Here is a 111,303-nt window from a genome sequence, read left to right on the forward strand (position 1 = left end):
GTTGAACGCAATCCTTTTAAGTCTGGCTGGCCTTGTGGGCCTTGGTATTGGCGGTGAACTTTTGGTGCGCGGCGCCGTTGGCATTGCGCAAAAACTGGGCGTATCGACGCTTTTTACAGGGCTAGTGATTGTCGGTTTTGCGACGAGCATGCCCGAAATGGTGGCGAGCGTTCAGGCCAGCCTTGCGGGCTCTCCTGAAATTGCCTGGGGCAATATCGTCGGGTCGAACCTTGCCAATACGCTGTTGATCCTTGGCGTATCGGCGCTGGTTGCACCGATTATCCTTTCAGGCAGCGGCAGGCGCGATGCGGTGGTGGCTTTGGCGGCGACCTTGCTTTTGTGGGGGCTATTCCTGTCTGGCTATGGTGCGCGTTGGATCGGCTTTGCGCTGCTGTTTGGGATCATCGCTTACATCGTCTGGCGCTATCGCAATCCGGGGCAGTCGAGCGAAGAGGATGAAGGCGAAGAGAGTACGCAAAACGGAGTGGTCGCAGGGGTTTTGTTTGTCGCGGGGCTGGGCATTCTTGTGCTGAGCGGCGATGCATTGGTCACAGGCGCAATCGAGCTTGCGACGATTTTCAAAGTGCCAGAGACGGTCATTGGTTTGACGGTTGTCGCCGTGGGCACAAGCCTGCCTGAACTCGCCGCCTCCATTGCAGCGGCTTTGCGCGGCAAGTCGGCCTTGGCGCTGGGTAATGTTGTGGGCTCCAACATCTACAACATCTTGCTGATTGGCGGCGCGACGATGAGCATTGCGCCTGTCGCGCTTCCGGCGGAGCTGGCCGGCCTGCAAATGGCTTTGCTGACTGCAAGCGCCGCTGCGCTGCTCGCGCTCTTGTGGTTTGCCAAGAGCATTGGCCGCACGCTTGGCGCGGTATTGCTAGCGGCGTTTACCGCGAATGTCGTGCTGGTGTTTGCTTAAGCGTGACGATCTAACGCGTCTTAGAACATTGAGCATTGCTGCATAATATCGGCGCCGCTGGTGGCGATTTTAACATCGGCTGTGACCTGGCCTAAAGCCTTGTCGTTATACGAAACCGTGCTGCCGTCCACTCGCGCGCCAGCCTTGCCCATAAAGGCGAGCGTGAGCCTGTCTTCGAGGGTTTTGTAGGCAGCTGCTTGCTGTGCTGGCGTCAATTTTTGGAGGCTGTCATCGAAGCACTCGCATTCGCGGCTTGAGGCACTAAACCCGAGATAGGGCGCGCTCTGAAGATAGTCAGTGTCGCATTTGGCGTAGTATTCACTGCGCTCATAGCCATCGCTGACATGAGATGAGCCAAAGTGTGAGTATGCAGCATATCCGCCAACTGCAACCGTCAGCAGCGCCGCGCCTTCGACCAGACCCTTCATTATGAGTGCTCCGTTTGAGAAAAAACCAGCATTTGGCTTAGCCCGGAAGGGTTAAGATCGGGTGCTGCGAGGGCGAGACTTCGGATCTCATCGCCGAGCGCAAAGAACCTTTAAGACAGAGTCTTCCGCGCAACACCCCCAGTCTTGGCCCCACATCTGGAGTCCAGCCCATAAGGGCGGACTCAACATCTAGTGGGGCCCCGTTTTGTTCCGCGCACAACTTAGGGGCGTTTACCAAGCATTAACCATAAGAGCCCAGAAACTAAGCGCTTGACGCGGAGTCCAAGAGGACTCATCCCCTGTGGATAACTTCGCCTCTTCTTGGGGCCGCACCACCTTTTGGGACAGAATTATGGGCGTGATCGAAACAACTAAGCAGCGTACAAAGCGGGGCGCAAAGGTCGCTGTAAAGCCTAGCGCGCAGGATGTGCGCGCGCTTTTGCCTCTGGGGCAAATTCTCGATGGTGATTGCATCGAAGCGCTGCGTTCGCTCCCTGAGAACAGCGTCGATTGCGTGTTCGCAGACCCGCCTTACAACCTTCAGCTTGGCGGGGACCTTAATCGCCCCGACGGTTCGGAAGTGGACGCGGTGACCGACCATTGGGATCAGTTTGACAGCTTTCAGGCTTATGACGAATTTACAAAAGCTTGGCTGCTTGAGGCGAGACGGGTTCTTAAGCCTGACGGCGCACTTTGGGTGATCGGCAGCTATCACAATATCTACCGCATGGGCGCGATTTTGCAGGATATCGGCTTCTGGATCCTCAACGACATCGTGTGGCGCAAAACCAACCCTATGCCCAATTTCAAGGGCACACGTTTTACCAATGCGCATGAGACTTTGATCTGGGCAAGCCAAGGTGAGAAGGCGCGTTATCAGTTCAATTACCGCGCGATGAAAACGCTCAATGATGAGCTGCAAATGCGCTCTGACTGGGTGCTGCCGATTTGTTCTGGTAATGAGCGCCTCAAAGAAAACGGCACCAAAGTGCACCCGACGCAAAAACCCGAAAGCCTGCTTTACCGCGTGCTTCTAGCAACGACAGAGCGCGGTGATGTGGTGCTTGACCCGTTCTTTGGCACGGGCACGACAGGCGCGGTTGCTAAACGTTTGGGCCGCGATTGGATCGGTTGCGAGCGTGAGAACACTTATCGCAATGTCGCATATAAGCGGATCGAAAAAGAACTGCCGCTTGATGAAAGCGCGCTCACGACGATGCAGTCGAAAAAGGCCGCCCCGCGCGTTGCCTTTGGCGCAGTGGTCGAAAGCGGGCTGATCAAGCCCGGCTCACAAATCTTTGACAAGAAACGTCGCTGGTTCGCGACCGTGCGCGCCGATGGCTCGCTTGAATGCGAGACACCAAAGGGCAAACTTCAAGGTTCGATCCACGGCGTTGGCAAAGACTTGCAAGGCGCGCCAAGCTGTAATGGTTGGACCTTTTGGTACTATCAGGATGGAGGCGAGACGAAACCAGTAGACGCCGCCCGCGATCTCTATCGACTTGCTAACGAAGATTGAGTTGGCGAAGCCGAAAACGGCGAAGACCGATATCTGACGCAAAAGGCGTTTCGTCGAAAACTCAAACCAATCACCGTTCCGTCTGCACGGGCTGCCGATCCTGTTGGCAACCGTTCAGATAAACCAACGGAAAAAGAGCAATGACCGCGCACACCCCCCTAACATTCGTGCGTCGGTTTTAGACAAGAGGTACCTCATGAAATACCAGGCAAAATTGACATTCGCCCCGATGCTATTGGCACCCGCCGCAATGGCCGCTTTGATCGCCGTTCCTGCCGCTGCGCAGGATGGAACAAAGTCAGGGCCATACGTTGGGGTCAGTGGCGGCATCGCTCTTCCTCAGGACAGCAATAACACCGGCACGATTAACACCGCCATTCCGGAAACCGATGATTTCGGTTCCATTCCAGCAGATACCCCAATTGGTTGGGAAACCGATTTTGACACCGGTTTCACCCTTAGCGGTCAGGCCGGCTACGCTTTTGAAAACGGGTTCCGCGTTGAGGCCGAAGCGGCCTATTCCAAGTATGACGTTGACGATCACCAAGACTTGTCGGTTGGCGGCGCGATTATTGATGGCGTTGATTCAGCCGTGCTGACCCGCGGTCCTGCGAGCGTCGATAACCCAACGGTTGATGATATTCTTTCCGACGGGCAAGGCGAAGTCTCCACCTTTGGTCTGTTCGGCAATGTCTTTTACGACATTGAGACAGGCAGTTCTCTCAAACCATTTGTCGGCGCAGGTTTCGGCTATCAGTGGGTCGATGTCGAATATCAACCCTCGGACGTGGCATTTGGCGAAGACAGCGATAGCGTGTTTGCCTATCAATTCATGGCAGGCGCAAGCTACGATTTGTCACAAGGCGTCGAGGTCTTTGGCCAATACACCTACCGTGACACCACAGAAGACGTGGACATTCCGCTCACAATTCTGCCTGCAACCTTGGATGTTAGCGCGAAGCAATCGCTTGTGACTGCAGGTGTGCGCGTACGTTTTGGCGGATAAAGATCAGTTGAATTGCAAATAAGAGGGGCCGTGCAGCGATGCGCGGCCCTTTTTGTGTGCTCCATCAAAGGCGCGGCCGCTGTCCTACAAGCGCAGCTCTTGCTAAACCGGCGCAGCAATGTACCAAATGTTTCCTTCTCAGCCCATTTTTGACCGCTTTTTGGGGCCTCAAACTTTTTGTTCTTAGACAGTGTGTCAAGTGTGTCAAAAATCCGTTTTTATTAAGAGAAAACAGAAGTCTATGACCTCCAGTATTTATCTCCATCCGGTTGGCCTTGCACTTGGTCCGCAAACAGAATCCACTGGCGATGGTCCGGGTGCAATACGGCTGGCCGGAACGATGGCCTATGCGAGCCGCTTTGCACTGATCGTGCGCGAAGAAGGCAAGGTCACGCACCGCCGGATATTCGGTGTCAGCGATGCGGCAGAGGCATTGGCAGAGCCCGGCGGTACTTTAACGCGCGAGGCGGAAGCGCAATGGACCAATCTGCAAAAATCCCACGCACCTTTGCAATTGGGTGAACGCACTGTGCGCCTTGATCAACCTCAGATCATGGGCGTTCTCAACGTCACGCCTGACAGCTTTAGCGATGGCGGCGAATGGCTTGAAAAACCGGACGCAGGACAAGCGCATGCGGCGGCAATGTTAGAGGCGGGCGCGTCTATTATCGATATTGGCGGCGAGAGTACTCGGCCAGGTAGCAATCCGACCTTTGAAGGCGATGAGATCGAGCGGGTGGTCCCCGCTATTGAGTATTGTGCAAGCATGGGCGCAGCGATCAGTGTCGATACACGGCGCGCGGGCGTGCTTGAGGCTGCCTTAAACGCAAATGGGGCCAAAGGCGCGCATATGGTGAACGATGTGTCGGCGCTGCGCTATGACCCAAGAATGCTTGACCTTGTGGCAAGTTCGAAAGTCCCAGTTGTGTTGATGCATGCGCCGGGAACAGGTGAGGACTTGCATTCGATGGAGGGAGTTAGCGGCGGCGCTTACACCGATGTCGTGAGCGATGTGTTCGACACGCTCTATTTCCAGCGGGCAAAGGCCATTGCGCACGGTATCGCCGAGGACCGCATTATGATTGATCCGGGCATTGGATTTGGCAAATCGCTTGCCGATAATTTGGCGCTCATCAACGCTCTCCCGCTGTTCCATGCCTTGGGAAGCCCGCTTTTGGTGGGGCTGAGCCGCAAACGCATGATTGGCGCGCTTAGCAATGAAGAACCTGCGCATGAACGGCTTGGTGGATCAGTCGGGTTAGCAACAGCGGCGATGAATGCGGGCGCTCATATGCTGCGCGTCCATGATGTTGCCGAAACGGTGCAAGCCCGCAATGTGTGGCGCGGACTTCGCGATGCGGCGCTGACCGATTTCAGCGGACTGCCAGGAATGTAACGGTGTGAATAAGGCCGGTTTAGAGTGTAAACCCACCGTCACTCACAAGCACGTGGCCTGTGATGTTCGAGCCTGCGTCGCTGAGCATGTAGAGGATGGTTCCGGCCATCTCATCGCTGCTGGCAAAGCGGCTGTTGGGGGTGGTTTTGGACATGCGCTTGATGGTTTCCTCGCGGCCAATTGCCTCGACCGATAGGTTAAAGTCGTCGCCTGTTTCCCAAATGGCGGTGTCAACGCCGCCCGGTGCGATCGCATTGACGCGGATATTGGCAGAGGCGTTTTCCATCGCAGCGATACGCGCCATATGGGCGACGGCTGCTTTGGCAGGGCCATAGGGGCCGATGCCAGGCACGGGCTTTACGCCTGTTGAGGACCCAGTGATGACAACACTGCCTCCAGTGTTTTTGCCGTTGGCCTTTATCGCACGAAGTCCAGCGCGAAGCGTCAAGAACGCGCCATCAAGGTTGATCGCCATGACGCGGCGCCATTCTTCAAAGGAGAGTTCGTCAATAGTGCCAAAACCTCCGACGCCGGCATTCACGACTGCATGGTCAAGGCCTTCGAGCTTGGGCCCGATCCCGTCCCAAAGCGTTTCGTCTGCAACGCTGCCAGTGATGCATTCAACTTCGCAAGGAAGGTCGAGTGCGGCCATGCCTGCGGCATCGACATCGACAAGGATTAGTTTGGCAGCACCGCGCTCAGCCAAGAGCTTGGCACAAGCCGCGCCAATACCTGATGCTGCGCCGGTTATCAGAGCCGTGCGGCCTGCGAAGTCTTTGAGAGTATCCATAGCCTCAGCGCTAGGTGCGCCGATGCATCAGATCAAGCTGCATTGTCGATGCCAAGGTCGGAAAGTTTGCGATACAGCGTCGAGCGCCCAATCCCCAAACGCCGCGCCACTTCTGTCATGCGGCCACGATAATGGCCGATGGCCAAGCGGATCACATCGGCCTCAATCTCTTCGAGCGGACGCAAATTGCCATCGTCGGCATAGAGCATCACACCCACCCCGTCTTGCTGAACAGGGCGCGCCGTATTGTCGAATTCGCCAATCATTTCGGAAAGCTGCGGGAAGCTCTCCGCGGTCAGCGTATCGCCTTCGCAATAAACCGCGGCGCGAAACAAGACCGATTGGAGCTGCCGGACATTGCCCGGCCAATCATAGGCGGCAAGAAGAGCAAGAGCGCTGTCTGATATGGACAGATGGGTGAGCCCAGGTTGCTCGCCAATGCGGGTAAGGAAGTGCCGGGTTAGGGCAGCAATGTCCCCAGTGCGTTCGCGAAGGGCCGGCAATTGCACGCGGGTCGCGCTAAGCTTTTGGGCAAGAGCGGCATTGAATACTCCTCCATCAACCAGCGGCTGGAGGCTCATATTGCTTGCAGAAAGAATGCGGATATCGATGTGGAAACCGTGGGCTGCGCCAAGTGGTCGGACAATGCCCGTTTCCAAAGCATCATTAAGGCGGTCTTGGACAGCCAGACTGAGGCGATCGACTTCGTCCAGCACCAGAGTCCCACCATCGCAATGCTGGAGCGCGCCGATTTGACGGTCAAAGGCTCCGGGAAAAGCGTTGGGTTCGTGGCCGAACAGGACCGATTCCACCGAATTAGGCGGCACGCTGGCAATGTTGATAGTGCGAAGCGCCTCTTTCGCACGAGGGCTCGCCCCATGCATAGCGCGCATCAGCATCTCTTTGCCGGTGCCGTTTTCGCCTTCGATCAGCGAGTGGTTATGCCCCCGTGCGGCTTTGGCAGCCTGCGCAAGAGCAGTGCGAAAGGTCGGGGCAGTCCCGATCATCGCGTCGAAATCGAGGCTCGCTGACATCTTCTCGGTTAGCGGTGCGAGTTCATCACGGGGCGCCTCAAGGGCAGTGACAGCACGAAGAGCGTCCATCAAGCGATCAGGAGAAATGGGTTTGACAAGATAATCGCTGGCACCTGCACGCATAGCTTCTACGGCGAGCAGCGGGGAGGCGCTTGTGGTCAGCATTAGGATGGGCAGGGCAGGTCGGCGCTCCTTCAGCTCAGCGATAAGAGAACAGGCATCATCGCCCGGAACCCATTGGTCGAGCAGAATCGCTGACAGCTGCATACCCTCGCGCGTGCCAAGCATGGCGATCGCTGTTTCGGCATCGCTTGCGACAACCGTACGCCATCCATCGCGCGCGGCAATTGCAGAAATCAAGCGGCTTTGGGCAGGCTCATCATCGATGAGCATGACGATGCGGGTGTTCTCATCCGATTCGTCATCAGAATTGCATCCCTCGCCAGCCAGCAATTCGGGCAAAATATCAGCGTGTTCGTCGCTTTGCGCCATAAAGTCGGCCCTGATCCTTCGTAGCCCCGAAAACACTTCGGGGTGGTGAAACGTCAGTCGTGCTTAAAGCAGGGGGGTAAAGACGGAATTAAGGCTGTTGCGTCTTGTGCCACATGCTGCAATTTGAGACACACAGGATGCCTTCAAGATCTTTGATGGGTTGAGCATCTGCTCGGCCTTCGATACGGGGTTTTGGAAACAATCGAATTTAGCCGGTCAGTCTTTTGCAACATTGCGCAATTGATTGGCGGGTTTGAGAGAATAATGCTGGAAGGGATTACACCATGGTTGCCGACAATATGGACAAAGCACGCTCGACCTATGATGGGTTTATGGGTGCGCTGAAATGGACTGTGCCATTGATCGCGATTTTGGCATTTTTCGTTGTCGCTCTGATCGCGCCATAAGGGCACCGATTACATGAAAATTGCTGTTCTTAAAGAGCGCGCCGCTGGCGAGACACGGGTAGCCGCGACGCCTGAAACGGTGAAGAAATTCATCGCATTGGGCAATGAGTTTGCGGTCGAGAAAGGCGCAGGCCTTTCGGCCTCGATCCCTGATGAAGCCTTTGCAGAGGCAGGCGCCACAATTGGCACTGCTGCGGCGAGTGTGAAGGGTGCGGATATCGTGCTCGGCATTCAAGCGCCTGATGTGACGAAGCTGAAGGGTGCGGCATCCGGAGCATGGGTCGCGGCTTTGTTCGACCCTTTCCAGAACGGCGATGTTCTTTCTGCTTACGCCAAGGCCGGTTTCGAAGCGCTGTCGATGGAATTCATGCCGCGCATTACCCGTGCGCAATCGATGGATGTGCTTTCCTCGCAGTCGAACTTGGCCGGATATAAAGCGGTTCTGGCAAGCGCCGACACTTATGGCCGCGCATTCCCGATGATGATGACAGCGGCGGGCACGGTTCAGGCCGCGCGCGCCTTTATCATGGGTGTGGGCGTTGCAGGGCTTCAGGCGATTGCGACCGCACGGCGTTTGGGCGCGCAGGTTTCTGCAACCGATGTGCGATCTGCCACCAAAGAACAGATCGAAAGCCTTGGAGCAAAGCCGATCTTCGTCGAAAGCGTTGCCGGGATCGAGGGCGAAGGCTCTGGCGGTTATGCGACCGAAATGAGTGAGGAATATCAGAAGGCGCAAGCTGAGTTGGTATCGTCGCACATCGCCAAACAGGATATTGTGATTACCACCGCTCTAATCCCCGGACGCGCGGCGCCTGTGCTGATCACTGATGAACAGATCGCAACGATGAAGCCGGGCAGCGTGATTTACGATTTGGCCGTGGCACAAGGCGGAAATGTCGAAGGGTCCAAACCCGATGAGATTGTCGAAAAGCACGGCGTGAAGATCATCGGTTATGCCAACACGCCTGCGCATCTTGCAACTGACGCGAGCGCCTTGTTCGCGCGCAACCACTACAACTTCTTGTCCGCCTTCTGGGATAAAGAAGCGGGCAAGCCTGAACTTGATGATGAGATCGGCGATGCCGTCCGTCTGACCAAAGGTGGGGAAGTGGTGAACGAGAGGCTGAAGGGGTGAGGGCGCTTGCCGCAATAGCGTCAGTCCTGATTGCGTCTGCATTTTCTCCCGCTTTAGCAGGGCCGGGTGAAGGTATTCCCGTCCCCTATTCCTTGGTCGATGCACAGGCTGGCGCTCAGCTTCGCGCGGAGGCTTCGATAGTCATACCAATCGTCTTCAACCCTTGTGGATCCTCCCCAGCGATGGAGCCGACCAAAGAGCGTTTTAGAGCGTTTGTTGCTGGGCTGAGTGAGCTGCGTCAAACAATGGATATCGCAATCGCGCGGGTGGATTTCGACTATCAAATGTCGCTCGTTGATTTGCTTTGCCCGAACAGGGCTCTGCCAGAGTACCTTGAAAGTGAAAAACTCGAGATCGCTGTTGCCAATAGCGTGCTTGATAGAATGGATCGGCTGGTGAAGCCTGTATCCGGACAGGACAAATAATGGACTTTATATCAATCCTATCCATCTTCGTGCTGGCGTGTTTCGTCGGCTATTATGTGGTCTGGTCGGTGACCCCGGCATTGCACACGCCGCTTATGGCTGTGACCAATGCGATCTCCTCGGTGATTATTGTCGGCGCTCTGATCGCAGCCGCTGAAGCGACCAGTCCGCTTGCCAAATGGCTGGGGCTTGCTGGCGTAGTGATGGCCTCGATCAATATCTTTGGCGGCTTTGCCGTGACCGAGCGAATGCTCGCCATGTATAAGAAGAAGGAGAAGAACTGATGAGCTTCTCTATCCTCGCCGCCGCCGCCGATGGTTTGGGCGGAACTCCTGCATGGGCCATGCTTGCATATCTTGCAGCAGGTGTGTTCTTCATTCTCGCGCTTCGCGGTCTTTCGTCACCAGCAACCAGCCGAGCGGGAAATCGCAATGGCATGATCGGTATGGCTATTGCGCTCATTACGACGCTAGTCACCCATGACATTGCCAATATTGTAGAGATCGGGATTGCGATCCTTCTCGGCGGCATCATTGGTGTCACCATTGCGCGCAAGATCGCGATGACAGCTATGCCGGAATTGGTGGCTGGCTTTCACAGCCTTGTCGGCCTTGCTGCGGTGGTCGTGGGCCTTGCCGCATGGCTCAACCCCGGCGCATTTGGCATTCTGGATGCAGCAGGCCAGATCCTTGTGGTTAGCCGGATTGAACTTGGCCTTGGGATTGCCATTGGCGCGATCACATTTTCAGGCTCGGTTATCGCCTTCCTCAAGCTTTCCGGCCGAATGAGTGGGTCTCCGATCATGCTTCCCGGACGGCATATCATTAATCTGGGCACATTGGTGGCGATCATTGCCTTGGTTGCGGCTTACGCTGTGTCGGGTGCAGGCGGTCCGGGCGAAGGTCAGCTTATGATCTGGGTGACGGTACTCGCCTTTATCATCGGCTTTCTCCTGATCATCCCCATTGGCGGGGCGGATATGCCGGTGGTTGTGTCGATGCTGAACTCCTATTCCGGCTGGGCCGCGGCGGCCATGGGTTTTACGCTCGGCAACTCGGCGATGATCATCACCGGCGCGCTGGTGGGTTCGTCAGGGGCCATCCTTTCTTACATCATGTGTAAGGCCATGAACCGCAGTTTCATCAGCGTGATCGCTGGCGGCTTTGGAGCTGAGGAAAGCGGCGGCGGCAGCGGGGAACCGCGCGAGGTGCGTCCTTATAAACAGGGCTCTGCCGATGATGCCGCCTTCATGCTCGAACAGGCTGAAAGCGTCATCATCATCCCCGGCTACGGTATGGCCGTGGCACAAGCTCAACACGTGCTGCGCGAAATGGCCGATGCGCTCAAAGAAAAGGGTGTTGAGGTCAAATACGCTATCCACCCTGTCGCAGGGCGGATGCCGGGCCATATGAACGTGCTTCTGGCAGAGGCGAATGTGCCTTACGATGAAGTGTTCGAGCTTGAGGACATCAACAGCGAATTCGCGCAAGCCGACGTTGCCTTTATCATCGGCGCAAACGACGTGGTGAACCCGGCGGCCAAGACCGACAAGTCATCGCCCATTTACGGCATGCCTGTGTTCGATGTGGACAAGGCCAAGCAGGTTTTCTTCATTAAGCGTTCGATGGGCGGTGTGGGTTATGCGGGCGTCGACAATGACGTTTTCTACATGCCGCAAACGGTCATGCTTTTGTCTGACGCCAAGAAGATGGTCGAAGGCATTGTGAAGGCGCTCGACTAGAATCTGATGCGATACGTTCTCCTTTTTCTTGTCTTTCTGGCGGGCCTCGGCGCCTTTTGGTTCCTTGGCGGGGAGAAGCTGCTTGAGCGTGTGACGGAGGCGCGGGTGGAGCAGGCCTTGCTCGACAATGGCGCGCCTGTGCCTCTTGCCGAATGCATGGCAGAGCGGCTGGTCGATACGCTTACGATTGAGCAATTGCTCAAGCTGGAGAAACTTGCACCACAAGAGGGCGAGGGCCGCTTGCCATCTTCGGCGACTGAGGCGATTGCACGTTTCAACCGGGTGGATGATCCCGAGGCGGTGCGCGCTCTTGCGGGCGCTGGGGCAGGGTGTTCAGTCTCTATCATAGGCGACGCGCTCAAAGATCGTTTCTGAGCCCATCTGTTGGCGCTTGCCAAGTCTCCCCTTCATGCGCACTATGCGTGATGGAGAGGGAGACACACCAAATGATCAGAACTGCACTGGCAGCAACCTTGCTGGCAACCGCGGCGCCTGTATGGGCGGACACGCACACGATTAGCCCCGGCGAAGGCGCAGAGGAGCGTTTGCAAGAGGCGTTAATTTTGGCTGAGGACGGCGACGAGATCGTGCTTGAAGCGGGGCGTTACATGCTAAGCGATGGCCTCTCGCTTGACGTTGATGGTGTCACCGTGCGCGGTGCAGGCATGGATGGGACTGTGCTGGACTTTACCACACAGGCAGGTTCGGGTGAGGGGCTTCTGGTCACTTCCGACAACGTGACTTTGCGCGATTTCGCTTTGGAGAACCCAAAAGGCGACGGGATCAAATCCAAGGGCGCTGATCAGATTGTCTACCACCGTATCCGCGTGACATGGACCAATGGCCCTGATCCAACCAACGGCGCCTATGGTATCTATCCGGTTGAAAGTACCGGCGTGCTTGTCGACGGGGTGAAAGTAACGGGGGCATCGGACGCCGGCATTTATGTGGGTCAGTCCAATCAGATCACCGTGCGTAACTCCATTGCCGAGGCCAATGTCGCTGGGATCGAGATTGAAAATAGCCGCAACGCCATCGTTGAACACAATATCGCGACCCGCAACACGGGCGGTATTCTGGTGTTTGATCTGCCCGGCCTGCCGGTGATGAACGGCGGCAATGTGATCGTTGAAAACAACCTTGTTGTCGCCAATGACACGGCAAACTTTGCCCCTCCCGGCAATATTGTCGCAGGGGTGCGGCGCGGCACAGGGATTATGGTGATGGCCAATGAAAAGGTGCTGATCCAAGACAATATCATTGATGAAAACCCAACCGCGCCGGTAATGGTCATCGCCTATATCCAAGGTTTTGAGGATGACCGCTACAACCCACTGCCGCGCGATGTTGTGGTGGGTAACAACATCTATGGCCGGGGCGGTGACGACCCTCAGGTGGATGGCGCAGAAATACTGCTCGCGGCATTTGGCGGGGCTTTACCGCCGGTCATGTGGGATGGGCAGGGCAGTCTGTATGCCGTCCCCGGCACCGCTGGCTGGTCGCTGAACCTAACCGAGCAGGGCAAAGGGCTGGCAGACGCAAACCCATCGCCTCTAAGTGTGCCAGCACCAGAGGCCGAGTTTGACCGCAGCGGCATTGGCGCACCGGCAGAATTGGATGCGCGGATTTGATGCGAGGAATTGGTTTTCTTTTGGCTGCAATTACGGCGCTTGGCGTGTCGGTGGTCGCCCAGGCAACCGGCGCGCCCAAGATCATGGTCAATGACGATGTGATCCAAGAAAATGGCTTTCCCCGAGTGCTGGCCCGCTACGGTTTCTTCCAAGACGGCGGCGCGCGCGAGGCATCGGACAATGTCCATGCTTACGAGCTGAACACGCCGCTTTGGTCAGATGGCGCGGATAAGCTGCGCTATATCTACTTGCCCGAAGGCGCGCAGTTGAAGGCGGACGGGGATGGCCTCCTGCAATTTCCGGTAGGCAGCGCGATCATCAAAACCTTTGCCTATGGGGAAGGGGATGATCAGCGCTTTATCGAAACCAGAGTTCTGCTTCACCGCGCAGACGGGTGGCTGGCGCTTCCTTACCGATGGAACGATGAGCAGACTGAGGCCAAACTGGCGATTGCGGGTGACCGGATCCCGATCACAACGGCTTCAGGTGAGGAAATCAGTTACCGCATCCCGAACAAGAACCAATGCAAAACATGCCATTCGGTTGATGGTGAGGTGATCCCAATCGGCCCTAAGGCGCGTAATCTGTCGGCCAAATGGCTCGGCGAGGCGTATGAGAGTGGGCGACTGGATAGAGTGCCAGAAGGCGCCGATACACTTCCGTTTTGGACCAACACCAGCGTTTCCAAGGATGCACGCGTGCGGGCCTATCTCGATGTGAACTGTGCGCATTGTCACCGCCCGGGTGGCGGCGCGTCGAACTCGGGTCTCGATCTCAGCTGGGAACAGACCGATACCTTCGCCATTGGCATCAACAAACCACCAGTTGCCGCAGGCCGCGGAGCAGGGGGGCTGTTGGTATCGATCGAACCCGGAAAGCCTGAGAAGTCGATCCTTGTGCACCGGATGAACTCTAATGAGCCCGGTATTGCGATGCCTGAACTTGGCCGTTCGACAATCGACCATGAGGCAGTGGAGCTTATGCGGGACTGGATTTCGGAGATGAGTGAATGAAGTGGGTTTTGCGCATTTTGGGCCTGCTGGCCGCGCTGTTGGTTATCGCGTTTTTGATATTTCGCGTGCCCGACACGGACCGGGATGCAATGCGCGCCAAATATGGCGGCGAGCCCTCACAATTTATCACCCTTGCCAATGGGCAAGAAGTGCACTTGCGCGACGAAGGGCCGCGCGATGGATTGCCGATCATTTTGCTCCACGGGTCCGCTGCTGATCTGCACACATGGCAGCCTTGGGTTGATGACCTTAAGACCGACTACCGGGTCATTCGCTATGATCAAATTGGTCACGGCCTTACCGGTCCGGCACAGGGCGGAACCTATACGTTGGAGGACTTCACCGGCGATGTTGAGCAGGTCGCGGATCATTTAGGATTGGAGCGGTTTGTCTTGGGCGGAAATTCCATGGGGGGATGGATTACCGTTGGATACGCTCTCGACAATCCTGAACGTCTTGAAGGGATTGTTTTGGTCGATGCAAGCGGATCACCGATCCGGCGGACGAGTGGTTCGGGCGGTAACACCGGATTTTCAATCGCTACCACACCCGTACTCAATCAAGGTATGCGTTTCATCACCCCGCGTAGCATCATTGAGCAGAGCCTCTCTCAAAGCGTTTCCAATCAAGAGATCGTGACCGCAGAGGCCGTTGATCGGTATTGGGAATTGCTTCGCTATCCTGGCAATCGGGCCGCGACCATTGAACGCTTTGCAACCCAGCGAGTTGTCTATTCCGATGAATCGGTACGAGGTCTTTTTGTGCCTGCGCTGATCCTCTGGGGCGAAGAGGATGCTTTAACGCCGGTAGAGGCGGCGAAATGGTATGACGAGTGGCTGCCGAATTCGACGTTGTCAGTCTATGAGGCCATCGGTCACTTGCCACACGAAGAAGCACCAGAGGCTTCATTGAAGGATTTGAGAGCTTGGCTAGGCGACCTTGATGGCGGCCCAGAGGTCACTGAATAAACGCCCGCGACCATTCTCTTTTCTGCAAGCTATGGACGAGGACACGCAACCCTCGCTACACCTTCCTGCGGAGCACCTAGGAATCGAGGGTTTGAATTTGCGAAAATTGGGAATGATCGGCGGGATGAGCTGGGTATCGACCCGCATCTACTATGATCGGATCAACCGTATTGTACAACGCCGCGCTGCTCCGATGGCGTCGGCGCCGCTTTTGATTGAGAGCCTCGATTTTTGTGAACTGTACGCCCTTCGCGAGGACAAAGAATGGCAGCGCGCGGCCGAGATATTGGGCGAAAGCGCCAAGCGATTGGAAGGGGCAGGGGCCGAAGCGCTCATCATCAATGCCAATTCCATGCACAAGCTCTATGACGAAATCGCGGCCCAGGTTGATATCCCGATCCTTCACATCGCCGACTATGTTGGCAAAGCTTTGAAGGAGGCAGGCTGTAAAAGCGCGGCAATTTTGGGCACGCGCAACGTTATGACGGAGAGCTTTTATCGCAAGCGCCTTGTTGCGCAGGGCGTAAATCTGTTGCCGCCTAATATGAACAATGTCGAGATGATGGACCGCATCATTTATGACGAATTGATGGTCGGGAAAGTTACCCGGGATGCCGAGCGACAGATGAAGACAATCATCACCAACAAGTCGCAGGAAGGCGCCGAAGCCGTTGTGCTGGCCTGCACAGAATTTGATCTTGTGGTGGATGTCGATGCCAATGTTTTGCCAGTGTTCGATTCAACTCGAATTCATTGCGAGGCAGCGGCCAATTGGATTCTTGATCAAGAAGCGGCGAACTAGGTGGCGTCCTGCCGCTCACACAGAACGTTTTATCGCATCCCCCCAGGGGGCGGGGTGCAAGTTAACATGGTGCGGACTACCCGCGTAGGATAGGTCTGTCGCTATATAAAATAAGACAGGCTTGGGTCTTCGGGTCGCGCCGAAAGACCCCAGAGCTGCAAAGCTCTTGGGATCGCTTACCACCCCCCCATTGCACCCGGTAAGCGATCCCATTTTTTCTCGATCATGGATGGGGCTGTGCGCGTTGGCATTTCCACGGGCACTGTCCACGGTATTCGTGCATGGTTTTCGCTTTGTTCCTGTTGAGCCGCTCCCGGCGCTCACCTAAGCGATAAAGCTGTGATGTTTAGAGCTTCCTTTGCCGCTGACCCGCATGCCCATGGTGGCCGCGAGTTTGCTCCAGCTAAAACCGGGACATCGACCTCACCGTCAATGCCCGCCGAACGGCGCGGCCCCCGAAGCGAATTTCAGCGCGACCGCGACCGTATCATTCACTCGATGAGTTTTCGCAGGCTCAAGTCGAAAACGCAGGTCTTCATTGCACCTGACGGGGATCACTACCGCACGCGGCTAACGCATACGATCGAGGTTGCGCAGATCGGGCGCGTTCTGGCGCGTGCGATTGGAGTGGATGAAGACCTAACCGAAGCGCTGTGCCTGGCACACGATCTTGGTCACCCGCCTTTTGGTCACGCAGGAGAGGATGCCTTGTCCGAAGCGATGGAGGCGCATGGCGGTTTCGACCACAACGCACAAACTCTTCGCACAGTGATGCGGCTTGAGAGCCCTTATCCCACCCATGAAGGCTTGAACCTGACCTGGGACCTTTTGGAAGGCCTTGCGAAACACAATGGGCCAATCACCAATCCAAATTGGGCTTTGAGAGAATTGGACGAGGCGTTCCCGCTCAATTTTGCCACGTGGCCCTCAATTGAGGCTCAGATTGCAGCAATTGCCGATGACATCGCTTATGACAATCACGACATTGACGATGGGCTTCGAGCAGGGTTCTTGACCCTTGATGACCTGATGGAACTGGATTTCCTCGCAAGCCAATGGCGTGTCGTCGAAAAGCGCTTCCCTCACGCGCCGCAAGATCGCTTGTTACGAGAGCTTGTTCGGGACCAAATTGGATTGATGGTGAATGATGTGCTGGAGCACACAGCTGCATCCACCAAAGGGTTTGAAACGGTGAGCCAAATCCGAGAAGCGGGCCGCCAGCTCGCCGGTTTTTCTCCCGATATGGCGGCACAAGAACGCACGCTGAAGACCTTTATGTACGAAAAACTCTATTACCATCCAGAACAGGTTTCAGCAGCTCAAAACGCGCGTGAAGTCGTCGCGCGTTTGTTCACCGCTTATTCCCAAGATCCCAGACAAATGCCGCCCGAATGGCAGGAACGCTTGCCGAAAGCAGAGCCGCAGCGCTCGCGCATGATCGCTGACTTTATCGCTGGTATGAGTGATCGATTTGCGATGCAATCCTGTGCGAAAATCTATGGCGAAGTGCCAGAAGGGCTCATCAATGTCTGAGCTTTACGACACTCCCCATGACGCGGTTCATGGTCCGGTGAGGGTTGGCCTTGTCGGAGCCACCGGCCTCATTGGTCACAGGCTTATCGAAATTTCTAGCGCAGGCGATGCGATGCGTATGGTTGGCATTGCCCGGAGAGAGCCGCAGCTTCCTAAAGGCGCCAAGGTTGAGATGTTTGTGGCTGACCCGGTTAAGTGGAGCGAGATCCTTGAGACGGTAAAACCCCGCGCTTTGATCTGCGCTTTGGGTACCACATGGCGTAAAGCAGGACGCGACGAAGCAGCCTTTCGCGCGGTCGATTATGATCTCATCGTATCAACCGCAGAAGCTGCCCGCGAAGCTGGTATACCCAATCTGGTTTTGGTGAGTTCGTCTGGCGCGAACCGCAATGCGAAAAGCTTCTATTTGAGAACTAAGGCCGAAACCGAAGAAGCTGTGTCTAAGCTAGGGCTGAGCCGTGTTGATATCTTGAGACCCGGCCTTCTTAAAGGCGTGCGCCAGGACGATTTGCGTCCGTTTGAATCCATCGCTCAATTTGCGAGCCCTTTGCTCGACAAACTGCTGCCTAGCAAATGGCAAGGACTGCGTTCCATCGATGCGGATCACGTGTGCGAAGCGGCGATGGGATTGGCATTGCGCAAGGCGGCCGGGTGCTTCATCCATGACAATGATGCAATTAAGCGCGCTGCTCGTGACTGGCGCGCAAAAGTGACAAAAGAACACTAGGCTGGGAATCAGGAAAACGGGGAACGACAATGGACTGGGACTTCGCCTTTAAAGCCGCAAATATGTTCGCCCTCTTGGCATGGGTGGTCCTTATCCTTCTACCGCGCCGACCGGCTTTGCTCTCTGCCGTCCTCTATTTTGGTGTGGGGATTTTGTGTCTCGCATACACCACCGCCTTTGGCTTGATTCTATCAGGTCTTGTCTCTGCCGGAGAAGGCGGGGCAGGGGCAAACTTCCACACGATCGAAGGCGTGCGCGACTTCTTTGCAAGCGACGGGGGCGTCACAATCGGGTGGATACACTATTTGGCATTTGACCTGTTCGTGGGTCTTTGGATTGCGCGTGACGCAGATTCAAAGTCAATTAGCCGTTTTATCCAAGCGCCCATCTTGATGTTCACCTTATTCGTTGGCCCTGTTGGACTATTTATCTGGTTGATCATTCGAGAGCCTGCAGCAAAACGGCAGGGGCGTTGGAACTAAATTCACTTGATCCAAGTCCAATTTGTCCACGCGGCCTAGTAAATATATGGACGAAAGAAGCTGCAAATGCTTAACGATCTCAAACAATCAGCATGGGGATAGTGAGGCATGGCTACAAAAGCCCAAGACGAGTTTCTGACTTTTGATGAGTTTTTGAACCATTGGGCCAAAGAAAGCCCAGATCAAATAGCGATCGAGATGGACGACAGGACCACCACTTATGGTGAAGCGGATGTTCTGACGCGGCAGTTGATTGCTTTGCTTCGCGAAAACGGGATCGGACACGGCGACCGGATAGCTTGGGTTGGTAAAAACTCGGACCGGTATTTCCTTCTGCTTTATGCGGTTGCACGCGTGGGAGCCGTGATGGCGCCAATTGGCTGGCGTCTTGCTCCACCTGAAATGGCGTATATTCTGAACGATACGGGCACCAAGGTCCTGTTCGTGGAAGAAGGTTTCATAGACACCGCCAGTGAAGTGACCGCTGCAATGGAAAACCCGCTAAGGGTTCTCGAGGCAGAAAGCGCATTTCGCACAGCAGCGGGCATGGAGCCTGCAGAGTATGAGCCAGCAGGCGGTGATGATGCGATCCTCCAGCTCTATACCTCTGGAACCACGGGCAATCCCAAAGGGGTCGCTCTTTCCAATCGCAATATGTTTGCATTGCGCAAGCCTGCTGAGGATGCTTCGCTTCCCTGGCAAAAATACGTGGCGAGCGATTGTATCCTTGCCGCTATGCCATGCGCACATATTGGCGGGACGGGGCTTGCCGCGGTTGCAGTGTCCGCGGGCATTCGCGCTCAGGTTTTGGCCGAGTTTACCCCAGATGGTGTTTTGCGCGCGATCCAAAACGGGGCGACGCACATGTTCCTTGTGCCCGCCGCGATCCAATTCGTGATCCAGCATCCGTTGGCAAAGGAAACCGACTTCTCCGGCCTACGCTATCTTATGTATGGCGCAGCGCCCATGCCGTTGGAACTGCTCAAACAAACCGTTGCGACCATGCCGGGCGCGGGGCTTTTGCAGGTGTACGGAATGACCGAAACCTGCGGCACGGTCACTATGCTCCCTCCGGATGACCATGTTTTGGAAGGCAATGAACGGATGCGTTCGGCCGGTAAGGCGGTGCCGGGTGTGCAGATTCAGATCCGAGGCGAAGATAACGCCGAGGTGCCACACGGCGACATTGGTGAGATTTGCATCCTTTCCCCCTCCAATACCGACGGATATTGGAAGCTACCCGAAGCCACTTCCAAAACCATTGATTCTGATGGCTGGCTGCACACGGGTGATGCCGGAATCATGGATGACGACGGCTATGTCTATATCCAAGACCGGATCAAGGACATGATCATTTCAGGCGGCGAAAACGTCTATCCTGCCGAAGTCGAGAGCGCGATTTTCGGGCATCCTGCAATTGCTGAAGTAGCGGTGATCGGTGTGCCGTCCAAACAATGGGGCGAAGAAGTCAAAGCCTGCTGCGTTCCAAAACCTGGTATGGAGATCGATGCCGGTGACGTGATCGCCTATACGCGCGAACGTATTGCTGCATTCAAAGCGCCGAAGAGCGTTGATGTGATCCCTGAGATGCCGCGCAATGCTTCTGGCAAAATCCTTAGGCGGCAATTGCGTGCGCCATATTGGGAAGGCCAGGACCGGCAAATCTCTTAGACGGAGCGCATTTTAATGAAACGACACGCACCTGCCACCTTGCGCAATCGCGAGGCAATTCTCCACGTCTTATCCGCAGAACTCCCTAAGAAAGGTACTGTGCTGGAAGTCGCGAGTGGTTCGGGAGAACACGTAGTCTTTTTCGCGCAAGCGTTTCCAGAACTTCACTGGCAGCCCAGTGATGTGACCCCTGACGCCATAAGCTCGACCAGAGCTTATACGCAGGAATATACGGGAAAAAACGTGGGTTGTCCCGTGGTTATCGATGCTTCCCTGCCTAAGGATTGGGCAATGGATGAGGATATTGGCGCTACCTTGTGCATCAACATGATTCAGGTCTCTGCCCACATTTCGCACAATGGCCTTTTTGAAGGCACCGCCGACCTTGCTGCTAAATCGGCAAACACCAAGGGTTTTCCCCTAATCCTCTACGGACCATTTTTTGAGCAGGGGGTAGAGCCGTCCGAAGGCAACCTTGCCTTTGATTCAAGCTTGAAGTCGCGCAACCCGGATTGGGGCGTTCGCCATGTCGAAGAAATAGACAACATCGCACACGCGCACGGGTTCACGCGAACCGCGCGTTATGAAATGCCAGCCAACAATTTGATGTTGATCTACCGTTTTGGGTGAAAGGCCCAATAATTGGGCAGGTGCTTTTCGGGCTCTAAGGCACTGTTAATCAATAATTTCAGTCAATCGCATCTTCACCGGCACGGCCAACAGATTCGATGTCCTGGCCCAAACCTTTGACCGTATTGCAGGCGGTCGCTGTCATAGTCACGGCACCAAGCAAAAGAGCGATAAGGGCATTGCGGATCATGGATTGTCTCCGTTGAGATGGAATGGCGGTCTTTTCTGATCGCAATCTGACGCGCGTTCGCTCCATATTCCAGCAAAAAGAGGTCAGTCCGCACTGGTCCGACCCTTTGTTGCGATGAATTGCCCTCCACAAGAGGCGGGGCATTACCTCAAGCACTTACCCTTGGTCGGTAACACGGTTTTCGGTCTTTGCTTGCGCCAGCCCTCGCTCTCGCCATGCGATAAGCGCGCCTGCACCAATAATCAGAGGCGCACCAAGCCACAGATTGCTGCTGGGAGCGGTGCCGAACACACTCCACCCGTAATAGGTTGCCCACAAAAGCGCAGTGTAATCCATCAGCAGAATGACCCCCGCAGACCCAAACCTTAAACTGGCTGTAAGGAGCAGCTGCGCGAGCGCGCCGCAAAGGCCCATGGCTCCGATTATTGCCCAAGTCTCAAGGCTATGGGGCACGTGTACGAAGGGCAAGGTTAGGGCCAAGACGGGGGTTGAGAAAAGCGTGAACCAAAAGACGATGCTCCAAGGGCTCTCGGTCTTGTTGAGGTCTTGGAGCTGAAAGCTGATAGCCGCCACGAGGAAGGCTGCAATGAGACCGATGGTAGCGCCAAACGGATCAATTCCGCCGTTTGCCCCAAACCCAAAGCTAGGTTGAGTAAGGACAAGCACCCCTGCAAATCCCAAAGCAACCGCACCCCAGCGATATTGGCCGACTCGTTCTTTGAACAGCATCACAGCAAGGATCACCGCAAAGAATGGCGCTGTGAAGTTGATAGCGGTTGCTTCGGCCAAGGGCAGCAATACGACCGCACCATAGACGAAGAACATGCCGGTGACGCCTGCAACCGCGCGCTTGCCATGAGCCTTCAATCGTTTGGTTTTTAGGTCAGCAAACCGCCCCATTGCAGCAATGAGCGCGGTGATTGCGATCAGCGTGATAGACTGGCGCCAAAACACCAGTTCCGTAAGTGAAGCGCCGCGTTCGCTTGCCAGTTTTACCAGCATCGAAAGGGTCGCAAGCGTTCCCGCTGCGGCAAGTCGCAGTCCAAGCGCAAGAAAAGGGCGAGGGCGGGCGACTGATCCATCCATTGATCAAAGGCTTTAGGGACTGCTCGTGATTGCGCAATGTTTGCATTAAATCGCGGTGTCCCTAAATGGGCGCCGCTATGGAGTTTATGAACCCACTGACCTTTGCGAGCGATGCCGCGCTAATGGCTGTTGCAGGAGGCATGTGCTGGGTGCTTGCCGCTGTGTGCTTGCTGATGGACAGGAGGCGCGAGAGGCTTCGGTCTGTAGATCGGCTTGAGCGGGTCGGTTTTGTGCCGTGGACGGGGTTGTTCTTGGGGCTCGCGATCATTGGCGGCGGATGCCTCGCGACGAGCCTGCCGGTGGTGCTGGGGACTTTGTGAGAAATCGCGTCAATCTGTACTAGCTCATTCGTCCTATTGTCTAAAAGCCATCCCAGTTCAAAACCTTAATGGGCTGCTGAGAAAGGAACATTGTCTTTGAACGGCTGTCTAGGGACTATCGAATGATAGGACCATTGAAAAAGAAGTTTTCTGGAGAATACAGATGAAACAGATGAATGAACAAGCAAAAAGCCTTTTTCCAATTTCGCAGGGCCAAATCGATCAAGTCTGTGGGGGCACTGACAATCCAGTGGAGCTCTACACGCCCGAGGGAGGAGAGGTTTCATCGGGGCTTGGAAGTTGGGTAAAAGGTAGCTCAGATGGCAGGACGAACGGCTACGTTTTTTCGACAACATCCGTGAACATCACGCCTTCACCGCTGCCTCAGCCGAAAGTCAGCGGTCCGCCCGCGTTTCCTGAGTGAACACGTACGGCGTTCAAGCTGATCAATTGAGAATGGTGCCAACCCGTTTCCATATGGCAAATGGGTTGGCATTTGCGTCTCGGATTGGACGACTACCTACCTAGAATTAGAGACAAGCTTCCAGATAAGCTTGATCAAACCCAAACTGACGCGCTTTTTCCAGCGTGTAGGGGCGCAGGCCAGACGAGCGGAATTCGCCCATGATCTTGCCGTCTTCGCTCTCGTCCAAGTATTCAAACTTGAACAGGTTCTGCGTCACGATCACATCGCCTTCCATCCCGATTACCTCGGTGATGTCAGTGGTCCGGCGAGAACCATCGCGCAGACGCTTCACCTGCACGATGAGGTCAACAGATTCCGCAATCTGACGTGAAATCGCTTCCTTAGGGATCTTGATGTCGCCCATCAGGATCATGTTTTCCATACGGCCCAAACACTCACGCGGAGAGTTGGCGTGAAGCGTACACATGGAGCCATCGTGGCCCGTGTTCATAGCAGCAAGAAGGTCGAAACACTCTGCACCACGAATCTCACCCAAGATGATCCGGTCTGGACGCATACGCAGGGCGTTTTTCACAAGGTCACCAATGGTAATCGCGCCTTGCCCTTCAAGGTTAGGCGGACGTGTTTCCAGCGGAAGCCAGTGCGGTTGTTGCAGACGAAGTTCGGCCGCATCCTCAATCGTCAGAACGCGCTCACCGGGGTCAATCATCTTCGACAAGGCGTTGAGCATGGTCGTTTTACCAGAACCCGTACCGCCGGAGATAACGATATTGAAACGGCACGCGCCCGCAATTTTGAGGGCGGTACACATCTTCTCTGACATGGAACCAAATTCCTTGAGCATGTCCAAGGTGATCGGTTTCTCAGAGAACTTACGAATAGAGATCGCGGTGCCGCGCAGAGACAGCGGCGGAACGATAACGTTCACACGAGAGCCGTCTTTCAGACGAGCATCGGCAAGCGGTGTGGTTTGGTCAACGCGGCGGCCAACCTGGTTCACGATACGCTGTGCGATCTGGAAAAGGTGTTGTTCATCGCGGAACCGGATCGGCGCGATGATGAGCTTACCCTTTTTCTCGATATAGGTCTGATCAGGGCCGTTGACCATAATATCGGAGACGTCCGGATCGGTCAGAAGTTCTTCGAGCGGGCCAAAGCCCAGAAGCTCATCGATCAGAACCTTCTCAAGCGCAAACTGCTCACGGCGGTTCAGTGTGACCTTAAGTTCGGCCAGCACTTCCATAATGATCGGGCGGAATTCTTCGGACAGCTCTTCTTTGGTAAGCGTCGCTGCCGCTTCAGGGTCAACGCGCTCAAGAAGGCGCGGGAGAACCTGTTCTTTAATTTTGTGAACGCTTGCTTCAAAGCCGCCGGCTTCCGCTTCGGAAGCATGGGTTGCGTTCATGCGTTCTGTAAGGCGATCCATCGCATCTGCGGTCGACCCGGCTTTTGATGACTTTGGTGGAGGAGGGGCAGAAGACTTCGCAGGCTCCGCGCTGCCACCACTATCGGGTAGAGGTGGAAATTGCTCACCGCCCTTTTCATCCTCAGATTTCGAGCTGCCGCCCTTCATTGGACGTGCCACGCCAAAGGCAGGTTTTGCGCCGGGCCTCATGCCGCCTGCGCCACCTTTTTTGCCAAATGCGCTCATTAACTTAGCCCCCGGGCTCAATCTGGTATTACCTGCGCTATCGCGAACTATCACGAACAACGCCTCTCGAAATGTGGTGAATAATTTGGAAACCTTAATTTTTCGCCAAAGATAGTGAAAATCAGGGCTAATCCCGGCGCGTGCTATCGCCAATGCGTTAAACGCGGGGTAACCAAGAAGTCTGATGCTCGTTTTCTAGGGCGAATATGTACAAGGGAATATGATGGCCACGGGCGTGACAATTGCCTTGACCCGCTATGCAGAGAGCGATGAGTTGCTCACCCGGTCTTTGTCCGCGGCTGTCAGGCAGACAGGTGTCAAAGGGGAAATTCTCCTTGTTGAGCAAAGAGTGGATGCACCATTTGACCGCAACCTTATTGCGAAAGGCAACATACCCTTAAGGGTTATTGCCGATGCGTGTGGCTCTTTATCGGCTGCGCGCAACATCGCGCTCAAAGAAGCGCGCTATGACCATATTCTGTATCTTGATGCAGACGCCTTGCCGCAGCCTGATTGGGCTCAAAAGATGTCAAATGCGCTCGAGCAAGAGGGCGTAGCAATTGTCGGCGGCCGGATATTGCCGGGATGGGAACATTCGCCGCCATTTTTTACGCGGGCGAACGTCGTGCTTGATCAATATTCCATGCTCGATCTTGGGCAAAAGGATGGCCCGGCAACCAAAGTCGTGGGCGCAAGTTTTGGCGTTGATCGATCAAAAGTCCCATCTCACATCAGGTTTGACCCCGAATTGGGCCGACGTGAAGGCCGGTTGTTCGGAGGCGAAGAAAGCGCCTTTTTCGCAGAAGTGCGCGCGGCCCGGTTGCGCGCGCGCTATGTGGGTACGACTTATGTCACTCATCTAGTTGCGCACGAACGACTGCGCTTGCGGTGGATTTTGGAAAGAATGTTCTATGCCGGTTACGGGCGTTCATCCCAAGGCGGTGCGCCTGCGCCTTCCCAGCGGTTAAACATTGTGGATTGGGTGGTCGCACCGATTATGTTGCCGCCGTATGTCGCAGGGTGGCTCTGGAGCAAGCTATCACGTTAATCCGTGCGTTGGGGTAGTGTATTCTTCAATCTGCCGTAACGTTTGACGAGAGGTAGCAAATAATGCGGGGCTTTGGTCAAAAGGGAGAACGGCATGCTCTTGGCGAAAGCCTCAGCCAGAATACCAGCTGCGCGTTCTTTCACAGATGGGAAAGGGGTAGAACCGCAGTCGTGCTGTATTGCCGCGTCCAATCCGCGAATGGCAGCAGACAAACGAGACTTGGTCACCGGTTTTTGATGGTAGAGTACGTCCAATAGGCCTTTCAGATCATAAGCAATCTCGGGAGGGTAGTGTGCCGCTATAGCCTTTTCTGAGGTTGCGTGCGCGAAGTGCTGTTGGCGATCCAGTTTGGTGCTGGAGATGTTCGCGGCATGCATCCGGTAATCGACAAGGATAGCGTTCAACGATGCAATCTTACCCCTCGCCGCCAGTCCAGCGGCGAGCGCATAGTCACCTGCAATCGGGATGTCTTCATTATAGCGCACAGGCGTCCCGTCAGGCAGTTTAACGCGGAAGCAAAAGCTGGGGTGAACCATAGGCATCCGCAATCGGGTAACAAAGGCACAGGTTGCGAAATCCATTGCGTTATGGCGGATGAAGTTCTGTTTTCCATGGCCATCTATCGACCGATAGCCGCCGCCCACGAGCATGCAGTTGGGGCTTTTTTCCATGAATGTTAGCTGCCGCTCCAACCGGTCTGGCGCGCAGATATCGTCAGCATCCATTCGGGCGATGAGCGGCGCGCGGGCCTGTGCCAATCCGATATTTGCGCTCGGGTAGGGACCCGAGTTCTCGATGTTACGGAGAACACGAACCCGATCGTCCAGCGCGGCGTATGTTGTCAATATTTCCACTGTACTGTCGGTTGATTGATCATCGATAACCAGCAGCTCGAAATTGGGCATTGTTTGCGCCAAAATGCTATCGACCGCTTCCATCAAATAGCGCTCACCGTTAAAAACGGTCATTAGTACTGTGATCTTGGGGGCGGGTTGGGGCATTTCGGTCCGGAAAGGTGTTGGGCCCAAGCGGGAGGGCGCATCGCTATATCGCCAATATGGCCGAACATTCTTGCAATGCGCAATGGCAAATTCGACGCAGTTGAAGATCTGTTGTCGACGGATTGTGTTCTCGATCCGACTGACTTCGTGAGGCTACCCTAAATTCAGTCGCAAATAGCTCGGGTTGATTTTTAACACCTTGATAGTCGTAACGAGCAGAGCGATGCTGCGGGCGGATAAGCCAAAGGCGACGGCGATTGCGGCACCGATCAGGCCATAAATTGGGATCAAGACTGCGGCGATACATGCTTCGGCGGCGATGCCCATGACCAGGCACCGAAACGCCTTTCCAGAGTTTTGCGTCATCGCCAGCAATTCCGCGCCTGGGCCGCAGGCAGCATGAACGAACCGGCCAGCAACTAAAAACCAAACAAGGGGCGCTGCTGAGACAAATTCTTTGCCAAACAGCGAAAGAAGTAAGGGCGCCGCCAATCCGATTGCGAGGCCGCCCAAGGCTATCAAAAGCGTAGCTGCAACGGTGTGTTTGCCGGCAAGATCTTCTATCGCTTCGGTTTCGCCCTCGGCATACAACCCAGCAATCTTGGGGTTAAACGCAACGCTCAAGGCATAGATCGGCAGCATGAGGAGCATGGAAAGACGAGAAATTGGTTGAAACAACCCAACCGCCTCTGGGCCAGCCATGAGGCCCAGCATCAATGTTGCCAGTTCAAGCTGGAGGATCGATGCGAGGTGAATGCCCATAAATGGCAAGGCGGCGCGGTCCCATTGCCTTGGCGCAGAGATATCTAATTCGCCGGATGCTTGAGGTTCGTCCTTGCGGCTCGTTACTGTAGGCAATGCAATGACAAGAGCGATAACCGCCGTTGCCATGTATAGGGTAACGAAGGTTGCGCTACTGCTCTTGACGAAAAACGCTGCGGCGATGAGGGTTGCGACAAGCAGTGCTGGGCGCAAAACCTCGCCCGGGACAACACCCCAGAATGGGCGTCCAAGTCCCAAAGCCACTCCGCGCAATAGCTGAATTGCTGCCAGCACCGGAATTGCAATAAGTAAGGGGATAGCGAGCTGCCACTTGAGGCCATCCAGCCAATAGAATCCCATCACATATGCAAGGGGTAAGACCAAAATGCTCGCCCCTGCGATGCGCATGGCCGCGTGATTCAGGAATTTTCTTCTAATGCCAAACTGTTTCAGTTTTACACCGCGCGCAACTTCGGCAGTGGCAAAAGACCCGTAACCCATAAGCGTTACGGCTGCTGCGATTTGCGCAATAGCGAGGAGCAATGTGACCACGCCGTAATCTTGTGCGCCCAAAAGCCGCGCGGCGATCACAGCCTGGGCGAACATCAGACCAAGCCCGCCTAGCCGAAGGCCAAGACCGATGATGGACCCGCGTGCAACAGGCCCCTTCAGCAACGTAATGCCGCGAGACAGAAGCACACTTGCCTGCATCAAGAATACGCCTGAGATGTTTGTTTGGCGACACGGTTCCATGAATAGTATTCTTGTGCAAGACTTTGAGAAGTTGTCAAAAACTCTGCGCGCTCCTCGGGCGATTGTGAGAGCACTTGGGCCACTTTGGCGGCCCATTTCTGCGCATTTCCCGCTTCAATCAGAAAACCTGTTTGTCCGTCTTGTACCGCGTCTGTTAACCCGCCCGTCTTGCCCGCAAGGACCAGCCCGCCTGCGCTTGCCGCTTCGCATGCGACAAGGCCAAAACCTTCATATTCGCCATTTTCTGGGTCGATATTGGGTACGATTACGCAAGCAGCCTTGGAGAACTGCTGTGCTAATTCGGCTTGTGGCATTGACCCAAGAAAATCGACCTGAGGATGTTCCAAGGCTGCGTCCTCGCTTTCGTCCCACTTTGTGCCAACGACAGACACGCGAAGGTCATTTGGAAGGAGAGACAGAACTTCGTTCACAAACCAACCCAAACCTTTGCGTTTGACCAGTCTGCCCGCGAACAACAATTGCTTGGAGTTAAAATCACCATCGGGCTGAGCCAGCAAATCTGTAGCAAGCGGTACTATGGCGTCGCAGTTCCAACCGATTTGATTAAGCCGGGCTTTGGTTGCCCGCGAATTCGCGATCACCTTGGCATTTTTGGAAAACGCTGCGCCGAGTTTCATGTACAATTGGTACAAGCCACCTTTGATGCCGCCCCGAGCACCATAGGCAACATCCGTTCCATGGGCGGAGATGATCACCTTGGCTTTGGGAGCGAAAGCCAATGCTATAAACGCCAAAGGCCAGACGGCCATATCGCCCAAATGCACAATCGCGGGCGGGGTCTTAAGACGGAAAAGCGCTGCCAAAACGGTGAGTGGGAAAAGCAGTAGGGAAAGAACGCTTGGCGGTTGGCCATCGCTCTGGCCTTTCAAGGCAATCACATCAATTGGACCAAGTTTGGCCAGTTCTTCGGTCAAACGCTCGCAATAGGTTTCCATCCCGCCAACTGCAGGCCCCCATTTGCGAGTGATGAAAAGGACGCGGGGCGCCATAGCTTCGCCGTTTTCAGCTGCCGCTTCATAATGATGGGTAGACGCCATCATTTAGTAGCCCGAATACAGATCAAGAAATGTGATGTCGCTTGATCGAGGATCACCTGCTTGTGCCCAACGTAAAGAGGCCCGATTTTGACCAAGATTGACGAAATTATAGCGAGCGCGATCCAGTTGGATGACGCTGCCCACCTCGTGAATTTCACCATCAACAAAGAGCGCTGCGCCTTCAATGCGGTATTCGCCCGGCACGGCGATGAGCTGCGTTCTTGCCTCTTCACCGGCGCCAAAATGTTTGCCAGCGACCATCACAATCCCCGCGTGCTGGATGTAATTGTCGCGCAAGAGAGTTTCATCTTGCGGCAGCAACCGCTCACCAAATGGTGCATCGGAAAATGCGTTACGCAAGGTCAAACTGTTCACTAGCACCATAGGCACAGGCTGTGACATGATCGCTTGGGAATAAAGCGGTTCGCCGTCTTTTAGGTAATTGGAAAGCGCCCAGCCAGAGGCAAATTGCGGCACAGCGCGGGGGAAGTCGCCGACCATTCCGCTTTCATCAATATAGGTGACGGGAGTGGGAAAAGCCGTGCTCACCATGTCTTGAACTTCGGCTTGATTGGCCTGCACGCTTCGCGGTTCCATCAGGTACAATGCGGCCCCATTGAGCGTGAAAACCGCCGTGAGCGCAAGCGCTCCATAGCGCTGCGCAGCGATCTTAATCACTGGTGCGAGTGCCACCGCGACTGGTGGGAGGATGAAGGCAAAGAAGTAGGGGTAGGCGTTGAAATAGATCACGGGCCATAAAGCGGGCAACGCAAGCAGTGCAAGAGCTGGTTTCTGGTTCGATCGGCCTTTGAACATCCAAACAACAAAGCCAACCAATTGGACGGTAAAGACCGAGGCCATTGCCGATTGTCGAACCCAATGCATGGTCTGCGGGAACAGTCCGCCACCAAACATACGGTCAAATGAGCCGGTCAATTTTTTGGACAGCATGGCGATGATTTCCGGCGCAAAAATGGCCAAAGCGCCCAATCCAATTGCAGCGCCAACGGGAGCCAACCAAATCCAACGTTTGAGATCATCCCAGCGTACAAAGGCCAATGCAATGAACGCGGGGAGATACAAGACAACCTTGATGTTTGCGATAAAGGCGAGACCCGTCAGCGCGGCGATGACCCCCAAGGTGATGGGGCCAAGTCGCCAATGAAACCCAATGGCAAGCGCGCTCATCACAAGCGATGCGGCTATGACGTCTGCTCTTAGCGCAAGGCCTTGGGTAAAGGCGTAGCCTGCGGTTGCATAAGCAAGCCCGCACAGGAGCGCGGTTCGAAAATCGGCGAACTTGGATGCGACCGCTACGATTGCGACTATGAGCAAGAGCTCAAAGGGCATGATCAGGGATCGAATGAGCTGGATATGCTCGATATTGGTCCCATCAAGTGAAGGAACCCAGGCATAGAGGGGCACAAAGGGGCGTTGCAAAATTCCGCCAACCGGCTCCCCGCGCCATGCCGCATGGATTTGACTGAAGTGAAAAAATTCATCCCAATTGACGCTCTTCGTAAGTGCCAATGCCAATTGCAGGCATAAGACCACAACGAGCGCGATGATGATCGCGCGCGTTGTGGTGTCGGCCTGTCCTTTCGGCCTCGACCAATTATTCAGAGCAATCCCGCTCACGAAACCTTCCGGTGCTCGGTAATGTCGAATTCGAATTCGCTTGTACTTGGTCGCTCGGAACTTTCTTGAGCGATGAGCTTTTCCTCAATCCGGCGCAGTTTGAGCATGTTTGCTTCAAGGAGTTTGCGATTGGTGGCGATAAGGTCTGCCAAGATTCCAAGCACCGTGACGAGTACGCCGACTGTTAACAACGCGCCGCCAATCACGAGGGATTGGATATGACCTTCGGTGTCGCCGTTCGCAAAGAACCAGAGGAAGCGTGCGATGGGGAATATACCCAAGAGCGTTGCCAATATGCCGAGACCCACAAACACACGCAGAGAATTAAACGTGGTGTAAGCTCGTAAGATTGTGACCCCGGTTTGTTGGATGAATTTGGGGATGGATTTGAACAATCGTGAGGGGCGGGTGGCTGCATGGGTGCGAATAGGCACGCTGGTGATCGCAAGACGTTTTCGGCCCGCCTGGATCAGCATATCGGTTGTGTAGCTGAAATCGGTGGTGATATTGATGCGTTGTGCCGCGTCCTTGCTGATTGCACGGAATCCGCTCACTGCGTCGGTGATGTCCGTCGCAGACAGGGTCCGAACCACATAGGAACCAAGACGTTGGAGAAGGCGTTTGCCGGCGCCAAAATGCTGATTGTTGGCAACGGAGCGGTCGCCAACACAAATGTCTGCCTCACCTGCGACAACGGGCGCTACGATCTTGGCAATGTCCGCGCCTTCGTATTGTCCATCAGCATCGGTATTGACGATGATATCCGCGCCTTCGGCCAAGCATTTGTCAATTCCGCTGCGGAAGGCTTCTGCAAGGCCGCGGTTTCTCCTGTGGCGCACGACATGTTGCACACCCCAACGTTTTGCAACGCCGCTTGTGTCATCACAGCTGCCATCATCGATAATGCAATATTCCACGCAATCGACACCCGGCAGACTGCGCGGCAGTTTCGCCAGCGTTTCCGGCAACACTTCGGCCTCATTAAGGCAGGGTATCTGAATGATTAGCTTCATGGTTCTGTTTTGCCCCTTAAGACGCAGCTCAATTGCAAGCGCGCGCCCACTTGTTTCAGCCGTGCTAACGGGGGGTGTTTAAGCAATCGTAAACCATGATGAGGAAGTGCGGTTGGGGTTTAGCCGGACTTTGCGAAAAAAATGACCGTAAAAGACGAGCTTGCCCTTCAAGTCTTGTTCAAGCTTTGTAAGTAAGGGGCTTAGAGCGCTTGACTTCGAGGGCATGCGTTAACTCAAGGGAAATGGGCAGTTTATGTGCGGTATCATCGGGATCGTAAGTTCCTCCTCTGTGGCAGATCGGCTGGTCGATGGCCTGAGGCGTATGGAATATCGCGGCTATGATAGCGCCGGCATTTGCACGCTAAATGAAGGCGAGCTTGTTCGTAGACGGGCTGAAGGCAAGCTGCTTAACCTTATGGGCGTTCTGGAGAATGACCCGGCGGCAGGGACCACAGGCATCGCGCATACACGCTGGGCTACGCACGGCGCCCCTACGGCGGCCAATGCTCACCCCCATGCGACCGATGAACTCGCTTTGGTACACAACGGTATTATCGAGAATTACAAATCGCTTCGGGACGAGCTGAAGTGCGAAGATCGCACATATGTCAGCGAGACCGACACCGAAGTCGTCGCGCACCTTATTTCCTCACGCATCGAGAAGGGAGCATCGCCTCAAGAAGCGGTGTCTGAGGTTCTGCCAAAACTACGGGGCGCTTTCTCGCTGGCGATTGCGCTTCGCCAAAACCCTGATCTTCTCATTGGTGCTCGCCTTGGCTCGCCTCTCGTGCTTGGACACGGTGAGGGCGAGATGTATTTGGGGTCTGACGCACTTGCCCTTGCGCCGTTGACGCAGCGAATTTCCTATCTTGAAGAGGGTGATTGGGTCGTCATCACCAAGGAAGGTGCACAGATATTTGACTCGCAAAATCAACCAGTTGAACGCGCAATCCAAGCATCAGGCGCGTCCGCTACCGCTGTTGAGAAAGGCAATTATCGCCACTTCATGCAAAAAGAGATTTTTGAACAACCCACCGTGGTTGCGCAAACTCTAAGCTCTTATTTGCGGCGCGAAGATGTATCCGTTGCACTGCCGCAATTCGATTTTGATTTGTCTGCCATTCGCCGCCTAACGATCGTGGCTTGTGGAACTTCATATTACGCCGGACTGGTCGCAAAATACTGGTTTGAACAATTTGCGCGCGTGCCCGTCGATATCGATGTGGCAAGCGAGTTTCGCTATCGCGACCCCGTTCTTGAAGAAGGCGGCTTGGCGCTCTTCATCTCGCAAAGTGGGGAGACAGCAGACACTTTGGCAGCGCTCCGTCATTGTAAGGCAGAAGGCCAAGTGATTGCCGTGGTGGTCAACGTACCGACGAGTTCGATGGCGCGCGAAGCGGACCTTTTGTTACCAACCCATGCCGGTCCAGAGATTGGCGTCGCCTCCACAAAGGCGTTCACATGCCAATTGGCGGTTCTAGCAGCCTTGGCAGCACACATGGCGGTTAAAAAGGGGCGTTTGTCCCGTGACGAAGAACGCGAAGTGGTTGAGCACCTGCTGGAGGCACCGGCTGCGCTTAATGAAGCGTTGAACCATGACGATGATATTGCTGCGATGGCGCCGTTGTTCTCGCAAACCCGTGATGTGCTGTATCTGGGGCGAGGGCAGGACTATCCTTTGGCACTAGAAGGTGCATTAAAGCTCAAAGAAATCAGTTATATACACGCAGAAGGTTATGCTTCCGGTGAGATGAAGCACGGGCCGATTGCATTGATTGATGATGACGTGCCGGTGGTGGTTATTGCACCTTCCGGTCCTCTATTTGAAAAGACCGTTTCAAACATGGAGGAAGTGCGCGCGCGCGGCGGTAAGGTCGTTTTAATCTCTGATGCAGCTGGCATCGAAGAAGCAGGCGATGGCTGTTTGGCAACCATCGAGATGCCCGTTGTACACCCTCTGATCGCGCCGTTGGTCTATGCAATTCCGGTGCAATTGCTGGCCTATCATGTCGCAGTGGTTAAAGGCACAGATGTCGATCAACCGCGCAATTTGGCCAAGTCGGTGACAGTCGAATAATCCCAGATTTCCAGCGGTTTCCGGCTGTATTTTTTCTAGTCTTAAAGACGCGGGCTTTACTGTGTCATAACCTTTACGGATTAACCACCGGTCCGTGAATGAACACAATGCCCTTCCCACACCTTCTGCTGTGCAAGATGTCCCGACTTCAACCGTCCTTGGTTTTTCCGAAAAAGGGCAAGGCGATTGGTCGCGTCTGCGCGGGTTGGAAAAGCGTGATCTTGGCAAACTAGCATTTCACCGTGCCTATGTGCATTCACTGGTCGGCTTGTTTGTCGTGCAGATCTACATTGGTCTGGTTTCTCCAATTTGGCTGGGAGTTTGGTTCGCCGCACTGGCGGGCACCCAATTCTACAACACTTGGATGGACCGCCTTAGCCACGTAAGCGCCTCCAAAAGCACAAAGGCGAGACAGGCTCGCATTCACTGTTTACTGGTCATAGCGACCGCCTTGCTTTGGCTGGTGCCGTTGTTCGCATTCGCGCCATTTGGTCCAAAGGAAAGCGCGATCACGGTCTTGGTGACTGTGCTTCTTTTGATGGCGGCGAGGGTGTATTTTTATACGACCACGCCGTTTAACATGATGGTTGTGACCGCACTCAACGGCTTTGGTGCTGCGGTGCCATTTGCATTGGCAAACGATTGGGTAATCTCTTGCGGGATTGCCCTGTTTACGATCTGCACAATGCTGGGCGCACTTGAAGTTGGCAGAGCGCATTTAGGGGCCCGCCTTGCCGAGAATGTGATCGCCGAAAAAGAAGAGGTAGTGTCACTTTTGTTGCGCGAGTTTGAGGAAAACGAAGCCGACTGGCTTTGGGAAATTGATACTCGTCGCAGACTGCAATCCGTAAGCCCGCGGTTCGCATTTGCGCTCAATGCGTCTGACAGCGAGGTTGAGGGTAAGCCGCTGTTGGCGCTCATCGCAGGGGACAAATGGGAAAGCGGTGATTTCCCGCCTAGCTTGCATGAATTGGCTGAAAACCTTCGCAACCGCGAGAATTTTGCGAACCTATTTGTCCAGGTCTCGATCAAGGGTGTTGAACGTTGGTGGGAGCTTTCAGGTACACCTATTCGTGATGAGCGCGGCCAGTTTACCGGTTTTCGCGGCGTGGGGTCCGATGTTACCGAGCAACGAGAATCTTCTGAAAAGATCGAATATCTCGCGCGCTACGATACGCTGACGTCTCTTCCGAACCGCTTGATGTTGACCGAAGCATTGGGCGATGCGCTGGAGTATGCACAGCACTGGCGCACGCGCTGCGCGATGATGATGATTGATCTCGATCGCTTCAAGTCAGTAAACGATTCCCTTGGCCATATGACTGGTGACAAGTTGCTAGCGCAGGTTTCCGCGCGGCTTCAGGCGCTGATGGGTGACAAAGCCATCGTGGGCCGCCTTGGCGGTGATGAATTCGCCGTTGTGATCCGAGATGCGAGCGATTTGAATTATCTGCGCGGCCTTGCTGGCCGAGTAATCTCAAGCCTGTCAGAGCCTTATCAGGTCGATAATCACACCCTTTATGTCGGGGCAAGCGTGGGCTCAGCAATCGGCCCTAGAGACGGCAGGACGGTTGAGGAACTGATGCGCAACGCTGACCTTGCGCTGTACCGCGCGAAGGACGAAGGCGGCGGAGAGCATTGCCGATTTGAACCCAACTTGCATGCTTCAGCAGAAGAACGTCGCCAACTGGAAGTCTCATTGCGTAAAGCACTGGGGCTTGATGAGTTTGTGCTGCACTATCAGCCAGTCGTCGACGCGCGCAATGAGAGCATTGTGAGCTTTGAAGCGCTTGTGCGTTGGGACAGCTCTGAACATGGCTTTGTCAGTCCGGGCAAGTTCATTCCTCTTGCCGAAGATACACGCCTTATTGTTCCAATCGGAAAATGGGTTCTGCGCCAGGCGTGCCTCGAAGCGCGTAACTGGCCAGACCATATAAAAGTCAACGTGAATGTTTCACCTGAACAGCTGCTTGAACCCAACTTTCATCAAGAGGTTATCGATGCTTTGTCTGCAAGCGGTCTCCGTCCGGAACGCTTAGAGATTGAGGTGACTGAGAGCATCTTCCTTCGAGATGCAAGCATTGCCCGCAACGCGCTTGAACAAGCTATGGCACTTGGTTGCTCTATCGCTTTGGATGACTTTGGGACTGGCTATTCTTCGCTTGGCTATCTGCGCAAGCTGCGCTTCTCAACGATCAAAGTGGATCGGACCTTTGTCCAAGGAGCCTCTCAGGGCAGCAATGAGAGCCTCGCAATTATCAACGCCGTTGTTGCAATGGCAAAAAGCATGAAAATGACGACAACGGCTGAGGGTGTAGAAAGCGCAGACGAAGCAGAGCTCATTCGCAATCTTGGGTGCGATAAGATCCAAGGCTTCTATTTTGGACGCCCAATGCCAGCGCAAGACGCAAGACGCCTATTCAACGAGAAGTGGGCTCCGGTGAAGCGGGCCTAACTAAGCGGCGACGAGGCTGCTGATCACATTTTCAAACAATGCGCGCCCATCTGATCCGCCAAGTGTCGGGTGAGACGCAGGTTCAATCGCCCGTTCAGGATGCGGCATCATGCCAAGGACCCGGCCATTGGCGCTCAGCACTCCTGCAATGCCGCGCTGAGACCCGTTGACGTCTTCGCCGTAACGAAATGCTACGCGGCTTTCGCCTTCAAGTGTGTCTAGCGTCGCATCGTCTGCGAAATAATTGCCATCGTGATGGGCCACCGGGATGCGCAAGACCTGGCCTTGCTCAAACCCTCGAGTGAAAGGAGAGCTGGTATTGGCGACCTCGAGATCAACTGTGCGGCAAACAAATGTTTGTCCGGCATTGCGCATAAGAGCGCCTGGCAAAAGCCCGCTTTCGGTCAACACTTGAAAGCCATTGCATACTCCAAGCACGGGAACGCCGCGTTCAGCAGCATTCACCACCGCACGAAGCACGGGGCTGCGAGCGGCCATTGCGCCAGAACGCAGGTAATCGCCATAGGAAAACCCGCCTGGAAGGGCGATAAAATCGAGGCCTTCAGGCAGATCGGCATCACCATGCCAAATCCGCACGGCTGGTTGACCAGAAACCGTTTCAATCGCAACAGCCATGTCGCGGTCACAATTGGAGCCGGGAAACGTAACGACGCCTGCTTTAAAGCCCATCAGGCGGGTTCCTTTTCGTCATCAAGTTTTTCGATTGCGAAGTTTTCAATCACCATATTGGCAAGCAATTGCTCGCACATTTTGTTGAGCGCTTCGTCACTTGTCCCGTCGGCGACATCCATTTCGATCATTCGTCCGATCCGAACATCCTCGACCCCTTCAAAACCAAGGCCATCAAGCGAATGGTGCACTGCGCGACCCTGTGGGTCGAGAACGCCGGGCTTAAGACGGACGAGAATGCGAACTTTCATGGAACTTTGTGTCCTAGGGCTTGGGGCCGATCAGCCGATTGATGTCTTTATCCCCACGCCTATAGCGTCTCAAATCTCACGTGCAATCTTGCGAACCTGCACAATCACCCGCGATTAGGATGCGTATCCTTATACAGGCGCCGTCACGGGCACCTTGTTTCAACGAACCAGTCAGCCATTCTCGTTTGGCTCCGGCGAAGCGGATGCAATATCCTCTTCTTTGTCGGATTCCTCAGGCAAAACCACAAATTCAACCGCGTTTTCAGGCAACAGATATTTGCCGGCCATTGCGCTAATGTCTTGGGGAGTGATAGCGCGCAAAGTGTCTGGTCCAGTAAACCAACGCTCTAATCGATCACCTTCGCTTTGAGCACGATCTGCAAGTTGTAACCATCCGCCAAGTGATTTGAGCGCATTATCATACGCCTCCAACAAGGGCTGACGGGCACGCTGGATGAGATCGGGATCAATAGGTTTTTCGCGCAGATCGGTAATCAGAGTGGCGACCGCACCACGAGCAGCTTCCAGTTCCGAAACATCAAGTGAAGCCGTCAGCGCAAACGTGCCGTAGCCGGGATAAATCTTGCTCATCGAACTCGACGCAGTGGGTGAATAGGCTTGCCCAAGCTCTTCGCGCAGCCGATCTGTCAGCTCAATTCGGACCATGCGTGCAAGCAAGGAAAGTCGCAATTCTTCGGCAAAATCGCTGTCGTCATTGGTGGGCCAAACCAGACGCAGAAGCGCCTGATCGGCCTCTCCAGTATGCGTCAGAACGTGCCTTTTGCGGTTGGATGTGAACTCTCTGTTCCTTGCATTACGTCGCACGCGAAATTCGGGCTCTCGCGCTGCCAAAGCGCCCAGCGTTGCCGAGACGCTGGCAATAGCTTCTTCTTCGTTGAAGTCGCCCACCAAGGACAGTTCAATTGCGCCCGCTGCGAGCCGATCACCGATGGCTGCATCAAGCGCATCATAACTGAGAGCGAAGAAATCTTCACGTGATTGAAGGCTAAATCGTGGGTCATCGTCAGACAGAATAGCACCTGACGCATTTCCAAGGCTCCGGAACGGAGTGGAATTTAGTGTTTGGAAGTAATTATCAATACCGCGCTTAAATTGCTCAATGCCCTCCGGACGGTAGCCCGGGTCGGTAAGGGCAGCAGTGAGCAATTGCATCTGCAATGACAAATCACGGGCCGTGGTGGCCCCGGTGAAACTAAAAGCTTCCGCTGTGTTTGATGCGCTATACCCGACGCTGCGGCCTGCCAGAATGGTCTGCAATTCGTCGCGGCTGTGCGCGCCCAGTCCGCCGGCGGACAGTGAACCAATAAGGTAGGTGCGCAAAGGATCGTCGCGGGTGTTCATCAACGAGCCGCCATCAAGAAGCAGGCGATACGCGATACGGTCCTCACGAATATCTGTGGTCTTGAGTGTCAAACGAACATTGTTGGCAAAGGTGATGTAGCGAAAGCCTAAACGATCATCTCGCGTGTCCAAAATGACCTCGCCCGGATCGCCAAATTCGCTGTAAGCAAATGCCTTTGCATTCTCAGCTTGCGGGGCCGCAATGGGTAGGGCCATCGCGTCAGCAAAGGCGATTTGTAGTGCTTCCTCGCCACCATCAGGAGCGCTTCGGCCTTCGAACCGTATAAGAGGATCATCGAAGGGTATCAGCCGCTCTCGAAACGCGCCAAGCACTGTGTTCGGTGTGATAGTGTTTTCCATTTCGTTGAACAGCGCCAGTTGGAATTCTGGCGTTGTGGGTACGTTTTCATCGGCCACAAGATTGATCGAAGCGGCCGCGAAGAAACTGTTGGCGCGCGTTTCTGCGCCTGCCGTACGGTTTTCAAGTGAGGTGCGAATATTGGCAAGCTGTTCGGCAATCTCTGCTTTTGTAAATCCATGGATTGCTGCCTCATGCACGCTTTGCACTGCGGCCAGAATGCCTTCGCGCCAACTGCCATCTTCGCTGGCGATGGCCAAAGTGTTGGTGCGCGCATTGTCAAAAATTGCCCCTTGCGAAAATCGAGCGGCTCGGAACGGGGCCTCAGATGAACGCGCCAATCGCGATAGACGCCTTTGGATGACGCCATAAGCGACCCCGCGAAGCAACGATGCTTTGCGTCTTGCAACTGTGTCTGGTTCATCAATGTAAGGGGCAAGCATCGTAAGCGTGACGCTCTCTGACAATGCAGGATCAAGGAAGATATCGCTTGCACCTTTGCGCGTTACATCGACTGGGCCGGTTGTTGGATCAGGCTGGGCTGGGGCTGGAGCCCAGTCGTCGAAGTGCTCGCGTATGGCCGCTTCCATGACGTCGACCGGGAAATCGCCCACGATGATCAGAACAGTATTTGAAGGCGTATAGGTGCGTTCATAGAGCCCGCGAAGATCTTGGGCGGTCGCGTTTTCGATCACCTCAAGTGTGCCGATGGGCAGCCTTTGCGTGTAGCGTGCATTGGGAGAGATAAACTCAAAGCCATCTACTTGCGCTCGCTGCGCAAACCCTCGCCTATCACGGCGCTCAGCAAGGATGACACCGCGCTCGCGTTCGACGGCTTCAGGCGCGATCGTCAGTTCACTTGCAGTCTCTCGCATTAACATCATTGCCGTGCTCAAAAGGTCGGCGTCGTTGCGCGGCAGGTCGAGCATGTAGGTGATGGCCTCGAAGCCAGTTGAAGCATTGGTGTCTGCGCCAAACGCCAACCCCTCGCGTTCAAGCAGAGGTATCATCTCACCTTCGGGGATGTTGCTGGAGCCATTGAAGGCCATGTGTTCGAGGAAATGCGCAAGGCCGCGTTCGTTTTCCGTTTCTTCAAGCGAACCTGAACCAATGCGCATGCGCACCAATGCGGTGCCCTCGGGCGTCGCGTTCTCGCGCAAAATATAGCGCATTCCGTTTTCAAGCTGACCAAATACAAAGTCGGGATCGACGGGCAAGTCGCTGGCCTCAAAAGGCCAAACTGGCTGCGGTGTTGAAACTTCACTGGCATCGGTTTGCGAATTTTGTGCAAGCGACGGTGCGGCAGGCGATAGCAATAAGAGGCCAGCCATAATTGCGCGGGTTGCTAAGCTCATAAAGGGTTAGTCTCTCAGTCCTCTCAAAGCCGCAGCTTAATCAGTAAATCCTGTTTGTCAGATTGTTTATTGGTGCGACTGTATCGATGATGAACCGCCTGCTTATTCTGGGAATTCCTTATCAAGCGCGGCTGGATCGTCTAGCGCTTCGCGGATCAGCACAAATTCAACCGGGAACGGAAAGGTTGCGATTTTAACGCCCAGATTTCCGTCCGGTCTTAGGGTCAGTTTTGCATCCCCGTTCAATTCGCAAACGTTTGTCATTGGCGGAGATCCGCCAAATACCGTCAATCGGAAGCGGTGCGCCAAGGTCTGCAGCATAACGGCCGGGAAGGGTTGCTCCTAAGGAAATGATCCAAGGTTTGTCGCTATTCAGCTCCCCGCCGGTTGCCGTTGGATCGAGCAATTGTGCGATGTTGTTCTTGGCAATCATCAGCGCGACTTTTTGCGCAGACGCTGCGCTTGGCATAGCGATCCCAAAAGCCAATAGCGCCAGCAAAATTCGCAAGATCACAATCAAAGCCATCCCCCTCAGTGTGAAGATAGACTTTGTAATGATTGCGTCTAGCAGAAAAGCGTGCGGGCAGGGCTTCTAGGCAGGGCTTCTAGGCAGGGCTACTGCTCAAGGATCATTTTTTAACTGGGGGCGTTCCGCGCAGGCGTGAGCGGTGTGTGGACAGGTCCAGCACTTCGCCGGGCCCCGTGTCCTCATTTTGCAAAAGCCCAAGCCGACGCGCTACTTCGCGGTAGGCCTCTTCCTCGCCGCCCAAATCGCGGCGGAAACGGTCCTTGTCGAGCTTCTCTCCGCTTTCCATGTCCCATAAGCGGCAGCCATCTGGGCTGATCTCATCGGCAAGGATCACGCGGCTGAAATCGCCATCGAACAGGCGGCCGAACTCAAGCTTGAAATCTACAAGGCGAATGTCGATCGCAGCGAACATGCCGCACAGAAAATCGTTAATCCGGATCGCCATCGAAGAAATGTCCTGCATCTCTTCCTGGCTCGCCCAATTAAAGCAGGCGATATGTTCTTCAGCGATAAGCGGATCGCCAAGCGAATCGTCTTTGTAGTAATATTCGATGAGTGTGTGCGGCAGCGGTTCGCCTTCTTCGAGGCCAAGACGTTTACAGATTGAGCCTGCAGCGACATTGCGTAGAACCACTTCGATCGGGATGATCTCAACCTGACGCACCAATTGTTCGCGCATATTGAGGCGGCGGATGAAGTGCGTAGGGATGCCGATATGCGACAACCGGGTGAACACATGCTCGCTGATCCGGTTGTTGATCACACCCTTGCCGTTGATCGTGCCCTTTTTCTCTGCGTTAAAAGCGGTCGCGTCATCCTTGAAATATTGGATGAGCGTACCTGGCTCAGGGCCTTCATAGAGGACCTTGGCTTTGCCTTCGTAAATCTTGGAGCGGCGGGACATACTTTGTGAGTTCCCTTCTTTCAGCGTGGTGCCCGGGGGCGGAATCGAACCACCGACACGCGGATTTTCAATCCGCTGCTCTACCCCTGAGCTACCCGGGCATTCGCTGCATCGTGCGAGGCTGCAAAAACCGGCCTAGCGAGCAAATGAAGCGGCGCTATGGCGTGGCTTGGTCAACTTGGCAAGAGGGAAATGGGTGGATTTCCCTTTTGCGCGACTATTCTTGTGCTTCCCATTCGCTGCGCGCGATTTGTTCGGGGTCCACGGGCTCGCCGGGCACAGTGTATCCATCGCCAAACCACTGGGCCAAATCGCGGTCTTTACATCGCTGTGAGCAAAATGGCGTGAAGTCGTCTTGGCGAGGTTTCTTGCAAATGGGGCAGGATTTGCTGGTGGTCATGCTTGCATTATCTGAGCGCTCGGCGCTTCGAGTGCAAGGGCAGGATTGGTCTCTATCCGCACCTGCCGTCCGGTGCGCTTGGACAGCTCTTCGACCCACTCGGGCTTGAGCTTGGCTTTGAGGGCAGGGTGGACGGTGAGGAGGAGGACAGGCCCGGTTCCCTCGGTCCGCTCTGCCACCCGCACCGCATACCGCGCGCACATCCCCGTGCGAGAAGTTGCAAAGCGGTGGAGGAGGGAGGGGCCTTCCAATCGCGCCACAATTTGCACAAAGCCAAAGCCGTTCATCGCGGTTCGTTCATGGGGCCATTCTAAGAGTGCTTTGGCCAAAGCTTCATCCACCGCACGCCGGTCAGCCTTGGCTTCGAGTGTAGGGAAGTCGATGCCGATATTCCCGCCCAGATCAAACCAAATCAACGCCTTGGCAATGGCAGGCACTGCGGCAAGGGCAAGCTCGCGCGGTGGCAGATTGCCGTCGATGTCGATTACGGTCATGCCGGGCGTAACAGCGCACAAAATCTCGCCGCCGGAAAAAGCGATGCTGCCGGAAGATGCCGCGTGCCAGACTTCTTCCCATTGTCCGGTGTCGAATGCACGCATGGGCTTGCTTGTCGGCGCGCCGGTTTCCTGAGTTGCATCACCGTTTATCCAGCGGGCTTGCGCAAGCTTTAACCGGCCTCGTTCGGCAATTGGGCTGCGCGTAATGCGCACTTTGCCCGAGAGCCCTTCGGTGGCTGCGCGTGGAAGGTGATCAACCAATGCCTCTTGTCCGCCAGAGAGCGTGACCTTCCCGCGGTTTTTGCCAGAGGCTTTAGAGGTTAGCTTCGCATCATGAATTGACCCGGCGGTGAGCTCTCCGGGCCATCTCAGGCGCGCGGCAAGGACATGGTCGCCCTCGAACAATACCTCGCGTGTCTCGCCGATGCCCTGTTCGGTGACCCATTCAGTCAAGAGCGAACCCCGCCGCTTTCAAAAGCGCGCGCGTTTCATACAGTGGCAGGCCCATGACGCCCGAATGAGAGCCCTTCATCCATTGGATAAGAGCTTCGGCCTGTCCTTGGATTGCGTATCCGCCCGCTTTGCCGCGCCATTCATCGCTGGCGATATAGGCGTCGATTTCTTGGGCGGAGAGGTTTTTAAACCGCACCACATTTTCATTAAGGCGCTCGCGGCATGTGCCATCAGGCGCGCGTAAGACCACGCTAGTCAACACCGCATGGCGGCGCCCGGACAAAAGCTTCAAGCAATCGCGCGCTTCGCCTTCTTCTTCGGTTTTAGGCAAAATCCGTCTGCCAGCCGCAACCACAGTGTCGCCCGCCAGCACATAACCCTCTGCCGAAACTGCCAGAGCCTTTTCGCGGCCCATGCGCAGTGCATAGTCGCGAGGACGCTCATCTTTCAGAGGGGTTTCATCAATATCGGCTGGCGTCACGGCGTCAGGTGTCAAAGCCAGGCGCGCTAACAGGTCTCGCCGCCGGGGCGATGCCGAAGCCAATGTCAGATGGGGAGAGCCCATGGTGGGCCCGAAACCTTATTGCGGGCCGGGACCGCCGCGGCCCGGCATAAAGCGATAGGTGATACGTGCCTTAGTGAGGTCGTAGGGCGTTAGCTCGCAGAGCACTTCGTCGCCAACCAGCACGCGGATGCGGTTCTTGCGCATCTTGCCAGCGGTGTGACCCAGCACTTCATGGCCGTTTTCAAGCTCTACCCGGAACATCGCGTTAGGCAGCAGCTCGACGACGCGCCCGCGCATTTCGAGTAGTTCTTCTTTGGCCATGGGTTTCCTATGTCTCGTTTCTTGTGTGCGGTGAACCGAACTCAAAATGGTCGCCGCACACTGTTTATCGTCATTTGCGGGCCATTTAGCGATGCTGAGAACAAAAGGGAAGCCTCGTGCGTTATTGACTGTAATTGAGCAGGATTGAACGCCGCGTGGATACCACCGCCGCGAGGGTTCGTTCCAGCTGATGCAAATTGATACAAAGCGCCATCTTGTTTGGCGTTCACAAAAGCTCAAAAGGGCACGAATGAACCTCTCCAAATTTTCTCGCACCTCACTCTTTGTGGGCGCCTCCGCTTGCGCGCTAATTCCTCAACTTGCACATGCACAAAATGACGAGGCGGCTTTATCACAAGCTGTCAGTTCGGCTGCGGGCGACGAGGAAGAAGAGATTGGCGCAGGTGGCATCGTCGTTCGCGGTGAACGGCTTCGTGGACAACTCGACGTAGAACAAGCCCCCTTGCTTGAGCTTGGTGAAGAAGAAATCGCTGCCGAGGGCGTTGCCTCAATTGCCGATCTTGTAACGCAAGTCAGCGCACAAACCGGTTCTTCGCGTGGGCGGGGTAGTGGTGGCCGGCCAGTTATCCTTGTGAATGGTATTCGCCCCGGATCCTTTAGAGAGCTTTTCCAATACCCGCCGGAAGCCTTGGAAAAGCTTGAGGTTTTCCCCGAAGAGGTGGCTCAACGTTTTGGTTTTCCGCCTGACCGCCGGGTCATCAATCTCATTCTTAAAGACAATTACCGCAATGCTGAGGTGGAGTTCGAATTTGAAGGTCCGTCGCGCGGCGGCAATTACACGCGTGAACAAGAGCTCGGTTTCCTGCAAATCACCAATGGCGCTCGACTGAATGTGAATTTTGAGGCGAATGACACGTCGCTTCTGACTGAGGATGAGCGCGATATTATTCAGACAACTGGATCGGCGTCCGATATTGCGGGTGATCCAGACCCAGCGCCTTTCCGTTCGCTGATCTCCGACAGCCGCACTCTTGAGGGCAATGTTAGTTGGGCGAAAGCCTTTCTGGAGAGCGGGACCGCGGTTTCGGCCAATGTGTTTTATGAGCGCAGCGATGCGCGTGTGCTGCAAGGGTTAAACACGGTTCTGCTCACCGATGCGACGGGAAACAGCGTTCTTAGAACCTTTGGCGAGGAGACGCCGATCCAGCAGACAGTGGCAACAGACAGTTTCGCCGCCTCCGGGTCAATCAATACGCCTGTAAACGCGTTTCGCTTGACTACAACATTCGACGCTAATCTGGCTGAGAGCGAAACCCGCTTTGATCAATTGTTTGATACAAGCGAGTTGGAGGAGGCTGCGGAGTTGGGGCTGATCGCGCTGGACAGCGCTCTGCCCACTAGCGTCCAAACGGGTTTTGACGTCGCTGACCGGCGCACGATCGACTTAGGTTCGCTCACGACACTGCGCGGACCGTTGACCTACCTGCCGGGCGGCGAGTTGATTGCAACCTTTGATTTGGGACTCGATTGGGACCGCATCGAAAGCTCTGACACGCGCAGCGATACGGCAGCGCAGCTCACCCGTAGGCGCATTTCGACAGGCGCCAATTTGAACATCCCGATCACAAGCCGCCGCGAAGGTTTTGCAGACGCCTTGGGCAGCTTCACTCTCAATTTGCAAGCGGGGTTTGAGGACCTTTCTGATTTTGGGCTGCTCGGCGACTATACAGCTGGATTGACATGGGCCCCGTTTGATAATCTCGACCTCACTGCGACTTACATCTACCGCGAAGTCGCTCCGACGCTGAGCGCGCTCGGCGATCCTCAAGTGGTCAATTTCAACCTTCCAGTGTTCGACTTCACGAATGGTGAAACGGCGCTGGTCGATGAGACAACGGGCGGGAATCCCGACCTTGTGGCGGAGACGCAACGCGACTGGAAGTTCGCCGCCAATTGGGAGTTGCCCTTCTGGTCAGGCGCGCGTTTCCAGGTGGAGTACATCCGCAATCGATCTGATGATGTGGTGAGCAGTTTCCCGCAGGTGACGCCAGAGATCGAAGCGGCCTTTCCAGACAGAATAACCCGCGACGCTGGAGGCACTTTGATTGCGCTTGACAGTCGGCAGGTCACTTTCGCCGAAACGCGAGCAGATAGGCTCAACTTCAGCCTGAATTTGCGCGGTAGAATTGGAGGTGGTCAGGGTGCCAATCGGCGTGACAATCAACGTACCAATCAAAGGGGCGCGCGGCCGGGAGCTGGGTTAGGTGGTCCTCCTGCAACTGCTGTATCTGCGAGCCAGCCAGCAGCTGGCGCAGGGCAAAGAGAAGGTCGGCGCGCAGCTTTCATGCAAATCAGACAGCGTATTTGCGCTGATGATGGTCTCGAGGTCCTTACCCGTTTAGCCACAGCGATCGCAAATGGCGAAGATGCCTCAGAGATCATCCCCGGAGCAGGTTCTCCGCGCTTGATGCGTATGGTCGAAGGCATGAAGGGCGAGGACGGCCAGATTGATCCTGCGCGTCTTGCAGAAATGCGGACCCGTATTTGCAACATGGACCCCGCTGCCGCGCGCGGTCCATCTTCCGGCCCTCCCGGCGCGTCGCCCGGAGGAGGACCCTCTGGTGCGCCAGGTGGTCCGCCGGCAGGACCGATGGGCGAAGGCTTTACCGCGTTCCGGGATTTGGTTTGCGCCGAAGATGGGGAGGCTCAATTGCGGGCCCTTGTTGCGCGGATTGAACGGGGTGAAGATGTCTCGGACACGATTCCGGGTTTTGATCACAATATGGCAAGTTTCATGATTGATCGGATTCGTGATGAGGACGGGCAGCTTTCATCAGAACGTATTGCGGGTTTGCGCATGCGCCTGTGTAATTCTGATGGCGACAACTCGCCGGGTCCAGCTAGCGGCGGTGCGCCGCGTGGTGCTCCCGCAAGCGGTTTCAACCCACTCACACGCCGCAATTCCGGAGGGTTCCGCTACTTCTTCTCGTTCAACCATACAATTGAGCTCGACAACGAAATCCTGATCGCTCCCGACCTCGCACCCCTGGATCAGCTCGATGGGCAATCAACCAATGCCTTTGGCTTTCCTAGCAACACCACTCGTCTTGAGGCGGGTCTGTTTGGCAATGGTGTAGGAATACGGCTTTCCGGAAGATACACGGGCTCGACGCGGCTTGATGGCTCAGGCGCTACAGGCAGCAGCACGGTCTTCTTCGATGACCTGGCGACCTTCGATTTGCGGTTGTTCGCAAATATCGATCAGCTAACCGGCAGCGACAGCGCGATCTTGAAGAATGTCCGCGTTTCTTTGCGCGCCGATAACGTGTTCGACGCTCAGCTGAAGGTTGTGGATGAGAACGGGGATACACCGCTTAACTTCCAACCGTTTCTCATTGATCCGGTTGGCCGCTTTATCGGGATCGACATCCGCAAATTGTTCTGAAGACCCGGCGGTTAAAGACCTGGTATTCCCCAGCTTTCATCAAGTTTTGGGAACATCCACCTTTGGTAAGTCGGTGCCTTAAACGGCGCCCATTCACCTTCTGGTTGAGCCAGACGATCGGCGATTGTGATCATCACACTTGGATTGACGCCAAGCCCGAGGTGACTTGCGAAAACCCGGATGTTCTCCGTTGGCGCACCGCTGGCCTTGTCCGGGTCTTGCACGCTGCCGCGCCAATGCACGACGCCGTCTGTTTTGGTCATAACTGAAGTTGTAGGCACAGGCGGCGCAATATCGAGCCCGCGGAATTGGCCGTCACGGATTTCTTCGGGTTCATCGCCATTGAAGAACTCAAACAGGCGCGATGCATTGGTGTGGGCACGGTCATCGGTAATGGGGCTGCCAAGGCTCATCACAAGGCGAATTTTTTCAGGCCGCAATTTGGCAAGTTCGCGGGCCAATACTCCGCCTAGACTCCAGCCAATGAGAGATATCTTGCGGCCGCTTTCTTCAAAAAGCCGATCAATTTGATCTTCCAACTTTTTGACTAGCTCTTCGTTCACGCGAACATTGCGTCCCGAATCCCAACCATGTGCATCATAGCCAAGGCTTTTCAAAAGCCCGCGCATGGGCGCAGTCGAACTGTTGGTAGCCATAAATCCAGGCAGAACCATCACCGAATGCCCATCGCCTTTTGGCAAAGTCGAGAGGTAAGCTCTTGAGGCGTAAAAGGCGCCAAATTCGAACACCGCGCGCCCTTCGGAAAGGGCCAAAAACGGGTTGGGTGCGCGGGGCGTTTGTACCGGCACGTCGCTCGGTGATTTCGCATCATCGACGACAATGCTGCCTGGCAAAGGTGGCAGATCGCGGAAAGTGGGTAAGCTGGCCATTATTTGCTCTCCTCAGCAATGCGAGCCGCCGAAGCGGTCGATGGCTTGCGTTTGGCCGGAGTTCCCTTTCTGGCCGCCGCTTTAGTGGTTGTTTTTGTTGATTTAGGCGCCGCAGCCTTGCGGGTCGGCGATTTTCTGGTCGCTGCTTTCTTCGCTGCCGGCTTATCGACTGGTTTCTTCGCAGCCGGTTTCTTAGGCGCAGTTTTGCGGGTTGCAGCCTTCTTGGCAACCGGTTTCTTGGCCGAAACCGGTGTCTTCTCCCCAGCTGTCTGAGTCGCCTTGGCAGCGGCCAACATCTCGTCGAAGCTATCCTTGAGGCACTGCGAATAAAATTCAGGGTCGGGCATGATGTCCCGGCATGCAGTGAAGCTGATATAAGCCTCATCGCGGTACGATTGGACCACGTGAGCAAGACCCAGGCCGTCAGTAAGGCAGATCAGTGATAGCGCCATGCTCTCCAGACGTGCGCCGGCCGAGTAAATCGGAATTGGCGGGCCGGGGACATTGGTCACTACCGTGTTGAACGGCATGGCAAGGCTATGTGCGATGCTAACCCTGTTAAACAACTGCGCGCCCAAAGCCATGTAAAGCAGCGGGTTCACCTTTGACACCTCGGTCATGGTGCGCGCGCCAATGGCATTTGTCATCGCTTTGGAATTGCTGGTGCGGCCAAAGACGAATGCGAGCCGCTCTGCTGGATCTGTAATATGCGAGCCTAAAGGCGCAATCATGGCGGATACCTGATTGCCCATATCGCTCTTTTCGCCGTCTGAACGCACCGATATAGGAGCCATCGCCGTCATGGTCGATTTAGGCAGATCATTCTTCGCAGTCAGATATTTGTTCAACGCGCCGCCAATGACCGCGAGCGCCACGTCGTTTACTTTGACTTTTACGGCCGGTGTAAGCGAGCGAATTGCCTTCATATCAGCGAGCGGAAAGCGTTGACCTTCGACGACGCGGTGCGGCGAAATGGTCTTGTTGAAACGGGTGCGCGGGGGCACGTAATCGCTCGTCAATTTGAAATCGCGGGCAATTAACCCTTTGATTGCATTGGCAACGCCCGGCACTGCTTGGGCTGCGACCTTCACTTGTTTCAACGGATTGATCAGGCCGTTGATATAGGATTTGCCAAGAAGCTCTGCTGGGCTCGGGATCCTCTCAGGCTTCCAAGTATCGGGCTTGTTAGGCGGAGGCGTATGGGGGTCAAGAGTGTTGAGCGCTTCCATCAGATCGATCCCGCTCATCCCGTCGATTGCGGCATGGTGAACCTTGGTCACAAAGGCAAAACAGCCCGGCGGGTACCCCGGAATATTGTCGAGCCCTTCCACCACAGTGAATTCCCAAGGTGGGCGATTGAGGTCTAGCGGGCGTGCATGGATGCGCGCGGTTTGAATGCAAAGCTGGCGCCAATCGCCCGGCTTTGGCAACGCAACGTGGCGCAGGTGATATTCCAGATCGAAATCGGGGTCCTCGACCCAATAAGGGTAATCGAGGTCAAATGGCACGCGCACCAACCTTTGGCGCATTGTCTTGGAGAGCTGCATCCGGCTACGGAAAAATTCGAGAATGTCCTTGAACCGGACAAATCCACCGGGCGCAGTTTCAGGATTGTAGATCAGCAAACTGCCAATATGCATCGGGGAATTGGGCGATTCCATCGCCACAAATGATGAATCCATACCCTGCAGTTGCTGCAAACGGCCTCTCCTAACGTGCTCGATCTCAGTGATCTCTTGAATGCTATTATTTACGAGGGGTAAGCACAATTCACAGGTGACACAAGCTCACGCCCACGTCAGGCCCTTACGTTACGGCCCAATGCTAGGCGGGGTTCATTGCATCTCCGCACGCGACTCCGCTCGCCCATGCCCATTGGAAATTGTAGCCGCCAAGCCAGCCCGTCACGTCCACCGCCTCGCCAATGGCGTAAAGGCCGGGAACTGTCTTGGATTGCATGGTTTTGCTGGAAAGTTCGTTTGTCGAGATGCCGCCGATGGTGACCTCGGCTTTAGCGAAACCTTCGGACCCGCTGGGCGTGAAGCGCCAATTGGCAAGCCTCTCGCTAGCGCCCCTCAAGACCTTATCTGAGACATTGCCGAGCTCGGTATCTATCCCCAGTTTCTCAGCGAGCGCGTCCGCGAGCCGGTCCGGCAGTTGCTCGCGCAGCGCCGATTTGAGTCCAGCACGCGGGCGGCCGCGTTTAAGTTCAAGCAGCCAATTTGCCTCGACATGGGGCAAGAAGGCGATCCCTACCTCTTCGCCCGGCCGCCAATAGGACGAGATTTGCAGAATGGCGGGACCGGAAAGCCCTTTGTGGGTGAAGAGTGCAGCTTCTTCAAAATTGGATTTCCGCTTCTTGCTACCCGCACTCGCCCGGACGGGGGCCGATACCCCGGAAAGCTCGCGGAACAGTACGTCCTCGCCGCCAAGGGTGAGCGGGACAAGTGCAGGACGCGGTTCGACCACTTGCAGGCCAAACTGGCGCGCCAGATCATAAGCAAATCCTGTTGCGCCCATTTTAGGGATTGAGGGCCCGCCGGTCGCAATCACCAATTGCGGTGCGGCGAAGGTTTCCCCGCTGGCGGAAACGGCGAATGTGTCACCATCTTTCGCCACTGCACCGATGTAAGCATCACAAAGCACCTCCACACTCGGCCCACATTCGTTGAGCAGCATCTCGACGATCTGGCCTGCTGACCCATCGCAAAATAGCTGTCCCAGCGTCTTTTCGTGCCATGCAATGCCGTGCTTATCGACCAGCTCGATAAAATCGCGCGGAGTGTAGCGAGAAAGTGCGGACTTGGCGAAATGCGGATTTTCGGAAAGGTAATTTGCAGGCCCTGCATCCATATTGGTGAAATTGCAGCGGCCCCCGCCGGAAATCAGGATTTTCTTGCCGGGCTTCTCTGCTTTTTCAAGCACCACGACGCGGAGGCCCCGTTTGCTCGCTTGCGCTGCACACATCAGGCCCGCAGCGCCGCCGCCAAGGATTATCGCGTCATAATGCTTCATTTTGTGGCCGATAGTGGGTTGCCCATGCATTGCCAATGGGTAGCCGCGCACCCTATCTAACGCTCATGTCCAGCGCGCCAAGAAAAGATGGAGTGGGAAGTCCTCAAAACCCCGACGGTGCCGAGCGCTTCAATGAGGCTCAGGCGGCCTCCACAGTCGCGCGCGCTCAGCCCAATTTGGAGTTGGGCGTTGCAGCCATTCGTGAGGTGGTGGAGACGCTCAAACCCATCCCCGGGGTCTACCGGATGTGTGACGCAAGGGGCGATGTTCTGTACGTGGGCAAAGCGCGCTCGTTGAAGGCGCGGGTGGTCAATTATACGCAGGTCAATCAGTTGACGAACCGATTGCAGCGCATGGTCTCCCAGTGCCGCAGTATGGAGATTGTGACCACCAATTCCGAAGCCGAGGCGCTGCTTCTCGAAGCGCAGCTCATTAAGAGATACCGCCCGCCTTTCAATGTGTTGCTGCGTGATGATAAGAGCTTTCCTTTCATCCTGCTGCGCGCTGATCATGAATTCCCGCGCATCCACAAACATCGCGGGGCAAGGCGAGCCAAGGGCAATTATTATGGCCCCTTTGCCAGCGCTGGCAACGTCAACACCACGCTTAATGCGCTGGAGAAACTCTTCCTCCTAAGGTCTTGCACGGACAGCTTTTTCAACAATCGCGACCGGCCTTGCTTGCTTTTTCAGATCAAGCGATGTTCAGCGCCGTGTGTGGGCCGGATTAGCGAGCCCGATTACGCCGCCCTCGTTGCGCAAGCGAAGGATTTCCTCGCGGGCAAGTCGGGCAAGGTGCAGGCCGATCTGGAAAAACAGATGGCGAAGGCTGCCGAAGATCTCGATTTTGAAACCGCCGCGATTTTGCGCGACCGATTGCGCGCGGCGACCTTTATCCAAGGGTCGCAAGCTATCAACGCCAAGAATGTGGGCGATGCCGATGTCTTTGCGATTGCGGCCAAAGGCGGGCAAATGTGTGTGCAAGCCTTCTTCATCCGGGGCGGGCAAAACTGGGGGCACAGGGCCTTCTTCCCCTCCCACATCAAAGACGTCGAAGAGGCTCAGGTCCTCGCCAACGTCATGCTGCAATTTTATGAGGAAGTGCCGCCGCCGCCCACTGTTTTGACCGACCGTGAACTGCCTGAAAGCGAATTGATCGAAGCCGCTTTGTCAGAGCTGGCTGAAAAGAAAGTCGTGATCTCCATTCCCCAACGCGGAGACCGGCGCAAACTTATGGCGCAGGCGGAACGCAATGCGGTTGAGGCGCTGGATCGAAGGCTTGCCGAAAGCGGAACCAAAGCGAAAGTGCAGCGCGAGCTGGCTGAATTCCTTGAGCTGGGCGAACCACCGCAGCGGATCGAGGTGTACGACAACAGCCACATCCAAGGGGCAAAGGCCGTGGGTGCGATGGTCGTTGCCAGCCCCGAAGGTTTTGAAAAGTCGCAATATCGCAAATTCAACATCAAGTCCGCGCAGACCAATGATGACTTTGCGATGATGCGCGAGGTGATGGAACGCCGCTTTACTAGAGCGATGAAAGACGACCCCGACCGTGAGCGGGCAGGCGTGTGGCCGGACCTTGTGCTGGTCGATGGCGGAAAAGGCCAGCTGTCGTCCGTTATGGAAGTGCTGGGTGAGCTTGGCATTGAAGACTTGCCCGTTATCGGCATCGCCAAAGGCCCCCATCACGGACGCGAAGGGCGCGAAATTTTCCATTTCCCCGGTGGGCGCGAAAAGATGCTGCCGACCAATTCGCCAGTCCTGTACTATGCGCAAAACCTTCGCGATGAGGTCCACCGCTATGTGATTGGCGCGCACCGGGCGAAGCGCTCCAAAGCGATCACGGCCAGCCCGCTCGACGAGATTCCGGGCATTGGTCCAACTCGCAAACGGGCACTGCTTTTGCACTTTGGCACGGCCAGTAAGGTGCGCGCCGCTGCGTTAGAAGACTTAAGGCGCGCGCCGGGTGTCAGCGATGCCGTCGCGCGAAAGATATATGATTTCTACCACGCGAGTGGGTAGGCTGTGAACAATGCAACTACCCCAAGCCAAAGCATCGCCCAATTTCGTCGCAGGTCTCACCGGCTATATCCGCACCAATTGGAGCACGGACCCGCTCAGCTATGGCTCTTATTCCTACGTCGCCAAAGGCACGAGCCCCGAAGAGTATCATGCTCTTGCACAGCCGATTGACGAGAAGGTCTTTTTCGCAGGCGAGGCCACTCACCCAAGCTTCAACAGCACGGTTCATGCAGCTTATGAGACTGGTCTTTCTGTTGCCGAGCAAGTGCTCGAAACGAATGCGAGCACCATTGCGGTGATCGGTGCGGGTATGAGCGGACTAACGGCTGCTAAACTGCTTGCGGAAGCAGGCAAATCGGTCACCGTGTTTGAGGCTCGCGATCGAATAGGTGGGCGAGTTTGGACCAACCGCGCGTTTGATGTCCCTCTCGACCTCGGCGCCAGCTGGATCCACGGGATCAATGGCAACCCGCTTACCGAACTTTCGGATGACCTGGAACTGGTAAGACTTCCTACGACTGACAGCTCTGTTGTGCGCGGCCAGAACGGCCGCAAAACGGGCTTCTTCTCCACCACATGCACGCTGCTTCAAGAAATCGAAGTGCAGACGGCTTTGGGAGCTCACCAGGACCTGCTCGATCCAAAAGTGATCGGGCGCGGCGATGGTTATGGTGGACATGACGTCATTTTCAGGGACGGATACAGCGCGATCTTTGCGGCGGCTGAAGGTGATTACGAGCTGGAACTTTCCGTGAAGGTCGCCAGCATTGATAGCCGCACGCAAGAAGTCGAGCTCGGCTTTGAGGTCGGCAATGGCCGCACATTCGATGCTGTGATTGTCACCGTCCCCTTGGGTGTGCTGAAGAGAGATGCGATTGCCTTTGATCCGCCGCTACCCAAGGCCAAGCGGACCGCGATTGAGCGCATCGGAATGGGCGTGCTGGACAAGCTCTATTTGCGCTTTGATCAGGCGTTTTGGGACAATAAACCATGGATAATGACCCCGCGTTGCGATCTGCCTTTTGGACAGTTCACACAGTGGATGAACCTGAAGAAGTATCTGGGCGAGCCCATACTCTGCGCCTTCAATGGCGGGTCAGCGGCCCTTGACCTCGCGGACAAGAGCGATGAGCAGGTGGTGGAAATCGCGCTCGAGACGCTGCGGGCAGCCTATTCGGCCTAAGCTGCATTCATCTCGAAGCGCGATAATCCTATTGGGGGCTTACCCGTCGGTGTTCGCTACCATGTCTTGTTGCAAGGTCCGCCCTGCCAGCAGGTAGTGCAGTGCAGCCCAAGCGTAACCGCAAGAAGCGATCACAATTGACCATTGCAGTCCCCTCGCATTGGCATCGGCACATGCGGTAAGGTTTGCGGCATCGCTGCCAGCGAGCGCTGCTTTAACCTCGGGGGCCATGGCGATCAGCGGCTTGCATGCCTCAAGGGTCAAACCAAGGGAATAGCCATCAAGGAAGACGGAGTTGAGGTAGGTCGAAAGGCCCCCGATCACCAAAGGACCAAGGCCATATCCCAGAAGGTTCACGACGAACAATGTGATAGCGACTGAGGTCGCGCGCATGCGGCTGTCCACTACGGCGCCGGAAACGGCATACATTGGCCCGAGATAGAAATAGTGGATCATCGCTGCGATCATCAATGAAGGCATAGCGAACCACAGATTGTTCGAGATAAAGCCGAACGCATAAAGCGGAACCGATGCCGCCATACCAATCGCAGGAAGCCAGGAGAGCGCATTGGGATAACGTTTGGACATACGATCAGCGAGCCAACCAGAGGCAAAAACCCCTATTCCGGCCATCAGACCCAATATGACTCCAAACAAGATCGAGGCTTGTTGAATGGTCAAGCCATGGGTCCGGATCAGGAATGAGGTGGTGAATTGGTTGACGCCGTAGCCGACGAATGAAGCCAGCATCGCGCCAAAGACGACATGGCGATAGGCAGGCTTTTTCATAAGCACTTTGAGCGCTTCGCCAAAGCTGACTTTTTCAAGGCCTTGAAGGGCGGCAGGGTCGGTGTAACCGCGCGGTGGTTCTTTGATCGAACGCCACACCAGCAGGCCAAGAAGTATACCGGGTAGGCCGACGAGAACAAAGGCGATGCGCCAGCCTTCAACCTGTGACCAGTCTAGATCGCCGAACAATGACCCAAGTCCTATTGAGCTGACCCAAGCGCCAAACGCCGCGCCATCTATCCCGGCAAGCTGGCCGCCGAAGACCGAAGCAAGCATGCCGCCCAATGGCACACCAAGGGCATAGGTCGACACCGCTGTCGCACGGCGCGAGGGATGGAAATAGTCTGCGATCAATGACTGCGCAGGGGGCGTGCATCCAGCCTCACCAATGCTTACGCCTACGCGGAACAAGAACAACATCAAAAAGCTTGCTGCAAATCCGCACAGCGCCGTGAATAGGCTCCAGATAATCACAGCACCTGCGATGATCAGGACGCGGTTATACCGTTCAGCCGCCCGTGCGATTGGAATGCCAAGGAAGGTGTAAAGCACCGCGAATGCGGGGCCGCCAAGCAGGCCCATCTGCCAATCTTCAAGCCCAAAGGAGAGCTTGATTGGTTCGGTCAGGATGTTGACGATGGTGCGATCAATAAAATTGAAGACGTACACCGTCAGCAATGCGCCGAGCACGTAAGCGCGGTAGCCGGGAGTTCCAAATCCAGTGTTCGGGGTACTTGCTGGGAAAGCAGGCTCAGTTGCCGCTGCGGCCTGAACCGCGGAGTCTTGTGTCAAATCTGTCTCTCCCAAAGCGTTCGATGTGAACGCCAGTCTCTCTTGGGTGCAGCTTTGACCAAATCCCTGCAGAGGTAAAGCACAATGGACCAAGGGCGTCGTTTTCGCCCAATAAAAAGGCCCGGACCGCTGGAAGCGCGGGCCGGGCCTTTTGAAGCTTTATGTGCCGATGGGCTTATTTCGGATAAACCCAAGCGCTGCCACGAGCGAGGTTTTCGCTTGCGAAGGCAAAATTGAGTTTCCCGTCAACCACTGCATCAAGATAGGCAGGGCGCGCATTGCGGTGGTCGATGTAATAGGCGTGCTCCCATACATCGATGGTGAGAAGCGGGTTGAAGCCGCTGTCTGCAAGGGTGTCGCCATCGTGAGTTTCTTCGATAGACAGCGTGCCGTCTTTTTCCGCGAGCCATACCCAGCCGCTGGCAAAGTGGCCTGCGCCTCGGGCCTTTAGCTGAGCTTTAAGCTCATCCATTGAGCCAAAGGCAGCGTTGATTTTTGCCGCAAGATCAGCCGATGGCGCCGTTTCGGAGGCTGCCATTGAGTGCCAATAGAACGCGTGGTTCCATGTTTGTGCGGCATTGTTGAACAGGCCAGCGTTCGAACCGCGTGCATCGGCAACAACCGTTTCAAGAGCGGCATCGTCATGCGCGGTGCCTGCAATCGCTGCGTTCATTTTATCGACATATGCCTTGTGGTGTTTGCCGTGGTGGAAAGACAGAGTCTCTGCCGATACTGCCGGTGCAAGCGCGTCGTCAGCATAGGGAAGGTCGATAAGGTCAAAAGCCATGTTAGAAAGTCTCCTGCGTTGGAATTGGTTGTTCCATTAGCGAATGCGTAGGAGCAGGGAAAGTTGCAATTCATTGTTTCAAGTCGAGACAGCTGTCCGGTTCCTTGTGCAATAAATGTAAAAAAAGTGACTTTTGGGTCTTGGCACGAATCTGATTGTTAGCTTACGAAGCTAACTCATGATCGGGTACAAGATCGCCAAGGTGAGAGACAAAAGTATGGAACCCCGGCTGCCAAAAGGCAGTGTGGTTCTCTTTAAGTCTAAAATCCGTCCAAAACGGGGAGATACCGTTTTGGCGCTTCATCCTGAAATTGGCAAAGTCGTTCAGAAGGTCACCGCAATCGGCCGTAAAGGCGGTGTGCATCTCAGCGCTGAATGCAAGCGCGGCGATGAGGCACAATCCGTCGGACGCGTACCGCGCGAGGATGTGCTGGGCGTTATGGTGCGGCGGCTGGCCTAACTTTTGGGTTAGGCGGCGGCCTGAACCGTGCGCAGTTGCGCATCTTTCTTAAGCTGAGAATGCTCCACCCATGTCGTGTGGACGCCGCTTGAAATCTTGTGGGGCAGCCGCGCGCGCGCAATCGGTCCTTTAGACACGTCACTTGCATCAAGGATCGCAAGTTCAGACCCACCAGAATTCTCATCAATCAGGAACGTCACGAGATAGCCGTCGTCTTCTGCTGCCGCGCCTTTCCTTGGTATCATCGGGCTTTCACTTGCGTAGACACCCTCGGGCAGGGTGTAGGCCTGTTCCTCACCAGTCTCAGTGTCATGCCTCAGATATCCATTGAACAAGAACCAACCGGGCCGCGATGTGGTGGACCAGATGTAGCGGCTCTTTTGCATGAGATATTGCGGATTGATCATGCCAAATTCAACGATCCGGTCACAAAGGCGCTCTTCATGGGTTTCGCCGGTTTTGAGGTTGAACCGCCACCGGTGCAGGCGGCTTTGGAAAGAATGTTCGTCAACATAGGCCATCATATGGCTGTATTCGCCCGCTTCTTCGAGTGGATCGGGCATGGGCTTGTCTTGGTAATACCCTTCCAGGACCACCTCATCGCCTTCTTCCCAAGCGTTCGTCCAATGAAGGACATAGGTGGGCGAGGCTTCGAACCAGCGGATGTCCTCCGGCTGGCCATAGCGCGGGATCAGGGCGAAACGAGTGGGCACACCGTCGTGAATGCGCGCGGCGTGGATTTTGCGGTCTAGAAGACTCTCATCCCAGTAAAGCGGCATATCATTGAGGATCGACCAGTTTTTGGTGATCGCCATATCATGCGGCAGGCGCGGGCCGGAAAGGGGGATGGGCACATAATGTGCAAGCTTGCCCGCCCGGTCGACCACGCCATAATGCATGTAAGGCGCGTATTTGGAGTAGTTGAAGAACATCAGCTCGCCGGTTTCTTCATCAACTTTTGGGTGTGCAGATATGCCATCCAATGGCCCCCATGATGCCTTGCCCAAATTCTCCAATGTCACCGGGTCCATCTGCCACGCTTCCCCGCATTGGTACATTGTCGCAAGGGCCACCCCTGCATGCACAATGATGTCGGTTGAAGCAGTGTCTTTCAGCCCCTCATGCGCGCCAAAACCAGGGCGCTTTGACGTGCCGTACGGGTCCATCAGACCGCCCCAAAGAGCGCCCCTTGCGATTTGTTCCTGATCAAAGCAATGCGTTCGGATAAACCGATTGCGATAACTTGCCTTGCCGCCAGAGATATTGACCTGATGCACCATCCCATCGCCGTCAAACGGATGATGGCGCCCGAGCGGTTGGTGAACCGGGTTTTCGGTATTGCGCAGATAAATCCCGTCGATATCTACGGGGATCTCGCCCTCTATCATTTCGAGCTCATCGACGTCCACTTCCTCGTGAACGGGTGTCCACGGCCCGCTTAAATACGGGTGGTTGGATGGCTCAAGAGTGGTCTTAACCGGCGGCTGACGCGTGATCTGCATTTGTATCTCCCTTAAGCATCGTAGCTATGAGGGAGGATAAGGGGAAGGGGGCGTCTATCCCATGATGATATGGGGCAGAAACCGCGCCAGATCACGGGTGATGGGGCTGGCGTCTTCGCGGATGGACATGCCTGCGGCATCATCGCCCACCACCCAGCTGCCGATTACGGCGTGATTGTCGCCAGAGCGGGCAATCGGCGCATAGCCTTGCACGATGTGTCCTTCTGCACCGTAACCTTCGGATGGACCCACATGGCTTGCCTCGCCGTCGAACAGGGCAATATCTGCGCCCTCGCGGCTGAAGAATGGTTTGGCGACATGGGCTTGTGCTTGCAATTCCAGCGCACCCTCCGTTCCAGCAAAGAAAGAGGGTATCAGATTGCGATGGCCCTGGTGCTTCTCCCAAAGAAGCGGCAGGATTGCCTTGTTGGACAAGACCGCCTTCCACAGCGGTTCGATAAAGTTGCATGATGACCCGGCCAATTGGCTAGCGCTTTCTTCAACCATCATGTCTTCCCAAGGATAGAGCTTGAACATGGCGCCGATGCGGTATCCTTCGCTATCCATGAACTCGCCTTCTTCATCGACGGCGATCTTCTCAATATCGACAAAGCGCGTCTCTAACCCTGCTTGGCCTGCCATATCTTCGAAATAGGCAACGGTTGCGCGGTCTTCGATATGACTTTCTACAGCGGAGAAATGGCACAGGCTTCCTGGTGTTAGAATTTGCGTAAAGCGTTCAACCAAGGCTTCGTGCAAGCGGTTGAATTGATCCGTTGTGTCGGGAAGCTTGCCCAACTCGATCATGTCTTCGAGCCACTTCCATTGGAAGAAAGCGGTCTCATAAACGCTGGTCGGTGTATCGGCGTTAAACTCCAGCATCTTGGCCGGACCATCCCCGGTGTAGGCAAAGTCAAAGCGGCCATAGAGCGATGCATCGCCCCGTTTCCAAGATGCCGCAATCGGGTCCCACATGTCGCGCGGGATCGCTAAGCGTTCCATCATCTGCTGATCGTGACAGGCATCATCCACAAGCCCCAAACACATCGCATAAAGTTCAGTTGTGGGGTCTTCGATTTCATCTTCGACCTCGCGCAAGGTAAACTGCCAGCAAGCGCGCTCATCCCAATAGAGATCGCCATCAACATGATGGAAAACAAAGCCGTTTGCTTTTGCCACCTCTTGCCAGTTTGGTCTTTCGGGGAGAGTTTTGCGCAGCATTTATCGGCCCTTTTCAGACGTCCTAACCAATATCCACCTTACGATAACCTTTTCTGATTAAGACGACACTCTCAGGCAAGAGTCTTACGGGGATAGGTGGAAAAATGGCGGCAAATCGATCAAAGCGCTCATCGTCAGTTCGGTTAACAACCATGGCGGCATTGAGCTCTGGTGTAATGCTAAGCGCTTGTGGCGGTGATCCTGCACCTTCCGCGCAGGCGGCAGGATCAGAAGGCCCCAAAGATGTCGAACTCCAAGTGTTCGAAAACGTCTTTGCTTGCTCCAAGGCCACCGGTAAGACCACAAAAGAATGCGAAGAAATGCGCGCTGACGCTCAAAAGATCGCTGCGAAAGATGCGCCGCGCTTTGAAGCGAAAGAAGACTGTGAAGCAGTCTACGGCCCGGGCCAATGTGTACAAGACACGCCGCCAGAGGACGAACAGACGTCTGGACGTCGTCATTATTCCGGCTTCATCGTCGCTTGGTTTTCAACCAAGAAGGATGGGAAGACAGGACCACTCTATAAGAGCACCGCAGGCGGGTACCAAACCGCCAATGGCTCGCGTCTTGGTTATGGCGGGCAGCCCGGAAAATATATGGCAGCTGGCCGCGCATTGGAGCGTGCCAAAAGCGTTCCAAAGGTAAAGCCTGCTTCGCAAATGGCGCGCACTGCTGGCTTTGGTAAGCCGGGTTATGGCGCGAAAGATTCAAACTTTGGCCGTAACAGCGCAAGCGGTGGCGGTGTGCTTGGCGGCAGCAAGTCTGCTGGTGGCAGCAAGGGCGGTTAATCAAAATAGGGTCCGAGAGTTGATCTAGGTCAATGCAGAAGGCCGCGTCTGGCGCATGATTGTCTCCTAACTAAGGGAGATAAGCGATGAAGAGCATTCTGTTACACGTTGATGCAGATCAAGCCTTTGAAGCGCGCCTTCAGGTCGCCTTAGACATGGCGCGCGCAAATGGCGGACATATCACCTGTCTCCAGACAGTAAACTACGAGGTCTTTGCTCCCGGCAATTTCTACGGAAGCGCAATGGCTGCGGCACTCCCCCGTATTAAAGAGGCCGCTCGAACATTGCGCGATAAGGTCGAGGCCGACCTTGCCAATGAGGATGTCTCTTGGGAATGGCGCTTTCTCTACGGCATGGCTGAGACGCGATTGTTAGAACAGTCGGCATTGCATGATGTGATTATCATTGGCTCAAGCGACATCGGTAAAGAAGGCGGGCGAAGCCCCTCCGCCATGGCGGGTGAATTGGCGATCAACGCGCCTTCACCTGTGCTTGTTGAAGTTGTTGAAATCCCACCCGATAAACAAAACATTGCGGACACGCTATTTGATGCGGCCGTGATGCGTGATTGCGGTGTGATGGTGCTTGGCGCTTATGGCCATTCAAGGCTTGCTGAAATGCTCATGGGCGGTGTGACCCGTAAGGTGCTCAGCAACCCCAAAATTCCAGTACTTTTGGCTCATTGATGCAAAAAGACGCATGTAGAAAATCACTTCTCCAACACGCGCCTTTCTGTGCGTGATCGATGCCATTTGACGGTGCCACGCGGCTTTATCTCGTCAACTAACTCGGTTTCTTGACCCTCTTTCGGATCATGCCTTCCTGTGCTGCGCTGGCGATCAGCTGGCCATCGCGGTTGAAGACGCGTCCGCGGTTAAACCCGCGACCGCCGCCTGACCATGGGCTGTCTGTTGCATAGAGCAACCATTCATCCGCGCGCGCATTTTGGTGGAACCACAAGGTGTGATCAAGGCTTGCCCCGACAAGCTCGCCGCGCATCCACGATAGGCCGTGGGGAAGGGCGCTGGTGCCAAGCAGGGTGTAGTCACTTGCATAAGCAATCACAGCGCGGTGGAGTGCAGGATCATCGGGAAGCTTACTGGCCGCTCTAAACCAACTGTGAGCTCGTGGGTCTTTGTTTTCAGTGTTCATCCAATGCAGCTTATCCGTCGTCCGCATCTCGATGGGGCGTGGACGAAGGGCGATCACACGTTGCGCGTCGGAGATCTTATCTCCTATCATATCGATCATCGCACGGCGTGTTTCCATGTCGGTCTTTAGGCTTTCGGGGTCTTCGACCGCTGGCATAGGCGCATCCATATGCTCAAGACCTTCTTCCGGCGTTTGAAAGCTTGCGGTCAGATTGAGGATAGGCGTCGCAGTGCCATCCTCATTTTCCTGAGATGCGACAACGCGGCGATTGGAAAAGCTGCGCCCGTCAAAGTCGCGCTCAATCCGGTATTCGATAGGGAGACCTTCGCGCCCGCCGCGCAGAAAATAGGCGTGCACTGAGTGCGCAACTTTTGTTGCCGGAACGCTAGCTTGAGCAGCTTGCAGGGCTTGCGCGATGACTTGCCCGCCAAAGACACGGCCAACACCGCCTTTTTGCGGTGAACCAATGTACACGTCGGTTGCAGCTCGCTGAACGGTTAGAAGTTGAACCAACTCATCAACGAGCCGTGCATAGTCTGGAGTGTCTCTCATGGCGCATCCCATGGGCTGAGCCACCCTTACACGTCAAGCTTGGGTAAGGCCGACCTTGCGCAAAGCCCGGTAGCCAAGTGACTTGGCACGGTTCGACTTAGGCCAACGGCCAGGAGCTTTAGGATGTAAACCAGCTTTACGCATCACTCCGTTGAATGCGCGTGCTTCGCTTTCGCTATAACTCCACTCCGAACGCCATGTGATCGACAAAGAAATGGAGCTTTCTGGACCGTTGCGAACAAAGTGCGGCGCCATGACCGGCACAAAGACAGCATCGCCTGGACCAAGGGGAAATTCTCTAGCTTCGTCCATGAAGCTTTCGTCCCATTGCAGTTCGCGCGGGCCACCTGTGTGGTAGCTTTCATGGACTTTGTCCGAAGCAAAGCGCGCATTGCCCGCTGGAAACTGTGTCATCGCCTTCGATCCACGAATTTGGAGCAGGATGTTGTGCTCTGGATCAAAATGGTAGGGTGTCACTGCGTTCGGACTTGAGACGAAGATATAGCCTTGCGGCGTCAGAAGTTTGCCTGTTTTGGCTTCGATTTCGTTTCGAATTTCATCCAGCAGATCTGATAATAGCGCCTTGTACGCATCGGTTTGTTCGATGTTTTTGAGCACTGCCCAGCTGTTGCTCTTGGCGATTGTCCGAATGGTGTCGCCAATGGAAAGTCCATTGGAACCTGGTTTTCCATCTACTCCGATGGGCAAATCGCCGCGGTTGTATTCAATGCTCGCAGCGGGGAGCTGCTCTGCCAACCCAGCCAGCGCGTCAAGCTCAAGCAGGGGATGCAAACCGAGATTGTGGCGCAAAGAGTGAGGGCCTTCAGGGTAATGCTGGATGAAAGTATCGCGCGCGTGCGGTTCGAAGACTCCCATCGCGGCGGGTGTGAAACGAGGTGCTTGAGCGTTCATGTCCTAACTCCGCTCTCGTGTCTCAAAGGCCATAAGCGCGCGCGCGGTTAGGCGGCGAATTGACCCTCCAATGGCAATATTGCGGCTGATAAACTCGCGCTTTTCGCACCAGATACGTTCGATCATCGAATGACCTTGTACTGCGCAGCTATCCGTCCATTCGATGTCTTCGCGACTGAGCATTGCGAGATTTTCGATTTGCAGCAGAAGGCCGGGTGAGAAACGTGCATAGTCTTCGTCAAAAGCGGTCTTAAAACTGTAAGCGCCCGGAGCCGTGATGAAGTTGACCAGCATCGCGATGGGTTTGCCATCCAGACGCAGCGCAAGACGCTCAAGACTTCTAGCCTGAGCAGCGCCATACATCGTGTCAGCAAAGAACGCATATGAGGCGGCATTGCTCTTCAGAGCAGAACCCGCAACGCCTTTCCATCCTGCCGCTTCGAGCGTGAGGAATTGTTCAATCCATGGCTCAAGGCGTTCGTTGCCTTCAAGGCGTTCAAACGTGAGATCGCCCAATTCAGAAAGCCGCTTACGAAGACGACGCAGCTCTTTGCGGCGTTTCTGGGTCATCGATGCTTCGAGGTATTCTTGGGCCGTCAGGCTGGAGGCCAGCATGGCGCGCTCTTTGCGCTCAACTATCGCAGCAGGGCGGCGCACCCTTTCAAGGGTGAGCGCTAGCGCTGTGTTAAGCGCACCGCGTTCAGGCAATGCAGGCAGGTGAAGGAAGAGTGCTGGGCCCGGTGCGCTATCAAGGCATTGGAACAGGGCCGTCCAAAACCCCTCTTCGCATCCCTTTGCGACGAGCGGCGCCCCGTTGAACGCGTTGTCATGCAGCCAACTGCTCATGTGCGGCAGAGGGTGCCCATAATAATCGCTTGAGCGCACCAGAGGGAGAACACCGGCAAGCTCACCGCCATTCCAATATGCGGCGATGGTGTAGTCTTCACCGATGGCAAATTGTTCAAGCGATGGGCCTGCAAACCATTGTCCGAAGAAGGGGTTGGGTTCAGCGGCGCGGGCTGCGAGTTTTTTCCACGCATCAAGGAATGCGGGCGACATCGCTTTTTGCGCAGACACAAGACGCAGCTCACTGTTTTGAGTGGATGTTGGCTGCGTATTGCCGGGAAGGATTTGGGTGCTCGCTTGCATGTCTGCGCACGAGATAGGGGAAAATCCGTCATTCGCGCCATAAACTTCCGTAAACCCTTACCCGGTGGTTCAGAGAGGGACACTCAATAGGGTAAATGCAAAGAACCCCGCTCGGGCGATGCCAGAGCGGGGTTCTTTATTTCCCAATATAGGAGGCGTGCTTAGTGCGCGCCGCCCGCCAATGCCGCAAGCAGAAGCAGCGCGACGATATTGGTGATTTTGATCATCGGGTTCACAGCAGGGCCGGCGGTATCCTTGTAAGGATCGCCAACAGTGTCGCCGGTCACAGCCGCTTTGTGAGCTTCTGATCCTTTACCGCCGTGATTGCCGTCTTCGATGTACTTCTTCGCATTGTCCCATGCGCCGCCACCAGCGGTCATGGAAAGCGCGACGAACAGACCGCCGACGATCACACCAAGAAGCAGTGCGCCAAGCGCCGCGAAGGCGTTGTCTTGGCCTGCAAGGAAGTAGATCACGAAGTAGGTCACAATCGGTGCCAGCACTGGAAGCAGTGATGGAACGATCATTTCCTTAATCGCAGCCTTGGTCACAAGGTCCACAGTCCGTGCGTAGTCAGGACGGCTGGTGCCTTTCATGATGCCCGGATCGTTTGCGAACTGGTCACGCACGTCGACAACAACGTCGCCAGCAGCCCGGCCCACAGCGGTCATGCCCATCGCACCAAACAGGTACGGGAGCAGTGCGCCAAGCAGAAGCCCGACAATCACATATGGGTTTTCAAGGCTGAAGTTGACGTTTGCTTCTGGGAAGAAGAGGCGAAGGTCAGCGGTGTAAGCGGCAAACAACACGAGCGCTGCAAGACCAGCAGAACCGATGGCATAGCCTTTGGTCACAGCCTTAGTGGTGTTGCCCACAGCGTCGAGAAGGTCCGTTTTTTCACGAACACTCGCGTCAAGCTCAGCCATCTCAGCGATACCGCCAGCGTTGTCGGTCACAGGACCATAAGCATCGAGCGCCACAACCATGCCAGCAAGCGCAAGCATTGCGGTTGCACCGAACGCCAGACCAATAAGGCCAGCGAGTTGGTACGCACCGATGATCGCTGCGATGATGACGATGGTTGGAAGAGCGGTCGATTCAAGGCTGATTGCAAGACCTTGGATCACGTTCGTGCCGTGGCCTGTTTCCGAAGCTTTAGCGATCGACTTCACCGGACGATAGTTCGTGCCGGTGTAGTATTCAGTGATCCAGATGATGATACCGGTCAGCACCAAGCCGATCAGCGAGCAATAGAACAATGCTCGTCCGGTGAACTCAATCCCGCTTGGGCCTGCGCCCAATACGGTGTTCATGTCCGCGCCAGCCGTGCCAAGGGCATGTGCCGTGGCAAACCAAATCAGCGGGATTGCCAGAACAGCGGTGACGATGAACCCTTTGTACATCGCACCCATGACATTCGTGCCATTGCCAAGACGCACAAAGTACGTGCCGACGATTGAGGTAACGATACACGCACCGCCGATCAGAAGTGGCAGAGCCATCATTGGCAGGAGCATCTCGCCCAGTTGCTCGGCAAAGAGCAACGCAGTGAGAACCATAGTCGCACCAACGGTTACAACATAGGTTTCGAACAAGTCAGCGGCCATGCCAGCGCAGTCACCCACATTGTCGCCCACGTTATCAGCAATTGTTGCCGGGTTACGGGGGTCATCTTCTGGGATCGATGCTTCGACCTTACCAACAAGGTCAGCGCCAACGTCCGCCGCTTTGGTAAAGATACCGCCGCCAAGACGGGCAAAGATCGAGATCAGTGATGCACCAAAGGCAAGGCCAACAAGACCGTCGATCACAATCCGGTCGTTCGGTGTAAGGCCCATCGGACCGACCAAAACGTAGAAGAAGACAGCAATCGCGAGCAGCGCAAGACCCGCCACCAGCATACCGGTGATAGCGCCAGCACGGAAAGCGATGGTCAGACCTTGTTGGAGGCCTTGTTCAGCAGCAGCAGCCGTACGAACGTTTGAGCGCACCGAGATATTCATCCCGATATAGCCAGCAACGCCCGAAAGAACCGCGCCGATCACAAAGCCAATTGCCGGCACGACGCCGAGGAATAAGCCAACGACGACTGCCGCGACCACACCAACGATACCGATCGTGGTGTATTGACGGTTGAGGTAAGCTTGCGCGCCCTCTTGAATGGCGCCTGCGATCTCTTGCATTTTCGCATTACCAGCGCTGGCACCCAGCACTTGGCGACTGGTGACGATGCCATACACAATGGCAAGCAATCCCAATCCAATTGATATAAGAATTAAGTCCACGAAGAATCCCCTCTCCAAAGCGTGGAAAACATACGCGTTATTAGGGAGCTGGCGTTATTCTCTCGTTCGCAGATCCCATGCGCCTAGGGGCGTCAACTTATCGGCGAAATGCGTGGACACAAGGGCGAAAGCGCGGGCGCAGTGGGAAACTTTGCTCTTTTCGCACCTTTGGTTGCAGTTTTATCGGTGTTCGAACCCTAAACCTTGCGCATTGACCAGCGGATGGCCGTCGAGAGTGAGCGGCGCAAACCCTTTGGACAGGACCTCTCCAATCTTAGCGGCATCAACCGGCGGATTTTTCCCAACGGGCATGGTGAAGAGAAGTTCGTAGTCATCGCCCCACCGCAAAGCATCTGCACGCCGTTCGGTTGAGGCCACTGGCACCGCTTCGCCTTCAAGGGCGATGGAGACCCCGCTTGCCTCAGCCAAGCGAAAGGCATCCAGTAGCAGCCCGTCCGACACGTCCATCATTGCCGTGACGACCGGAGCGAGCGCGCGGCCTTCAGCTAGGCGTGCATTGGGCCGGTGGAATGCGCCGAGATGTTCTGACGCCCCTTCAAACCCCAGCATCGCGCCCCCCAATGTCCCGGTGACATAAACCTCATCACCAATCTGCGCGCCGCAGCGAGAGGGGACAGGTGTGTGGGTCGCCCTTCCAATGGCCGTAAGGCCGACCACATTTGCGCCAGGCGCTTTGACCGTGTCCCCGCCAAGTAACCGCGTATTGAACGTGTGAAGTGCCTCTGAAAGGCCGTTAAGAAACTGCTCGTCACCATCGCCGAGGCAGTGACCAAGTAACACCCCGATTGGCTCTGCGCCCTTTGCCGCTAAGTCGGACAGATTGCTTGCCACCAGCTTCCACGCGACATCAGCCATATCGGCATCAGCGCGAAAGTGCGTGCCTTCAGCCATCGTGTCGTGGTTGAGGATGAGTGTCTCGCTGCCAAATTCGAGGACAGCGCAGTCATCGTCGAGCCTGCGCGCTCCGGCATGAAGCGGGAGGCCGCGCAAAGCCGCTATGAAGTCCGCCTCGTTTATGGCCGGGCCTCTTTAGCCACCGCATCCAATATGCCGTTCACAAACTTTGCTTCGCGGTCATCGAAGAAGGCTTTGGCGACCTCTACATATTCATTGATTGCGGCCGCCACCGGTACATCGGCGCGCGCCAACAGCTCATAAGTGCCCGCACGAAGGATCTGCACCATGGTCTTATCAAGGCGCGTCAACGTCCAACCTTCAGATAACTTGACAGTCACAAACGCGTCAATTTCTTCCCGTCGTGCGTCGACACCGCGCACGAGATCATTGAAGAAATCGACTTCAACCTCGGCAAGCTGCCAGCCATCATGGTCTTCGTCATCAATACGTTCACCAAGCCGGTGACGATGAAATTCAACAAGCAATTCGTCGACCTTTGTCCCCTCCATCTGGTGTTGATAGAGCGCTTGCACGGCGGCAAGGCGGGCAGCGGAGCGAGTTTGGGATTTTGCAGGTGTGTTCATTTAAGGCGCAATTCTAATGATTTGGCATGGGCAGGAAGCCCTTCTGCGTGGGCAAGCGTGGCGGCAGCTGGGCCGATCGCGCCAAAACTCGCTTCGTCCAATTGGATGAAGCTGGTCCGTTTCATAAAGTCGAGAACCGAAAGCCCACTGGAAAAGCGTGCACGGCGCCCAGTTGGCAAGACGTGATTGGGTCCGGCAACATAATCGCCAACCGCTTCGGGCGTCATCCGGCCAAGGAAGATACTGCCAGCATGACGCACCTTGGCCATCATGGCCTCCGGATCATCGATTGCCAGTTCAACGTGTTCTGCGGCAAGCGCATTGATAAGGCTAGGCGCTTCGGCCTCCATATCATTCACAAGTATGATGACGCCGTGATCATCCCAGCTCTGGCGCGCAGTCTTTGCGGTGTCGAGCATGCCGATTTGCACATCAACACAGTCTGCAACCAGAGCCGCAAAACCGGCATCGTCTGTGATGAGGATCGATTGCGAAGTTGGGTCATGCTCGGCTTGGCTCAACAGGTCAGCGGCCACCCAATCGGGATCGTTCTTGCCATCGGCAACCACAAGGATCTCGCTAGGTCCTGCGACCATATCGATCCCAATTACACCGTAAAGCTGACGCTTGGCCTCTGCGACATAGGCATTGCCCGGACCCACAATAACATCAACCGGCTTTATCCGCTCTGTGCCATAGGCAAGTGCACCCACCGCCTGTGCTCCGCCAACGCGCCAGATTTCGTCGACACCTGCGATATGCGCCGCCGCAAGCACCAGTGGATTGGAATTGCCTTTGGGTGTTGGGGTGACAACGACAAGCCGCCCGACACCTGCAACGCTCGCCGGGATTGCATTCATCAAGAGCGAGGAGGGGTAGGCCGCGCGCCCACCAGGTACATAAAGCCCCGCTGCATCTACAGGCCGCCAGATCGCCCCAAGCCGTGCGCCTACCGAGTCTTTGAAATCGCGGTTCTCAGGCAGTTGTGCTTCATGATAGGCGCGAATGCGGTCGGCCGCGAGTTGAAGGGCCTCGCGCTGCTCACTTTCAAGCGATTCGAACGCCTCCTTGCAGCGTTCCGCTGTGACCACCCAATCGGCATCATCGATCAGCGAGTAACCGTCAAAGCGCTGTGTATATTGGACAAGCGCTTGATCTTTGCCTGTACGCACGGTGCGAAGGATGTCTTGCACGACGCCCGCGACATCGCTGTCTGCATCGCGTCTTGCATCGACAACACGGGCGAAATCGCGGGCAAAGTTTGGGTCAGTTGTATCGAGTTTCAACATCAAGCGCCCCCCTTTTGAGCCCGAGTTTCAGCATCCTTGCGGAATGCGTCAACCAAGGCTGCAACGCGCGGATCGGTCTTATAAGCCGCGCGGTTGACGATCAGGCGAGCCGTGATGTCAATGATCTGCTGTGTCTCGACAAGACCGTTTTGCTTTAGCGTTGCGCCCGATGACACAAGGTCAACAATCTGCCGCGCCAGGCCAAGCGAAGGGGCAAGCTCCATCGCGCCATTCAGTTTTACACACTCTGCCTGAATGCCGCGCGCCTCAAAATGTCTTGCTGTTAGGCCCGGATATTTGGTCGCAACCCGGATGTGGCTTGCACCTGCATCATCTTGTGTGTCGCCCGCGATGCGTGCAACCGACAAACGGCAGTGACCAATATCGAGGTCAACGGGCGCGTAAAGGTCGTCGTAATTGAATTCCTCAATCACGTCAGAGCCAACAATGCCAATCTGCGCCGCACCGTGTGCGACAAAGGTTGCCACGTCGAACGCACGTACCCGGATTAGACGCATATCGCCGCGTGAGGTATCGAAGGACAAAGAACGGTTCTTCTTATCGTGAAACCCGTCCTCGGGCACGATTCCAGCGCGCGCCATCAAAGGGAGCGCTTCGTCGAGAATGCGCCCTTTGGGCACTGCAAAGGTGAGCGGGCCATTGGCCCTATCTTTGGGTTTGGAGGATTGGTCGCTTGTCATCTTGGCCGCGCACTTAAGGTGTAGGCAGTTAAAGGGCAACAAGAAGCAGCAAATGCAAGAAGGGATGAATAGGAAAGATGAGCGGTAATGAAGCAAGCGCAGGCGGTCTCGGCGCGGTTATGGACATTGAAGATTTCGCTGCAGCGATCGATTGGCAGGCAGACCACGCTGAAATCAACCACGCGCCGTGCACCGCACGCATCATCCGCGCTTTGACCAAGGTCATCGAGGGCGAGACTGCATGCGCCCGCCGGATGACATCATGGCAAGGGCTCAGCTTGAAAGATGCCATGCCGCTTCGGATTGCCGGCGGCTTGCATAGCCTGTCGCTCACCGGCGCAGATGATCGCTTAGTCCCTGTGTATTCAGGGGAAATCACCGATCAAGCTCAGGTCAGCCAGCTGGTTTGTTCAGTCATTAAGACCCATGATCACACTCTTCTTCCATGGTTCGATGGCCCGCCTCAAACCAATGAGGCTGGGCGTTCGGCAAGCATTATGGCTGGGTTATTGTGGCTTGCTCATCAATTGCCGGCCCGTTTCGAACTCTTTGAACTTGGCGCTAGCGCCGGTGTGAACACAATGCTCGAGCGGTATCGTTACACGCTTGGCGATACCAAGGTAGGATCAGCAAGCTCGCCCATGCAGATTGAGCCTGAGTGGCGCGGGGGAAGGGGTTCTGTGCCCGCTGCGCCCGACGATTTCGAAATCTTATCCGTGCACGCCTGCGACGTGGCACCGATTGATCTTAGCGATGAGGCGTCTGCCTTAAAGCTCAAATCTTATGTCTGGCCTGATGCACCTGGCCGCATGGCCCGGATCGATGCAGCGGTAAGTCTAGCGAAGGACAATCCGCCCAATCTGGTGGAAATGGATGCAGGGGAATTCGTGGAGCAACGCCTCGCCGCGCCACAAACAACCGGTACAACAAGGGCCATGTTCCATTCCATAATGTGGCAATATCTGCCGGAGAGAACTCAGGATGCGATTACCGAAAGGTTCGAAGCAGCGGGGAAACGAGCATCAGCTGACGCCCCGCTTGCTTGGGTGGCGCTTGAAACCGATCCAGAGACCTTCCGTCACGAATTGAAGGTCAGGTGCTGGAACGGATCAGAGGATGACGGCAAGTCTCATACGCTCGCCTTTGCGCATCCACACGGCGCCTGGGTTGAATGGCTTGGATAGGATGGTTAGGCGGACCTTCTTAGGCCCGCCATCACCTTAACAGCAGTCGCAGCTTGAGCATTCAGCGCCTTGTTGGCACTTTGCGCAATCGCAATCACAACAGTCAGCAGGGATATGATATACCATATTAAAACTCCTTATCTTTTAATGACTTAGGTCATTTCTGTGAGAGTGTCAATGATGGAGGACTGTGCCGTTATTCGCTCAAGAATGCCTCCATCGCTGCGATCACAACTTCCGGCGCTTCCCACGGGACGAAGTGGCCGCACTTCTGCACTTTGACCAAAGAGAGCGGGTCGATCAAATCGTCGATGCCGTCCAAGTTTTCTGGTGGAAGGGCGAGGTCATCCATTGCCCAGATCACCAGTGTCGGGATCGTCAGTTTCGGCACTTCGGGTGCGTCAAAATCCGCCGGCAATTCGAACGGTTCATCCATGCTGGGTACTGCCATCGGCGTCGCGCGGTAATAGTTGAGCATGCCAAAGGCGGTATCGCGGTCTTCGTAGTCGCGCATCAATATCGCCCGCTCTTCTGGGTCGGAGGTTGACGGGTTGTCCCACTTCGTCTCCTTCTCAAGGAAGGTTGCCAATCCGTGCTCGCGGATAAACCCATCATTGGCCGTATCGCGAAAACTGCGCATATATTGCGATGCTTCGCGTTGATTGCGGTTGGTGAAAAGCAGTTTGGGGAAGATCGCAGGGTGGGGCGCATTGGCGATGATCGCGCGGGTCACGCGGCTGTGCTGCCCGTTCAGCGCCACACCCCAAGCAATCGCGCCGCCCCAATCATGGCCCACGATGGTAAACTTCTCGATCCCCAATGCATCGGCAAGGAGGAACACATCTCCAATCAGCTTGTCCGGCGTATAGGCATCCACTTCCTGCGGCTTGGATGACCCGCGATAGCCGCGTTGATCGGGCGCAATGCAGCGATACCGATCACAGAAATGCGCGATCTGATGCCGCCATGTCCGGTGGTTTTCGGGAAAGCCATGCAGGAAGATGAGAGCCTCACCATCCTTGGGCCCTTGATCCACCACATCAAGGTTAATTCCATTGGCAAGGCGAATGGTCTGTTGATTCATTTGGGCTGCCTCCGGGGCATGTTGAGGTGAAAGTGCTTGTTTAAGAACGAACGTTCTGATACTTCAAATCTATGCCAAGACCACGCACCTCTCCCAAAGATGAAGTTCTGCGCGGTGCCATGCACGCCTTTTGGCAAAATGGGTTTGAGGCAACCTCTATGGCGGACCTTGTCGCTGCCACGGGTTCGACGCGCCAATCCATTTATGGCGACTTTGGCAATAAGGATGGCCTCTACCGCGCGTGCTTTGCCCTTTACCGCGAAGAGGTGGTGCAAACCGCCGTTGCGCCTTTGACCCATGAGGACGCCGGTTTGGATGGCATCGCCGGCTATTTCGAAACCCAAATCGCCAGAGCAGAGGCGATTGGATTGCCGGGGCTGGGTTGTTTGGTTGGCAATGCGATGACCGAAACCGCCCCGTGCGACAAAGACATCAACGCTTTGGTGGACCAACATAACGACTTGTTGGCACAGTGTTTTGCAGAGGCTCTGCCAAAACGGTTGCCCCCTGCCAAACGCGAAGAGCTTTCCCAGTTTTTGGTCGTTGCCGCGCAAGGATTGTGGGCGATTTCCCGCGTCACAAGCTGCGCCGATTCCTTGCGCGCCAGAGCCAAGACCATCCTTCAAATGATCCGATTGGAGATTGATAATGCCGAGTGAAATCATCGAACGGCGATTGTTCCTTTCTGCACTTCTTGCCAATTTCCTCTGGATCAACCTTTCAGAGATCGCGCGGTATTTCTGGGTCGTTCGTCCAATGCTCCACAAAGCGTTTCCCGGCCAATCTCATGTGGCGCCAATGGACCTGCCGATTTTCGCCTTGTGGGGGATTTGGGACATGGTCTTAATCCTTGGCGCGACGGCCTTTTTCTGGCTGTGGCATGAAAAGTTTGGCTCCCATTGGAAACAAATCGTGATCGCCTCGCTTGGCTTTACCATCACGGTCTTCGGACTGATCTGGCTCGGCGTCGCGAATATGGGATTAGCGCCTTACTCTCTCCTGTTTGTCGCGCTCCCATTGGCCTGGGTCGAGCAATGCATTGCTTGCTACATTGTGGCTGTGTTTCATCGGCGTGCTCAGGCGCTTTCTTCCATGCGCTCCATGTAACCGCTGGCGACCATGGCTGCGACTTGGTCGAACAACGCATCTGGTGTGCGGCGCATCTCGCCCATTTGCAGTTCCATCCCTTCGGCAACGATGATCTCGCACTCGCCATTGGCAATGCCGTCAAGCATGGTTTTGGCCGCATCTGGGGCAGGGATGCCTTCGTCGATTACTTTGTCGGAAATGCCGCGCTTTGATCCGTCGGCGGTCAATGCATTGCGCGACACATCGGTTGCAACAGAGCCGGGATAGATCATGTGAACGCTGACCCCTGTTTGGGAAAGCTCGCCCCGCAGCGCATCGCCATATCCAGCAAGACCAAACTTCACCGCGCAGTATGCTGTACGCATGGGTACGCCAACCTTACCAGCGATGGAGGAAAGGAAGGCCAATGCCCCGCTGCCGCGTTCGGTCATATGACCGATAAGCCCCTGACTAAACGCGATTTGCGCGGTCAGGTCGATGTCGATGATGTCGCGGTAGACCTGCATTTCGGTATTGAGCGCGCGGCTGCGTTGAGAAACGCCTGCATTGGCCACGGCCAGATCGACGCCGCCTTTCCAGCCAGTCGCTTGCGCGGTGGCATCGGCAAGGGCCGCTTCGTCGCGCACATCAAAAGGCAAGATCAGCGTTTCGCCGCAATCCGCAGCGACTTCTGCCAGTCGCGCTTCATTGCGGCCGGAAAGGATGAGATGCGCGCCCCGGCTGGCGAGGTCTCGGCAAAGGCTCGCGCCAATTCCTGAAGATGCACCTGTTATCCATGCGGTCTTGCCGGTGTAATCCATCATTCTCTCCCTCTATTGTGTCTACTTGGAATGCTGACGATTGTGGTGGCGCGGGGCAAGCAAATTGTTGAAGATCAGGTGCCGGAGCTGCGTCCATCAGCGCTGGCTCTATCAGCTTCAGCAACGATGTGAGCGAGGTTCTCTGGGAATATCGCCTCGTGCCACCGTTCCAATTCTTCGATTGCGAACCATCGGTGCTGTGTCATCACTTCGCGTTCCAGTTCAGTGTGGCCTGAGGTTTCGATCTCCATCTCATCCACCTGCACAAGAAAATAGCGTTCATCGGCTTGGATCGGTTCACCCTCGACGGTCACGAATTCAGGGGTGGTTCGCGCGATCTGTTTGCGGGGGGCTGCGTCTATTCCGGTTTCTTCCAGAAGTTCGCGCCGCGCTGCCTCTTCAAAGCTCTCGCCATCTTCGCATTCGCCGCCTGCCGTCACCCAAAAGGGCGGGCGTCCGTTGACGTCAAAACGGAACAAGAGGATGCGCCGCTCAGGGCCAAGCACGATGATCCGCGCTGCGCGCCGGATGCGCTTGGAATTGGCGAATTCGTTCATTTAAACGACGAGCCGCTATGCGGCAGGCGCGCTTGCCTTAATCGCGACGGCATGGACGCGCTCGCCTACAATATCGCGCAGCGCCGCGATCACCGCGCGTTGGCGGGCAAGGCGGGTCATATCGGCAAAGGAGGGAGCCTCGATCACAAGGGTGAAATGGGATTCGCCCGATCCATCATCGCCCGAATGCCCGGCGTGTTGGTGGCTATCGTTGATGATATCCAGATTGGTGGGAGCGAAGGCTTCAACGAGCAGAGCTTCGATTTCTTGGGCAACAGTTCCGCTCATTTTCGTCATAACCTTTGATTTGGGTGATTTGATGCCTTGGAATTTGGCGTCTTCATCGCCATTCTCAAGCACTTTATGGCAAATTCACGATTTCATGGCCGCTATGAAGGCGAAGGGCGCGAGTGCGAGCATCCCACTTGCCGCGAGCTGGGCGAGTTTCGCGCACCCGGATACCGGCCAAGCGGCTTTGATGGACCGGGTGAATATCGCTGGTTCTGCCTTCAGCATGTGCGCGAATTCAATGACGGCTATGACTGGTTTGAGGGGATGAGCGCAGAGGAAATCCTCAATGCGCAAAGCCCGATCAACGGCTGGCGGCGCGAAAGTCCGGCTTTCAGTCCAAGAGCCGCCGTCGACGGAGCACCGCGCTGGAGTGATTTTGACGATCCGCTGGATGCAATCTCGGCCCGCGCTAATGGGATCAAAAGCCGCGCGCAGCGTGAGGCGGCGATGCAAATGTCAGGGCGCTTTTCCAAGGAAGAGGCCGCGGCACTTGAGGTCATGGGTCTTGGTTCGGACACCGATAAGGCCCGGCTGCGCAGGCGGTATTCAGAACTGGTGCGGCGTTATCACCCTGACAGGAATGGCGGGGACCGGACTTACGAAGCGCGGCTTGGCAAAGTGGTGGATGCTTATCAGCTTTTGCGCAAAGCGGCTGCGATTGCTTAGCGCCCCCGCGTCAGCACAGGCTCAAACTCGCCAAAAATTAGGCGCGAGCCATCGAACGGCGGATCGCCTTCGGGGTAGCCTTCAAACCCTTCGCCTTTGCCCATTGCCTCTTTAGCGCGGTCCAGCGTTTCCTTGTCGGGCCAAATCACCCATCCAGTGACAATCTTTTCATCAGCGGGTGCCGCAACGGCTTTGCGCATGTCAGTGGTTTTGCCGGCCGGTACGTTGGCCTCCCATGCTTCCATAACCTCCAACGCGCCGTGTTTCATCGACCAATCTGCCATAAACTCGGCGGCTTGTTTGTAAGCCTCGCGGTTTTCCTCTTTCACCGACAAAGTGGCAATTGCGATATACATCTAACTCTTCCCGTTTTGTTTAAACGCCCAGCGCAGCGTCTTACCCACGCCCCAGGTCGCTGCACGAGTGGGCAGGGCAGTGAGCATGGGCCGCCGAAGGTCTAACATATCGCGCGCAAATGGGGGCAACATGGCGACGGCCTCTGCACCGATCACGGTCTGGACTGCGATGGGGGTGCCCTCGGGCCGCTGGCTCAGCACCAATTGCGCGATTTCCTTGGCTGCGGGTGAGGGTTTCAGGTCGCTTCGCATTTCGCGGAAGATGGCGTCTGCATCGCGCCAAGTGGTGGGCACAGGTTCAGCGCCGAGCGCGCGCGCTACAACCGCGATTTGGGCGTAATATTCGTCTTGTTCGCGGCTGGGCATGTCAGGGCGCACGTGCCGAAGATATCCGGCGAGGAAACTTTGCGCTTCTGTCACATGAACCCATGCAAGCGTGCGTGGATTTGTGGCTTCGTAGGGACTACCATCGGGCAGAACCCCGCCCACCTTCGCGTGAATACGGTTAACCCTTTCAATCGCCTTGTGCGCTTCATCCCGGTGGCCAAAGGTCGTGACCGCGATAAAGCGCGCAGTACGGCGCAAGCGGCCGTGCATATCCTCTTGGAAATTGGAGTGATCGAGCACCCCTTGCAGTGCGTGTGGATGGAGCATTTGGAGCATCAGAGCGCGCACGCCGCCAGTCATCATTCCTACAAGATCGGCATGGACGAGCCGAATGGGCGTGTCCTTCTCAAAAAGAGCTTCATCCGATGGCGGTACCGGTTTTTGCCCGCGCGATTGATCGTTAAAAGTGGCGCGCACTTGATCGACAAGCTTTAAGCGCAGAGCTTCAACTGGAGAAGAAAGGGGAGATGGCACGCTGCGCAGTATGCGCCCAAATGCCCCAGATGTCAGCCTGAAATCTTAATCGAAAGAGTCGCTGTCGCGTCATCAAACGCACTCACCGATCCGGATGCTTTAGCCAGCAATTGTGCACCCTGTAGAAGGGCCAATGTTGCAGCGGCCTCGCTCGCTGGATTGGTTGCCATGTCAAGGGACCCATCTTCTGCGGCAAGGCGATAAACACCTTCAAACCAATCCTTTGTGGCGTCGTTGGTCGCCTCGAGTGCTTGGCGTGTCGGTTCATCCAAAAGGGCTGTATCAGTTGCCAGCGCTGCGCAAAGGCAAGCTGAGGTTCCGTCCTTTAAGGCTGCCCGGTGAAGTGAGATCGCACCGCGCATAGCCTCACCTGCGTTGGCGGAATTGGCTGAGATCTCAGAAAACGCGGTCAACAGACCAGTGGCATACCGTTCTACTAGCGCCAACCCAAGATCAGCCTTTGCCGGGAAATGGTGGTGAACGCTCGCCTTTCTTATACCTGCATCGCGGACGAGATCGGCATAGCTAAACCCAGCGAACCCGCGTGAACGGATGGCCTGTTCCCCCAGATCGAGCAATGTGTCGCGTGTGGTTTTCATCGCCTACCTACTGATAGGTTGATTCTTAATAAGAAGCAGAGATATGCGAATTTATGATGTGGAAGGTTTCCCCAATCCGGGGCGCGTGCGTATGGCATTGGCAGAAAAAGGGTGCAACTGAGCAGGTTGAGTTTGTCGCAGTGGATGTGATGGGCGGAGAGCACCGCGAAGATGCGTTCACCGCAAAGAATCCCGACGCAACCGTTCCTTGCGCAGAGCTTGATTGCGGCACCCATATCGGGCGCTGCACCGCCATTATCGAATATATTGACGGAACGTATGAAGGTCCTTCGCTGATCGGGGACACTCCGAAACAACGTGAGGTCACTCAAATGATGAACCTTCGTGTAGAAGAAGGGCTCGTCGATGCGGTTGGCGCATACTTCCACCACGCGACCGATGGGCTGGGACCAGAATTGGAGACCAATCAGCTGCCCGAAATGGGCGAGCGCGGGTATGCGAAGGCCCAAAATACGATGCGGTATCTCGACAACGTGTTGGCCGATTAGCCCTATCTGGCAGGCGAGGCCTACTCTATGGCCGATATTACCGCGTTTGCTGGGCTTGCTCTTGCGGACTTCGCAAAGGTGGAAATTCCGGCAGAACTCGCCAATCTAAATGAATGGCGCGAACGCGCAACTGCACGGTACTAGGAGACATCTGATGGAGATCAACGCAGACTTCGAAAGAGCCGCAGCGGTCCAAACCGCCAAGCTCGATTGGGTGCCATCACCGATGGCCGGCGTTGACCGCCGAATGCTTGATCGCATCGGCGCGGAGGTGGCCCGTGCCACCTCCATCGTCCGTTATGCAAAGGGAAGCGCTTTTCCAGAACACACCCATTCAGGCGGTGAGGAATTCATCGTGCTTGAAGGCGTTTTTCAAGATGAGCATGGCGACTATCCCGCGGGCACCTATGTGCGCAATCCGGTAGGCACACACCATGTTCCGGGCTCAGAGCCGGGCTGCACGATCTTTGTCAAACTCTGGCAGTTTGACCCGGAAGATCAGGAACAACTTTCGGTGGACTTGAACAATGCCAGTCTCATGCCCGATCCAAGCACTCCGGGCATAAGTCGCCATGTTTTGGCAGCGCGCGATTATGAGCATGTATCGTTAGAGCGGTGGGAACCAAAAACTAGCTTTCCATTGGTCCACAATGCAGGGCTGGAGATGCTCGTTTTAGAGGGTGAAATCAATTGTTGTGGCACGCGGTACGGCTTGCACGATTGGCTGCGAATTCCGGCTGATGAGACAGTGCAGATTACATCCAGCAAGGAAGGTGCACGCCTTTGGATTAAGCGCGGGCACTTGGGCGAAATTCGCTTCCCAACCAAAGTTGCTTAAAGCAACTCTTGCAGGCTGGCCCAGAGCCCACTAACGGTCGACGCGAAATGAACACGCAAACTTCAGAAGAATTCGCAGGCGCTGGCGCCATCCCGACGGAGCCCGACACCACCGTCGATGTCCGCGAGACATTCGGCATTGATATCGACTGGCAGGTTCCTGCTTTCAGCACGCCGTCAGAGCACGTGCCCGAATTGGATGAAGCCTATGTCTTTGATGCGGACACGACGCTAGCGATCCTTGCCGGCTTTGCGCACAACCGCCGGGTGATGGTTCAAGGCTACCACGGCACAGGTAAATCGACTCACATCGAACAGGTCGCCGCGCGCCTTAACTGGCCCAGCATCCGGGTGAATTTGGACGCGCATATCAGCCGGATTGACCTCGTTGGCCGCGATGCAATCGTTCTGAAAGACGGTTTGCAAGTTACCGAATTTAAAGAAGGCATCCTTCCTTGGGCGCTGCAACATCCGGTGGCGCTGACCTTTGACGAATATGACGCGGGGCGGCCTGATGTGATGTTTGTGATCCAGCGTATCTTGGAGTTTGATGGCCGCCTGACGTTGCTTGACCAGAACCGAGTGATCACGCCTAATCCGCATTTCCGCCTGTTTGCGACCACCAATACGGTTGGCCTTGGCGACACTAGCGGGCTGTATCACGGCACGCAGGCCATCAACCAAGCGCAGATGGACCGTTGGAACGTGGTCGTCGCGCTGAATTACCTGTCGCCCGAAATCGAAGAGCAGATCGTCAAATCGAAGACGCCCGATGCCGAAGATGCAATGATCGCGGATATGGTGAAGGTTGCAGATCTTTCGCGCCAAGGTTTTATGAACGGCGATATTTCCACCGTGATGAGCCCGCGTACGGTCATCACATGGGCGCAGAATGCGGCGATCTTCAACTCAGTCGGTTTTGCCTTCCGCCTGTCATTCCTCAACAAATGCGACGAAGCAGAACGCACATTGGTAAGCGAATATTACCAACGTGTGTTTGGTGAGGATTTGCCTGAGAGTGCGGTTTAAGGGGGCGTGATCCCCATCCATAGCTTGCAGGATGACTTTCAAGCTTGGGCGTGCGCCTTGTGTTGTCCTGAAACAAGTTCTGGATGACGAAGGCCAAGGGGTGCCGTACTTGCCACCTTCCGTATTATCCTGCTAACACACCTTGCGTATGACATTGTTTGGTCGATTTTGGAAACGCTCTAGGCGAGACGATTCTCGGGTCGATGAGGGTGGATTTTACGCGCTCTACGATTCGCCGGGCCCGGTCGATCCCAATGAGAAAGCGGCCTCAACATACCGTGCAGCAGGTTCGACAGACTTTTCACGCTGGGACGCGGGGCTTTCGCAACTGGACAGTTCTGCCGCGCTTGTCCCTAAGGATCGCGGTTCGTACTGGAAGCGTGCCTTTTGGCTTGGCCGGCGCAAGCGTTGGTGGGCGGTTCGCATTTTTGCTGCGGTGATTGCGCTGTTTATCGTGCTGTTTGCATGGCTGGCAATCACAGCGCCATTGTCCAAAAGCTTGGAACCGATTGCCGCGCCTCAAGTGACGTTGCTCGCAAGTGATGGCACACCGATTGCCCGCAGCGGGGCTGTTGTGGCCGAACCCGTCAGTGTCGCAGACTTGCCTGCCCATGTGATTGAACCATTTATAGCAATTGAGGATCGGCGGTTCTATTCGCATTGGGGTGTTGACCCGCGCGGGATAGCGCGTGCCGCTTGGACAGGGCGCGGAGGTGGCAGCACCATCACACAGCAGCTCGCCAAGTTCACATGGCTAACCCCCGAACGCAGCCTGACGCGTAAGGCGCAGGAGGCGATGATTGCCTTTTGGATTGAAGGGTGGTTGACTAAGGATGAGATATTGGAGCGCTATCTCTCCAACGCCTATTTCGGAGACAATCAATATGGTTTGCGTGCGGCGTCGCTTCACTATTTCTATCGTAAGCCGGAAAACCTGAAGCCAGAGCAGGCAGCGATGCTCGCGGGGTTGTTGCAAGCTCCTTCGCGATATAATCCGACCAAGCATTATGACCGTGCCAAGGCCCGGATGGATCTTGTCGTAGGGGCGATGGTCGATGTCGGGTATATAAGCCAAGTTGAAGCCGATGCGCTGCCTGCACCCAAACTTGATGTGCGCACCCGCAATGACCTTCCAACGGGCACGTACTTTGCCGATTGGGCATTACCCTTGGCCCGCGAAGAGATCGAACAAGGCTATGAAAAGTTAGTGGTAGAAACCACGCTTGATGCGCAACTTCAATCGCTTGCAAACAGAGTGGTGGGAAGAGCCGGACTCGGCGAGGCGCAGGTTGGCCTTGTGGCGATGCGGCCTTCGGGTGAAGTTGTCGCGATGGTTGGCGGCAAATCCTATGCAAAGAGCCCGTTCAACCGGGTGACACAGGCGCGCAGGCAGCCGGGCTCAACCTTTAAGGTGTTCGTTTATCTCGCCGCGCTTGAGGCTGGCTGGGATCCGGAAGACACCATTTCCAACGAACCGATTGAGGCGGGCAGCTACCGCCCTAAAAATTCGCGTGAGCGGTATTCGAAGACGATAACATTGGAGGATGCTTTTGCCTCTTCCAGCAATGTCGCAGCGGTACGCCTTTTCAATGAGGTTGGCAGTGAACGCGTAATCCGCACAGCCCGCAGTTTAGGGGTTGGTTCCGAGCTTCCCCAAGGCGACCCGAGCCTTGCTCTTGGTTCATCAAGCATGACGCTGCTTGAACTTACCGCTGCTTATGCAGGGGTTGCAGCAAATGAATATCCGGTGCGCCCTTACGCCTTCCCGCAAGAAGAGGAGAGCTGGTGGGAGTGGGTTTTCTCATCGGAAGATTCAACGTCTGGCCGTGTTCATGAAGATATGGAGCAAATGCTACGCGCGGCGATCAATCGGGGTACCGGCGAGGCGGCTGAACTGCCCATCGCAAACTTTGGCAAGACCGGCACAACGCAAAACAACCGCGACGCGTTGTTCGTTGGCTATGCTGGCGATTTGGTGGTCGGCGTTTGGGTCGGTAATGACGACAATTCTTCGCTTGGCGGTGTGACCGGAGGCGGATTGCCAGCGCGCATCTGGAAGGATTTTATGAGGGGTGCGCTTGATCTGCCGACGCCCAAACCTAAGGAATCACCCGATCCGCAAGGGCCGGTGGAACCCTTCGATATTGATATCCAACAGGGCGAGGAAATCCCGCTTGGCGATGACGGCACTAGCCTTCGATTCGAAGAGGACGGGCTGGTGCTTTCACAAGACGGAGTTCCGGTGGAATTGCGCCTTTCAGAGGATGGGTTTGAGCTGGAGGAAACCGATCAATAGGTCGCTTCCGAATTGCTCAGGCCATCAGAATATTCATCACCGCACTGGCAATCGGTTTATCGCGGTCCGATTGCCATGCCTCGACGCTTATATTGGCATTGCGCCGGCCCATTCGGGTGATACGCGCCTTGGCGAAGCTGGTAAGCGGCTTACCCGCTGACAAATATTGGACGGTGATATTTACGGGCTTGAGCTTTGCCTCACGGTCTTGCGCTACAAGAGCGCTGCGCAAGGCGGCATAGGCGGCGTTTTCCAGAAGGCCGGCAATCGCGCCGCCGTGGTAATGGCCCGGACGCCCCTCGACATCGGCACCAAAATCGACGGTGAGTATAGGGAGACCATCCTCGATTTCGTGCAAGGCGATGCCAAGAGCTTGAGCATAGGCAGGAAGGTTAAGGCTGTCTGTCATTGCCGTTCTCCCTTGTCTTCGCTCGCTGTCGTCTCTTGCGCCTTTGCATCGGCCTGAGCTTTGATCTGTTGGCCGATGGCCTTGGGGTCACCGCTAAGTGTCATAAACACGCCGGCCATCGTCGCCACGGTGTCGTCCGGGTCGCCATCATGCGCGATGCCGCGTACAAAGGCTGCGGATTGGGTGATGCGATAGCATTCGACCCGCGCCCAAACTGCACTGCGTTCTTTGGCCGGGCGCTGGTAATCGACCCTTAAGTCGAGCGTTGCAACCGGCGTAAACGTTCCGCGAGAGCACCAGATGGACATGCCGCTCGCCATATCGAGCAGGCTGACAATCGGCCCTGAGGCGAGGACCGGGCGATCAGGTTCACCCAGCAATTTTTCATTCCATGGAAGTTTGAGTTCAACCCAATTATCGCCATGGCTTGAGTATTCAAGGCCGAGCCAACCGGGATGGGCGCGCGCCATAATCATCTTGCTGACCTGTGCAGGGTCAAAGGCGTGAACGGGGAAGGAGGTGTCTTTACTCATCTTGAAGGCACTCTTGGAGCGAGCGGGCGCGTATGACAACGCCCAAAGCATCCAAAAACTGTGAGTTTCGCCCTAGAGCACGTTCTTAAAGTACTCCGCCGGCCATGCGGTCAATGGCACCTTGTAAGATGACCGCGGCGGCGTGTGCGTCGATGGCCTTGGCCCGCTTGGCGCGGCTCATATCTTGTCCAATCATTGCCGCTTCGGCAGCTTGGGTGGACCAACGCTCATCCCACAGCAGCAGGGGCAATCCAAAGGCTTCATCAAGATTGCGAGCGTAGGCGCGGCTTGCTTGTGCGCGGGGCCCTTCGGACCCGTCCATATTGCGCGGAAGGCCTAAAACGAGGCCTTTGACCTTGCGTTCCTCGATCAGCGTTTGAAACTTCATGCGATCCTTGCCCCATTTGCTGCGGCCGATCACGGTTCCATTGGTGGCAAAGCGCCAACCCGCGTCGCAGGACGCAGTGCCGATGGTCTTGGTGCCAAGGTCTAACCCCAAAAGCGCGCCACCATCCGGCAGCGCTTCACCAAAATCAGGGGCAAATTCGGTGATCAATCAATCTTTGCCTTCTTGATCGTCCGCAAACGCGCTCACGCGGCGTGCGACATCCGCTTTTGTGTTCGCCCAGAAAAGCGGAATATCATAGACGTGGTAATTGTTCCCAGGCAGCACATAAGAACCCATTTCTGGCGGGTCCCCGATCATAAGAAGGCCGCGCTCATCACAGCGTGCAGGAACAGAGCCCGGCACAAGCTCGCCGTTTGACATGCTGTCATCCGGCACCAGCGTACCAAGGTTTGCACTTGCTTCTGCGGTGCCGCCAAATGTCCCAAGCAGAGGGTTGGTGCACAGTATCTGACTGCCGCCGCGAGGCTCTCCGCCAAAGCCGATAGAAGCGGAATAGGTATCAATTACCGGGGAGGGGTCAGCAGGTTCGGCATAGCTTGACCACGAAATCACGCATCCCGTTTGCGCCGCGGTCGCACAGGCTGGAACGCCAAGAGCTGGCAAATCATGTTCAACCGAAATCGGCCATCCGATCGCGTATGAGGCAACAATGCGTTCTTCTAAGCCCTTTTCCTGAACTTCCTCTTGAAGCAGGCGAAGGAGATGAACCGAACCTTGGCTGTGCCCAGCAAGCACGATCGGCATGTCAGCATCAATCGAATCGAGGAAGAAACGAAACGCTTCGAGCACGTCTGCATAGGCCGCATCCAATGCGGATTCGCCTTCAGCGGCGTCAGTCAGGAATGCGCCCATGGTCGCTTGACGATAACGCGGTGCCCAGATTTCGTCGGCAGCGTTAAATGCGCTTGCCATGCCGCGCACATAGATACGGGCGATGCGCTCTGCTTCTTCGTCGCCAATCGGTGCGTTCCAACTGTCGCTGCTCAAATAGCTGGTGGGGTGGATGAAGAAGACCGCAAATTCTGGCACGTCGCCGTGTATGCCAAGCTCTTCGCGCTTTGGGTCGACTGGACGCGAGGTCGCGGTTTCTTCTTCGCCTTCACTGCCCTGTTCTAACGCCTGAACCAATGCAGGCTGCCAACGCGCGGGGTCGGTGACACCAATACCGGGGCGCGAATACCACATGGCAGGGTCTTGATAGGCGTTTGCCTCCAGCGGTTCTTGTTCGACAAACTCCACATCGGGGACAAAAACGAAGGCGGTGAGTTCCTGCGACCAGATGCGTAAAACAATCAAAGCGGCGAACGCCAGAACGATGAGAATAGCGATAAGGTAGAGGAACTTACGAGCCATCGAAGGTGCTTTCTAGAGGAGGCCTATTCTGGCGCTGTGTCTTCTTCAGCGAGCGCAGGGCGCAAAGTCGTCCAAGCCCTGTCACCGCGCATGGCTGAGAACCATGTCAGCGGGTTCCAAGTGGAAGAACCGTTGAGGCTGAAAGTGATAAACTCAGCGCGGCCACCGATGTTTTCCAGTGGGATCCCTCCACCAAGGCCGCTTGCTTCTGCGGGTGCGCGGCTATCTGCGCTTTCATCGCGGTTGTCACCCATCACGAAGACATTGTTTTCCGGCACTATGTACGGTCCGAAATTGTCATTGGACTGATCGCGGTGATCAATAATCAGATAGTTTGCACCATTGGGCAGAGTTTCGCGGTAGGTGGGAGGCTCGAAATAGATCGAACCATCCGCTTCACGCACCCGAAAACGGTCGAAGCTCGAGAGGCATGGGGAGCCATTGCATAGAAGCTCAGGCTCAAACGGAATGCGCACCGGTGGCACGACCTCGCGTTTGACCGGCGTACCGTTGAGGATCAGGCGGCCATCATCCACTTCGATCGTATCGCCGGGAAGGCCGACAACCCGTTTGATATAGTCCTCATCGCGCAAAGGATGCACGGGGATCACCACATCGCCATATTCGGGCGTTGAGCCAAAGACGCGCCATTCGCCGCGCGGCAATACGTGAAAACTCGCAGATGCCCATGACCAGCCGTAAGGATATTTGCTGACGACCAGTCGGTCGCCCACGTGCAGACCCGGCATCATTGAGGTCGATGGGATGTAGAATGGTTTTGCCACAAGGCTGTGGAACAGAAGCACTGCGAAAAGCATCAGAGCAAGCCCGCGCGCCTCGGCGAACCAATTGATCTTTTCTTCCTCAGCGCCCTTGTCATTGAGCTGCTTGCGCAATTCTTCGTGCGGGTGAGGCTCGCTTTTGTCCGTAGCGGTTGGCGGCGTGTTTGTCTGGCTCAAGATCGTGTTCGTTTCTGCGTATATTGTTTCGGATCAGATCAGCTCTTGGGGCCCCATGTTAGGGATCGCCTCGATTATTACAAAGGCTTGTGCCCATGGGTGATCGTCGGTGAGTGTCAGGTGAATATGCGCCTCATGGCCCGCTGGGACCATTTCTTCAAGCCGCTTGGCTGCGCCGCCGGTGAGCAAAAGGGTTGGCGCGCCCGATGGTTTGTTCACAACGCCGATGTCTTTCATGAAAACGCCGCGCCGAAACCCGGTGCCCACCGCCTTGCTGAAAGCTTCTTTGGCGGCGAAGCGTTTGGCATAGGTGCCCGCAATGGTGAAGGGGCGTTTGCGCGCCTTTGCGCGCTCCAACTCTGTAAAGACGCGGTTCTCAAATCGCTCTCCAAAACGGTTCAGCGAGTTTTGAATGCGCTCGATATTACAAAGATCAGAGCCGGTGCCGATGATCATGAAAACGCCTTTACGATCACAATGATTAGAAGAGTTGCTGCCATCACATGTAGCATGATTTGCGACTTAAACAGGGGATGTGCGAAATCGCCCTTGGCCATACGGATTGCACCGACATATCCAAAGATCTGCAGGGCGACCCAACCAATCGCAAATGGACGCATTATTCCTGTGTTGAGCGAAAAACCGAGGAAACCGATGCTCATGAGGAACAACACTGCCGCCGCCAGTGCCCAGCGTTTTTGAGCAGGTTTCAATGCTAGCAAATATTCAGAAGTCATTGCCCGCGCGCTTCATCCATAAGATCACGCATCCGGCGGATCGCTGGTTCCAGCCCCGAGAATATAGCTTCGCCAATCAGGTAATGTCCGATGTTGAGCTCTGCCACTTGAGGAATGGCGGCGATGGGTTGGACATTGTCAAAGGTCAAGCCATGACCGGCATGCGGTTCAATCCCATTCTTCGCTGCAAGCGCACTCATGTCAGAGATGCGGCGAAGTTCGTTGGCGGTTCGCTCACTATTCTCGTCAAGAATCGCGTGTGCGTATTCGCCAGTATGGAATTCCACCACCGGTGCGCCAAGGCGAAGAGCCGCATCCAATTGCTTTTCGTTCGCTTCGATAAAGAGAGACACTCGGATGCCCGCTTCACGAAGCTGGTCCACTATCGGCACGAGAGTGTTGTGAAGGCCCGCCGCGTCCAGCCCGCCTTCAGTGGTCCGCTCTTCGCGCTTTTCAGGGACAATGCATGCGGCGTGCGGTTTATGGCGCAGCGCGATCTCCAGCATCTCCTGCGTCGCCGCCATTTCAAGGTTCAAGGGCAGATCGGTCGCATCCTGAATGCGTTGCAAATCCTCATCGCGAATATGACGGCGATCTTCGCGAAGGTGCGCGGTGATCCCGTCCCCACCGACGCTCGCCACGATTTCGGCTGCGCGCACAGGGTCCGGGTGATCGCCGCCGCGCGCATTGCGGATGGTGGCGACGTGGTCGATATTGACGCCTAGTCTCAGTCGGTCGGGAATCATCTGTGGCTTATTCTTTCCTGCTTCCGGGCTTGGTCACAGCTATGGCAGCGAGCTCGGGCGGAATGCTGTCTTCATCATAGGTCGCAAAGTTAAAGGCAGCGAGGGGGAAGAAAGGCACGCCCAGATCGACGGTTCCCATCGACCGGTCGATAAGCGAGCATTCTGCAATCACTTCTCCGCCTTCCTTGGCGATCGCCGCAATCGCCTCGCGGCTGGAAAGGCCGGTGGTGACCACATCTTCAACCATCAACACTTTTGCGCCTGGTTCCAATGCGAATCCGCGGCGTAGGTGGAATACCCCGTCGGGCCGTTCGAGAAACATCGAATCCTTGTTCAATACCCGCGCGATTTCTTGCCCGACAATGATTCCCCCCATGGCAGGAGACACAACAACGTCCACTTTGGAGAGAACCTCATCAGGAATTGCGTTCACTACACCTTGGGCAAGACGGTTTGCCCGGGCAGGGTTCATCAAAACCCGTGCGCATTGGAGGTAGTGGCCAGAGTGTTTGCCAGAGGAAAGCTTGAAATGCCCCTCTAACAGTGCCCCGCAGCTGCGAAACTCGGTGAGGACGTCTTCAACGGTCTTGGGGATGGATTCGCTAGCGGTCATTTTAGGTATTAATCCGTTGTAATCAGGAGCGGAAATATGAATTCAAATGCGCCAATTGCCCGTGAATTGCACTGGCAGCATGGCGACTTGCATATTTTTCTCCCTAGAAGCGCTTGAGGCAGTGAGCAAGCGCGGCTAAGGGGGCTGGGATTGTGACAGGTTTGTCGCGAGTGTTTGGGTTAGACGGGGGCCTTTTTCATAAGGTTTGTCGAAGCTCAAGCGATGGGATAACATTTTTTAAAACCGATTAGGCTCAGTTATGCGTCAAGCTTTCGACCGCTTTCAACTTGGATTTATGGCCCTGTGCGCAGCGTTTATGCTGTTCGCCCTTCCGCAAAGTGCGATGGCGCAAGACGCGTCTGAAGTTGTCGCTGAAGAAATAGTCGCGCCTGCTGAAGCTGCTGGCGACTATGAGCGAATGGCACCGACGCCGGGCAAGGGCATGCCAACCTCTTATGAGACGGATCCTTGGGCAAGCATGACTTTCCAAGATCAGTATTCGCAGGACGGACTGTATGCGCTTTGGATGCACGATCGCATCCTGCTCCCCGTGATCACCGTGATTAGCGTGTTCGTGCTGTTGCTTCTCCTTTATGTGATTGTGAAGTTTAACCGGCGGTCAAACCCGAACCCATCGCGCACAACGCACAACACCTTGATTGAAGTAATCTGGACCGTTGTGCCGGTTATCATCCTTGTGGTGATCGCAGTGCCGTCGATCACTTTGCTTGCTCGCCAATATGAAGAGCCGCCAGAGGATGCGGTCACGGTCAAAGCTGTCGGCTACCAATGGTATTGGGGCTATGAATATCCCGATCACGATGTTGAGATCATCTCCAACATGCTGTCCAAAGAAGAGGCGGTTGCTTCTGGAGAAGGCGACCAATTCCAGATGGCTGTAGACAATCGCATGGTTGTGCCGGCAGGCGTCCCAATCCGTTTGCAAACCACAGCGGCTGACGTGATTCACGCATTTGCGATCCCTTCATTGTGGTTCAAGCTGGATGCGGTTCCGGGCCGTTTGAATGAGCGTATGCTCGTGATTGATGAGCCGGGTGTATATTATGGCCAGTGTTCAGAGCTTTGCGGTGCATTGCACGGCTACATGCCTATCACTGTTGAAGCGCTCCCAATGGGAGAGTTTGAAGCTTGGGTTGTCGAGCAAGGTGGCACCGTTTCGGGTGCTGAAGTCGCTGAAACCGACGTTGAAGCAACCGAAGAAGCGGCTGCGTAAATTCGCAGCCTAGCCACAAGACAAGATTAGAAGACGCGAGAGACATAGACGATATGGCAACGACCGCAGACAATTCCGGACTTGAAGCAGATGCCCATGGTCACGATGATCACCACGATCACAAGCCAGGCTTTTTTGCCCGTTGGTTCATGTCAACCAACCACAAGGACATCGGTTCGCTCTACCTGATCTTCGCAATTGTCGCTGGTATTATCGGCGGTGCGATGTCGGGTGTCATGCGGATGGAGTTAATGGAGCCGGATATTCAATACCTTTGGTGGTTTGCTGGCTCCTCGCCCGAAGATATTTCGGCCGCTGGCCATATGTGGAATGTGTTTATCACGGGTCACGGTCTTATCATGGTCTTCTTCATGGTGATGCCCGCGATGATTGGCGGCTTTGGTAACTGGTTTGTGCCGCTTATGATCGGCGCGCCGGATATGGCGTTTCCGCGTATGAACAATATTAGCTTCTGGCTGACGGTTGTTGGTTTCTTGTCGCTCCTATTCTCGCTGTTTGTGCCGGGTAACTCGATCGGTAATGGTGCGGGCGTTGGTTGGACGGTCTATGCGCCGCTTTCGACGACAGGCGCACCGGGGCCAGCAGTCGACTTTGCGATCTTCTCACTCCACTTGGCTGGTGCTGGTTCGATCCTTGGTGCGACCAACTTCATCACCACCATTTTCAACATGCGCGCGCCGGGTATGACCCTGCACAAGATGCCGCTGTTCGTATGGTCGGTGCTTGTAACCGCATTCTTGCTCCTGCTCGCACTGCCGGTGCTTGCCGCGGCGATCACCATGCTTTTGACCGACCGTAACTTTGGGACGACGTTCTTCGATCCAGCGGGCGGCGGTGACCCGATCCTTTATCAGCACTTGTTCTGGTTCTTCGGTCACCCAGAGGTTTACATCATGATCCTGCCGGGCTTCGGCATGATCAGCCAAATCATTGCAACCTTCAGCCGTAAACCAGTATTTGGCTACCTCGGTATGGCATACGCAATGGTTGCCATTGGCGTTGTCGGCTTCATCGTGTGGGCGCACCACATGTACACCGTTGGCCTCGACGTGAACACGAAGATGTACTTCACCGCAGCGACCATGGTCATTGCTGTCCCGACAGGCGTAAAAATCTTCAGCTGGATCGCAACCATGTGGGGTGGCTCGATTGAGCTTAAGTCACCGATGGTTTGGGCACTTGGATTTATATTCTTGTTCACCGTCGGAGGTGTGACCGGTGTGATTCTCGCCAATGGCGGTATAGATGACAACCTTCACGACACTTATTACGTTGTCGCACACTTCCACTACGTGCTGTCGATGGGCGCGGTGTTCTCGCTGTTCGCTGGGTTCTATTACTGGTTCCCGAAGATGAGCGGTAAGATGCACTCCGAGTTCTTGTCGCACCTGCACTTCTGGGTGTTCTTCATCGGCGTGAACGTGATCTTCTTCCCGCAGCACTTCCTTGGTCTGCAAGGCATGCCGCGCCGTATTCCCGACTACAATGATAAGTATGCGTTCTGGAACGAAATAAGCTCTTATGGCTATACTATCATGGCAGCTTCCATGCTGATCTTCTTTGCTAACCTTGCTTACGCATACCTCGCAGGCAAGAAGGCGGCGAACAACCCATGGGGCGAAGGCGCAACCACGCTTGAGTGGACGCTGACATCACCTCCGCCGTTCCACCAGTTTGAAACGCTGCCAGTGATCGAGGATCATCATGATTACCACGATCATCGCCCGGCAACGGCCTAAACGGTGATCCCGGACAAACCGGGGCACCAAGACAGACTAAGGGGGAGGGCGCGACCGTTAGGAGTGCCCTCTTCGCACAAAAGGAAAGAGCCATCAGGCTGAGCTGAAATGACCGCGACCACCACAACCACCCTAATGCCGACTGAGTGGCGCGACTTTTTCGCGCTCACAAAGCCGCGTGTTATGACGCTGGTGGTGTTTACAGCGATTTGCGGTTTGCTGGCGGCTCCTGGTTCTATTCATCCGGTTCTTGGTTTTACCGCTGTGCTTGCCATTGCGATGGGGGCAGGGGGCTCTGCTGTTATCAATCAATGGTGGGAAGCGGACCTCGATGCAGGGATGGAGCGGACGGCTGACCGCCCGCTTCCCGACGGCAGAATGCACCGCGATGATGCGCGCGATTTTGGCATGTTCCTGTCAGGCGTTTCGATCATGCTGATGGGCCTTGCGATCGGTTGGCTCGCCGCAGGCCTGTTGTTCGCCGCGATCATTTATTACGCGGTGATCTACACCATGTGGCTCAAGCCGCGTACACCTCAAAACATTGTAATTGGCGGCGGCGCTGGTGCGTTTCCTCCGCTGATTGGCTGGGTGGCTGTGACGGGTGAGCTGACCGCTATGCCGGTCCTTCTGTTTGCGATTATCTTTATGTGGACCCCGCCGCACTTTTGGGCGCTGGCTCTGTTTGTGAAGACTGATTACGCCAATGTTGGCATCCCGATGATGCCGGTTGTACGCGGTGAAAAATCCACTAGGCGCCAAATCTTGGTCTACACCGTGCTGCTTGCGCCGATTGCCGTTGCGCCTTGGTTGATCGGCGGGACGAGCTGGGTCTATGGTTCGGTTTCTGTTGTGCTCTCGGTTCTGTTCTTTGCGCTTGCATGGCCTGTGGGCCTTCGTGACCGCGCAGAAGATGATCCGATGAAACCCGAAGTGCTGCTGTTCAAATTCAGCATCGCCTATCTTTTTGTGCTTTTTGCAGCATTGGTCGCTGACCGGGTGCTCTTTGCGCAAGGTATAATCGGTGGAGGGTTCTTCTCATGACATCTGAAGAGCAAAAGCGCGCAGAGCAAAAAGAGTTCAAGCGCCGTCAGAATGCACGCAATTGGGTGGTGGGCGGTACGCTCCTTTTCTTTGCGGTTCTATTCTACGCGATCACGATGGCCCGGATTGGAGGCTGATGCGATGAGCGTAACAACGGCATTCGACCAAGAAACAGCGCACAAGAATGTCCAGACTGGCATTATCGCCATGTTGGGAGCGGCTGCGATGCTCGGCCTTGGGTTTGCAGCGGTCCCGCTTTACGATCTGTTTTGCCGCGTCACGGGTTTTGCTGGCACAACGCAGATTGCAACACAGACCGAAGCAAAGGCAGCAGCATCGCTGGGCACGACCAGAGAGATTTCAATCCGTTTCGATGCGAGCTTGGCGCGCGATATGCCTTGGGAGTTCGCTCCTTCACAAAGCACCGATACCGTTAGTATCGGCCAACGTGATATTGCGACATATGTGGCGCGCAATTATACGGACGAGCCTATCACTGGCACTGCGACTTTTAACGTCGAGCCGTGGCAGGCGGGAGCATACTTCAACAAGATCCAATGTTTCTGCTTCACCGAGCAGACTTTGCAGCCGGGGCAGGAAGTGACCATGCCTGTGCTTTATTACATCGATCCGGCAATCCTCGAAGACGATGCGATCGCCGACATTGAGCAAATCACGCTCTCCTACACTTTTCACCGCGCGAAGGAGCCTGTAGTTACGGGCCTTGACCGCTCGAAATCACCATCTGACGCATCCTAAGGGACGGGAACTCGAACCATGGCTGGCAATGTAAACCACGATTATCACATTTTGGAGCCCGATATTTGGCCGCTCATCGGCTCGTTTTCGGCACTGACTTTCACTGGCGGAATGGTCCTTAGCTTTTATCCAGAACTGTTCGGTTTCTGGAGCGATGTGACCATGTGGATTGGTCTTTCGGGCCTTCTTGCGACTTTCTTCATGTGGTTCCGCAATGTCACCATGGAAGCCCAACAAGGTGACCACACACCAGTTGTTCAGCTCCATATGCGTTACGGTATGATCCTGTTCATCGCCTCTGAAGTTATGTTCTTTGTCGGATGGTTCTGGAGCTTTTTTGACTTTGCGCTTTTCCCCGATCCGCTCGCCTATGATGCAGCGGCAGGGACGACCGAAGCGCTGAACACCTTGGTAGGCGGCACAGAATTGCCCAAGGGTGATTTCATCCCTCAAGGTATGGAAGTTCTCGATCCGTTCAGCCTCCCCCTGCTTAACACGCTGATCCTGCTATGTTCAGGCACCACCGTTACTTGGGCGCACCACTCGCTCATTCACGGAGACCGTGAGGGGCTGAAGCAAGGTCTGTGGGCTACCATCGCCTTGGGCGCGCTGTTCAGCGGCATCCAAGCTTATGAGTACGGCATTGCGCCGTTTGGCTTTGGCGGAAACACTTATTCAAGCGCCTTCTACATGGCGACAGGTTTCCACGGTTTCCACGTTTTGATCGGTACGATCTTCCTCGCTGTCTGCCTCTACCGCGCGTACATTGGCCACTTCACCCAGCGGCAACACTTCGGTTTCGAAGCGGCGGCTTGGTACTGGCACTTTGTTGACGTGGTGTGGCTGTTCCTCTTCATCGCAGTTTACGTCTGGGGCGGTTGGGGCGCCGTTTACCACTGATGGTGAAGGGCTCCGGTCCTGAGACATCGAAAGGGCAGTCCGGTTTCTTCCGGGCTGCCCTTTTGGGTTTATGCCCTAGGTGTAAAGAGCCTACTTTGTTTGAGGCCCCGGCCAGCGTGGCTATCAAATGCTCCGAGTGCGAACTTGAATTTTCCAAGTACGAGCGCGGCGGGAGGGTGAGCGGCCTGTTCACCGTCTTGATTGCCATCATCCTCATCGTGATCGCTGTTGGGATTGAGAACACATTCCGCCCGCCCTTGTGGTTGCAAGCAGCGTTCTGGGCACCCGTCACGGTAGGCACGGTGATATATAGCTTGCGGCTGTTTAAGACCGTGTTGCTCTACGCCAGTTTTGAGAATGCCAAGGAACCTTCCGAATGATCCGCAACCTTCCGATTATCCCCACGGTTATCGTTTTGGCTGCTGCGGCTACGATGGTGTGGCTCGGCTTTTGGCAATTGGGACGCGCCGATGAGAAAGCGGTGTTGGTTGCTCGTTATAGCGAGGCGGGCATACAGATTGCCGATTTCCCGGTTAGAGGAACGGGCGAAGAGGTTTGGTTCCGCCGAAGCTCTGTTGATTGCAGCGAAATTCTCAGCCGTGATCCGGTATCAGGAACGGCTGCCAACGGCGCAAAGGGCTGGGCAATGCGCGTTATTTGCCAAGATGGAGATGCGGGCGTGACCGTAGATCTCGGATTTACCCGAGATTTGAGGGCGTTTGAATGGGATGGCGGAATGGTCGAAGGTGTCATCGCGCCAGGGCCGCGCCTTGTGGCAGATCCTCCTGCCGGCGGCCTCTATCCTCTCGCCAAACCTGATCCTAGCGACCTGCCCAACAATCATCTCGCTTATGCAGGTCAGTGGTTCTTCTTCGCGCTCACGGCCTTGGTGATCTATTTTCTCGCTATCCGCACTAAGCTGATAAAGCGGGATTAGGGCTGTCCAAATATAGCATTACTTGCCCCAAATCTCGCACCCCGCTAACCGCACTGCACAATGAAATACATTTCCACCAGAGGCTCCGCGCCCATTCTCGATTTTGAAGGTGCAACGCTTGCAGGGCTGGCCAGCGATGGTGGGTTATACCTGCCTGCTGAATGGCCGCACTTTAGCCAAGACGAAATCCGCGCCATGCGTGGACTCCCATATCCAGAGCTAGCCGCGCGTATTATGAAGCCGTTCGTTGCAGGCTCGCTCACCGATGATGAATTGGGAGCCTTGTGTGAAGCTGTCTATGGCGATTTCGGCCACGCAGCGGTCACGCCTTTGGTGCAACTGAATGAACAGCACTGGTTGTTGGAATTGTTCCACGGCCCAACACTCGCGTTTAAAGATGTGGCGCTGCAAATGCTGGGCCGCTTGTTTGAAACGTTCCTTGAACGCCGGGCTGAGCAGCTCACCATCGTTGGCGCGACCAGCGGTGACACGGGTTCTGCTGCGATCCGCGCAGTCGCGGGCCTTGAGCGGGTTGAGATATTCATGCTCCACCCACGCGGCAAAGTCTCCGATGTACAACGCCGCCAGATGACGACGGTACGTGCGCCTAATGTGCACAACCTTGCGATTGATGGCAGCTTTGACGATGCGCAGGCTCATGTGAAGGAGATGTTCGCTGATGAGAGCGTTGCGAAAACGCTCAACCTTGGCGCGGTGAACTCGATCAACTGGGCGCGGCTGATGGCGCAGGTTGTCTATTATTTCTACGCCGGGCTCCAATTGGGCGCGCCAGAACGGGCGGCGGCCTACAGCGTGCCCACTGGCAATTTTGGCGATATCTTTGCAGGTTATGTGGCGAGCAAGATGGGGCTGCCGATTGAGCAATTGATCGTCGCCACCAATGTGAATGACATCCTGCACCGTGCCTTGAAGGATGGGGATTATTCGACCGGTACCACCACGGCAACGATCACACCTTCGATGGACATTCAGGTCAGCTCCAATTTTGAGCGTCTTTTGTTCGATGTTGGTGGCCGCGACGGCCTAGCGATGGCCGAACAAATGAGCGCCTTCGAAGCCTCGAAGGCGATGCAATTGACCAATGCGCAGCGCGAGGGAACTTCCGCGCTTTTCACCAGCGGCCGAGCGGATCAGCAAGAGACGGCGCAGGCTTTGCAATGGGCCTATCGCCACACGGCGCAGGTCATTGACCCGCACACAGGCGTGGGCCTTCATGCTGCTCGGCAGGCGCAGGTTGCAAACGGGACCCCAATCGTGACCCTAGCGACCGCTCACCCAGCCAAATTTCCAGATGCGGTTGAGCGAGCGACGGGTGTTCGCCCTGCATTGCCTGCACGTGTGGGCAATCTTTTCGGCCGTGAAGAAGCGATGGTGGAAATTGGCGGCGACTATGAAGCTGCGCGCGAATTTGTCCTCTCCAACGCCAGCGCGACAGCCAGCTAATGGCTAGCCTCATCCAGCAACCGCTGGTGATGGAATGCACCGGGTGGCCAGACCAGAGCTCATACCGCTTGCTCGATAGCGGGGCGGGGCGAAAGTTTGAGGCTTTTGGCCCTCATGCGTTTGTCCGTCCCGAACCCCAAGCCATGTGGCAACCGCGCCTTGCCGACTGGGATGCCGCGGGCGAGTTTGTGCCGGGCTCTGACGAGGATGGCGGGGGACGTTGGAACCTTTCACCCGAGGTCCCCGATGGGTGGGAGCTGCAATGGAATGACGTGCGTTTCACCGCGCAGCCGACGCCGTTTAGGCACCTCCAATTCTTCCCCGATATGGCGCCCGTATGGGACTGGATGAGGGGACAATTGAGCGGGCACATGGATGCTGAGACGCTCAATATGTTTGGCTACACCGGGCTTGGCACATTGGCGCTTTCCGATCATGGCCGCGTGACCCATGTTGATGCGTCGAAGAAATCGGTGGCTCAAGCGCGCGAGAACGCGGAGCTTTCCAAAATGGAGGATCGCCCGATCCGCTGGCTGGTCGATGATGCGGCCAAGTTTACCGCGCGCGAAGTTCGCCGCGAACGCCGCTATGACGGGATCATCCTTGATCCGCCCAAATTCGGGCGCGGGCCAAAGACTGAGACATGGCGCATTGAAGAGGGGCTTTCCGGCCTGATTGGCGATTGTGCCAAGCTTCTCGATGACAAAAGCGCGTTTCTTTTTCTCACCGTTTACGCAGTGCGGATGAGTAGTCTTTCCATAGCTGGCTTGCTTGAAGAGGCTCTGGCGCACCTTCCCGGACAAATCGAGCACGGCGATCTGGCTGTGCGTGAGGAAGGGGAGGGCGGGCGGCTTCTGCCCACCGCTATTTTCGCACGCTGGTCCAATCCGGGCTAAGGGCTCTCACACGATGACACAAAACGATTCGCTCATTCTCGAAGTTGCCGATCTGGAAGTGAATGTCCTCACCGGCATTTATTCTGAGGAAACTGGCAAGCCTCAGCCGCTGCGCATCACTATTCAGGCGCGCTATGACATTGCCGATCGCTATGACCATGACACGCCACTTGAAGCGAGCAAGAATTATATGGACTTGAAATTCGCAGCTTCTGACGGTCTGCCAGAAGGCGTCCATTTCAAGCTGATTGAAGCGGTGGGCGACCATATTTGCGAAACGCTGTTTGTGCAGGATAAACGCGTTCAGGCCGTGACGGTGAAGATCATCAAGCTCGCTATTGCTGAAGGCAATGAGAAGATTGGCATCACGCTCCACCGTGAACGGCCCGCTCAATAAAAGATGGCATTGGCGCAATACCAGGTTTCTGAATTACCAGAGAGCCCGCTTGAAGCGAGCGCTGCCTTTTTTGCGGAGCATTTGGACGCCGCACGGTCGGTTGCGTGTGGGGGTGACTTATTGATCATTCTCCCAACCGCTGGCCCCGATCACGCGGATTGGCGTCAGGCGGTCGCAAGGGATATGGCCCGCGATGCGGCTCCCTCCCGCGTGAATGTGATCGGAGCAGGGGATCAAGCCCAGAAAGAGACGCTGATCCGCTATTTGGCGGATGCAAAGGGCGTAACAGGGCATTACAGTCAAACAAATGACTAAAGGCTTGGTGCGGAACCGTGACTTTCTGGATTTGGCGAAGGCCGATCCCAGTCCCAATGCGCCATTGATCGATACCTTTGGCCGCACGATTTCGTATCTGCGGTTGTCCGTTACAGACCGCTGTGATCTGCGCTGCACCTATTGTATGCCCGAGCGTATGACCTTTCTTCCCAAAAAGGAGGTCCTTTCTCTCGAAGAACTACATGATTTAGCATTAGGCTTTATTGATCGCGGGGTCACAAAAATCCGTATCACCGGAGGTGAGCCTTTGGTTCGCCGAGGCATCATTGGCTTGTTTGAAGCGCTTGGCCAAAGGCTTGGTTACGGGCTTGAAGAACTAACTCTAACCACCAATGCGACGCAGCTCGCAGGCCATGCAGAGGCGCTTTACAAGGCAGGCGTGCGGCGGGTGAATATTTCGCTCGATACGCTCGACCGCGCACGGTTTGAAGAGCTTACGCGGCGCGATGCACTGCCTCAGGTTATTGAGGGGATCACGGCGGCGCAGGAGGCGGGGCTCAGGGTAAAGCTCAACGCAGTGGCGCTTAAAGGCGTGAACGAGGATGAACTTCCCGACCTTATCGCATGGGCGCATGGGCTGGATCATGAGGTGACGCTGATCGAAGTCATGCCGCTTGGCGATGTCGAGGAAGAGCGCCTCGATCAATATCTGCCTTTGAGCGATGTTCGAAGTGCGCTGGAGGAGCGTTGGACGCTTACCGATAATGCGCACAAGTCCGGCGGTCCGGCGCGTTATATGGATGTGGCGGAAACGGGCGGGCGGCTCGGGCTAATCACCCCGCACACTAACAATTTTTGCGATGGCTGCAACCGTTTGCGAGTGACGGCGACGGGTCAGCTTTACCCATGCCTTGGCGGGGGAGAGCGGGTGGATATGCGCGCCGCTTTGCGCAGTGATGATCCACAAGGGGAGCTTGCCAAGGCTTTTGATCAGACCATGTTGATTAAGCCTGAGCGCCATCATTTTCGGATGGACGAACGCGGCGCTGCGCCGCATTTGCCGCGCCATATGTCAATGACGGGAGGCTAACCGGATGGCTGTTCGAATCATCTTCTTGGGACCGCTTGCCGATATGGCAGGCAAGCAAAGCGTGGAAGCGGATGCCCCGCTCGATTGGGCAGGGCTGCTCGACGTTGTGGGCAAAGAGGTCGCTGCTCAGCTTGGCGAAGAACGCGTCAATGTTGCTTTCGGAGGCCGGGTGCTAGCGGACAAAACACAGCTTCGGGCCAAAGACGGCGATGAAGTTGCGCTCCTCCCACCTGTATCCGGGGGCTAACGGGGCGTGAAGGACGTTCGCCTCCTCACCGAAGAGTTCATTCCGGGCACACTCGTTGGCCCGTTTACACAGGCTCACCCGGGACTTGGCGGTGTGTGCACATTCGTTGGCGAAGTAAGAGGCGGAGAAGGGCAAGATATGGGCGTCGAGGCTCTAGAGCTATCCCACTACGAACCGCTGACATTGCCCACAATGGAAACCCTCGCAGACACCGCCATCGAACGATTCGACCTTATGGGCCTTTTGATGGTTCACCGTGTCGGCAAAATGCGTGTTGGCGAACCCATTGTGCTCGTCTCAGCCACCGCCCGTCACCGGCGCGGGGCCATTGATGCGGTCGATTTCTGCATGGACCATTTGAAAGCCGCCGCGTGGTTTTGGAAGCGCGAGAAACGCGCAGATGCTTGGCATTGGATTGAACCGCGCGCTGATGACTACGCCGATTTGGCGCGCTGGGACAAATAAATCTAGCCAGTTTGATCTGGATCAAAGTTGGCCATTGTTGACGGCTCTAATTCTCCTTTCAACAAAGGAGATCAGCTCATGTCCAAACAACTTCGAGACGAAATCGATCAAGGCAAAGCTCGCATTGTCGATGCGCCCGCAAGCGCCGCCCCTCAAAACGCAGCCCGCCATCAGGTCGAGGTAGACCGCAATTTCGAAATTCCCACCGCCTATTACGGGATCACTGTGGGGCTATACATGGCTTTCCTTGCGGTCACTTTCGCAGGCTTCGGCAATCCGGAACTGGTGATCCCAATGGTCATCTTCGCGGTCTTTATCGTCGGCGGCTTTGGAGTTCCTGCGATTTGGACACGCCTTAAAGGCAATGAGAGCAGGTCGCTTACCATGGGCAAATTTGCGAAGGACGGAATCATGACACTGACTGGCAGACTGGCTCCGCGTGATGCTGTGATCCAGATGCTGATCCTGCCGGTCTTGATCGTCATGTGGGGGATTGCGACCGTGATAATCGCAGCTGTGGTCAGCTGACTATCGGCCTGACACTTCCCTCAATAGCGCGGGGTCGGTAATGTCGATCCCGCGCTTTCCTTTGCGCACAATCGCACCCATTTCCTCAAGCTCGCCAAGCTTGCGGCTCAGCGTCTCAATCGTCAGGCCAAGCATATTGGCCATCTCGCCGCGTGTCAGAGGCAGTTCAAAGTGATAGGCGATATGGCAGGAAGTGTGGCTGGCCGCGCTTGCAAAATCGTGGAGCAGAGCGGCAAGCCGAGCCTCCGCTGTCGCATGGCCAGTTTCGCATGGCCAGTTAACTCCAACAAGCTGCGTGCGCTAAGCAAGTCTTCTTGAGAACGGCGCAGCAATGCGCGCGCCAAAGCAGGATATTCATCCACCGCGCGCTCCATATCGGCCCTCGCAAATGTGCAAAGACGACTTTCGGTAAGCGCCACCACATCATGGTGGGCAAATGGGCTAAACAGCTCGCCGATAAACCCCGATGGATGGACGAGGTTGAGGATTTGCTCATTGCCGTCTGCATCAAAGGAGGTGATTTTGAGAGCGCCGCTGACAAGTGTTGCACAGGCCGCCCCATCATCCCCTGCTGCAAACAGCATTTCGCCGCGTGCTAATGTGCGCGTGCTGCCTGCCGCCGCAAGCGCATCGCGCTCATCCTCTGTCAGAACAGCGCAAGCGGCGCTTTGTCTGACAGGGCAGGTGGCGCAGGCCCGGTTCACCGGCGCAACTGCCCTCCCAATGATACAAGAGTTTCATCCTGCTGTGCGATCAGTCCAGCGACATGGGTTTGCGCTTTGTGGATCTCATCCAAAGGCGCAAATGTTGTTGCGGCCTGCGCTTCCATTTGATCGAGCTGGGCCAGCACACCCGCCGTTTGACCACGCAGACTCGACAAATGACCAAGGCCGACGAGAGCCTTTGCATAGGCATCGCTTTCTTGGCTCAGCCCTTGACTGGCCTCGATCAGTTTGCGCACGTTACCTTGCTCGAGACTAAACATATTGTCGAAATTCCCCGCCTTGGTAGCCGCCTCGAGAATGGAATCGAGGTTTGCCGATTCTAACGGTTTGGAGGCGCCTTCTGGTGAAGGCGATAAGGTGCCTTGTGCGCGCTCTGCATCGCGCACCGCAAGCGAAGGATAGCTCCCATCCGCGGAGGCACACCCGGCAAGCGCTATGCTAAGGGATATTGCGAGGGAAATCTGTATGCTGGTCGGGTTCATCATCGCGGCTTAGTCTTATCATGGTCGCAAGACCACGCAAATATCCGGTTTCTGTGGTGAATGACGCAGATTCTCGCGAAACTGGCGTTGACTCAAACGCCCCATTCCCTTAACGGCACGCTTCCTTCTGGCGCGGCTTATCTGGCTGCGCTAACCAAACGCTGTGTTTGGGTGGTTCGGTGGGCGTGAATGTCTCGCGCTTAATCGAACAGCTTAAAGAAACGAGAGTATTTAGCCATGTTCGCGATCGTGCGCACTGGCGGCAAGCAATATCGGGTTGCCGCTGGAGACAAAATTGCCGTTGAAAAGCTCGCCGGAGAAGCCGGTGACACCATCACTTTGGGCGACATCCTGCTCGCCGGCGAAGGCGACACTGTCGCTGACGCAAGTAAAGTAACTGTTTCGGCAGAGATTATCGCTCAAGCCAAGAGCGAGAAGACGATCGTTTTCAAAAAGCGTCGTCGTCACAACTACCGCCGTAAAGCTGGCCATCGCCAGCAAATGACGCTTCTGCGCATCACTGATGTTGGCGCTGGCGCTAAGAAGGCTCCTGCTAAGAAAGCGGCCGCTCCTAAGAAGGAAGCAGCTCCTAAGGCAGAAACCGACGCGAAAGCGGCACCTGCTAAAAAGGCTCCGGCCAAGAAAGCAGCTCCAAAAGCAGCAGTAGCCAAAAAGCCTGCTGCCAAAAAAGCTCCCGCCAAAAAGGCACCGGCTAAAATGCCTGCGCCTAAGACTGACAAGAAGTAAGGACGGTACTGAACCATGGCACATAAAAAAGCAGGCGGTTCATCACGTAATGGTCGCGACTCAGTAGGTCGCCGCCTTGGTGTGAAAAAGTTCGGCAGCGAGCAAGTCGTCGCCGGCAACATCATCGTGCGTCAACGCGGAACCAAATTCTATCCGGGCGAAAACGTGGGTATTGGCAAAGACCACACCCTATTTGCGCTCGAGCATGGCGTGGTCCGATTCCACACTGGCAAGCAGTCGCGCAAATATGTCTCAGTCGACATTATGGCGGAAGCAGCCGAATAACCGGACGGTTCATGAAAAGGATCGTCCAACGGGGCGGTCCTGACCGATGACACCATCGGTACTCTAGAGGGAGAAGGGCCACCCCAAAATGGGGAGCCCAACTCCCTCTTGTCGTTTCTCCCTCTTTTTGAGTGCGTTTGGTCGGAATTTTATGTCCGATGCAAACAGACTGTCATGTTCGCACCCTAATCGGCGCTCATACATGGCGAGAGAGGAAACGAGACGTGTTCCATCGCAGTGAACGTTTGTTGCTAAGACCGATATGGCCTGAAGATTGGCAAGCCGTCTATGGCGGGATTGCCGATGAAGGTGTGGTGCGTAATCTCGCGCGGGCCCCGTGGCCATATTCCAAGCAAGACGCGCGCGATTTTGCAGCGCGTCCACTGGCTCCCCATGAACCGCGCTTTCTGATTACAACAGCGTGCAATGGGCAAGCGATTGGTTGTATTGGACTTGATGCCCATGATCCGGATTATCCGGGAACCGTTGAGATCGGTTATTGGATTGCGCGTCAGCATTGGGGCAAAGGCTATGCCACCGAAGCAGGCAAAGCGGCGCTTTCGATCGCCGCCACGCTTGGATACCCACGCGTTTACGGCTCGCACTTTCTCGACAATCCTGCTTCGGGCGCGGTACTCACAAAGCTTGGATTTGAGCCAACAGGCCGGGTGATTGAACGCCATTCCTGTGGACGCGGTGAGACGGCGATGACCGCGGAATACGCGATTGAACTGTCATGCGGTGCCGATCATTCAGGAAGCAAGGCAGCTTAACTTGGAATTGCTTCGCGTTTTTCGTTTACTCGGACATCTTGTGCGAGCGCGTCTTGAGCGCGTGCGGCAATTCCCCTAACAACGCCTTCAATGACCGTACGTAAAAGACTGAGCCCCGAAGAATCGCGCCGTTCCGCGCTTGAGGCTGCTCGTGGCCTCCTGATTGAAACGGGACCGCAATCCGTGACGCTGAAAGCGGTGGCAGCGCGTATTGGCCGGACACATGCCAATTTGTTGCACCATTTCGGATCGGCTTCCGGATTGCAAAAGGCGCTGGCTGAGCATTTGGCTAAGACCGTTTGTGAAACGATTATCGAAGCTGTCCGCGCAAGCCGTGCAGGGCTTGGTTCTGCGCGTGAGGTTGTCGATCTGGCGTTCGATGCATTTGACCGCGAAGGGGCAGGGGCCCTTACGTCTTGGATGTTGTTGTCGGGCAATGAAGATGCATTAAACCCGATTATCAGCACGATCCACGAGCTCGTCGACGAGATCGCGCCTGAAGAGGCACAGCATCACACAGACGACCCTTTGCATGTTCACAAAGACACGTTGAGCTTGGTGTTGCTGGCTTTGGGGGATGCGCTCATCGGGGCTGCCTTGGCGAAATCGCTCGGCCTTCCGCGTGATACAGCCCGCAACAGGGCGGCGGCCAATCTTGAGGCTTCAATGGCCAACTATTACGGCGAGAATGTTATTCGCTGATACCTGCTGCTTGCCAGTCAGGCAGGGTGGCTGGATCAAGGTCAGCGACGCGCAGATGATCGACGGCAAACCCCAGTTCTGAATAGGCGGCTTTGCGCCGTTTCTCTTGCGATTGATCAAATGGGACCACCACTAGCCGGCGATTGACCTTCTGACGCCAATTCATTCGCGCGGTGTTTTCTTGCCCAATATAGCAGCCTTTTTTGAAGCTTACGCCGTTGAGTTCAACCGCGTTGGTTTCAAGCCACAAGATATCACCAAGTTCCGCGCTTCCTTCTGGAATGCCGTGGGCCAGCCGGTGGGCGAGGTAATTGTTGTCACCTTCAGGCCATTCAAGCGAGACAGGTTGAGCCAGCCAGCGCGATCCCATCTCGGGTATTCTTGGATCGGTTGCTGCGTGTTCGGCTGGGATCATTAACTCGCCTGGGGGACTACCAGGAATGAGCTTCCCTCCGCCGCGTTCGGGGGTCCAAAAGACCGCTAAGGTCTCGTCAGGCTCGATGCTGATCTTGCGGCGAAGGCGATAGAGCGAGAGGCGCTTGGCAAGCGCATCTGCTTGGGCCTCCTCACAATCGAGGAGGATATCTTCACCGTCTGACCACACGAAGAAATCGAACATAGCTTTGCCTTGCGCCGACAAAAGCGCGGCATAGACAGGCAGATCGCCGCTCACATCGTTGGTGATAAGACCCTGTAGGAATTCCCTTACGTCTTCGTTTGGCTCTTCGGCGCGCATTCGGATGATGCTGCGTGATTTCAGCCAGTTAGCGTTCATAATTCCAACTCTTTCACAATCGCATTGGCAAGGTTTTCGCCCATCCGCGGACCTTGTTCGGGATAAAGATAAGGCTCGATAAGCTCAGCTTCCATGACCATCAGTCTACCGTCTTCTCCTTCTAACATGTCGATCCGCGCATAGAGTGGAGCATCAAAGGGCAGCGTTTCGATGATCGCAGCTGCCTGAGCGATCTCGTCTGCGCTGGGGTCATGGGCTAGCTCGCGTCCGCCATATAAAGATTGGATGCGGTAGTCGCCTGCATCGGGAAGCTTGCGCACACAATGGCCGTAGGAACCTCCGAAGAAAAGGAAGCTGAGTTCCCCTTTTTCCGCAATGGCGGGAAGGAAGGGTTGGACCATCGCAGGGTGCATGAATTGCCAGTCTGCTGGTACTGCGCCTCGTTCCAATAAATCCTGACCTTCTGCCCCGGCACCGATTTGCCGTTTCACCACCAATTTCTCGCAATCAAATTGGCCAAATGCCGCCTCGGCATCGGCGGCACTGAGATGATCCAGCCACAGAGTTGGAATGGTTCGGGCACCGTGCTTTGCCAATTCTTGTAGGTATGTCTTGCTGATATTCCAGCGCACAATAGCTGCATTGTTGCAGACATTTATCCCTGCTGCCTCGAGCGCTTCGAGCTTTGCGTGAAAGGCATCGGAATTGTCGGCGTAGTTCCACGAGGTGCCCAGCATTACTAGGTCCACGCCGTCAAATGCGGCCATGGGCGCTTCCCAATCAATCACGCGCAGTTCCCACGCTTTTTGCTCAAATGCGGGTCTAATCGCCTCGATCATAAGGTCATGCTCAAACGCGTCTTCGCGCCGGGTATTCGAGCCGGGAAGAGTGGTCTCACAGGCGAGGAACGCGATTGTTGTCATGGGTGAAAGCCTTAGGCGCGCGAATGAGGGGTGGAAAGCCCCAGCGCGCGCCGTTATGCGCTTCTTTCATGACGAACAGCATCACAATCCGCCGCCCCGATGATTGGCATCTTCACTTCCGCGATGGAGATGTGATGCGCGGCGTTGTCCCTTACACCGCGCGCCAGTTTGGCCGGGCGATTGTTATGCCGAACCTGACCCCGCCTGTGACTACGGCTGAAATGGCTGCGGCTTACCGCGAGAGGATTTTGGCGGCCGTGCCGAAAGGCGTAGGTTTTACTCCGTTGATGGTGTGCTATCTCACCGATGACACAGATGCAGATGAATTGGCACGAGGCGCGGCAGAAGGCGTGTTTACAGCGGCAAAACTGTATCCCGCCAACGCCACCACCAATTCGGCGCACGGCGTCACCGATTTGCGCAAAATCTATCCAGTGCTGCAACGGATGAGCGATGAAGGTATCGTCTTTTGCATACATGGCGAAGTGACTAGCCCGGACATAGATGTGTTCGATCGTGAGGCGGAATTCATCGAGAGATATTTGCGCGAAATCGTCACCAATTTCCCTGATCTCAAAATCGTGTTTGAACATATCACTACCAGTGACGCGGTCGATTTTGTGATGGAAGCGGGGCCAAATGTCGCTGCAACAATCACCCCTCAGCACCTCCATATCAATCGCAATGCAATGCTCGTCGGAGGAATTCAGCCGCACAATTTTTGCCTGCCCGTGGCAAAGCGTGAAACCCACCGTTTGGCGCTGCGCAAGGCGGCGACGTCGGGCAACGCCAAGTTCTTCCTTGGCACTGATTCAGCGCCGCATTTCCGAAGTGACAAGGAAAGCTCATGCGGCTGTGCGGGCATATTCGGCGCGCCATATGCGTTGGAAAGCTATCTCACGGTTTTTGACGAGGAGGGCGCAATTGACAAGTTCGAAGGCTTTGCCTCGCTCAACGGTCCAGCATTCTACGGCCTACCCGTCAATGAAGAAGAAGTGACGCTTGAGCGCGTGGACGTTGAAGTTCCAGAGGAACTATCATTGGCTGGCTCAACCATTGTACCATGGCATGGTGGGCAGACAATCGGTTGGCGCTTTTTGGATTAAGCGTTGGAAAGCTTGGTCTTGCGGGATCGCCATAAAAGGTCAGCGACAAAGATCGCGATCGCGGTCCAAATAAGCAGGAAACTGCCCAGCTGGATGCTGCGCAGCTGCTGACCGAACACAAATAGACCCAGCAAGAACACGATTGTAGGCGCCAGATATTGGATGAAACCAAGTGTTGAGTAGGGCATCCGCCGCGCTGCGACTGCGAACAACAAAAGCGGTACAGCAGTAAATACACCTGAAAGCACCATCAAAACGCTCAGCTCAAGCTCTGAACCGAATGTTGATCCTCCTGAGCCTGCCCCATACCACAGGGTAATCCCAGCTGCGGCAGGCAATAAGAAAATCGTCTCAATCGTAAGACCAGGAAGCGATCCCACATCCACCTGCTTCCTCACAATGCCATAAAGGCCAAAAGAAAAAGCAAGACTAAGGCTGATCCACAAGGTCGTGAGCGCGCCTGACGCTAGCATCGCAACAGCTCCCGCCGCGATCGCGACCGCCAACCATTGAAGTTTGCTCAGCCGCTCACCCAAAAGAAGCGTGCCCAACAGCACATTGAGCAGCGGGTTAAGGTAATAGCCAAGGCTTGCCGCATAAACCTGATTTTGCATGATCGCCCAGGTGTAAATGAGCCAGTTGACCGCGATGAGCGAAGCACTGGCAAGCAGAGCCAGCATGGTTTTAGGCGATGCGAACACACGTTTTAATTCGCCAAATTGACGGCGAAAGGCGACAATCAAAAGGCAGAAAGGCAACGTCCACAAAATGCGCCAGCCAACAAATTCAAATGGCGGCACGCTCGATACCAGCATGATGTAGAGCGGCAAGAACCCCCAAATTGTATATGCGCCAAGCGCTGCTGGCAGGCCTGAGGGTTGCTGCTGTGTGGGGGTATCGTTGGGCATGAGAGCTGCGCCCTAGGCCCGCTGAGCATTGCACGCAAGCAGCACAGATTGCGCGCAAACTCGCTGGCCCACGCTTTTCCTACGCTCAGATGAATGCAAGCTAACCACGCGCTCCTATTTCATTCAGTTTTACACCCCTAAAGATGAATGCATATCGAGAGGCGCTAAATCACGTTTCCCGGCGTCTTTCTTCATCTTGGGCCAATTCCACCACCGGCCCGAGCACGGCAACCACCAGTCGTGGAAGGCGCCTTCATACCTGTAAGGGTATGAGGGCGTTTTCATTTGGCCGGTTGATGTTGGCGGTCCGAAACAAGGTGAATCGCAAGCTCAGGACAGATCTTCAGGATTATACTTAGCGAAAATTAACCATTTGGCTGGCAAAAGGCGAGCATGACGCACCGCTCAAACTCAGCTTTCTCATTTTTCGGTCCAGCTATTTGTGCTGCGCCTTTTCTGGCATTAAGCGCGCTTACGGCATGCAGCGAAACGCAAGGCGAACAACCTTATGCAAGCGCTGTCTTGGCACAGGATCCGATCATGGCGCGGGCGTTGAATGATCCGTTGATGACGGATCCAGATTTGGCATCGCGCAATCAATCCAATGCGGTGATCGCCTTTCACGACAGCCATCCGCTTCCGCCATTGGAAGCCAATGAAGACGCCGCCTCTCGCGCACGCGAAGCGGCGCGGTTGGAATTGTTAAGCGGTGGTCAGGTTGAAAGCCTCCCACTCCCTATTGAAAGCAGCGACGCCGCCTCCCTTGGTAAATTTACCCGGGCCGATGACATCATTAAGGCGGTCGGAAGCCGCGACGATTGCATCGAAAGCATGAATGATGGCCTCTTGTGGTCCACGCAAATGCCTGAAACCTCTGCCGTCATGCCCCATGGGATGGTTCAACAGGCAGCAGGTGCGGATACCGAACGCTGCGTTGTGAGGGTGGTTCGTTATCACACTCCGGTGAGCGTGAATGACGCGCTGGAATACCACTTTACCAAAGCCACTCGCGAAGGGTTTGTGGTCGAACACATTAACGCGCCAGAGGCCCAACTGCGCGGTGAATGGCGCGACGAGAACCTAGCTGTTCATGGGCGAGAAGGCCCGCGCGGCTTAACCGAAATTGATGTGATCCACTGGATCCGTTGATGCGTTCCTTGCGCGAACTTTGCGCAAGACCAAGGCCCATGCTTTACTCTTTGATGCCGACCGAAATGCTTGCGCGCGGTTGCTCCATTTCGCTACTGGCAACCGGGTAAGCGCAGTAATCTGCGGCGTAGAAGGCAGCGGGCCTGTGGTTGCCCGAAAGCCCGATCCCTCCGAATGGAGCGGAGGAGGAAGCGCCATTTGTTGGCCTGTTCCAATTAATGATACCTGCGCGCGTGTTCGCCCAAAACCGTCCATAATCATCGGGGGACCCACCGATAAGCGATGCAGACAAGCCAAAGCGCGTATTGTTCGCCTCGGCAATGCCAGCATCCAGATCGGGCACGCGGATCACCTGAAGCAGCGGGCCAAACAACTCGATGTCGGGCCGGTCTGCGACCTCTGTCGTGTCAATAATTCCCGGGGTTACAAAGGGTTGTTGAGGTTTCACCCTACGCATGGGCAAAAGCGGTTTTCCCCCTGCGGTCATCAACGCAACGAAGCTTTCGGTGATTCCTTCAGCTGCCGAATTGTCGATCACAGGGCCCATAAAGGGCTGAGGATCTGCGAAGGGTTCATCCACTACAAGCTTGCGCGCAAGAGGGATAAGCTGCGCCATCAGCGGCTTATACATGCTTTCGACCACGATTAATCGGCGCGCTGCAGTGCAGCGTTGTCCGGCGGTCGTGAAGGCACTTTGAATGATGAGCGCGCAGGCGTCAGCAATAAGCGGCGTATCGGTTACGACAATTGGGTTATTTCCGCCCATCTCCAATGCGACAATCTTGCCAGGATTGGCCGCAAGCTTGCGGTTGATCGCTATCCCCGCCTGGGCAGAGCCGGTAAACAAAACGCCGTCGATGCCGGGATGCGCGACCAATGCTTTGCCTTCGTCTGGTCCGCCAATCACGACTTGGACGACGTCTTCGGGCATGCCGCAACGCTTCCAACATTTCAGAAGGGCTAACGCTACCGCCGGGGCTTTTTCAGACGGTTTCAAAATCACTGTATTACCAGCAATTAGGGCTGGGACCATATGTCCATTTGGAAGGTGTGCGGGGAAATTATATGGCCCTAGCACGGACATAACGCCGTGAGGCTTATGCCTTAGGGCCGATGTGCCTAAAAGCGCGCCGTCGCGTTTTTTGCGGCCTGTCCGCTCTGCGTAAGCTTGGACTGAGATATCGATCTTGGCGACCACTGCCTCGACTTCGGTGCGGGCCTCCCAAATTGGTTTGCCGGTCTCTTTGGCGATGAGAGTTGCGATCTCCTCGGCGTCAGTCCGCACTTCATTCGCAAAACGGCGCGCGAGTTCGATGCGTTGACCTTGCGCTTTTGCAGCCCATGCAGGCCACGCACGCCGGGATCGGCTCACGGCTTTATCAACATCGTCGATTGGCCCGCGCCAAATCTCTTCGCCCGTAGCCGGAGCGTAGGATACCAGCTCTGTGTCTGTGTCAGCCATCGCTCTTCTTATCTTAGTTCCTTTTGGGCTGGCCCTCTGAGAAAGCCTCTTCGAATCATGTCGATAACGCGGATATTGTGCAAGTAATATGAAAAAGTCGGTAAGGTTAACTCACTGATTGTAAAATATGACCATCTGGTGATGGAGGCGTCCCGTGCGCCTCACCCATGCGCCGGATTGCAATGACCTTTTTATTGAGCGGTCCCCAGTCATCATCTTGGTCAATGGCTGACCAAATGGCTTCGACTTCCTCTATCAACATCGATTGCGGCGATTCATCGCGCCAATATGGGTGCTTGTTATCGAAAGGTGAATAGGTGCTCAGCAGCTCTCCAAATTCCCCGTCCAGAGGACTTTGGTCGTTCCCTGTCCCAATCATAGCTTGGCGAACCTTGAAGAAGAATGTGTCGGGTTGAACCTTGCCTTCGCGCATGGCTTTTTCACAAAGCGCAACAAGCTGCGGATCGTGTTGGTCACCGCGTTCTTCAACACCAAGCCGCCAACACCATCGCCGCGCGACGGCCTTCATATAGAGTGGACCATACCGCTCCATCGCTGCGATCAGTGGTTTGCTATCGGCCAAGGGGCGCAATGCGACGGCCAATTGCCCGCAATTCCAATGGAGTGCTTCGGGTTGCCTTCCAAAGGCATAGAGCCCCGCGTGATCGAAGTAGGCAGCGGTAAAACCGGGTTCCCATTCGGGCAGCCAACGCCAAGGGCCATAGTCAAAACTCTCCCCAGTAACATTCATATTGTCGGTGTTGAGGACGCCGTGCACGAACCCTGCGACCATATAGCTTGCAGCAAGATCGGCGAGGCGTTCAACCACATTATGGAGCAGGATGACGGCGGGGTTATCGCGATCAGGTGCATCTTGTGGTGGTGGAGGTCCGGGGAAATGTTGGAGGCAATAGGCGACAAGCGCCTCCATATGATCTGCTTCCTCATACGCCATCAGGCGCTGAAATGTGCCGATCCGGATATGCGAATGAGACAAACGCACCATGACCGCAGAGCGGGTGGGCGAGGGTTCATCTCCGCGCTCAAGTTGTTCACCGGTCTCGATGATAGAGAAGGTTTTGCTGGTGTTGACGCCCAGCGCCTCAAGCATTTCTGTGGCCAGAATCTCGCGCACACCG

At 55.6% G+C, this 111,303-nt stretch carries 120 protein-coding genes and 1 tRNA gene (2 of these 121 running past the window's edge); 61 read left to right on the plus strand and 60 right to left on the minus strand.

The window, feature by feature from the left end:
* A protein-coding gene (locus ABJ205_RS05045; RefSeq protein ID WP_348158858.1) for a calcium/sodium antiporter crosses the window boundary here: on the plus strand, window positions 1-922 show its 3' portion. Its footprint begins 2 nt before the window's first position; the window shows 922 of its 924 coding nt (coding positions 3-924); its start codon straddles the left edge of the window (only 1 of its three bases is visible, at window position 1); the stop codon is at window positions 920-922.
* 20 nt (window positions 923-942) lie between these two features.
* On the opposite strand, the gene ABJ205_RS05050 is transcribed toward ABJ205_RS05045, so the two are convergent.
* Window positions 943-1,350 carry a hypothetical protein gene (locus tag ABJ205_RS05050; RefSeq protein ID WP_348158856.1) on the minus strand — a complete coding sequence of 136 codons (408 nt, stop codon included), beginning with the start codon at window positions 1,348-1,350 and terminating at the stop codon, window positions 943-945.
* Window positions 1,351-1,702: 352 nt separating this feature from the next.
* On the opposite strand from ABJ205_RS05050, the gene ABJ205_RS05055 reads away from it, so the two are divergent.
* From ABJ205_RS05055 to folP, 3 genes are all read left to right on the plus strand, one after another.
* A complete protein-coding gene (locus ABJ205_RS05055; protein ID WP_348158899.1) occupies window positions 1,703-2,869 on the plus strand; it encodes a site-specific DNA-methyltransferase in 1,167 nt (388 codons plus the stop codon).
* A 196-nt stretch (window positions 2,870-3,065) separates the two neighbouring features.
* Window positions 3,066-3,875, plus strand: coding sequence for an outer membrane beta-barrel protein (locus tag ABJ205_RS05060; RefSeq protein WP_348158854.1), 810 nt, complete (start codon window positions 3,066-3,068; stop codon window positions 3,873-3,875).
* A 241-nt stretch (window positions 3,876-4,116) separates the two neighbouring features.
* Window positions 4,117-5,271 (plus strand): dihydropteroate synthase, encoded by a 1,155-nt coding sequence (gene folP / locus ABJ205_RS05065; protein WP_348158853.1) that lies wholly within the window; start codon window positions 4,117-4,119, stop codon window positions 5,269-5,271.
* A 19-nt stretch (window positions 5,272-5,290) separates the two neighbouring features.
* Here folP and ABJ205_RS05070 read toward each other — a convergent pair whose 3' ends face one another.
* Window positions 5,291-6,061 (minus strand): SDR family oxidoreductase, encoded by a 771-nt coding sequence (locus ABJ205_RS05070; RefSeq protein WP_348158851.1) that lies wholly within the window; start codon window positions 6,059-6,061, stop codon window positions 5,291-5,293.
* 32 nt (window positions 6,062-6,093) lie between these two features.
* Complete coding sequence (locus tag ABJ205_RS05075; protein WP_348158897.1) at window positions 6,094-7,488, minus strand: sigma-54 dependent transcriptional regulator; 1,395 nt, start codon at window positions 7,486-7,488, stop codon at window positions 6,094-6,096.
* 383 nt (window positions 7,489-7,871) lie between these two features.
* Here ABJ205_RS05075 and ABJ205_RS05080 point away from each other — a divergent pair, with 383 nt between their 5' ends.
* The 15 genes from ABJ205_RS05080 (at window position 7,872) to ABJ205_RS05150 (ending at window position 20,752) form a co-directional block, all read left to right on the plus strand.
* Window positions 7,872-7,994: a hypothetical protein gene (locus ABJ205_RS05080; RefSeq protein WP_348158849.1), complete on the plus strand. Its 123-nt coding sequence runs from the start codon at window positions 7,872-7,874 to the stop codon at window positions 7,992-7,994.
* Between the two features lie 13 nt (window positions 7,995-8,007).
* Complete coding sequence (locus ABJ205_RS05085) at window positions 8,008-9,129, plus strand: NAD(P) transhydrogenase subunit alpha (RefSeq protein WP_348158847.1); 1,122 nt, start codon at window positions 8,008-8,010, stop codon at window positions 9,127-9,129.
* On the plus strand, window positions 9,126-9,554 hold the full coding sequence (locus tag ABJ205_RS05090) for a hypothetical protein (RefSeq protein ID WP_348158845.1): 429 nt from the start codon (window positions 9,126-9,128) through the stop codon (window positions 9,552-9,554). The genes ABJ205_RS05085 and ABJ205_RS05090 overlap by 4 nt, the downstream gene beginning before the upstream one ends.
* Window positions 9,554-9,838, plus strand: a complete 285-nt coding sequence (locus tag ABJ205_RS05095) for an NAD(P) transhydrogenase subunit alpha (protein ID WP_034959357.1) — start codon at window positions 9,554-9,556, stop codon at window positions 9,836-9,838. Before ABJ205_RS05090 ends, ABJ205_RS05095 begins: the two co-directional genes overlap by 1 nt.
* Window positions 9,839-9,897: 59 nt before the next feature.
* Window positions 9,898-11,295, plus strand: coding sequence for an NAD(P)(+) transhydrogenase (Re/Si-specific) subunit beta (locus tag ABJ205_RS05100; protein WP_348158895.1), 1,398 nt, complete (start codon window positions 9,898-9,900; stop codon window positions 11,293-11,295).
* Between the two features lie 6 nt (window positions 11,296-11,301).
* Complete coding sequence (locus ABJ205_RS05105) at window positions 11,302-11,670, plus strand: hypothetical protein (RefSeq protein WP_348158844.1); 369 nt, start codon at window positions 11,302-11,304, stop codon at window positions 11,668-11,670.
* Between the two features lie 71 nt (window positions 11,671-11,741).
* Entirely contained in the window at window positions 11,742-12,926 is a 1,185-nt protein-coding gene (locus ABJ205_RS05110; RefSeq protein WP_348158842.1) for a parallel beta-helix domain-containing protein, read from the plus strand.
* A 20-nt stretch (window positions 12,927-12,946) separates the two neighbouring features.
* Window positions 12,947-13,939, plus strand: a complete 993-nt coding sequence (locus ABJ205_RS05115; protein ID WP_348158840.1) for an SO2930 family diheme c-type cytochrome — start codon at window positions 12,947-12,949, stop codon at window positions 13,937-13,939.
* A complete protein-coding gene (locus ABJ205_RS05120) occupies window positions 13,936-14,907 on the plus strand; it encodes an alpha/beta hydrolase (RefSeq protein WP_348158839.1) in 972 nt (323 codons plus the stop codon). The genes ABJ205_RS05115 and ABJ205_RS05120 overlap by 4 nt, the downstream gene beginning before the upstream one ends.
* A gap of 97 nt (window positions 14,908-15,004) precedes the next feature.
* Complete coding sequence (locus ABJ205_RS05125) at window positions 15,005-15,709, plus strand: amino acid racemase (protein ID WP_348158893.1); 705 nt, start codon at window positions 15,005-15,007, stop codon at window positions 15,707-15,709.
* Window positions 15,710-16,051: 342 nt separating this feature from the next.
* On the plus strand, window positions 16,052-17,242 hold the full coding sequence (locus ABJ205_RS05130; protein WP_348158837.1) for a deoxyguanosinetriphosphate triphosphohydrolase: 1,191 nt from the start codon (window positions 16,052-16,054) through the stop codon (window positions 17,240-17,242).
* Window positions 17,235-17,969: an NAD(P)H-binding protein gene (locus tag ABJ205_RS05135; protein ID WP_348158835.1), complete on the plus strand. Its 735-nt coding sequence runs from the start codon at window positions 17,235-17,237 to the stop codon at window positions 17,967-17,969. The genes ABJ205_RS05130 and ABJ205_RS05135 overlap by 8 nt, the downstream gene beginning before the upstream one ends.
* A 29-nt stretch (window positions 17,970-17,998) precedes the next feature.
* Window positions 17,999-18,451: an ABA4-like family protein gene (locus ABJ205_RS05140; RefSeq protein ID WP_348158833.1), complete on the plus strand. Its 453-nt coding sequence runs from the start codon at window positions 17,999-18,001 to the stop codon at window positions 18,449-18,451.
* A gap of 108 nt (window positions 18,452-18,559) precedes the next feature.
* Window positions 18,560-20,122: a long-chain-fatty-acid--CoA ligase gene (locus ABJ205_RS05145; RefSeq protein ID WP_348158831.1), complete on the plus strand. Its 1,563-nt coding sequence runs from the start codon at window positions 18,560-18,562 to the stop codon at window positions 20,120-20,122.
* 15 nt (window positions 20,123-20,137) lie between these two features.
* Window positions 20,138-20,752, plus strand: coding sequence for a DUF938 domain-containing protein (locus ABJ205_RS05150; protein WP_348158829.1), 615 nt, complete (start codon window positions 20,138-20,140; stop codon window positions 20,750-20,752).
* Between the two features lie 58 nt (window positions 20,753-20,810).
* Here ABJ205_RS05150 and ABJ205_RS05155 read toward each other — a convergent pair whose 3' ends face one another.
* Together ABJ205_RS05155 and ABJ205_RS05160 are read right to left on the minus strand one after the other, a co-directional pair.
* Window positions 20,811-20,942: an entericidin A/B family lipoprotein gene (locus ABJ205_RS05155; RefSeq protein WP_348158827.1), complete on the minus strand. Its 132-nt coding sequence runs from the start codon at window positions 20,940-20,942 to the stop codon at window positions 20,811-20,813.
* 156 nt (window positions 20,943-21,098) lie between these two features.
* Window positions 21,099-22,028 carry a DMT family transporter gene (locus ABJ205_RS05160; RefSeq protein WP_348158825.1) on the minus strand — a complete coding sequence of 310 codons (930 nt, stop codon included), beginning with the start codon at window positions 22,026-22,028 and terminating at the stop codon, window positions 21,099-21,101.
* 86 nt (window positions 22,029-22,114) lie between these two features.
* Here ABJ205_RS05160 and ABJ205_RS05165 point away from each other — a divergent pair, with 86 nt between their 5' ends.
* On the plus strand, window positions 22,115-22,348 hold the full coding sequence (locus tag ABJ205_RS05165) for a hypothetical protein (protein ID WP_348158823.1): 234 nt from the start codon (window positions 22,115-22,117) through the stop codon (window positions 22,346-22,348).
* A 163-nt stretch (window positions 22,349-22,511) separates the two neighbouring features.
* Entirely contained in the window at window positions 22,512-22,772 is a 261-nt protein-coding gene (locus ABJ205_RS05170) for a hypothetical protein (RefSeq protein WP_348510017.1), read from the plus strand.
* 106 nt (window positions 22,773-22,878) lie between these two features.
* Here the strand turns inward: ABJ205_RS05170 and ABJ205_RS05175 are convergent, their stop codons facing one another.
* Window positions 22,879-24,426, minus strand: a complete 1,548-nt coding sequence (locus ABJ205_RS05175) for a CpaF family protein (protein WP_348158821.1) — start codon at window positions 24,424-24,426, stop codon at window positions 22,879-22,881.
* A gap of 220 nt (window positions 24,427-24,646) precedes the next feature.
* Between ABJ205_RS05175 and ABJ205_RS05180 the strand changes: the two genes are divergently transcribed.
* Window positions 24,647-25,474 (plus strand): glycosyltransferase family 2 protein, encoded by an 828-nt coding sequence (locus tag ABJ205_RS05180; protein WP_348158819.1) that lies wholly within the window; start codon window positions 24,647-24,649, stop codon window positions 25,472-25,474.
* On the opposite strand, the gene ABJ205_RS05185 is transcribed toward ABJ205_RS05180, so the two are convergent.
* From ABJ205_RS05185 to ABJ205_RS05205, 5 genes are all read right to left on the minus strand, one after another.
* Complete coding sequence (locus ABJ205_RS05185; RefSeq protein WP_348158818.1) at window positions 25,471-26,475, minus strand: glycosyltransferase family A protein; 1,005 nt, start codon at window positions 26,473-26,475, stop codon at window positions 25,471-25,473. The genes ABJ205_RS05180 and ABJ205_RS05185 overlap by 4 nt on opposite strands.
* Window positions 26,476-26,628: 153 nt before the next feature.
* Window positions 26,629-27,990: an oligosaccharide flippase family protein gene (locus ABJ205_RS05190; RefSeq protein ID WP_348158816.1), complete on the minus strand. Its 1,362-nt coding sequence runs from the start codon at window positions 27,988-27,990 to the stop codon at window positions 26,629-26,631.
* Window positions 27,948-29,051, minus strand: coding sequence for a glycosyltransferase family 4 protein (locus ABJ205_RS05195; protein ID WP_348158814.1), 1,104 nt, complete (start codon window positions 29,049-29,051; stop codon window positions 27,948-27,950). Before ABJ205_RS05195 ends, ABJ205_RS05190 begins: the two co-directional genes overlap by 43 nt.
* On the minus strand, window positions 29,052-30,686 hold the full coding sequence (locus ABJ205_RS05200) for a hypothetical protein (protein WP_348158812.1): 1,635 nt from the start codon (window positions 30,684-30,686) through the stop codon (window positions 29,052-29,054).
* On the minus strand, window positions 30,683-31,699 hold the full coding sequence (locus ABJ205_RS05205) for a glycosyltransferase family 2 protein (protein WP_348158810.1): 1,017 nt from the start codon (window positions 31,697-31,699) through the stop codon (window positions 30,683-30,685). Before ABJ205_RS05205 ends, ABJ205_RS05200 begins: the two co-directional genes overlap by 4 nt.
* A gap of 253 nt (window positions 31,700-31,952) precedes the next feature.
* Here ABJ205_RS05205 and glmS point away from each other — a divergent pair, with 253 nt between their 5' ends.
* Entirely contained in the window at window positions 31,953-33,776 is a 1,824-nt protein-coding gene (gene glmS / locus ABJ205_RS05210; protein ID WP_348158808.1) for a glutamine--fructose-6-phosphate transaminase (isomerizing), read from the plus strand.
* A 94-nt stretch (window positions 33,777-33,870) separates the two neighbouring features.
* Window positions 33,871-36,231: an EAL domain-containing protein gene (locus ABJ205_RS05215; RefSeq protein ID WP_348158807.1), complete on the plus strand. Its 2,361-nt coding sequence runs from the start codon at window positions 33,871-33,873 to the stop codon at window positions 36,229-36,231.
* On the opposite strand, the gene purQ is transcribed toward ABJ205_RS05215, so the two are convergent.
* From purQ to infA, 10 genes are all read right to left on the minus strand, one after another.
* Window positions 36,232-36,921, minus strand: a complete 690-nt coding sequence (purQ, locus tag ABJ205_RS05220; RefSeq protein ID WP_348158805.1) for a phosphoribosylformylglycinamidine synthase subunit PurQ — start codon at window positions 36,919-36,921, stop codon at window positions 36,232-36,234. It lies immediately after the preceding gene.
* Window positions 36,921-37,172 carry a phosphoribosylformylglycinamidine synthase subunit PurS gene (gene purS, locus ABJ205_RS05225; protein ID WP_348158804.1) on the minus strand — a complete coding sequence of 84 codons (252 nt, stop codon included), beginning with the start codon at window positions 37,170-37,172 and terminating at the stop codon, window positions 36,921-36,923. Before purS ends, purQ begins: the two co-directional genes overlap by 1 nt.
* Window positions 37,173-37,343: 171 nt before the next feature.
* On the minus strand, window positions 37,344-40,247 hold the full coding sequence (locus ABJ205_RS05230; RefSeq protein ID WP_348158802.1) for an insulinase family protein: 2,904 nt from the start codon (window positions 40,245-40,247) through the stop codon (window positions 37,344-37,346).
* 193 nt (window positions 40,248-40,440) lie between these two features.
* On the minus strand, window positions 40,441-40,773 hold the full coding sequence (locus ABJ205_RS05235; protein WP_348158800.1) for a hypothetical protein: 333 nt from the start codon (window positions 40,771-40,773) through the stop codon (window positions 40,441-40,443).
* Between the two features lie 103 nt (window positions 40,774-40,876).
* Entirely contained in the window at window positions 40,877-41,680 is an 804-nt protein-coding gene (gene purC / locus ABJ205_RS05240) for a phosphoribosylaminoimidazolesuccinocarboxamide synthase (RefSeq protein ID WP_348158798.1), read from the minus strand.
* Window positions 41,681-41,706: 26 nt separating this feature from the next.
* Window positions 41,707-41,781: transfer RNA gene (locus ABJ205_RS05245), tRNA-Phe, on the minus strand.
* Window positions 41,782-41,897: 116 nt separating this feature from the next.
* Window positions 41,898-42,080 carry a DNA gyrase inhibitor YacG gene (yacG, locus tag ABJ205_RS05250; protein ID WP_348158796.1) on the minus strand — a complete coding sequence of 61 codons (183 nt, stop codon included), beginning with the start codon at window positions 42,078-42,080 and terminating at the stop codon, window positions 41,898-41,900.
* A complete protein-coding gene (locus ABJ205_RS05255; RefSeq protein ID WP_348158794.1) occupies window positions 42,077-43,030 on the minus strand; it encodes a ribonuclease in 954 nt (317 codons plus the stop codon). The genes yacG and ABJ205_RS05255 overlap by 4 nt, the downstream gene beginning before the upstream one ends.
* Window positions 43,023-43,595, minus strand: a complete 573-nt coding sequence (locus ABJ205_RS05260) for a Maf family nucleotide pyrophosphatase (RefSeq protein ID WP_348158792.1) — start codon at window positions 43,593-43,595, stop codon at window positions 43,023-43,025. Before ABJ205_RS05260 ends, ABJ205_RS05255 begins: the two co-directional genes overlap by 8 nt.
* 15 nt (window positions 43,596-43,610) lie before the next feature.
* Window positions 43,611-43,856 carry a translation initiation factor IF-1 gene (infA, locus tag ABJ205_RS05265; RefSeq protein ID WP_007163491.1) on the minus strand — a complete coding sequence of 82 codons (246 nt, stop codon included), beginning with the start codon at window positions 43,854-43,856 and terminating at the stop codon, window positions 43,611-43,613.
* A gap of 250 nt (window positions 43,857-44,106) precedes the next feature.
* On the opposite strand from infA, the gene ABJ205_RS05270 reads away from it, so the two are divergent.
* Window positions 44,107-47,262, plus strand: coding sequence for a hypothetical protein (locus ABJ205_RS05270; protein WP_348158789.1), 3,156 nt, complete (start codon window positions 44,107-44,109; stop codon window positions 47,260-47,262).
* Between the two features lie 11 nt (window positions 47,263-47,273).
* Here ABJ205_RS05270 and ABJ205_RS05275 read toward each other — a convergent pair whose 3' ends face one another.
* From ABJ205_RS05275 to ABJ205_RS05285, 3 genes are all read right to left on the minus strand, one after another.
* Window positions 47,274-48,152 (minus strand): alpha/beta hydrolase, encoded by an 879-nt coding sequence (locus tag ABJ205_RS05275; RefSeq protein ID WP_348158787.1) that lies wholly within the window; start codon window positions 48,150-48,152, stop codon window positions 47,274-47,276.
* On the minus strand, window positions 48,152-49,834 hold the full coding sequence (locus ABJ205_RS05280; protein ID WP_348158786.1) for a wax ester/triacylglycerol synthase family O-acyltransferase: 1,683 nt from the start codon (window positions 49,832-49,834) through the stop codon (window positions 48,152-48,154). The genes ABJ205_RS05275 and ABJ205_RS05280 overlap by 1 nt, the downstream gene beginning before the upstream one ends.
* A 142-nt stretch (window positions 49,835-49,976) precedes the next feature.
* Window positions 49,977-51,167, minus strand: a complete 1,191-nt coding sequence (locus ABJ205_RS05285) for an NAD(P)/FAD-dependent oxidoreductase (protein WP_348158784.1) — start codon at window positions 51,165-51,167, stop codon at window positions 49,977-49,979.
* Between the two features lie 65 nt (window positions 51,168-51,232).
* Between ABJ205_RS05285 and uvrC the strand changes: the two genes are divergently transcribed.
* On the plus strand, window positions 51,233-53,188 hold the full coding sequence (uvrC, locus tag ABJ205_RS05290) for an excinuclease ABC subunit UvrC (protein WP_348158892.1): 1,956 nt from the start codon (window positions 51,233-51,235) through the stop codon (window positions 53,186-53,188).
* A gap of 10 nt (window positions 53,189-53,198) precedes the next feature.
* Window positions 53,199-54,371 carry an FAD-dependent oxidoreductase gene (locus tag ABJ205_RS05295; RefSeq protein ID WP_348158782.1) on the plus strand — a complete coding sequence of 391 codons (1,173 nt, stop codon included), beginning with the start codon at window positions 53,199-53,201 and terminating at the stop codon, window positions 54,369-54,371.
* Between the two features lie 39 nt (window positions 54,372-54,410).
* On the opposite strand, the gene ABJ205_RS05300 is transcribed toward ABJ205_RS05295, so the two are convergent.
* Complete coding sequence (locus tag ABJ205_RS05300) at window positions 54,411-55,952, minus strand: MFS transporter (RefSeq protein WP_348158780.1); 1,542 nt, start codon at window positions 55,950-55,952, stop codon at window positions 54,411-54,413.
* Between the two features lie 175 nt (window positions 55,953-56,127).
* Window positions 56,128-56,739, minus strand: a complete 612-nt coding sequence (locus ABJ205_RS05305) for a superoxide dismutase (RefSeq protein WP_348158778.1) — start codon at window positions 56,737-56,739, stop codon at window positions 56,128-56,130.
* A 178-nt stretch (window positions 56,740-56,917) separates the two neighbouring features.
* On the opposite strand from ABJ205_RS05305, the gene ABJ205_RS05310 reads away from it, so the two are divergent.
* Window positions 56,918-57,199 (plus strand): S24/S26 family peptidase, encoded by a 282-nt coding sequence (locus tag ABJ205_RS05310; protein WP_348158776.1) that lies wholly within the window; start codon window positions 56,918-56,920, stop codon window positions 57,197-57,199.
* A gap of 8 nt (window positions 57,200-57,207) precedes the next feature.
* On the opposite strand, the gene ABJ205_RS05315 is transcribed toward ABJ205_RS05310, so the two are convergent.
* Together ABJ205_RS05315 and ABJ205_RS05320 are read right to left on the minus strand one after the other, a co-directional pair.
* Window positions 57,208-58,701 carry a carotenoid oxygenase family protein gene (locus ABJ205_RS05315; RefSeq protein WP_348158774.1) on the minus strand — a complete coding sequence of 498 codons (1,494 nt, stop codon included), beginning with the start codon at window positions 58,699-58,701 and terminating at the stop codon, window positions 57,208-57,210.
* 54 nt (window positions 58,702-58,755) lie between these two features.
* Window positions 58,756-59,922: a glutathionylspermidine synthase family protein gene (locus ABJ205_RS05320; protein WP_348158773.1), complete on the minus strand. Its 1,167-nt coding sequence runs from the start codon at window positions 59,920-59,922 to the stop codon at window positions 58,756-58,758.
* Window positions 59,923-60,098: 176 nt separating this feature from the next.
* Between ABJ205_RS05320 and ABJ205_RS05325 the strand changes: the two genes are divergently transcribed.
* A complete protein-coding gene (locus ABJ205_RS05325; RefSeq protein ID WP_348158771.1) occupies window positions 60,099-60,710 on the plus strand; it encodes a DUF1190 domain-containing protein in 612 nt (203 codons plus the stop codon).
* A gap of 86 nt (window positions 60,711-60,796) precedes the next feature.
* Window positions 60,797-61,396 carry a universal stress protein gene (locus tag ABJ205_RS05330; RefSeq protein WP_348158769.1) on the plus strand — a complete coding sequence of 200 codons (600 nt, stop codon included), beginning with the start codon at window positions 60,797-60,799 and terminating at the stop codon, window positions 61,394-61,396.
* A gap of 97 nt (window positions 61,397-61,493) precedes the next feature.
* Here the strand turns inward: ABJ205_RS05330 and ABJ205_RS05335 are convergent, their stop codons facing one another.
* The 8 genes from ABJ205_RS05335 to hisG all read right to left on the minus strand — a co-directional run bounded on the left by ABJ205_RS05335 (window position 61,494) and on the right by hisG (window position 70,252).
* On the minus strand, window positions 61,494-62,414 hold the full coding sequence (locus tag ABJ205_RS05335) for an acyl-CoA thioesterase domain-containing protein (protein WP_348158767.1): 921 nt from the start codon (window positions 62,412-62,414) through the stop codon (window positions 61,494-61,496).
* Between the two features lie 33 nt (window positions 62,415-62,447).
* The gene (locus ABJ205_RS05340; protein WP_348158765.1) at window positions 62,448-63,326 is read right to left on the minus strand and encodes a cupin-like domain-containing protein; all 879 of its coding nucleotides are present in this window, start codon (window positions 63,324-63,326) and stop codon (window positions 62,448-62,450) included.
* 3 nt (window positions 63,327-63,329) lie between these two features.
* The gene (locus tag ABJ205_RS05345; protein WP_348158763.1) at window positions 63,330-64,475 is read right to left on the minus strand and encodes a GNAT family N-acetyltransferase; all 1,146 of its coding nucleotides are present in this window, start codon (window positions 64,473-64,475) and stop codon (window positions 63,330-63,332) included.
* A 161-nt stretch (window positions 64,476-64,636) separates the two neighbouring features.
* Entirely contained in the window at window positions 64,637-66,760 is a 2,124-nt protein-coding gene (locus ABJ205_RS05350) for a sodium-translocating pyrophosphatase (protein ID WP_348158761.1), read from the minus strand.
* A 180-nt stretch (window positions 66,761-66,940) separates the two neighbouring features.
* A complete protein-coding gene (gene thiL / locus ABJ205_RS05355) occupies window positions 66,941-67,771 on the minus strand; it encodes a thiamine-phosphate kinase (protein WP_348158759.1) in 831 nt (276 codons plus the stop codon).
* A gap of 23 nt (window positions 67,772-67,794) precedes the next feature.
* The gene (gene nusB / locus ABJ205_RS05360; protein ID WP_348158758.1) at window positions 67,795-68,262 is read right to left on the minus strand and encodes a transcription antitermination factor NusB; all 468 of its coding nucleotides are present in this window, start codon (window positions 68,260-68,262) and stop codon (window positions 67,795-67,797) included.
* On the minus strand, window positions 68,259-69,551 hold the full coding sequence (hisD, locus tag ABJ205_RS05365; protein ID WP_348158756.1) for a histidinol dehydrogenase: 1,293 nt from the start codon (window positions 69,549-69,551) through the stop codon (window positions 68,259-68,261). Before hisD ends, nusB begins: the two co-directional genes overlap by 4 nt.
* Window positions 69,551-70,252 carry an ATP phosphoribosyltransferase gene (gene hisG / locus ABJ205_RS05370; protein WP_348158754.1) on the minus strand — a complete coding sequence of 234 codons (702 nt, stop codon included), beginning with the start codon at window positions 70,250-70,252 and terminating at the stop codon, window positions 69,551-69,553. The genes hisD and hisG overlap by 1 nt, the downstream gene beginning before the upstream one ends.
* 77 nt (window positions 70,253-70,329) lie before the next feature.
* Here hisG and ABJ205_RS05375 point away from each other — a divergent pair, with 77 nt between their 5' ends.
* The gene (locus ABJ205_RS05375) at window positions 70,330-71,436 is read left to right on the plus strand and encodes a DUF2332 domain-containing protein (protein WP_348158752.1); all 1,107 of its coding nucleotides are present in this window, start codon (window positions 70,330-70,332) and stop codon (window positions 71,434-71,436) included.
* Window positions 71,437-71,632: 196 nt separating this feature from the next.
* Here the strand turns inward: ABJ205_RS05375 and ABJ205_RS05380 are convergent, their stop codons facing one another.
* Window positions 71,633-72,520: an alpha/beta hydrolase gene (locus ABJ205_RS05380; protein ID WP_348158750.1), complete on the minus strand. Its 888-nt coding sequence runs from the start codon at window positions 72,518-72,520 to the stop codon at window positions 71,633-71,635.
* A gap of 71 nt (window positions 72,521-72,591) precedes the next feature.
* Here ABJ205_RS05380 and ABJ205_RS05385 point away from each other — a divergent pair, with 71 nt between their 5' ends.
* The gene (locus ABJ205_RS05385; RefSeq protein ID WP_348158748.1) at window positions 72,592-73,179 is read left to right on the plus strand and encodes a helix-turn-helix domain-containing protein; all 588 of its coding nucleotides are present in this window, start codon (window positions 72,592-72,594) and stop codon (window positions 73,177-73,179) included.
* On the plus strand, window positions 73,169-73,627 hold the full coding sequence (locus tag ABJ205_RS05390) for a hypothetical protein (protein WP_348158746.1): 459 nt from the start codon (window positions 73,169-73,171) through the stop codon (window positions 73,625-73,627). Before ABJ205_RS05385 ends, ABJ205_RS05390 begins: the two co-directional genes overlap by 11 nt.
* On the opposite strand, the gene ABJ205_RS05395 is transcribed toward ABJ205_RS05390, so the two are convergent.
* From ABJ205_RS05395 to ABJ205_RS05405, 3 genes are all read right to left on the minus strand, one after another.
* Window positions 73,597-74,409: an SDR family NAD(P)-dependent oxidoreductase gene (locus tag ABJ205_RS05395; protein WP_348158890.1), complete on the minus strand. Its 813-nt coding sequence runs from the start codon at window positions 74,407-74,409 to the stop codon at window positions 73,597-73,599. The genes ABJ205_RS05390 and ABJ205_RS05395 overlap by 31 nt on opposite strands.
* Window positions 74,410-74,483: 74 nt before the next feature.
* Complete coding sequence (locus tag ABJ205_RS05400) at window positions 74,484-74,966, minus strand: NUDIX domain-containing protein (protein WP_348158744.1); 483 nt, start codon at window positions 74,964-74,966, stop codon at window positions 74,484-74,486.
* 15 nt (window positions 74,967-74,981) lie between these two features.
* Window positions 74,982-75,254, minus strand: a complete 273-nt coding sequence (locus ABJ205_RS05405; RefSeq protein WP_348158742.1) for a BolA family protein — start codon at window positions 75,252-75,254, stop codon at window positions 74,982-74,984.
* A gap of 75 nt (window positions 75,255-75,329) precedes the next feature.
* Here ABJ205_RS05405 and ABJ205_RS05410 point away from each other — a divergent pair, with 75 nt between their 5' ends.
* Window positions 75,330-75,923, plus strand: coding sequence for a J domain-containing protein (locus ABJ205_RS05410; RefSeq protein WP_348158740.1), 594 nt, complete (start codon window positions 75,330-75,332; stop codon window positions 75,921-75,923).
* On the opposite strand, the gene ABJ205_RS05415 is transcribed toward ABJ205_RS05410, so the two are convergent.
* The 3 genes from ABJ205_RS05415 to ABJ205_RS05425 are packed head-to-tail and all read right to left on the minus strand — an operon-like array spanning window position 75,920 to window position 77,739.
* Entirely contained in the window at window positions 75,920-76,279 is a 360-nt protein-coding gene (locus tag ABJ205_RS05415) for a DUF1428 domain-containing protein (protein WP_348158738.1), read from the minus strand. The genes ABJ205_RS05410 and ABJ205_RS05415 overlap by 4 nt on opposite strands.
* Window positions 76,280-77,140: an oxygenase MpaB family protein gene (locus ABJ205_RS05420; protein ID WP_348158737.1), complete on the minus strand. Its 861-nt coding sequence runs from the start codon at window positions 77,138-77,140 to the stop codon at window positions 76,280-76,282.
* A gap of 32 nt (window positions 77,141-77,172) precedes the next feature.
* The gene (locus ABJ205_RS05425; protein ID WP_348158735.1) at window positions 77,173-77,739 is read right to left on the minus strand and encodes a TetR/AcrR family transcriptional regulator; all 567 of its coding nucleotides are present in this window, start codon (window positions 77,737-77,739) and stop codon (window positions 77,173-77,175) included.
* A 53-nt stretch (window positions 77,740-77,792) separates the two neighbouring features.
* Between ABJ205_RS05425 and ABJ205_RS05430 the strand changes: the two genes are divergently transcribed.
* The 5 genes from ABJ205_RS05430 (at window position 77,793) to ABJ205_RS05450 (ending at window position 82,410) form a co-directional block, all read left to right on the plus strand.
* Window positions 77,793-78,248: a glutathione S-transferase N-terminal domain-containing protein gene (locus tag ABJ205_RS05430; protein WP_348158733.1), complete on the plus strand. Its 456-nt coding sequence runs from the start codon at window positions 77,793-77,795 to the stop codon at window positions 78,246-78,248.
* A 6-nt stretch (window positions 78,249-78,254) separates the two neighbouring features.
* Window positions 78,255-78,392 (plus strand): hypothetical protein, encoded by a 138-nt coding sequence (locus tag ABJ205_RS05435; RefSeq protein ID WP_348158888.1) that lies wholly within the window; start codon window positions 78,255-78,257, stop codon window positions 78,390-78,392.
* Window positions 78,393-78,402: 10 nt separating this feature from the next.
* Window positions 78,403-79,086, plus strand: a complete 684-nt coding sequence (locus tag ABJ205_RS05440; RefSeq protein ID WP_348158731.1) for a cupin domain-containing protein — start codon at window positions 78,403-78,405, stop codon at window positions 79,084-79,086.
* 47 nt (window positions 79,087-79,133) lie between these two features.
* Window positions 79,134-80,114 carry an AAA family ATPase gene (locus ABJ205_RS05445; protein WP_348158729.1) on the plus strand — a complete coding sequence of 327 codons (981 nt, stop codon included), beginning with the start codon at window positions 79,134-79,136 and terminating at the stop codon, window positions 80,112-80,114.
* Window positions 80,115-80,262: 148 nt separating this feature from the next.
* Window positions 80,263-82,410, plus strand: a complete 2,148-nt coding sequence (locus tag ABJ205_RS05450; RefSeq protein ID WP_348158727.1) for a transglycosylase domain-containing protein — start codon at window positions 80,263-80,265, stop codon at window positions 82,408-82,410.
* A 16-nt stretch (window positions 82,411-82,426) separates the two neighbouring features.
* Here the strand turns inward: ABJ205_RS05450 and ABJ205_RS05455 are convergent, their stop codons facing one another.
* The 9 genes from ABJ205_RS05455 to pyrE form a co-directional block, all read right to left on the minus strand.
* A complete protein-coding gene (locus ABJ205_RS05455; protein ID WP_348158725.1) occupies window positions 82,427-82,819 on the minus strand; it encodes a PaaI family thioesterase in 393 nt (130 codons plus the stop codon).
* Window positions 82,816-83,352 carry a PaaI family thioesterase gene (locus ABJ205_RS05460; protein WP_348158724.1) on the minus strand — a complete coding sequence of 179 codons (537 nt, stop codon included), beginning with the start codon at window positions 83,350-83,352 and terminating at the stop codon, window positions 82,816-82,818. The genes ABJ205_RS05455 and ABJ205_RS05460 overlap by 4 nt, the downstream gene beginning before the upstream one ends.
* A gap of 85 nt (window positions 83,353-83,437) precedes the next feature.
* Window positions 83,438-83,908 (minus strand): Holliday junction resolvase RuvX, encoded by a 471-nt coding sequence (gene ruvX, locus ABJ205_RS05465; protein WP_348158722.1) that lies wholly within the window; start codon window positions 83,906-83,908, stop codon window positions 83,438-83,440.
* Window positions 83,909-85,114, minus strand: coding sequence for a DUF3089 domain-containing protein (locus ABJ205_RS05470; RefSeq protein ID WP_348158721.1), 1,206 nt, complete (start codon window positions 85,112-85,114; stop codon window positions 83,909-83,911).
* Window positions 85,115-85,137: 23 nt separating this feature from the next.
* Complete coding sequence (gene lepB / locus ABJ205_RS05475) at window positions 85,138-86,010, minus strand: signal peptidase I (protein ID WP_348158887.1); 873 nt, start codon at window positions 86,008-86,010, stop codon at window positions 85,138-85,140.
* Between the two features lie 96 nt (window positions 86,011-86,106).
* The gene (gene acpS / locus ABJ205_RS05480) at window positions 86,107-86,529 is read right to left on the minus strand and encodes a holo-ACP synthase (protein ID WP_348158720.1); all 423 of its coding nucleotides are present in this window, start codon (window positions 86,527-86,529) and stop codon (window positions 86,107-86,109) included.
* Window positions 86,526-86,810: a pyridoxal phosphate biosynthetic protein gene (locus ABJ205_RS05485; protein WP_348158719.1), complete on the minus strand. Its 285-nt coding sequence runs from the start codon at window positions 86,808-86,810 to the stop codon at window positions 86,526-86,528. The genes acpS and ABJ205_RS05485 overlap by 4 nt, the downstream gene beginning before the upstream one ends.
* Entirely contained in the window at window positions 86,807-87,556 is a 750-nt protein-coding gene (locus ABJ205_RS05490) for a pyridoxine 5'-phosphate synthase (protein ID WP_348158717.1), read from the minus strand. Before ABJ205_RS05490 ends, ABJ205_RS05485 begins: the two co-directional genes overlap by 4 nt.
* Before the next feature lie 7 nt (window positions 87,557-87,563).
* Window positions 87,564-88,169, minus strand: a complete 606-nt coding sequence (gene pyrE / locus ABJ205_RS05495; RefSeq protein ID WP_348158716.1) for an orotate phosphoribosyltransferase — start codon at window positions 88,167-88,169, stop codon at window positions 87,564-87,566.
* 259 nt (window positions 88,170-88,428) lie between these two features.
* On the opposite strand from pyrE, the gene coxB reads away from it, so the two are divergent.
* The 16 genes from coxB (at window position 88,429) to ABJ205_RS05575 (ending at window position 100,166) form a co-directional block, all read left to right on the plus strand.
* Entirely contained in the window at window positions 88,429-89,403 is a 975-nt protein-coding gene (coxB, locus tag ABJ205_RS05500; RefSeq protein WP_348158714.1) for a cytochrome c oxidase subunit II, read from the plus strand.
* Between the two features lie 53 nt (window positions 89,404-89,456).
* Window positions 89,457-91,163 (plus strand): cytochrome c oxidase subunit I, encoded by a 1,707-nt coding sequence (gene ctaD, locus ABJ205_RS05505; protein ID WP_348158712.1) that lies wholly within the window; start codon window positions 89,457-89,459, stop codon window positions 91,161-91,163.
* A gap of 108 nt (window positions 91,164-91,271) precedes the next feature.
* The gene (locus ABJ205_RS05510; protein WP_348158711.1) at window positions 91,272-92,207 is read left to right on the plus strand and encodes a heme o synthase; all 936 of its coding nucleotides are present in this window, start codon (window positions 91,272-91,274) and stop codon (window positions 92,205-92,207) included.
* Entirely contained in the window at window positions 92,204-92,344 is a 141-nt protein-coding gene (locus ABJ205_RS05515; RefSeq protein WP_348158709.1) for a hypothetical protein, read from the plus strand. Before ABJ205_RS05510 ends, ABJ205_RS05515 begins: the two co-directional genes overlap by 4 nt.
* 4 nt (window positions 92,345-92,348) lie before the next feature.
* Entirely contained in the window at window positions 92,349-92,966 is a 618-nt protein-coding gene (locus tag ABJ205_RS05520; protein ID WP_348158708.1) for a cytochrome c oxidase assembly protein, read from the plus strand.
* A gap of 18 nt (window positions 92,967-92,984) precedes the next feature.
* On the plus strand, window positions 92,985-93,866 hold the full coding sequence (locus tag ABJ205_RS05525; RefSeq protein WP_348158706.1) for a cytochrome c oxidase subunit 3: 882 nt from the start codon (window positions 92,985-92,987) through the stop codon (window positions 93,864-93,866).
* 95 nt (window positions 93,867-93,961) lie between these two features.
* Window positions 93,962-94,246, plus strand: coding sequence for a DUF983 domain-containing protein (locus tag ABJ205_RS05530; RefSeq protein WP_348158705.1), 285 nt, complete (start codon window positions 93,962-93,964; stop codon window positions 94,244-94,246).
* Entirely contained in the window at window positions 94,243-94,803 is a 561-nt protein-coding gene (locus ABJ205_RS05535) for an SURF1 family cytochrome oxidase biogenesis protein (protein ID WP_348158703.1), read from the plus strand. The genes ABJ205_RS05530 and ABJ205_RS05535 overlap by 4 nt, the downstream gene beginning before the upstream one ends.
* A 60-nt stretch (window positions 94,804-94,863) precedes the next feature.
* Window positions 94,864-96,267, plus strand: a complete 1,404-nt coding sequence (thrC, locus tag ABJ205_RS05540) for a threonine synthase (RefSeq protein ID WP_348158701.1) — start codon at window positions 94,864-94,866, stop codon at window positions 96,265-96,267.
* The gene (locus tag ABJ205_RS05545; RefSeq protein WP_348158700.1) at window positions 96,267-97,163 is read left to right on the plus strand and encodes a class I SAM-dependent methyltransferase; all 897 of its coding nucleotides are present in this window, start codon (window positions 96,267-96,269) and stop codon (window positions 97,161-97,163) included. The genes thrC and ABJ205_RS05545 overlap by 1 nt, the downstream gene beginning before the upstream one ends.
* A 13-nt stretch (window positions 97,164-97,176) precedes the next feature.
* The gene (locus ABJ205_RS05550; RefSeq protein WP_348158698.1) at window positions 97,177-97,560 is read left to right on the plus strand and encodes a dihydroneopterin aldolase; all 384 of its coding nucleotides are present in this window, start codon (window positions 97,177-97,179) and stop codon (window positions 97,558-97,560) included.
* A 3-nt stretch (window positions 97,561-97,563) separates the two neighbouring features.
* Entirely contained in the window at window positions 97,564-97,875 is a 312-nt protein-coding gene (locus ABJ205_RS05555) for a Rossmann fold domain-containing protein (RefSeq protein ID WP_348158697.1), read from the plus strand.
* Window positions 97,868-98,926 (plus strand): GTP 3',8-cyclase MoaA, encoded by a 1,059-nt coding sequence (moaA, locus tag ABJ205_RS05560; protein WP_348158696.1) that lies wholly within the window; start codon window positions 97,868-97,870, stop codon window positions 98,924-98,926. Before ABJ205_RS05555 ends, moaA begins: the two co-directional genes overlap by 8 nt.
* 4 nt (window positions 98,927-98,930) lie before the next feature.
* Complete coding sequence (locus ABJ205_RS05565) at window positions 98,931-99,173, plus strand: MoaD/ThiS family protein (protein ID WP_348158695.1); 243 nt, start codon at window positions 98,931-98,933, stop codon at window positions 99,171-99,173.
* A 6-nt stretch (window positions 99,174-99,179) separates the two neighbouring features.
* Window positions 99,180-99,638, plus strand: a complete 459-nt coding sequence (locus ABJ205_RS05570; protein ID WP_348158693.1) for a molybdenum cofactor biosynthesis protein MoaE — start codon at window positions 99,180-99,182, stop codon at window positions 99,636-99,638.
* A gap of 78 nt (window positions 99,639-99,716) precedes the next feature.
* Window positions 99,717-100,166 carry a hypothetical protein gene (locus ABJ205_RS05575; RefSeq protein ID WP_348158692.1) on the plus strand — a complete coding sequence of 150 codons (450 nt, stop codon included), beginning with the start codon at window positions 99,717-99,719 and terminating at the stop codon, window positions 100,164-100,166.
* On the opposite strand, the gene ABJ205_RS05580 is transcribed toward ABJ205_RS05575, so the two are convergent.
* Genes ABJ205_RS05580 through ABJ205_RS05590 form a run of 3 tightly spaced genes read right to left on the minus strand, consistent with a single transcriptional unit; the run spans window position 100,167 to window position 101,376 of the window.
* Window positions 100,167-100,394 carry a helix-turn-helix domain-containing protein gene (locus ABJ205_RS05580; RefSeq protein WP_348510038.1) on the minus strand — a complete coding sequence of 76 codons (228 nt, stop codon included), beginning with the start codon at window positions 100,392-100,394 and terminating at the stop codon, window positions 100,167-100,169.
* Window positions 100,322-100,870 carry a cyclic nucleotide-binding domain-containing protein gene (locus ABJ205_RS05585; protein ID WP_348158690.1) on the minus strand — a complete coding sequence of 183 codons (549 nt, stop codon included), beginning with the start codon at window positions 100,868-100,870 and terminating at the stop codon, window positions 100,322-100,324. Before ABJ205_RS05585 ends, ABJ205_RS05580 begins: the two co-directional genes overlap by 73 nt.
* On the minus strand, window positions 100,867-101,376 hold the full coding sequence (locus ABJ205_RS05590) for a hypothetical protein (RefSeq protein WP_348158688.1): 510 nt from the start codon (window positions 101,374-101,376) through the stop codon (window positions 100,867-100,869). The genes ABJ205_RS05585 and ABJ205_RS05590 overlap by 4 nt, the downstream gene beginning before the upstream one ends.
* 234 nt (window positions 101,377-101,610) lie before the next feature.
* Between ABJ205_RS05590 and rplU the strand changes: the two genes are divergently transcribed.
* The 4 genes from rplU (at window position 101,611) to ABJ205_RS05610 (ending at window position 103,880) form a co-directional block, all read left to right on the plus strand.
* The gene (gene rplU / locus ABJ205_RS05595) at window positions 101,611-102,120 is read left to right on the plus strand and encodes a 50S ribosomal protein L21 (RefSeq protein ID WP_348158686.1); all 510 of its coding nucleotides are present in this window, start codon (window positions 101,611-101,613) and stop codon (window positions 102,118-102,120) included.
* 15 nt (window positions 102,121-102,135) lie between these two features.
* On the plus strand, window positions 102,136-102,405 hold the full coding sequence (gene rpmA / locus ABJ205_RS05600; protein ID WP_348158684.1) for a 50S ribosomal protein L27: 270 nt from the start codon (window positions 102,136-102,138) through the stop codon (window positions 102,403-102,405).
* Between the two features lie 224 nt (window positions 102,406-102,629).
* Window positions 102,630-103,178, plus strand: a complete 549-nt coding sequence (locus ABJ205_RS05605) for a GNAT family N-acetyltransferase (RefSeq protein ID WP_348158683.1) — start codon at window positions 102,630-102,632, stop codon at window positions 103,176-103,178.
* Window positions 103,179-103,268: 90 nt separating this feature from the next.
* Window positions 103,269-103,880 carry a helix-turn-helix domain-containing protein gene (locus tag ABJ205_RS05610; RefSeq protein ID WP_348158681.1) on the plus strand — a complete coding sequence of 204 codons (612 nt, stop codon included), beginning with the start codon at window positions 103,269-103,271 and terminating at the stop codon, window positions 103,878-103,880.
* Here ABJ205_RS05610 and ABJ205_RS05615 read toward each other — a convergent pair.
* Both ABJ205_RS05615 and ABJ205_RS05620 read right to left on the minus strand, forming a co-directional pair.
* Window positions 103,870-104,655 (minus strand): folate-binding protein, encoded by a 786-nt coding sequence (locus ABJ205_RS05615; RefSeq protein ID WP_348158679.1) that lies wholly within the window; start codon window positions 104,653-104,655, stop codon window positions 103,870-103,872. The two genes, ABJ205_RS05610 and ABJ205_RS05615, sit on opposite strands and share 11 nt — an antisense overlap.
* Complete coding sequence (locus ABJ205_RS05620; protein WP_348158678.1) at window positions 104,652-105,539, minus strand: hypothetical protein; 888 nt, start codon at window positions 105,537-105,539, stop codon at window positions 104,652-104,654. Before ABJ205_RS05620 ends, ABJ205_RS05615 begins: the two co-directional genes overlap by 4 nt.
* Before the next feature lie 68 nt (window positions 105,540-105,607).
* Here ABJ205_RS05620 and pyrC point away from each other — a divergent pair, with 68 nt between their 5' ends.
* On the plus strand, window positions 105,608-106,645 hold the full coding sequence (pyrC, locus tag ABJ205_RS05625) for a dihydroorotase (RefSeq protein ID WP_348158677.1): 1,038 nt from the start codon (window positions 105,608-105,610) through the stop codon (window positions 106,643-106,645).
* Here the strand turns inward: pyrC and rarD are convergent.
* Entirely contained in the window at window positions 106,642-107,553 is a 912-nt protein-coding gene (rarD, locus tag ABJ205_RS05630; RefSeq protein ID WP_348158675.1) for an EamA family transporter RarD, read from the minus strand. The two genes, pyrC and rarD, sit on opposite strands and share 4 nt — an antisense overlap.
* A gap of 393 nt (window positions 107,554-107,946) precedes the next feature.
* Between rarD and ABJ205_RS05635 the strand changes: the two genes are divergently transcribed.
* Entirely contained in the window at window positions 107,947-108,702 is a 756-nt protein-coding gene (locus tag ABJ205_RS05635; protein WP_348158673.1) for a hypothetical protein, read from the plus strand.
* 43 nt (window positions 108,703-108,745) lie between these two features.
* Here ABJ205_RS05635 and astD read toward each other — a convergent pair whose 3' ends face one another.
* Window positions 108,746-110,164: a succinylglutamate-semialdehyde dehydrogenase gene (gene astD / locus ABJ205_RS05640; RefSeq protein WP_348158672.1), complete on the minus strand. Its 1,419-nt coding sequence runs from the start codon at window positions 110,162-110,164 to the stop codon at window positions 108,746-108,748.
* 106 nt (window positions 110,165-110,270) lie between these two features.
* Window positions 110,271-111,303, minus strand: partial view of a protein adenylyltransferase SelO family protein gene (locus tag ABJ205_RS05645; protein ID WP_348158670.1) — the 3' portion only. It continues 404 nt past the right edge of the window; only the last 1,033 of its 1,437 coding nucleotides appear in the window; its start codon lies off the right edge, out of view; it ends in the stop codon at window positions 110,271-110,273.

It is taken from the genome of Erythrobacter sp. (assembly GCF_039988855.1).
In the GTDB taxonomy this organism is placed as follows: Bacteria; Pseudomonadota; Alphaproteobacteria; order Sphingomonadales; family Sphingomonadaceae; genus Erythrobacter.

Coding starts and splice junctions, on each gene's coding strand:
- ABJ205_RS05050 (WP_348158856.1), bottom strand. CDS start 1,350: ATGAAGGGTCTGGTCGAAGGCGCGGCGCTGCTGACGGTTGCAGTTGGC.
- ABJ205_RS05055 (WP_348158899.1), top strand. CDS start 1,703: ATGGGCGTGATCGAAACAACTAAGCAGCGTACAAAGCGGGGCGCAAAG.
- ABJ205_RS05060 (WP_348158854.1), top strand. CDS start 3,066: ATGAAATACCAGGCAAAATTGACATTCGCCCCGATGCTATTGGCACCC.
- folP (WP_348158853.1), top strand. CDS start 4,117: ATGACCTCCAGTATTTATCTCCATCCGGTTGGCCTTGCACTTGGTCCG.
- ABJ205_RS05070 (WP_348158851.1), bottom strand. CDS start 6,061: ATGGATACTCTCAAAGACTTCGCAGGCCGCACGGCTCTGATAACCGGC.
- ABJ205_RS05075 (WP_348158897.1), bottom strand. CDS start 7,488: ATGCTCATCGATGATGAGCCTGCCCAAAGCCGCTTGATTTCTGCAATT.
- ABJ205_RS05080 (WP_348158849.1), top strand. CDS start 7,872: ATGGTTGCCGACAATATGGACAAAGCACGCTCGACCTATGATGGGTTT.
- ABJ205_RS05085 (WP_348158847.1), top strand. CDS start 8,008: ATGAAAATTGCTGTTCTTAAAGAGCGCGCCGCTGGCGAGACACGGGTA.
- ABJ205_RS05095 (WP_034959357.1), top strand. CDS start 9,554: ATGGACTTTATATCAATCCTATCCATCTTCGTGCTGGCGTGTTTCGTC.
- ABJ205_RS05100 (WP_348158895.1), top strand. CDS start 9,898: ATGCTTGCATATCTTGCAGCAGGTGTGTTCTTCATTCTCGCGCTTCGC.
- ABJ205_RS05105 (WP_348158844.1), top strand. CDS start 11,302: ATGCGATACGTTCTCCTTTTTCTTGTCTTTCTGGCGGGCCTCGGCGCC.
- ABJ205_RS05110 (WP_348158842.1), top strand. CDS start 11,742: ATGATCAGAACTGCACTGGCAGCAACCTTGCTGGCAACCGCGGCGCCT.
- ABJ205_RS05120 (WP_348158839.1), top strand. CDS start 13,936: ATGAAGTGGGTTTTGCGCATTTTGGGCCTGCTGGCCGCGCTGTTGGTT.
- ABJ205_RS05130 (WP_348158837.1), top strand. CDS start 16,052: ATGTTTAGAGCTTCCTTTGCCGCTGACCCGCATGCCCATGGTGGCCGC.
- ABJ205_RS05135 (WP_348158835.1), top strand. CDS start 17,235: ATGTCTGAGCTTTACGACACTCCCCATGACGCGGTTCATGGTCCGGTG.
- ABJ205_RS05140 (WP_348158833.1), top strand. CDS start 17,999: ATGGACTGGGACTTCGCCTTTAAAGCCGCAAATATGTTCGCCCTCTTG.
- ABJ205_RS05145 (WP_348158831.1), top strand. CDS start 18,560: ATGGCTACAAAAGCCCAAGACGAGTTTCTGACTTTTGATGAGTTTTTG.
- ABJ205_RS05150 (WP_348158829.1), top strand. CDS start 20,138: ATGAAACGACACGCACCTGCCACCTTGCGCAATCGCGAGGCAATTCTC.
- ABJ205_RS05155 (WP_348158827.1), bottom strand. CDS start 20,942: ATGATCCGCAATGCCCTTATCGCTCTTTTGCTTGGTGCCGTGACTATG.
- ABJ205_RS05160 (WP_348158825.1), bottom strand. CDS start 22,028: ATGGATGGATCAGTCGCCCGCCCTCGCCCTTTTCTTGCGCTTGGACTG.
- ABJ205_RS05165 (WP_348158823.1), top strand. CDS start 22,115: ATGAACCCACTGACCTTTGCGAGCGATGCCGCGCTAATGGCTGTTGCA.
- ABJ205_RS05170 (WP_348510017.1), top strand. CDS start 22,512: ATGAAACAGATGAATGAACAAGCAAAAAGCCTTTTTCCAATTTCGCAG.
- ABJ205_RS05175 (WP_348158821.1), bottom strand. CDS start 24,426: ATGAGCGCATTTGGCAAAAAAGGTGGCGCAGGCGGCATGAGGCCCGGC.
- ABJ205_RS05180 (WP_348158819.1), top strand. CDS start 24,647: ATGATGGCCACGGGCGTGACAATTGCCTTGACCCGCTATGCAGAGAGC.
- ABJ205_RS05185 (WP_348158818.1), bottom strand. CDS start 26,475: ATGCCCCAACCCGCCCCCAAGATCACAGTACTAATGACCGTTTTTAAC.
- ABJ205_RS05190 (WP_348158816.1), bottom strand. CDS start 27,990: ATGGAACCGTGTCGCCAAACAAACATCTCAGGCGTATTCTTGATGCAG.
- ABJ205_RS05195 (WP_348158814.1), bottom strand. CDS start 29,051: ATGATGGCGTCTACCCATCATTATGAAGCGGCAGCTGAAAACGGCGAA.
- ABJ205_RS05205 (WP_348158810.1), bottom strand. CDS start 31,699: ATGAAGCTAATCATTCAGATACCCTGCCTTAATGAGGCCGAAGTGTTG.
- glmS (WP_348158808.1), top strand. CDS start 31,953: ATGTGCGGTATCATCGGGATCGTAAGTTCCTCCTCTGTGGCAGATCGG.
- purQ (WP_348158805.1), bottom strand. CDS start 36,921: ATGGGCTTTAAAGCAGGCGTCGTTACGTTTCCCGGCTCCAATTGTGAC.
- purS (WP_348158804.1), bottom strand. CDS start 37,172: ATGAAAGTTCGCATTCTCGTCCGTCTTAAGCCCGGCGTTCTCGACCCA.
- ABJ205_RS05230 (WP_348158802.1), bottom strand. CDS start 40,247: ATGAGCTTAGCAACCCGCGCAATTATGGCTGGCCTCTTATTGCTATCG.
- ABJ205_RS05235 (WP_348158800.1), bottom strand. CDS start 40,773: ATGGCTTTGATTGTGATCTTGCGAATTTTGCTGGCGCTATTGGCTTTT.
- purC (WP_348158798.1), bottom strand. CDS start 41,680: ATGTCCCGCCGCTCCAAGATTTACGAAGGCAAAGCCAAGGTCCTCTAT.
- yacG (WP_348158796.1), bottom strand. CDS start 42,080: ATGACCACCAGCAAATCCTGCCCCATTTGCAAGAAACCTCGCCAAGAC.
- ABJ205_RS05260 (WP_348158792.1), bottom strand. CDS start 43,595: ATGGGCTCTCCCCATCTGACATTGGCTTCGGCATCGCCCCGGCGGCGA.
- infA (WP_007163491.1), bottom strand. CDS start 43,856: ATGGCCAAAGAAGAACTACTCGAAATGCGCGGGCGCGTCGTCGAGCTG.
- ABJ205_RS05270 (WP_348158789.1), top strand. CDS start 44,107: ATGAACCTCTCCAAATTTTCTCGCACCTCACTCTTTGTGGGCGCCTCC.
- ABJ205_RS05275 (WP_348158787.1), bottom strand. CDS start 48,152: ATGGCCAGCTTACCCACTTTCCGCGATCTGCCACCTTTGCCAGGCAGC.
- ABJ205_RS05280 (WP_348158786.1), bottom strand. CDS start 49,834: ATGGATTCATCATTTGTGGCGATGGAATCGCCCAATTCCCCGATGCAT.
- ABJ205_RS05285 (WP_348158784.1), bottom strand. CDS start 51,167: ATGAAGCATTATGACGCGATAATCCTTGGCGGCGGCGCTGCGGGCCTG.
- uvrC (WP_348158892.1), top strand. CDS start 51,233: ATGTCCAGCGCGCCAAGAAAAGATGGAGTGGGAAGTCCTCAAAACCCC.
- ABJ205_RS05295 (WP_348158782.1), top strand. CDS start 53,199: ATGCAACTACCCCAAGCCAAAGCATCGCCCAATTTCGTCGCAGGTCTC.
- ABJ205_RS05305 (WP_348158778.1), bottom strand. CDS start 56,739: ATGGCTTTTGACCTTATCGACCTTCCCTATGCTGACGACGCGCTTGCA.
- ABJ205_RS05310 (WP_348158776.1), top strand. CDS start 56,918: ATGATCGGGTACAAGATCGCCAAGGTGAGAGACAAAAGTATGGAACCC.
- ABJ205_RS05315 (WP_348158774.1), bottom strand. CDS start 58,701: ATGCAGATCACGCGTCAGCCGCCGGTTAAGACCACTCTTGAGCCATCC.
- ABJ205_RS05320 (WP_348158773.1), bottom strand. CDS start 59,922: ATGCTGCGCAAAACTCTCCCCGAAAGACCAAACTGGCAAGAGGTGGCA.
- ABJ205_RS05325 (WP_348158771.1), top strand. CDS start 60,099: ATGCTAAGCGCTTGTGGCGGTGATCCTGCACCTTCCGCGCAGGCGGCA.
- ABJ205_RS05330 (WP_348158769.1), top strand. CDS start 60,797: ATGAAGAGCATTCTGTTACACGTTGATGCAGATCAAGCCTTTGAAGCG.
- ABJ205_RS05335 (WP_348158767.1), bottom strand. CDS start 62,414: ATGAGAGACACTCCAGACTATGCACGGCTCGTTGATGAGTTGGTTCAA.
- ABJ205_RS05340 (WP_348158765.1), bottom strand. CDS start 63,326: ATGAACGCTCAAGCACCTCGTTTCACACCCGCCGCGATGGGAGTCTTC.
- ABJ205_RS05345 (WP_348158763.1), bottom strand. CDS start 64,475: ATGCAAGCGAGCACCCAAATCCTTCCCGGCAATACGCAGCCAACATCC.
- nusB (WP_348158758.1), bottom strand. CDS start 68,262: ATGAACACACCTGCAAAATCCCAAACTCGCTCCGCTGCCCGCCTTGCC.
- hisD (WP_348158756.1), bottom strand. CDS start 69,551: ATGTTGAAACTCGATACAACTGACCCAAACTTTGCCCGCGATTTCGCC.
- hisG (WP_348158754.1), bottom strand. CDS start 70,252: ATGACAAGCGACCAATCCTCCAAACCCAAAGATAGGGCCAATGGCCCG.
- ABJ205_RS05375 (WP_348158752.1), top strand. CDS start 70,330: ATGAGCGGTAATGAAGCAAGCGCAGGCGGTCTCGGCGCGGTTATGGAC.
- ABJ205_RS05380 (WP_348158750.1), bottom strand. CDS start 72,520: ATGAATCAACAGACCATTCGCCTTGCCAATGGAATTAACCTTGATGTG.
- ABJ205_RS05385 (WP_348158748.1), top strand. CDS start 72,592: ATGCCAAGACCACGCACCTCTCCCAAAGATGAAGTTCTGCGCGGTGCC.
- ABJ205_RS05390 (WP_348158746.1), top strand. CDS start 73,169: ATGCCGAGTGAAATCATCGAACGGCGATTGTTCCTTTCTGCACTTCTT.
- ABJ205_RS05395 (WP_348158890.1), bottom strand. CDS start 74,409: ATGGATTACACCGGCAAGACCGCATGGATAACAGGTGCATCTTCAGGA.
- ABJ205_RS05400 (WP_348158744.1), bottom strand. CDS start 74,966: ATGAACGAATTCGCCAATTCCAAGCGCATCCGGCGCGCAGCGCGGATC.
- ABJ205_RS05405 (WP_348158742.1), bottom strand. CDS start 75,254: ATGAGCGGAACTGTTGCCCAAGAAATCGAAGCTCTGCTCGTTGAAGCC.
- ABJ205_RS05410 (WP_348158740.1), top strand. CDS start 75,330: ATGGCAAATTCACGATTTCATGGCCGCTATGAAGGCGAAGGGCGCGAG.
- ABJ205_RS05415 (WP_348158738.1), bottom strand. CDS start 76,279: ATGTATATCGCAATTGCCACTTTGTCGGTGAAAGAGGAAAACCGCGAG.
- ABJ205_RS05425 (WP_348158735.1), bottom strand. CDS start 77,739: ATGAAAACCACACGCGACACATTGCTCGATCTGGGGGAACAGGCCATC.
- ABJ205_RS05430 (WP_348158733.1), top strand. CDS start 77,793: ATGATGTGGAAGGTTTCCCCAATCCGGGGCGCGTGCGTATGGCATTGG.
- ABJ205_RS05440 (WP_348158731.1), top strand. CDS start 78,403: ATGGAGATCAACGCAGACTTCGAAAGAGCCGCAGCGGTCCAAACCGCC.
- ABJ205_RS05445 (WP_348158729.1), top strand. CDS start 79,134: ATGAACACGCAAACTTCAGAAGAATTCGCAGGCGCTGGCGCCATCCCG.
- ABJ205_RS05450 (WP_348158727.1), top strand. CDS start 80,263: ATGACATTGTTTGGTCGATTTTGGAAACGCTCTAGGCGAGACGATTCT.
- ABJ205_RS05455 (WP_348158725.1), bottom strand. CDS start 82,819: ATGACAGACAGCCTTAACCTTCCTGCCTATGCTCAAGCTCTTGGCATC.
- ABJ205_RS05460 (WP_348158724.1), bottom strand. CDS start 83,352: ATGAGTAAAGACACCTCCTTCCCCGTTCACGCCTTTGACCCTGCACAG.
- ABJ205_RS05470 (WP_348158721.1), bottom strand. CDS start 85,114: ATGGCTCGTAAGTTCCTCTACCTTATCGCTATTCTCATCGTTCTGGCG.
- acpS (WP_348158720.1), bottom strand. CDS start 86,529: ATGATCATCGGCACCGGCTCTGATCTTTGTAATATCGAGCGCATTCAA.
- ABJ205_RS05485 (WP_348158719.1), bottom strand. CDS start 86,810: ATGACTTCTGAATATTTGCTAGCATTGAAACCTGCTCAAAAACGCTGG.
- ABJ205_RS05490 (WP_348158717.1), bottom strand. CDS start 87,556: ATGATTCCCGACCGACTGAGACTAGGCGTCAATATCGACCACGTCGCC.
- pyrE (WP_348158716.1), bottom strand. CDS start 88,169: ATGACCGCTAGCGAATCCATCCCCAAGACCGTTGAAGACGTCCTCACC.
- coxB (WP_348158714.1), top strand. CDS start 88,429: ATGCGTCAAGCTTTCGACCGCTTTCAACTTGGATTTATGGCCCTGTGC.
- ctaD (WP_348158712.1), top strand. CDS start 89,457: ATGGCAACGACCGCAGACAATTCCGGACTTGAAGCAGATGCCCATGGT.
- ABJ205_RS05510 (WP_348158711.1), top strand. CDS start 91,272: ATGACCGCGACCACCACAACCACCCTAATGCCGACTGAGTGGCGCGAC.
- ABJ205_RS05515 (WP_348158709.1), top strand. CDS start 92,204: ATGACATCTGAAGAGCAAAAGCGCGCAGAGCAAAAAGAGTTCAAGCGC.
- ABJ205_RS05520 (WP_348158708.1), top strand. CDS start 92,349: ATGAGCGTAACAACGGCATTCGACCAAGAAACAGCGCACAAGAATGTC.
- ABJ205_RS05525 (WP_348158706.1), top strand. CDS start 92,985: ATGGCTGGCAATGTAAACCACGATTATCACATTTTGGAGCCCGATATT.
- ABJ205_RS05535 (WP_348158703.1), top strand. CDS start 94,243: ATGATCCGCAACCTTCCGATTATCCCCACGGTTATCGTTTTGGCTGCT.
- thrC (WP_348158701.1), top strand. CDS start 94,864: ATGAAATACATTTCCACCAGAGGCTCCGCGCCCATTCTCGATTTTGAA.
- ABJ205_RS05545 (WP_348158700.1), top strand. CDS start 96,267: ATGGCTAGCCTCATCCAGCAACCGCTGGTGATGGAATGCACCGGGTGG.
- ABJ205_RS05550 (WP_348158698.1), top strand. CDS start 97,177: ATGACACAAAACGATTCGCTCATTCTCGAAGTTGCCGATCTGGAAGTG.
- ABJ205_RS05555 (WP_348158697.1), top strand. CDS start 97,564: ATGGCATTGGCGCAATACCAGGTTTCTGAATTACCAGAGAGCCCGCTT.
- moaA (WP_348158696.1), top strand. CDS start 97,868: ATGACTAAAGGCTTGGTGCGGAACCGTGACTTTCTGGATTTGGCGAAG.
- ABJ205_RS05565 (WP_348158695.1), top strand. CDS start 98,931: ATGGCTGTTCGAATCATCTTCTTGGGACCGCTTGCCGATATGGCAGGC.
- ABJ205_RS05575 (WP_348158692.1), top strand. CDS start 99,717: ATGTCCAAACAACTTCGAGACGAAATCGATCAAGGCAAAGCTCGCATT.
- ABJ205_RS05590 (WP_348158688.1), bottom strand. CDS start 101,376: ATGATGAACCCGACCAGCATACAGATTTCCCTCGCAATATCCCTTAGC.
- rplU (WP_348158686.1), top strand. CDS start 101,611: ATGTTCGCGATCGTGCGCACTGGCGGCAAGCAATATCGGGTTGCCGCT.
- rpmA (WP_348158684.1), top strand. CDS start 102,136: ATGGCACATAAAAAAGCAGGCGGTTCATCACGTAATGGTCGCGACTCA.
- ABJ205_RS05610 (WP_348158681.1), top strand. CDS start 103,269: ATGACCGTACGTAAAAGACTGAGCCCCGAAGAATCGCGCCGTTCCGCG.
- ABJ205_RS05615 (WP_348158679.1), bottom strand. CDS start 104,655: ATGAACGCTAACTGGCTGAAATCACGCAGCATCATCCGAATGCGCGCC.
- ABJ205_RS05620 (WP_348158678.1), bottom strand. CDS start 105,539: ATGACAACAATCGCGTTCCTCGCCTGTGAGACCACTCTTCCCGGCTCG.
- pyrC (WP_348158677.1), top strand. CDS start 105,608: ATGACGAACAGCATCACAATCCGCCGCCCCGATGATTGGCATCTTCAC.
- rarD (WP_348158675.1), bottom strand. CDS start 107,553: ATGCCCAACGATACCCCCACACAGCAGCAACCCTCAGGCCTGCCAGCA.
- ABJ205_RS05635 (WP_348158673.1), top strand. CDS start 107,947: ATGACGCACCGCTCAAACTCAGCTTTCTCATTTTTCGGTCCAGCTATT.
- astD (WP_348158672.1), bottom strand. CDS start 110,164: ATGGCTGACACAGACACAGAGCTGGTATCCTACGCTCCGGCTACGGGC.